The 83,280-nt window shown below is 40.7% G+C and carries 97 protein-coding genes, 1 rRNA gene, 2 pseudogenes, 2 riboswitches and 2 other annotated features; of the genes and pseudogenes, 96 read left to right on the top strand and 4 right to left on the bottom strand.

Features of this window, described 5'->3' with window-relative positions; all coding sequences use genetic code 11:
• The 87 genes and pseudogenes from rrf to CEY16_RS14395 form a co-directional block, all read left to right on the top strand.
• Window positions 1–89: ribosomal RNA gene (rrf, locus tag CEY16_RS14815) — 5S ribosomal RNA — on the top strand; the annotation flags it as partial.
• Window positions 90–279: 190 nt separating this feature from the next.
• Window positions 280–972 (top strand): MgtC/SapB family protein, encoded by a 693-nt coding sequence (locus tag CEY16_RS14810; RefSeq protein WP_101332840.1) that lies wholly within the window; start codon window positions 280–282, stop codon window positions 970–972.
• Between the two features lie 272 nt (window positions 973–1,244).
• The gene (locus tag CEY16_RS14805) at window positions 1,245–1,709 is read left to right on the top strand and encodes a CtsR family transcriptional regulator (protein WP_101332839.1); all 465 of its coding nucleotides are present in this window, start codon (window positions 1,245–1,247) and stop codon (window positions 1,707–1,709) included.
• 15 nt (window positions 1,710–1,724) lie between these two features.
• Window positions 1,725–2,267 carry a protein-arginine kinase activator protein McsA gene (locus CEY16_RS14800; protein WP_101332838.1) on the top strand — a complete coding sequence of 181 codons (543 nt, stop codon included), beginning with the start codon at window positions 1,725–1,727 and terminating at the stop codon, window positions 2,265–2,267.
• Complete coding sequence (locus CEY16_RS14795; RefSeq protein ID WP_101332837.1) at window positions 2,267–3,331, top strand: protein-arginine kinase McsB; 1,065 nt, start codon at window positions 2,267–2,269, stop codon at window positions 3,329–3,331. Before CEY16_RS14800 ends, CEY16_RS14795 begins: the two co-directional genes overlap by 1 nt.
• A 19-nt stretch (window positions 3,332–3,350) precedes the next feature.
• Entirely contained in the window at window positions 3,351–5,798 is a 2,448-nt protein-coding gene (locus tag CEY16_RS14790) for an ATP-dependent Clp protease ATP-binding subunit (RefSeq protein ID WP_101332836.1), read from the top strand.
• A 227-nt stretch (window positions 5,799–6,025) separates the two neighbouring features.
• Complete coding sequence (gene radA / locus CEY16_RS14785; protein ID WP_101332835.1) at window positions 6,026–7,396, top strand: DNA repair protein RadA; 1,371 nt, start codon at window positions 6,026–6,028, stop codon at window positions 7,394–7,396.
• A gap of 223 nt (window positions 7,397–7,619) precedes the next feature.
• On the top strand, window positions 7,620–8,708 hold the full coding sequence (locus CEY16_RS14780; protein ID WP_101332834.1) for a PIN/TRAM domain-containing protein: 1,089 nt from the start codon (window positions 7,620–7,622) through the stop codon (window positions 8,706–8,708).
• A 92-nt stretch (window positions 8,709–8,800) separates the two neighbouring features.
• Window positions 8,801–9,460 (top strand): annotated as a pseudogene (ispD, locus tag CEY16_RS15485) (2-C-methyl-D-erythritol 4-phosphate cytidylyltransferase); the annotation flags it as partial.
• Window positions 9,461–9,508: 48 nt separating this feature from the next.
• A complete protein-coding gene (ispF, locus tag CEY16_RS15480; protein ID WP_238378869.1) occupies window positions 9,509–9,985 on the top strand; it encodes a 2-C-methyl-D-erythritol 2,4-cyclodiphosphate synthase in 477 nt (158 codons plus the stop codon).
• A gap of 47 nt (window positions 9,986–10,032) precedes the next feature.
• Window positions 10,033–11,505, top strand: a complete 1,473-nt coding sequence (gltX, locus tag CEY16_RS14770; RefSeq protein WP_101332832.1) for a glutamate--tRNA ligase — start codon at window positions 10,033–10,035, stop codon at window positions 11,503–11,505.
• Window positions 11,506–11,547: 42 nt separating this feature from the next.
• Window positions 11,548–11,759 (top strand) — a binding site (T-box leader).
• Between the two features lie 69 nt (window positions 11,760–11,828).
• Complete coding sequence (gene cysE / locus CEY16_RS14765; RefSeq protein WP_101332831.1) at window positions 11,829–12,491, top strand: serine O-acetyltransferase; 663 nt, start codon at window positions 11,829–11,831, stop codon at window positions 12,489–12,491.
• Window positions 12,481–13,875 carry a cysteine--tRNA ligase gene (cysS, locus tag CEY16_RS14760; RefSeq protein WP_101332830.1) on the top strand — a complete coding sequence of 465 codons (1,395 nt, stop codon included), beginning with the start codon at window positions 12,481–12,483 and terminating at the stop codon, window positions 13,873–13,875. The genes cysE and cysS overlap by 11 nt, the downstream gene beginning before the upstream one ends.
• Window positions 13,872–14,282, top strand: coding sequence for a Mini-ribonuclease 3 (locus CEY16_RS14755; protein ID WP_101332829.1), 411 nt, complete (start codon window positions 13,872–13,874; stop codon window positions 14,280–14,282). Before cysS ends, CEY16_RS14755 begins: the two co-directional genes overlap by 4 nt.
• Window positions 14,275–15,015 (top strand): 23S rRNA (guanosine(2251)-2'-O)-methyltransferase RlmB, encoded by a 741-nt coding sequence (gene rlmB, locus CEY16_RS14750; protein WP_101332828.1) that lies wholly within the window; start codon window positions 14,275–14,277, stop codon window positions 15,013–15,015. The genes CEY16_RS14755 and rlmB overlap by 8 nt, the downstream gene beginning before the upstream one ends.
• Window positions 15,016–15,017: 2 nt before the next feature.
• Window positions 15,018–15,527: an NYN domain-containing protein gene (locus CEY16_RS14745; RefSeq protein WP_101332827.1), complete on the top strand. Its 510-nt coding sequence runs from the start codon at window positions 15,018–15,020 to the stop codon at window positions 15,525–15,527.
• Between the two features lie 87 nt (window positions 15,528–15,614).
• A complete protein-coding gene (gene sigH, locus CEY16_RS14740) occupies window positions 15,615–16,262 on the top strand; it encodes an RNA polymerase sporulation sigma factor SigH (protein WP_101332826.1) in 648 nt (215 codons plus the stop codon).
• Between the two features lie 73 nt (window positions 16,263–16,335).
• The gene (rpmG, locus tag CEY16_RS14735) at window positions 16,336–16,482 is read left to right on the top strand and encodes a 50S ribosomal protein L33 (protein ID WP_101332825.1); all 147 of its coding nucleotides are present in this window, start codon (window positions 16,336–16,338) and stop codon (window positions 16,480–16,482) included.
• A 32-nt stretch (window positions 16,483–16,514) separates the two neighbouring features.
• A complete protein-coding gene (gene secE / locus CEY16_RS14730; protein WP_101332824.1) occupies window positions 16,515–16,682 on the top strand; it encodes a preprotein translocase subunit SecE in 168 nt (55 codons plus the stop codon).
• Between the two features lie 195 nt (window positions 16,683–16,877).
• Entirely contained in the window at window positions 16,878–17,411 is a 534-nt protein-coding gene (gene nusG, locus CEY16_RS14725) for a transcription termination/antitermination protein NusG (protein WP_101332823.1), read from the top strand.
• A gap of 137 nt (window positions 17,412–17,548) precedes the next feature.
• The gene (gene rplK, locus CEY16_RS14720) at window positions 17,549–17,974 is read left to right on the top strand and encodes a 50S ribosomal protein L11 (RefSeq protein WP_143484635.1); all 426 of its coding nucleotides are present in this window, start codon (window positions 17,549–17,551) and stop codon (window positions 17,972–17,974) included.
• A 103-nt stretch (window positions 17,975–18,077) separates the two neighbouring features.
• On the top strand, window positions 18,078–18,776 hold the full coding sequence (gene rplA / locus CEY16_RS14715) for a 50S ribosomal protein L1 (protein ID WP_101332821.1): 699 nt from the start codon (window positions 18,078–18,080) through the stop codon (window positions 18,774–18,776).
• A 62-nt stretch (window positions 18,777–18,838) separates the two neighbouring features.
• Window positions 18,839–18,993, top strand: a sequence feature (ribosomal protein L10 leader region).
• The gene (locus CEY16_RS15540) at window positions 18,913–19,041 is read left to right on the top strand and encodes a hypothetical protein (protein ID WP_274379946.1); all 129 of its coding nucleotides are present in this window, start codon (window positions 18,913–18,915) and stop codon (window positions 19,039–19,041) included. (Overlaps the previous feature by 81 nt.)
• Window positions 19,038–19,541, top strand: coding sequence for a 50S ribosomal protein L10 (gene rplJ / locus CEY16_RS14710; protein ID WP_101332820.1), 504 nt, complete (start codon window positions 19,038–19,040; stop codon window positions 19,539–19,541). The genes CEY16_RS15540 and rplJ overlap by 4 nt, the downstream gene beginning before the upstream one ends.
• A 52-nt stretch (window positions 19,542–19,593) precedes the next feature.
• Window positions 19,594–19,959, top strand: coding sequence for a 50S ribosomal protein L7/L12 (rplL, locus tag CEY16_RS14705; protein ID WP_101332819.1), 366 nt, complete (start codon window positions 19,594–19,596; stop codon window positions 19,957–19,959).
• 123 nt (window positions 19,960–20,082) lie between these two features.
• Complete coding sequence (locus CEY16_RS14700) at window positions 20,083–20,688, top strand: class I SAM-dependent methyltransferase (RefSeq protein ID WP_101332818.1); 606 nt, start codon at window positions 20,083–20,085, stop codon at window positions 20,686–20,688.
• 372 nt (window positions 20,689–21,060) lie between these two features.
• On the top strand, window positions 21,061–24,609 hold the full coding sequence (gene rpoB, locus CEY16_RS14695; RefSeq protein WP_101332817.1) for a DNA-directed RNA polymerase subunit beta: 3,549 nt from the start codon (window positions 21,061–21,063) through the stop codon (window positions 24,607–24,609).
• Between the two features lie 48 nt (window positions 24,610–24,657).
• Window positions 24,658–28,266, top strand: coding sequence for a DNA-directed RNA polymerase subunit beta' (gene rpoC / locus CEY16_RS14690; RefSeq protein ID WP_101332816.1), 3,609 nt, complete (start codon window positions 24,658–24,660; stop codon window positions 28,264–28,266).
• Between the two features lie 119 nt (window positions 28,267–28,385).
• Complete coding sequence (locus CEY16_RS14685) at window positions 28,386–28,637, top strand: ribosomal L7Ae/L30e/S12e/Gadd45 family protein (RefSeq protein WP_101332815.1); 252 nt, start codon at window positions 28,386–28,388, stop codon at window positions 28,635–28,637.
• Window positions 28,638–28,746: 109 nt separating this feature from the next.
• Window positions 28,747–29,166 (top strand): 30S ribosomal protein S12, encoded by a 420-nt coding sequence (gene rpsL, locus CEY16_RS14680; protein ID WP_101332814.1) that lies wholly within the window; start codon window positions 28,747–28,749, stop codon window positions 29,164–29,166.
• A 40-nt stretch (window positions 29,167–29,206) separates the two neighbouring features.
• Window positions 29,207–29,677: a 30S ribosomal protein S7 gene (gene rpsG / locus CEY16_RS14675; protein ID WP_101332813.1), complete on the top strand. Its 471-nt coding sequence runs from the start codon at window positions 29,207–29,209 to the stop codon at window positions 29,675–29,677.
• 50 nt (window positions 29,678–29,727) lie between these two features.
• Complete coding sequence (gene fusA, locus CEY16_RS14670) at window positions 29,728–31,806, top strand: elongation factor G (RefSeq protein WP_101332812.1); 2,079 nt, start codon at window positions 29,728–29,730, stop codon at window positions 31,804–31,806.
• 123 nt (window positions 31,807–31,929) lie between these two features.
• Complete coding sequence (gene tuf, locus CEY16_RS14665; RefSeq protein ID WP_101332811.1) at window positions 31,930–33,120, top strand: elongation factor Tu; 1,191 nt, start codon at window positions 31,930–31,932, stop codon at window positions 33,118–33,120.
• A 644-nt stretch (window positions 33,121–33,764) separates the two neighbouring features.
• A complete protein-coding gene (gene rpsJ, locus CEY16_RS14660) occupies window positions 33,765–34,073 on the top strand; it encodes a 30S ribosomal protein S10 (RefSeq protein WP_101332810.1) in 309 nt (102 codons plus the stop codon).
• A 20-nt stretch (window positions 34,074–34,093) separates the two neighbouring features.
• On the top strand, window positions 34,094–34,720 hold the full coding sequence (gene rplC, locus CEY16_RS14655; protein ID WP_101332809.1) for a 50S ribosomal protein L3: 627 nt from the start codon (window positions 34,094–34,096) through the stop codon (window positions 34,718–34,720).
• 29 nt (window positions 34,721–34,749) lie between these two features.
• On the top strand, window positions 34,750–35,373 hold the full coding sequence (rplD, locus tag CEY16_RS14650) for a 50S ribosomal protein L4 (RefSeq protein ID WP_101332808.1): 624 nt from the start codon (window positions 34,750–34,752) through the stop codon (window positions 35,371–35,373).
• Window positions 35,373–35,663: a 50S ribosomal protein L23 gene (rplW, locus tag CEY16_RS14645; RefSeq protein ID WP_101332807.1), complete on the top strand. Its 291-nt coding sequence runs from the start codon at window positions 35,373–35,375 to the stop codon at window positions 35,661–35,663. The genes rplD and rplW overlap by 1 nt, the downstream gene beginning before the upstream one ends.
• Before the next feature lie 42 nt (window positions 35,664–35,705).
• A complete protein-coding gene (gene rplB / locus CEY16_RS14640; protein ID WP_101332806.1) occupies window positions 35,706–36,545 on the top strand; it encodes a 50S ribosomal protein L2 in 840 nt (279 codons plus the stop codon).
• Window positions 36,546–36,599: 54 nt separating this feature from the next.
• Window positions 36,600–36,878: a 30S ribosomal protein S19 gene (rpsS, locus tag CEY16_RS14635; protein WP_101332805.1), complete on the top strand. Its 279-nt coding sequence runs from the start codon at window positions 36,600–36,602 to the stop codon at window positions 36,876–36,878.
• A gap of 20 nt (window positions 36,879–36,898) precedes the next feature.
• The gene (gene rplV, locus CEY16_RS14630; protein ID WP_101332804.1) at window positions 36,899–37,243 is read left to right on the top strand and encodes a 50S ribosomal protein L22; all 345 of its coding nucleotides are present in this window, start codon (window positions 36,899–36,901) and stop codon (window positions 37,241–37,243) included.
• Between the two features lie 3 nt (window positions 37,244–37,246).
• A complete protein-coding gene (gene rpsC / locus CEY16_RS14625) occupies window positions 37,247–37,882 on the top strand; it encodes a 30S ribosomal protein S3 (protein ID WP_101332803.1) in 636 nt (211 codons plus the stop codon).
• Window positions 37,883–37,906: 24 nt separating this feature from the next.
• Complete coding sequence (gene rplP, locus CEY16_RS14620) at window positions 37,907–38,341, top strand: 50S ribosomal protein L16 (protein ID WP_101332802.1); 435 nt, start codon at window positions 37,907–37,909, stop codon at window positions 38,339–38,341.
• Window positions 38,331–38,534 carry a 50S ribosomal protein L29 gene (gene rpmC / locus CEY16_RS14615; RefSeq protein WP_101332801.1) on the top strand — a complete coding sequence of 68 codons (204 nt, stop codon included), beginning with the start codon at window positions 38,331–38,333 and terminating at the stop codon, window positions 38,532–38,534. The genes rplP and rpmC overlap by 11 nt, the downstream gene beginning before the upstream one ends.
• 21 nt (window positions 38,535–38,555) lie before the next feature.
• Window positions 38,556–38,819, top strand: a complete 264-nt coding sequence (rpsQ, locus tag CEY16_RS14610) for a 30S ribosomal protein S17 (RefSeq protein ID WP_101332800.1) — start codon at window positions 38,556–38,558, stop codon at window positions 38,817–38,819.
• Window positions 38,820–38,861: 42 nt separating this feature from the next.
• Window positions 38,862–39,230: a 50S ribosomal protein L14 gene (gene rplN, locus CEY16_RS14605; protein WP_101332799.1), complete on the top strand. Its 369-nt coding sequence runs from the start codon at window positions 38,862–38,864 to the stop codon at window positions 39,228–39,230.
• A 36-nt stretch (window positions 39,231–39,266) separates the two neighbouring features.
• Entirely contained in the window at window positions 39,267–39,578 is a 312-nt protein-coding gene (gene rplX, locus CEY16_RS14600) for a 50S ribosomal protein L24 (RefSeq protein WP_101332798.1), read from the top strand.
• Between the two features lie 26 nt (window positions 39,579–39,604).
• Entirely contained in the window at window positions 39,605–40,144 is a 540-nt protein-coding gene (rplE, locus tag CEY16_RS14595; protein WP_101332797.1) for a 50S ribosomal protein L5, read from the top strand.
• A gap of 27 nt (window positions 40,145–40,171) precedes the next feature.
• Window positions 40,172–40,357: a type Z 30S ribosomal protein S14 gene (locus CEY16_RS14590; RefSeq protein WP_101332796.1), complete on the top strand. Its 186-nt coding sequence runs from the start codon at window positions 40,172–40,174 to the stop codon at window positions 40,355–40,357.
• 30 nt (window positions 40,358–40,387) lie between these two features.
• Window positions 40,388–40,786, top strand: coding sequence for a 30S ribosomal protein S8 (rpsH, locus tag CEY16_RS14585; protein ID WP_101332795.1), 399 nt, complete (start codon window positions 40,388–40,390; stop codon window positions 40,784–40,786).
• A 30-nt stretch (window positions 40,787–40,816) separates the two neighbouring features.
• On the top strand, window positions 40,817–41,353 hold the full coding sequence (rplF, locus tag CEY16_RS14580; protein ID WP_101332794.1) for a 50S ribosomal protein L6: 537 nt from the start codon (window positions 40,817–40,819) through the stop codon (window positions 41,351–41,353).
• Between the two features lie 32 nt (window positions 41,354–41,385).
• Entirely contained in the window at window positions 41,386–41,748 is a 363-nt protein-coding gene (rplR, locus tag CEY16_RS14575) for a 50S ribosomal protein L18 (protein ID WP_101332793.1), read from the top strand.
• 24 nt (window positions 41,749–41,772) lie between these two features.
• On the top strand, window positions 41,773–42,276 hold the full coding sequence (gene rpsE, locus CEY16_RS14570; RefSeq protein ID WP_101332792.1) for a 30S ribosomal protein S5: 504 nt from the start codon (window positions 41,773–41,775) through the stop codon (window positions 42,274–42,276).
• A 13-nt stretch (window positions 42,277–42,289) separates the two neighbouring features.
• The gene (rpmD, locus tag CEY16_RS14565; RefSeq protein ID WP_101332791.1) at window positions 42,290–42,475 is read left to right on the top strand and encodes a 50S ribosomal protein L30; all 186 of its coding nucleotides are present in this window, start codon (window positions 42,290–42,292) and stop codon (window positions 42,473–42,475) included.
• Between the two features lie 30 nt (window positions 42,476–42,505).
• Window positions 42,506–42,946, top strand: coding sequence for a 50S ribosomal protein L15 (gene rplO / locus CEY16_RS14560; protein WP_101332790.1), 441 nt, complete (start codon window positions 42,506–42,508; stop codon window positions 42,944–42,946).
• Window positions 42,946–44,238: a preprotein translocase subunit SecY gene (gene secY, locus CEY16_RS14555; protein ID WP_101332789.1), complete on the top strand. Its 1,293-nt coding sequence runs from the start codon at window positions 42,946–42,948 to the stop codon at window positions 44,236–44,238. The genes rplO and secY overlap by 1 nt, the downstream gene beginning before the upstream one ends.
• A 41-nt stretch (window positions 44,239–44,279) precedes the next feature.
• Complete coding sequence (locus CEY16_RS14550) at window positions 44,280–44,933, top strand: adenylate kinase (RefSeq protein WP_101332788.1); 654 nt, start codon at window positions 44,280–44,282, stop codon at window positions 44,931–44,933.
• Window positions 44,930–45,676, top strand: coding sequence for a type I methionyl aminopeptidase (gene map / locus CEY16_RS14545; RefSeq protein ID WP_101332787.1), 747 nt, complete (start codon window positions 44,930–44,932; stop codon window positions 45,674–45,676). The genes CEY16_RS14550 and map overlap by 4 nt, the downstream gene beginning before the upstream one ends.
• Window positions 45,677–45,692: 16 nt before the next feature.
• Entirely contained in the window at window positions 45,693–46,022 is a 330-nt protein-coding gene (locus CEY16_RS14540) for a KOW domain-containing RNA-binding protein (RefSeq protein WP_101332786.1), read from the top strand.
• Window positions 46,009–46,227, top strand: a complete 219-nt coding sequence (gene infA / locus CEY16_RS14535) for a translation initiation factor IF-1 (RefSeq protein WP_017185218.1) — start codon at window positions 46,009–46,011, stop codon at window positions 46,225–46,227. Before CEY16_RS14540 ends, infA begins: the two co-directional genes overlap by 14 nt.
• Window positions 46,228–46,257: 30 nt before the next feature.
• Window positions 46,258–46,371, top strand: a complete 114-nt coding sequence (rpmJ, locus tag CEY16_RS14530; RefSeq protein ID WP_039312872.1) for a 50S ribosomal protein L36 — start codon at window positions 46,258–46,260, stop codon at window positions 46,369–46,371.
• 23 nt (window positions 46,372–46,394) lie between these two features.
• The gene (gene rpsM / locus CEY16_RS14525) at window positions 46,395–46,760 is read left to right on the top strand and encodes a 30S ribosomal protein S13 (protein ID WP_101332785.1); all 366 of its coding nucleotides are present in this window, start codon (window positions 46,395–46,397) and stop codon (window positions 46,758–46,760) included.
• Between the two features lie 25 nt (window positions 46,761–46,785).
• A complete protein-coding gene (gene rpsK, locus CEY16_RS14520; RefSeq protein ID WP_101332784.1) occupies window positions 46,786–47,184 on the top strand; it encodes a 30S ribosomal protein S11 in 399 nt (132 codons plus the stop codon).
• A gap of 160 nt (window positions 47,185–47,344) precedes the next feature.
• The gene (locus tag CEY16_RS14515) at window positions 47,345–48,289 is read left to right on the top strand and encodes a DNA-directed RNA polymerase subunit alpha (RefSeq protein ID WP_101332783.1); all 945 of its coding nucleotides are present in this window, start codon (window positions 47,345–47,347) and stop codon (window positions 48,287–48,289) included.
• Between the two features lie 48 nt (window positions 48,290–48,337).
• Window positions 48,338–48,700, top strand: a complete 363-nt coding sequence (rplQ, locus tag CEY16_RS14510; RefSeq protein WP_101332782.1) for a 50S ribosomal protein L17 — start codon at window positions 48,338–48,340, stop codon at window positions 48,698–48,700.
• Window positions 48,701–49,120: 420 nt separating this feature from the next.
• Window positions 49,121–49,948 (top strand): energy-coupling factor transporter ATPase, encoded by an 828-nt coding sequence (locus CEY16_RS14505; RefSeq protein ID WP_101332781.1) that lies wholly within the window; start codon window positions 49,121–49,123, stop codon window positions 49,946–49,948.
• Window positions 49,924–50,778: an energy-coupling factor transporter ATPase gene (locus CEY16_RS14500; protein WP_101332780.1), complete on the top strand. Its 855-nt coding sequence runs from the start codon at window positions 49,924–49,926 to the stop codon at window positions 50,776–50,778. The genes CEY16_RS14505 and CEY16_RS14500 overlap by 25 nt, the downstream gene beginning before the upstream one ends.
• Window positions 50,775–51,572, top strand: a complete 798-nt coding sequence (locus CEY16_RS14495; RefSeq protein WP_101332779.1) for an energy-coupling factor transporter transmembrane component T family protein — start codon at window positions 50,775–50,777, stop codon at window positions 51,570–51,572. Before CEY16_RS14500 ends, CEY16_RS14495 begins: the two co-directional genes overlap by 4 nt.
• Before the next feature lie 13 nt (window positions 51,573–51,585).
• Window positions 51,586–52,344: a tRNA pseudouridine(38-40) synthase TruA gene (truA, locus tag CEY16_RS14490; RefSeq protein ID WP_101332778.1), complete on the top strand. Its 759-nt coding sequence runs from the start codon at window positions 51,586–51,588 to the stop codon at window positions 52,342–52,344.
• Between the two features lie 86 nt (window positions 52,345–52,430).
• Window positions 52,431–52,532, top strand: a riboswitch (purine riboswitch).
• 312 nt (window positions 52,533–52,844) lie between these two features.
• Window positions 52,845–53,339, top strand: coding sequence for a 5-(carboxyamino)imidazole ribonucleotide mutase (gene purE, locus CEY16_RS14485; protein ID WP_101332777.1), 495 nt, complete (start codon window positions 52,845–52,847; stop codon window positions 53,337–53,339).
• A complete protein-coding gene (purK, locus tag CEY16_RS14480; protein ID WP_101332776.1) occupies window positions 53,333–54,463 on the top strand; it encodes a 5-(carboxyamino)imidazole ribonucleotide synthase in 1,131 nt (376 codons plus the stop codon). Before purE ends, purK begins: the two co-directional genes overlap by 7 nt.
• A complete protein-coding gene (gene purB, locus CEY16_RS14475; RefSeq protein WP_101332775.1) occupies window positions 54,460–55,755 on the top strand; it encodes an adenylosuccinate lyase in 1,296 nt (431 codons plus the stop codon). The genes purK and purB overlap by 4 nt, the downstream gene beginning before the upstream one ends.
• Window positions 55,756–55,999: 244 nt before the next feature.
• A complete protein-coding gene (purC, locus tag CEY16_RS14470) occupies window positions 56,000–56,722 on the top strand; it encodes a phosphoribosylaminoimidazolesuccinocarboxamide synthase (protein WP_101332774.1) in 723 nt (240 codons plus the stop codon).
• A complete protein-coding gene (gene purS / locus CEY16_RS14465; RefSeq protein ID WP_101332773.1) occupies window positions 56,715–56,966 on the top strand; it encodes a phosphoribosylformylglycinamidine synthase subunit PurS in 252 nt (83 codons plus the stop codon). Before purC ends, purS begins: the two co-directional genes overlap by 8 nt.
• The gene (gene purQ / locus CEY16_RS14460; protein ID WP_101332772.1) at window positions 56,963–57,649 is read left to right on the top strand and encodes a phosphoribosylformylglycinamidine synthase subunit PurQ; all 687 of its coding nucleotides are present in this window, start codon (window positions 56,963–56,965) and stop codon (window positions 57,647–57,649) included. The genes purS and purQ overlap by 4 nt, the downstream gene beginning before the upstream one ends.
• Window positions 57,633–59,858, top strand: a complete 2,226-nt coding sequence (gene purL / locus CEY16_RS14455) for a phosphoribosylformylglycinamidine synthase subunit PurL (protein WP_101332771.1) — start codon at window positions 57,633–57,635, stop codon at window positions 59,856–59,858. Before purQ ends, purL begins: the two co-directional genes overlap by 17 nt.
• Complete coding sequence (gene purF / locus CEY16_RS14450) at window positions 59,834–61,273, top strand: amidophosphoribosyltransferase (protein ID WP_101332770.1); 1,440 nt, start codon at window positions 59,834–59,836, stop codon at window positions 61,271–61,273. The genes purL and purF overlap by 25 nt, the downstream gene beginning before the upstream one ends.
• Entirely contained in the window at window positions 61,273–62,307 is a 1,035-nt protein-coding gene (gene purM, locus CEY16_RS14445) for a phosphoribosylformylglycinamidine cyclo-ligase (RefSeq protein ID WP_101332769.1), read from the top strand. The genes purF and purM overlap by 1 nt, the downstream gene beginning before the upstream one ends.
• Complete coding sequence (purN, locus tag CEY16_RS14440; protein ID WP_101332768.1) at window positions 62,307–62,903, top strand: phosphoribosylglycinamide formyltransferase; 597 nt, start codon at window positions 62,307–62,309, stop codon at window positions 62,901–62,903. The genes purM and purN overlap by 1 nt, the downstream gene beginning before the upstream one ends.
• On the top strand, window positions 62,881–64,404 hold the full coding sequence (gene purH / locus CEY16_RS14435) for a bifunctional phosphoribosylaminoimidazolecarboxamide formyltransferase/IMP cyclohydrolase (RefSeq protein ID WP_101332767.1): 1,524 nt from the start codon (window positions 62,881–62,883) through the stop codon (window positions 64,402–64,404). Before purN ends, purH begins: the two co-directional genes overlap by 23 nt.
• Window positions 64,405–64,423: 19 nt before the next feature.
• Entirely contained in the window at window positions 64,424–65,683 is a 1,260-nt protein-coding gene (purD, locus tag CEY16_RS14430; protein ID WP_101332766.1) for a phosphoribosylamine--glycine ligase, read from the top strand.
• Window positions 65,684–65,686: 3 nt separating this feature from the next.
• A riboswitch (ZMP/ZTP riboswitch) is annotated at window positions 65,687–65,770 on the top strand.
• A gap of 30 nt (window positions 65,771–65,800) precedes the next feature.
• Window positions 65,801–66,664, top strand: a complete 864-nt coding sequence (locus tag CEY16_RS14425) for a bifunctional 5,10-methylenetetrahydrofolate dehydrogenase/5,10-methenyltetrahydrofolate cyclohydrolase (protein ID WP_101332765.1) — start codon at window positions 65,801–65,803, stop codon at window positions 66,662–66,664.
• 162 nt (window positions 66,665–66,826) lie between these two features.
• The gene (rplM, locus tag CEY16_RS14420; protein ID WP_101332764.1) at window positions 66,827–67,264 is read left to right on the top strand and encodes a 50S ribosomal protein L13; all 438 of its coding nucleotides are present in this window, start codon (window positions 66,827–66,829) and stop codon (window positions 67,262–67,264) included.
• A gap of 23 nt (window positions 67,265–67,287) precedes the next feature.
• Complete coding sequence (gene rpsI / locus CEY16_RS14415) at window positions 67,288–67,680, top strand: 30S ribosomal protein S9 (RefSeq protein ID WP_101332763.1); 393 nt, start codon at window positions 67,288–67,290, stop codon at window positions 67,678–67,680.
• Window positions 67,681–68,222: 542 nt separating this feature from the next.
• Window positions 68,223–69,179, top strand: a complete 957-nt coding sequence (locus CEY16_RS14405) for a hypothetical protein (RefSeq protein WP_101332762.1) — start codon at window positions 68,223–68,225, stop codon at window positions 69,177–69,179.
• Between the two features lie 362 nt (window positions 69,180–69,541).
• Window positions 69,542–69,601: pseudogene (rpsI, locus tag CEY16_RS15620) on the top strand (30S ribosomal protein S9); the annotation flags it as partial.
• A gap of 173 nt (window positions 69,602–69,774) precedes the next feature.
• A complete protein-coding gene (locus CEY16_RS14400) occupies window positions 69,775–70,971 on the top strand; it encodes an MFS transporter (RefSeq protein ID WP_101332761.1) in 1,197 nt (398 codons plus the stop codon).
• Between the two features lie 526 nt (window positions 70,972–71,497).
• Window positions 71,498–71,956, top strand: a complete 459-nt coding sequence (locus CEY16_RS14395; protein ID WP_101332760.1) for a hypothetical protein — start codon at window positions 71,498–71,500, stop codon at window positions 71,954–71,956.
• 107 nt (window positions 71,957–72,063) lie between these two features.
• Here the strand turns inward: CEY16_RS14395 and CEY16_RS14390 are convergent, their stop codons facing one another.
• Window positions 72,064–72,423: a hypothetical protein gene (locus tag CEY16_RS14390; protein WP_101332759.1), complete on the bottom strand. Its 360-nt coding sequence runs from the start codon at window positions 72,421–72,423 to the stop codon at window positions 72,064–72,066.
• Window positions 72,424–72,466: 43 nt separating this feature from the next.
• Window positions 72,467–72,706: a hypothetical protein gene (locus tag CEY16_RS14385; RefSeq protein ID WP_101332758.1), complete on the bottom strand. Its 240-nt coding sequence runs from the start codon at window positions 72,704–72,706 to the stop codon at window positions 72,467–72,469.
• Between the two features lie 276 nt (window positions 72,707–72,982).
• Here CEY16_RS14385 and CEY16_RS15555 point away from each other — a divergent pair, with 276 nt between their 5' ends.
• From CEY16_RS15555 to CEY16_RS14355, 7 genes are all read left to right on the top strand, one after another.
• On the top strand, window positions 72,983–73,387 hold the full coding sequence (locus CEY16_RS15555) for a cytochrome P450 family protein (RefSeq protein WP_338015938.1): 405 nt from the start codon (window positions 72,983–72,985) through the stop codon (window positions 73,385–73,387).
• Window positions 73,384–74,244: a cytochrome P450 gene (locus CEY16_RS14380; RefSeq protein WP_338015937.1), complete on the top strand. Its 861-nt coding sequence runs from the start codon at window positions 73,384–73,386 to the stop codon at window positions 74,242–74,244. The genes CEY16_RS15555 and CEY16_RS14380 overlap by 4 nt, the downstream gene beginning before the upstream one ends.
• 186 nt (window positions 74,245–74,430) lie before the next feature.
• Window positions 74,431–75,453 (top strand): TAXI family TRAP transporter solute-binding subunit, encoded by a 1,023-nt coding sequence (locus CEY16_RS14375; protein WP_101332757.1) that lies wholly within the window; start codon window positions 74,431–74,433, stop codon window positions 75,451–75,453.
• Window positions 75,440–76,021, top strand: a complete 582-nt coding sequence (locus CEY16_RS14370) for a DUF1850 domain-containing protein (RefSeq protein WP_162297955.1) — start codon at window positions 75,440–75,442, stop codon at window positions 76,019–76,021. The genes CEY16_RS14375 and CEY16_RS14370 overlap by 14 nt, the downstream gene beginning before the upstream one ends.
• 80 nt (window positions 76,022–76,101) lie before the next feature.
• Window positions 76,102–78,330: a TRAP transporter permease gene (locus CEY16_RS14365; RefSeq protein ID WP_101332755.1), complete on the top strand. Its 2,229-nt coding sequence runs from the start codon at window positions 76,102–76,104 to the stop codon at window positions 78,328–78,330.
• 124 nt (window positions 78,331–78,454) lie between these two features.
• Window positions 78,455–79,153, top strand: a complete 699-nt coding sequence (cwlD, locus tag CEY16_RS14360) for an N-acetylmuramoyl-L-alanine amidase CwlD (RefSeq protein WP_101332754.1) — start codon at window positions 78,455–78,457, stop codon at window positions 79,151–79,153.
• A 78-nt stretch (window positions 79,154–79,231) separates the two neighbouring features.
• Window positions 79,232–80,287 (top strand): Mrp/NBP35 family ATP-binding protein, encoded by a 1,056-nt coding sequence (locus tag CEY16_RS14355; protein WP_101332753.1) that lies wholly within the window; start codon window positions 79,232–79,234, stop codon window positions 80,285–80,287.
• An 89-nt stretch (window positions 80,288–80,376) separates the two neighbouring features.
• On the opposite strand, the gene gerD is transcribed toward CEY16_RS14355, so the two are convergent.
• Window positions 80,377–81,024, bottom strand: a complete 648-nt coding sequence (gene gerD / locus CEY16_RS14350; protein ID WP_101332752.1) for a spore germination lipoprotein GerD — start codon at window positions 81,022–81,024, stop codon at window positions 80,377–80,379.
• 134 nt (window positions 81,025–81,158) lie between these two features.
• Here gerD and CEY16_RS14345 point away from each other — a divergent pair, with 134 nt between their 5' ends.
• Window positions 81,159–81,788 (top strand): KinB-signaling pathway activation protein, encoded by a 630-nt coding sequence (locus CEY16_RS14345; protein ID WP_101332751.1) that lies wholly within the window; start codon window positions 81,159–81,161, stop codon window positions 81,786–81,788.
• Window positions 81,789–81,809: 21 nt separating this feature from the next.
• Here CEY16_RS14345 and CEY16_RS14340 read toward each other — a convergent pair whose 3' ends face one another.
• The gene (locus tag CEY16_RS14340) at window positions 81,810–82,568 is read right to left on the bottom strand and encodes a polysaccharide deacetylase family protein (protein WP_162297954.1); all 759 of its coding nucleotides are present in this window, start codon (window positions 82,566–82,568) and stop codon (window positions 81,810–81,812) included.
• A 168-nt stretch (window positions 82,569–82,736) separates the two neighbouring features.
• Here CEY16_RS14340 and CEY16_RS14335 point away from each other — a divergent pair, with 168 nt between their 5' ends.
• Complete coding sequence (locus CEY16_RS14335) at window positions 82,737–82,964, top strand: hypothetical protein (RefSeq protein ID WP_101332749.1); 228 nt, start codon at window positions 82,737–82,739, stop codon at window positions 82,962–82,964.
• The last annotated feature ends 316 nt before the right edge of the window (window positions 82,965–83,280 follow it).

Raw genomic sequence — 83,280 nt, 5'->3', positions numbered from 1 at the left:
CCTGTTCCCATGCCGAACACAGCCGTTAAGCTCTCTAGCGCCGATGGTAGTTGGGGTTCTTCCCCTGTGAGAGTAGGACGCTGCCGGGCAATCGAAACAAGCCAAGAAGACAATATCTTCTTGGCTTTTCTTGTAACGAAATACTGTTTTAACCGGTTATCATAAGATATTTATTTGTATAATTCTAGATAATCTTATAAAATTAATATTTATTGAATAAGAATTATAAGACCTAAAAAATTGATTCAGTACTTAACAAATTAAGGATGGGGAATAGCTATGGAGCTTCTAAAAGAATTTTTAGGGGAAAATTTCGATGTAATGTTGCTTAGGACATTATTGGCTACCTTATTATGTGGATTGATCGGCTTTGAAAGAGAACTGAAAAAGCATTCTGCAGGTTTTAGGACTCATATACTGGTAGGAGTCGGAGCGTGCATTATGATGCTTCTTTCAATTTATGGATTTGAAGCTTATATAACCCAATATGACACGATAAGATTTGATCCGGCCAGAATCCCTTCATATGTTATTAGTGGAATTGGTTTTCTTGGTGCAGGTACTATCATGGTCCATGGGGTAACAATTAGAGGATTAACAACTGCGGCTTCAATATGGACAGTTGCAGGCTTAGGATTAGTAGTGGGAGCAGGAATGTACCCTCTAGCTATTTTAGCAACAATTGTAGTGTTACTAAGTTTAATTTTCCTAAATTCATTTGAAAAACATTTCACTAAAAAGAAGTCAGATAATTTTATTCATCTGATGATCAGAAAAGATGTTCACATTGGGAAAGTGCTTGATATTTTTGATGAATTTGAATTACTTATCAAACGATTAGAGATTGAATCCGAAGGTAATGACCAAAGAAATGTATACCTTGAATTAGAGAAAAATCAGGAATTCAGTAAAAATGATATTTTGGATAGTATTAGTCAATTAGAACATGTAACCTATGTATACGAAAGATAAAAGTCTCCATGAAAATGGAGGCTTTTTTAATTTTCGCTCATTCGAATATATTGTGTAAATGCATTTATTTTCAACTGATGAATACTTGTAGAACCCAGCCATATCAGTCGTTAAGGTTGTTTGAGAACCATCTTTTGAAAAAGTTTTATGTTTGAAGCAAATCCCTTTGCATCACAATAGAAAATGAGTATAATAAAATTATAGTCAAAGATAGTCAAAGTCAAATTAAGATCAAAATAAATTGATTCATTCTAGTGAGGAGGGGGTGCACCTTGCGAAATATTTCTGACATCATAGAGGATTATCTTAAAAAAATCATTCAATCAAGCAATGGAGATGTAATAGAAATAAAGAGAAGTGAAATTGCAGACCAATTTGAATGTGTACCATCTCAAATCAATTATGTTATAAAAACGCGTTTTACAGTGGAAAAAGGGTATATTGTTGAAAGTAAAAGGGGTGGTGGTGGCTATATAAGGATTATCCGCCTAACTCCAAAATCGAAGGCAGAAATTATTGACGAAATGATGTTATTAAGTAATCAACAATTAAGTCAGCAAGCCAGCCTTGACTTAATTGAAAGGTTGTATGAAGAAGAGTTGCTGACAGCGCGTGAAGCAAGGTTGATGTCCAAAATAATGCATCGTCAAATTTTATCAATACCACTACCTGCTCGGGATGAACTTAGAGCTAAAATTTTCAAAGAATTATTAATGACCATAAAGATTCTAGATTGATTGGGAGGGTCAAGCATGAAATGTCAACGCTGTCAGGAAAATGATGCAGCTGTTCATTACACACAAGTGATTAATGGTGAGAAATCCGAAATCCATTTATGTCAAGATTGCGCTAGTCAGGATGGAAACATGGGTTTACCAAATGGTGGTATGTCGATTCATCAATTTCTGACTGGAATGTTTCCGTTTGATCAAAATCTAAATCAAAAACAAAAAGTACATCCTTCTAGAAGCTTAGTGTGCGACCGCTGCGGTATGTCGTATGAGGAGTTCAGAAGTAAGGGAAAATTCGGATGCAGTAATTGTTACAAGGCATTTGAAGCTTATTTGGACCCTATCTTTAAACGTGTCCACAGTGGCAATACTAAACATGTTGGTAAAGTACCAAAACGTTTAGGAGGAAAGTTACACAAGGAACGAGAATTAAACCAATTGAAAGAGAAACTTCAACAGCTGATTCAACAAGAAGAATTCGAAGAGGCTGCAAAAATACGTGATGAAATCAGAAGTCTTCATGAAGAAATAAACAATCCTCAACAAAAAGGCGGTGATTCATAATGTCGCTTAAGGATTTCATTAATGATGCTATTAGTCCTTGGATGAGTAATGAAGGTGAAGACAATGACATTGTGTTAAGTAGCCGCATTAGATTGGCGCGAAATTTAGAGCAGGTCCCTTTTCCGACTAGTAGTGATAAAGATTCTTTGAATAAAGTATTAGAATACATGGATCAGGAGCTTACAAACCAATCATTTCAGGACTTTAAACAAATGAAGTTGGTGCGTATGTCAGAGCTTGAGCCGGTTGAAAAAAGGGTTTTGGTTGAAAAACATTTAATCAGCCCTAACCTTGCAGAGAACAATGAAACTGGTGCGGCGCTGATTTCTCAAAACGAGCAAGCTTCCATCATGGTGAATGAGGAAGACCATCTAAGAATACAGCTATATTATCCAGGCTTTGAATTGTCTACTGCTCTGAAGACTGCACTGGATCTTGATGACTGGGTCGAAGAAAGAGTGAAATACGCATTTGATGAGTCCAAAGGGTATTTAACAAGTTGTCCTACGAATGTCGGCACAGGTCTAAGAGCTTCAGTCATGATGCATTTACCAGCCTTATCAATGACGAACCAAATGAGTTCGATTGTCCCTGAAATCAACAAATTAGGGTTGGTGGTCAGAGGGATATATGGTGAAGGTAGCGAAGCCCTTGGTCAGTTATATCAAATATCGAATCAAACAACCTTAGGTAAATCAGAAGAGGATATTGTAGAGGATCTACGCAGTGTTGTGAAGCAAGTCATTGCTAGCGAGCGAAAAGCGCGTGAATGGATTCAGAACCAATCGGGTATACAGTTAGAAGACCGTGTTTTCAGATCTTATGGTATTCTTGCAAATAGTCGAGTGATTGAATCAAAAGAAGCCGCTAAATGTTTATCGGATTTACGATTAGGAATAGATTTAGGTTTGATTAAAGAAATACCGAAGAATATTTTGAATGAGCTGATGGTATTGACCCAGCCAGGATTTCTGCAACACTATGCAAAGAAAACATTGACGCCACGCGAGCGAGATGTTTTCCGATCAAATTTAATACGCGAACGACTAAAATTAGAAGGATAATAAAGGGAGGTAATCATAAATGATGTTTGGAAGATTTACTGAGAGAGCTCAAAAAGTATTAGCATTGTCGCAAGAAGAAGCAATTCGACTTAGCCACAACAATATAGGTACTGAACATATTTTATTAGGTTTGATTAAGGAAGGTGAAGGGATTGCTGCGAAGGCGTTGCAATCATTAAATGTCTCTTCTGATCAGATACAGCAAGAGGTTGAGCAACTTATTGGAAAAGGTACGAACACAAGCCAAACCATCCATTACACACCTCGTGCAAAAAAAGTGATTGAGTTGTCTATGGATGAAGCTCGCAAGTTGAATCACTCATTTGTAGGTACTGAACACATACTTCTCGGACTTATCCGTGAAGGTGAAGGCGTAGCTGCAAGAGTATTCAATAACTTAGGCGTTAGCTTGAATAAAGCTCGCCAACAAGTGCTTCAGTTACTAGGAAGCAACGAATCCACTTCAAACCAACGCAATCAGAAACAATCGAATAATGCGAGTACACCAACGTTAGACTCTTTAGCTAGAGACTTAACAGTCGTAGCGCAAGAAGGAAATATTGACCCGGTTATTGGCAGAAGTAAGGAAATTGAACGAGTAATCCAAGTATTAAGTCGTCGTCGTAAAAATAACCCGGTACTAGTTGGGGAACCTGGTGTAGGTAAAACAGCGATTGCTGAAGGGCTTGCTCAACAAATCGTAAACAATGAAGTTCCTGAGATCTTACGCGATAAGCGTGTAATGACTCTTGATATGGGTACAGTTGTTGCGGGTACTAAATACCGTGGTGAATTCGAAGATCGTCTGAAAAAAGTGATGGAAGAGATTCGCCAAGCAAGAAATATCATTCTTTTCATCGATGAGTTACACACGTTAATTGGTGCAGGTGGCGCTGAAGGTGCAATCGATGCATCGAACATTCTTAAACCTGCACTTGCACGTGGAGATCTTCAGTGTATAGGTGCAACAACGCTTGATGAATATAGAAAATATATTGAAAAAGATGCTGCTCTGGAGCGTCGTTTCCAACCGATCCAAGTTGATGAGCCGACACCTGAAGAGTCAGTGCAAATTTTACAAGGGTTGAGAGACCGTTATGAAGCTCACCACCGAGTGACAATCTCAGATGATTCAATTGAAAGTGCTGTTAGGTTCTCAGACCGTTATATTACGGATCGTTTCTTACCAGATAAAGCGATTGATTTGATTGATGAGGCTGCTTCTAGAGTTCGTTTAAGAAGTTATACTGCTCCGCCGAATCTAAAAGAATTGGAGCAACGTCTAGAAGAAGTTAAGAAAGAAAAGGATGCCGCAGTACAAAGCCAAGAGTTTGAAAAAGCAGCATCTCTAAGAGATAAAGAACAAAAACTTAAAGATGAGTTGACCAAAACGAAAGAAAAATGGAAAGAAAAACAAGGTCAAGAAAGCTCAGAAGTTATGGTTGAAGACATTGCCCATGTCGTTTCCACATGGACTGGGGTTCCTGTCTCTAGACTCGCTAAAGATGAAACTGAGCGACTTCTGAATCTTGAAGAAACCTTGCATGACCGAGTGATCGGCCAAGATGAAGCCGTAGTTGCAGTATCGAAAGCGATACGTAGAGCAAGAGCCGGTCTGAAAGATCCGAAGCGTCCGATTGGTTCCTTCATTTTCCTAGGGCCAACGGGTGTAGGTAAAACTGAATTAGCGCGAGCTTTAGCTTCATCTATGTTCGGTGATGAAGATGCAATGGTTCGTATCGACATGTCTGAGTACATGGAAAAACATGCAACGTCTCGATTAGTTGGTTCACCTCCAGGTTATGTAGGATATGAAGAAGGTGGCCAGTTGACTGAAAAAGTCCGCCAAAAACCGTATTCAGTAATTTTACTAGATGAGGTTGAGAAGGCGCACCCAGAAGTATTCAACATTCTGTTGCAAGTATTAGAGGATGGTCGATTGACAGATTCTAAAGGGCGCGTCGTCGATTTCAGAAACACTGTACTGATTATGACTTCAAATGTTGGTGCACATGAACTGAAGAAAGAAAAGTATGTTGGATTTAGCATGGGTGATTCAACAGCGGACTATAAAGAGATGAAATCAAAAGTGATGGATGAATTGAAGAAAGCATTCCGTCCTGAATTCTTGAACCGTGTTGATGAAACGATCGTCTTCCACTCACTGGAAGAACAACATATCAAGAAGATTGTTTCATTGATGGTTCAACAGCTGCAAGAGCGTTTGAAAGAACACGAAATTGCCTTCACGCTCTCTGATGCCGCAATCGAGAAAATCTCGAATGAAGGTATGGATTTAGAGTACGGCGCAAGACCGTTACGCCGTTCACTTCAAAAGAATGTTGAAGATTTCTTATCTGAAGAGTTACTGAAGGGGACTATTGCGAATGGTCAATCTGTTGAAATAGATGTGAACGAAGATGGAGAATTTTATATTGCTTCGACAGGGCAATTTGAAACTGCATGATAATTAATAAAGTAGTCGGATGGAATGTTTTCCTCCGGCTACTTTTGTATTTATACTTTAAGAATGTTTAACTTTTTTAAAGAGTTAAAGTATGTGAAAAACTAGGGCTTTCGCCATTAGGACTTGACGAGTAGCCAAGTTTTTCTCATTATTTTCAACTCGCCCGTGATTTTACGTATGAAATGTTATGATATAAATTAAGATGTATTGTAGGGGAGAATAGAGATATGGCAAAAGCTAAAGTAATTTTTTTATGCCAAGAATGTGGCTACGAATCGCCGAAATGGATGGGGAAATGCCCTGGATGTCAGCAATGGAACACGATGGTGGAAGAGAAAGTAAGGTCAGAGAAAAATGACAAAAGAGGCTTAGGATCAAACCAACAAAATCGTAAAAAGCCGAGTGCAATCAATAAAATCTCCTCCCAGAAGGAGAAAAGAATTACTACTGAAATGAATGAATTGAACCGAGTGCTAGGTGGAGGGGTAGTTCCTGGTTCGCTAGTATTGATTGGCGGAGACCCTGGTATCGGAAAATCCACACTATTACTCCAAGTCTCAGCACAGTTAGCCAATCGCCCGCTAAGTGTTTTATACATTTCAGGCGAGGAATCAGAAAAGCAAACTAAGTTAAGAGCTGATCGTCTTTCGATTAAAGAGGATCAGCTGTATGTGATGGCCGAAACAAATTTGGAATATGTCGTAGATGCAATCGAGGATATGGATCCAGACTTTGTAGTCATTGACTCTATTCAAACGATATACCATGATGCAGTTACTTCAGCTCCTGGTTCGGTTTCTCAGGTGCGGGAATGTACCAGCATGTTGATGAAAGTGGCCAAAACAAAAGGGATACCTATTTTCATTGTCGGACATGTAACGAAGGAAGGTGCCATCGCAGGACCTAGGTTATTAGAACATATGGTAGATACAGTATTGTATTTCGAAGGAGAGCGCCACCATTCATTCAGGATTTTACGAAGTGTAAAAAACCGCTTTGGAAGTACTCATGAAATGGGTATTTTTGAAATGAAAGAAGAAGGTCTGGTGGAAGTTGCGAACCCTTCTGAAATCTTTCTTGAAGAACGTTCACAAGGTGTCGCGGGCTCAACTGTAGTTGCCTCAATGGAAGGTACTCGCCCGATGCTTGTAGAAATTCAGGCTCTAATCTCACCGACTCAATTCGGGAATTCAAGAAGAATGGCCACCGGTTTAGATCATAATAGGGTTCCACTATTAATGGCCGTTTTAGAGAAAAGGGCTGGGTTACTTTTACAAAATCAAGATGCGTATGTAAAGGTTGCTGGCGGTGTGAAATTGGATGAACCAGCGATTGATTTAGGCGTCTCGATCAGTATCGCTTCCAGTTTTCGAGATCAGCCAACAAAGCCTGATGATGCCTTTATTGGTGAGGTGGGACTGACCGGAGAAATCAGGAGAGTAGCTCGAGTTGAACAACGGGTTCAAGAAGCTAGTAAATTAGGTTTTAAAAGAATCATATTACCACGAAAAAATCTAGGTGGCTTCACGGAGCCTGAAGGTGTCAAATTAGTTGGAGTCGACTCCCTCCAGGAAGCTTTAAAAGTAGCACTTGATTAAGATTATTTATCTCATGTTCCATCAGAATAGCTAAGCAAGAGCTTTGCTATTCTTTGTAACATGATTGACACATTGTAAAATAAGTGATACAATGATAGACTGTTTCTTTTGACGGTCATATTGCCTCATGATATAATTAATATTTAAAATAGTAATATTTTAGAAATCCTTATGAAGGCATCTTCATTTGGTTAGAATGAATATATCTAGGAGGTGAATGTGTGTGTTACAAAGGATTGTTCAGCTATTTATTTTAGTGGCTGGAGGAACAGTTGGTTACCTGTATTTCGATGAACTGGCTAGTTTGATTGGTTTTACAAATCCGCAGTGGATCATACCCTACGTGGGACTTATTTTAGGCGCACTCATATTATATTTATTAACTTTTTGGCTAGTGGATTATATTGTGGATTTCTTTAAAATCATTGAAGAAAAACTAGTGAAAGCTCCAGTCGCAGACTTACTTTTCGGAAGTTTAGGATTGATTATAGGACTTGTTATTGCTTTTCTTGTAAACATCTATTTGCAAGGGATAGGAATTGCACTTGTAGGAGAAGTGCTTCCCATATTCGTGACAGTAATCTTAGGTTATCTGGGCTTCCAGGTAGGGTTTAAAAGACGAAATGAATTCGTCAGTCTTTTAACTGTATCGAAAAAGGAAGCTTCTTCTGATGAAACTAAATTGGCGGATAAAGAGTATAGCGTTCGTCCCAAAATTTTAGACACAAGTGTAATTATCGATGGGCGGATCGCAGACATCGCAGATACGAAGTTTTTAGAAGGATCGCTCATTATACCGCAGTTTGTGCTTGAAGAGCTTCAACATATCGCTGACTCTTCTGATGTCCTCAAGAGAAACCGTGGACGAAGAGGTTTAGATATTTTGAATCGATTGCAAAAAGAATTGGCTGTAGACGTTCAAATTTATGAAGGTGACTTCGAGGATATCCAAGAAGTGGATAGTAAGTTAGTTAAGCTGACTAAATTACTCGATGGTGTTCTCGTTACAAATGATTATAATCTGAATAAAGTCTCAGAATTTCAAAATGTAACTGTTTTGAATATCAATGATTTGGCGAATGCAGTTAAGCCAGTAGTCCTTCCAGGTGAAGAGATGGGCGTACAGGTCATTAAAGCTGGTAAGGAAGAAAAACAAGGTGTTGCTTATCTTGATGACGGTACGATGATTGTAGTCGAAGAAGGTAAGAATTATATCGGCGAACAGATTGATGTAATCGTCACAAGTGTCTTACAAACATCTGCAGGTCGTATGATCTTCGCTAAACCGAAGGCTCTTGAGAAGGCACAGTAAATAAAAAACGGGGGTTGACGAGAACCATAGATGAGTTGAATCATCTTTGGGTTAGTCAACCCTTATTTTGCAACTATTAAAGGGTGTGAACCATGACGAACCAATACCAAGTAATCATTTTAGCTGCTGGACAAGGTAAGCGTATGAAAGCAGGAAAGAATAAACAATTCATCGAGCTTAATGGACGCCCATTAATTACATATACTATTGATGTGTTTGAGGAAGATCCTTGGTGTAAAGAAATCATTTTGGTTGCACACCCTGACGAAATGAAGACGATGGAAGAGATTGCTGTACAAAACGGCTTTAACAAAATCTCAAAGTACGTTGAAGGGGGAAAGGAAAGGCAGGATAGCGTCAAAAACGCAGTGGATGCAATAGAGGATCCTTTGATCACATATATTCATGATGGGGCTAGACCCTTTGTATCGATCTCTGAGTTACACTCTTTATATACTGAAGTTGAAAATAATGACGCCGCCTTTCTTGCTGTGCCTGTTACAGATACAATTAAACGTGTTACAAAAGATAATGTCCGCTCTCTTAATCGTTCAGAATTGTTTGCAGCACAAACGCCTCAGGCTTTTAAATATTCATTAATCAAAAGAGCCCATGACCAAGCTTCGGAAAAGGGGTTGCTACAAACGGATGATGTCTCTTTGCTTGAAGCGTTGGATGTTCAACCGGCATTGGTTGAAGGTAGCTTTGATAACTTCAAAATCACCAACCCAGAAGATATACAAAAAGCTGAAAATATGCTACAAATAAATAAGTTGAAGGGTCAAGAGGAGGAGAATGATTTGTTTCGTATAGGACAAGGGTTTGATGTGCATCAATTAGTCGAAGGTCGTCCGTGCATTATAGGAGGCATTGAAATCCCCTACGAAAAAGGATTGCTTGGCCATTCTGATGCAGATGTTTTATTACATACAATTGCAGATGCTGCATTAGGTGCTATTGGGGCAGGGGATATCGGTAAACATTTCCCTGATGATGACCCTGCGTTCAAAGATGCAGATTCTAAGAAACTGCTAGAAGAAGTATGGAAAAAAGTTGATGAAGCTGGATACAAACTAGTGAACATTGATTGTACCGTTATGGCACAGGCGCCTAAAATGGCACCTTATATCGAAGAAATACATAAAGTTATAGCTCCACTGCTTCAAACAGATATAGAAAATGTGAATGTTAAAGCAACAACGACTGAGAAACTTGGGTTTACTGGAAGAAAAGAAGGCATTGCTTCCCAAGCAGTCATTTTGCTACAAAGGAAATAATCACTTAAAAATATAAAAGGATTCAGATGATTGAAAGGGGTATTCATATGTCAACAGATCAACCAGTACGCGTACGTTATGCGCCTAGTCCGACAGGGCATTTACACATCGGAAATGCAAGAACGGCTTTATTCAATTACCTATATGCAAGAAATACGGGTGGACAATTCATCATTCGAATTGAAGACACGGATCAGAAAAGGAATGTTGAAGGCGGAGACCTAGGTCAACTTAAATATTTGAAGTGGTTAGGGATCGATTGGGACGAAAGCATCGATGAAGGCGGAGATTACGGCCCTTATCGTCAAATGGATCGTTTAGATATTTATCAGAAATATGTAGATGAATTATTAGACAAAGATCAAGCATATAAGTGTTATATGACAGAAGAGGAATTAGAAGCTGAGCGCGAAGAACAAAGAGCTAACGGCCAGGTTCCTATGTACTCAGGAGCTCATAGAAACTTGACTGCTGAAGAAAGAGAAGCTTTTGAAGCTGAAGGACGCCAACCAAGTATCCGTTTACGTGTACCGCAAGGAGAAACGTATACGTTTAATGATATCGTCAAGAAGAACATCACATTCGAATCGAACGATTTCGGTGACTGGGTCATCCAGAAGAAAGATGGAACACCAACTTATAACTTTGCTGCGACCATTGATGATCACTTGATGAAAATCACTCACGTTCTACGCGGAGAAGATCATATTTCAAATACACCGAAACAAATGATGGTCTATCGTGCATTTGGTTGGGAAGTTCCTACCTTCGCGCATATGACATTGATTGTGAATAATGAGCGTAAAAAGCTTAGCAAGCGTGATGAAAGCATCATTCAGTTCATTGAACAATATGCTGAATTAGGTTATCTTCCAGAAGCTTTATTCAACTTTATTACGCTTCTTGGTTGGTCACCTGCAGGAGAAGAAGAATTATTCACTCGTGAAGAATTCATTGAAATTTTCGATCCGGAAAGGTTGTCTACTTCACCAGCGGTTTTCGACACCGGCAAATTGAAGTGGATGAATAACCAATATATCAAACAAAGCTCATTAGAGCGTGTCATTGATTTAGCTTTACCTCACTTGATTGAAGCGGGTAAAGTAGATGAAAACATGTCGGAAGAAGATCGTAAGTGGACAGAAGAATTGATTTCTTTATATAAAGATCAACTGAGCTATGGAGCAGAAATTGTCGAATTGACTGAGCTGTTCTTTAAAAAAGAGATTGATTATGATGAAGCGGCTATGGAAGTGCTGGAACAGGATCATGTTGCAGATATGTTAACTCAATTTAAGTCAGAGTTGGAGCATCTTGATGAGTTCACTCCTGAAGAAATAAAAGCAGCTACTAAAGCTACTCAAAAAGCTACAGGAGTAAAAGGGAAAAAATTATTTATGCCGATTCGTGTGGCTACCACTGGACAAACCCACGGACCAGAATTACCTAATGCGATTTACTTATTAGGTAAGGAAACCATTGATCATCGCTTGGACCAAATCATTACCAAGTTGAAATAGTCGTAACAAAATACGCTTTATGTATATAATAGTTGTATATTAATTAAAACGTTGAAGAGGAAAAGTAAATGGAATAAGCCTATCGACAGAGATAGCTACCTTGGCTGGAAGTAGCTTTTTAGGTGAACCATCGAAATGCCCCTCTGAGTCTGCTTTCGAATCAAGTAGAAAGTGGCGGCCGGCTACCGTTATAAGCTTCTGAGTGAGAGAATGATTCTCTAAACAGAGTGGAACCGCGTGATAACGTCTCTGTCTATATTATATAGGCAGGGGCGTTTTATATTTACCCTCAACGATTTAATAAAAGAAAGGGGGACTTCGAGATGTTTCGATTCTTAAAGACCTTGAAGGAAGATGTCGATGTCGTCTTCGATCAAGACCCAGCAGCAAGAAGCCGAATTGAAGTCATACTGACATATGCAGGTGTACACGCCGTGTGGTCCCACCGTGTAGCACATGGATTTTATAAAAGAAAGCTGTATTTCATTGCGAGAGTATTATCCCAAGTGAGCCGTTTCTTCACGGGAATTGAAATCCACCCTGGGGCTAAAATTGGTCGACGATTCTTTATAGACCATGGAATGGGTGTCGTCATAGGGCAAACCTGTGAGATTGGTGATAATGTCACAATTTTTCAAGGGGTGACATTGGGGGGTACAGGTAAAGAAGCTGGAAAACGCCACCCTACACTTAAAGACAATGTACTTGTTGCGACGGGCGCAAAAGTTTTAGGCTCCATTGTCATTGAAGAACATTCGAAAATAGGGGCAGGATCTGTTGTATTGAAAGATGTTCCGAAATACTCCACAGTGGTCGGGATTCCAGGGCAAATAGTCGTTCAAAACGGCGTTAAGGTTAAAAAGAACCTTGACCACCACAAATTGCCTGATCCTGTCGCTGAAAAATGTGACGTACTCGACCAAAAAATTGAAGCGTTACAAAATGAAATTAATGAGTTGAAGGGAGAACAAAAGCATGTCGATTAAATTGTATAATTCGTTAACAAGATCGAAAGAAGATTTTAAAACTATTGAAGAAAATAAAGTGAAGATGTACGTATGCGGACCTACGGTTTATAACTATATCCATATTGGGAATGCACGTCCTGCCATTGTTTTCGACACGGTTCGCAGATACTTGGAATATGCCGGCTATGACGTTGAATATGTTCTCAACTTCACAGATGTGGACGATAAGTTAATTAAAGCCGCTAATGAAATGGGAGAAGAAGTTCCAGAAATCGCAGAGCGTTTCATCGAAGCATACAAAGAAGATGTTTCTAAATTGAACGTAAAAGAAGCGGTTCATCACCCTAGAGTTACTGAGACGATGGACCAAATCATTGAATTTATCTCTGGACTGATCGATAAAGGGTTTGCCTACTCGGTTGAAGGCGATGTTTATTTCAAAACACGAGCATTCGATAACTATGGAAAACTCTCTCATCAATCCATTGATGAACTTCGCTCGGGAGCCCGCATTCAAGTCGGAGAAAAGAAAAAAGATCCATTGGACTTTGCGTTGTGGAAAAAGGCTAAACCTGATGAAATTTCTTGGGAAAGTCCTTGGGGTGAAGGTCGTCCAGGGTGGCACATAGAGTGCTCTGCCATGGCGAAAGAATATTTAGGAGATACGATTGATATTCACGCAGGCGGCCAGGATCTGACATTCCCTCACCATGAGAACGAAATTGCACAATCTGAAGCGCATAATGATAAAAGTTTTGCTAACTATTGGTTACACAACGGCTATATTCAGATTGAAAATGAAAAAATGTCAAAGTCACTAGGAAACTTTATTTTAGTTCACGACTTAGTCGAAAAGCACGACCCGAATGTAGTTAGGTTCTTTATGTTAAGTGTGCACTACCGTAACCCGATCAACTTCAGTGATGAGCTTCTGGCAAGCGCGAAAAACAGCTATGACAGAATTAAAACTGCATATGAGAATTTATTACATCGCAGGGCTTCAAGCCTTGATTTGACTGAGCAAGAAGATTGGATTAATACAATCAAAGCTCATAAAAATAACTTCATTGATGAAATGAATGATGATTTCAATACAGCAAATGCAATCACTGTGCTTTTTGATTTATCCAAAGATGCGAATATATATTTGCGAGAAGATCAGACATCAACAGAAGTAATTGACCTGTTCCTTTCCGCATTTGATGAAATGGTAGGAGTGCTCGGATTTTCATTGCAGACGGAAGAATTACTGGATGAAGATATCGACCAATTGATTGAAGAGAGAATCCAAGCAAGAAAAGACAAGAACTTTGCTAGAGCAGATGAAATCAGAGATCAGTTGAAAGAAGAAGGAATCCTATTAGAGGATACTGCGCAAGGTACGAGATGGAGAAGGCAATGAGTAATGACATCAACCCTAAAATATTAAAGGCTTTGACGCTTGCTTACATGGGTGACGTTATATTTGAGAAATATATTCGTGAACACCTAATAAGAAAAGGCGAAGTGAAACCCCAGGTTTTACACCAGAAAGCGGTTTCCTTCGTCTCAGCCAATGCCCAAGCTTTGATTCTAAGAGGGTGGATGGATGAGCAACTTCTCTCAGACGAGGAAGAAGCAATTGTTCGTCGAGGTAGAAATGCAAAGTCGAATCCACCTAAAAATACAGATGTCCAAACTTACAGGTATAGCACAGCATTTGAGGCGTTGATCGGCTTTTGGTATTTCAGTGGATCAATTGAGCGGATGGAGAGTTTCATTTCTAAAGGTATCCAAACGATTGAAGAAAGGAGCTCAATTCATGAGTGATAGTTGGATTGTCGGTAAAAATCCAGTAATAGAAGTATTGAAATCGGATCGTCCAGTTAATAAGGTAATGGTACTAGATTCTATGAAAACACAGGCACAGCAACAGCTTTACGATTTGGCGAAGCCGAGAAATATTCTTGTGCAAAAAGTCCCTAAGAGTAAACTCGATCAAATCGGGCAAAACCATCAAGGGGTTGCCGCTTCGATTGCTGCATACGAATATGCGACTATAGATGACTTGTTTGCGAAAGCGAACCAAAAAGAGGAAGCACCCTTCTTTTTAATTCTTGATGAGTTGGAAGATCCACATAACCTCGGCTCAATCATGCGCACGGCTGATGCAGTTGGTGCCCACGGAATCATTATTCCAAAGAGAAGGTCTGTTCAACTGACCCAAACAGTTGCTAAAGCTTCTACAGGAGCAATCGAACATGTGCCGGTAGTAAGAGTGACGAATGTTAATCAAACAATAGATTTTCTGAAACAAGAGGGTGTTTGGATCGTTGGAACCGATGCTAGCGGAAAGGAAGACTATCGAGGTTTGGATTATGACATGCCTTTAGCGCTCGTTATTGGAAGTGAAGGTAAAGGCTTGAGTCGACTTACACTTAAAAATTGTGATTTCTTGATTCAGCTTCCGATGAGGGGCACCGTTACTTCACTGAATGCTTCAGTTTCAGCAAGTATCCTCATGTACGAAGTCTATCGTAATCGATTTCCGTTAGGTGGTTAACAATGATAGTTCTAGTTGTTGATGGGTATAACATGATTGGTGACTGGCCTGAGCTCCAAGCTTTGAAGGACCATCGGTTGGAGGAAGCACGGTACCGGTTGGTTGAAATGCTTGCGGAATACCAGGCTTACACCGATCACCGAGTAATAGTAGTTTTCGACGCTTACTCGGTTAGGGGACTTGAACGAAAGAAGCTGAATCATAAGGTTGAAGTGATTTTCACGAAAGAGAATGAAACAGCTGACGAATGCATTGAGCGCTTGATCAAGCAATTAAAAAACGTAAAGACGAAGGTGTATGTGGCTACCTCAGATTTCACTGAGCAGCGCACAGTTTTTTCTCAAGGGGCATTAAGAAAATCTGCTAGAGAATTATTGATAGACGTAAAAGAGATCGAAAAAAATATAAATAAAGATTTACACAAACAATCGAATAATCGACCAAAAGCTAAGATACCATTGAGCGAAGACGTTTTAAAACAGTTCGAAAAGTGGCGTCGCGGGGATAAATGACGAAAAATTTTGTTGACTGAATTTTCTCAATTCCTGTATAATGACCTTATATTTACAGGTCCTTGTAGTTCTGGGAGGTTTTCTGACGTGAGCATCAAACAAGAGAAACAGAATATTGAATGGTCAGAGTTGAATGATGAAGAATTGTTGGGCTTCATCGAGAGTGGCAACATCCAGGCTCTAGACTATCTTATTAACAAGTATAGGAGTTTTGTAAGAGCCAAAGCTCGTACATATTTTCTTATTGGTGCTGACCGAGAGGATATCATCCAGGAAGGTATGATTGGGTTGTATAAAGCAATCCGTGATTTCCAAACTGAAAAACTGACTTCATTTAAAGGGTTTGCTGAATTATGTGTCACAAGACAAATGATTACAGCAATTAAAACAGCTACACGCCAAAAGCATATTCCCTTAAACTCTTATATATCGTTGGACAAACCTGTCTATGACGAGGAGTCAGATAGGACGTTATTGGATATCATTGCAGAAGATGAAACTTCTGATCCTTTGAAACTACTTGTGGACCGTGAGCAAAACGGAGATATGGAATTCAAGATGCAAGAAATTTTAAGCGAACTTGAGCAAGAAGTTCTTCGTTTATACTTAGACGGACGCTCTTACCAAGAGATCTCTCTTCAATTGGATCGTCATGTCAAGTCGATCGATAATGCTTTGCAAAGGGTGAAGCGTAAACTTGAAAGATATCTTGCTGTTGCCGAGATACCTCTTTAGAGCCAAGTTGACACTTTAAAATACACGTGGTAAATTAGTAGAAGTGAAAAAATCGGATAGGTAGAGATCTTTTATGCGAAAAAAAATCACACTAGCGTGTACGAATTGTCATAGTCGAAATTACACTACAGACAAGCAATCTCAGAAGTCTGAGAGAATCGAAGTTAAAAAATATTGCAAAAAATGTGGTTCACATACACTGCATCGTGAAACGAAATAGATCTACGTGTTTGGCTTTGGGGAGGGACAGAAATGTTTAAGTTCTTAAAAGATGTTAATCGTGAAATGCGTAAGGTAACATGGCCGAAAAGCAATGAGCTGACAAAATACACTATCATTGTTATTATGACTGTCATTTTTGTATCGGTATTCTTTACAGTTGTGGATTTAGGAATCTCTCAAATTTTAGAACTCCTATAACGAGCAACTTGCAAAGAAGTTTAGAAAAAACCCGCCTGCCGGGTTTTTTATACTTTTAAGTCGATTTTTATGTTTCAATAATGATCGCAAGTGAACAATGATAATGAGTTTATGAAACATAAGGTACCAATTGCGACACTGGATTGAATATCAAAGCGTCGGTTGAACAGGAGGGAAGGCAAGAAGCCAAATCAAATGGAAAAGAACTGGTATGCAGTACACACTTATTCGGGCTACGAAAATAAAGTTAAGTTGAATTTAGAAAAGCGTATCGAATCAATGGGTATGGAAGATAAGATCTTCCGTATAATCGTTCCTGAAGAGGAAGAAACAGAAGTTAAAGATGGTAAAAGAAAAACATCTATGAAAAAGGTGTTTCCTGGTTATGTCTTGACTGAAATGGTTATGACAGATGATTCTTGGTACGTAGTTCGAAACACTCCTGGGGTAACAGGATTTGTTGGATCTACAGGTGCTGGCTCGAAACCTACGCCTCTATTCCCTGAAGAAGCGGCTAGAGTCTTGAAACGTATGGGTCTTAAGGACAAAACCAAGGAAGTAGATTTCGAACTGAAAGAAACAGTACAAGTGACAGACGGTCCATTTGATAATTTCACTGGAACGATTGAAAACATTGATACTGAAAAACAAAAAGTAAAAGTCCATGTGAATATGTTTGGTAGGGAAACTCCGGTAGAACTAGACTTCACTCAAATCAAAAAAATATAGCAATCCCTCTTGCATTAACGTGTAAAAGATGCTAGAATTTTTATGTTTCTTAATGGCCTGAATGGCTATATATAGAATGATGAGTGGGAGGGGTCAGACCCATTTACCACATCACGGACTTTAAGGAGGTGTGTCTCGTGGCTAAAAAAGTAGTAAAAGTTGTTAAATTACAAATTCCTGCAGGGAAAGCTAATCCAGCTCCGCCGGTAGGTCCAGCACTAGGTCAAGCTGGTATTAATATCATGGGATTCTGTAAGGAATTCAATGCTCAAACCCAAGACCAAGCGGGTATGATTATTCCGGTTGAAATTTCGGTTTTTGAAGACCGTTCATTTACATTCGTAACGAAAACTCCACCTGCAGCAGTTCTTCTAAAGAAAGCAGCAGGTATTGAGTCAGGTTCTGGAGAGCCTAACCGCAACAAAGTTGCTACGGTTAAACGTGATAAAGTACGTGAAATCGCAGAAACTAAACAACCAGATTTAAACGCAGCAGATGTTGAAGCAGCTATGCGTATGGTTGAAGGTACAGCTCGTAGCATGGGTATCGTCGTAGAAGACTAATTTCATGCTATTGTTACAGTTACGATCGTAGGTTGCGACTAAATCTCGCAACCTTTATTCGTGGGAGGTTCAACCGCTAAAACCACAAGAGGAGGAAATTTTTATGGCTAAGCATGGTAAGAAGTATCAAGACGCCCTAAAGCTTGTAGATCGTACAAATGCTTACGGCGTGAACGAAGCAATTGAATTAGTCAAAAAGACATCAATTGCGAATTTTGATGAAACAGTTGAAGCTGCTTTCCGTTTGGGTGTAGACCCTAAGAAAGCTGACCAGCAAATCCGTGGTGCGATGGTGCTACCAAACGGTACTGGTAAATCACAACGCGTTTTAGTATTTGCTAAAGGCGACAAAGTGAAAGAAGCAGAAGCTGCTGGCGCTGATTATGTAGGTGATGCAGAGTACATCAACAAAATCAACCAAGGTTGGTTCGATTTTGATGTAGTTGTTGCAACTCCTGACATGATGGCTGAAGTTGGTAAGTTAGGTCGAGTATTGGGACCTAAAGGCTTAATGCCAAACCCGAAAACTGGAACAGTTACTTTCGAGATCGAAAAAGCTGTTGAAGAAATCAAGGCTGGTAAAGTAGAATACCGCGTTGATAAATCAGGTAACGTACATGTTCCAATCGGTAAAGTTTCATTTGATGAGCAAAAGTTAGCAGAAAACTTTGAAGCAATCACTGAAACATTGGTTAAAGCTAAACCACAATCATCAAAAGGTGTTTACATGCGTAATGCTGCCGTTTCTTCTACAATGGGTCCTGGAATCCGTGTAGATGTATCTGGTTTCATCCGCAAGTAATTTAAAACACTAATTGAGTAGTTGACATTTAACAGAGTCTTGTATATAATTGCTCTGTTGCAATTAAATAAACTTTTATACCGTAGACAGCAGGAGCAGCAATGCTTAAACTTTTCCTGCCGAGGTGTGTGTGAACGTGTCCAAACGTCTTAGTGCGTTTGGAGATATATACGATATCATGCCTCCGCGTCTATGCGGAGGCTTTTTATTTGTAGAGAACACCGGACGGTATGATCCAACAAACGACCAGGGGGTGGAACGATGAGCACAGTTTTAGAACACAAACAGCAACAAGTATCACAAATCGCTGAAAAACTTGAGAACAGCAAAACGACAGTTCTTGTAGATTATCGCGGTTTGGATGTTGCAGAAGTCACTGAATTACGCCAACAATTGCGTGAGGCAGGCGTTGAATTCAAAGTGTACAAGAACACAATGACTAGACGCGCGACTGAGCAAGCTGGCTATGAAGGTCTAAACGATATCTTGGTTGGACCGACTGCTATTGCTTTTTGTGAAGAAGATGCAGTAGCACCAGCTAAAGTATTAGGTCAGTTCGCTAAAGAACATGACGCTTTAGAGATTAAAGGCGGAATTGTAGAAGGTAACATCGCAACTCTTGATCAGTTGAAAGAGCTTGCAGAACTACCTTCATACGACGGTCTTGTATCTATGCTACTCAGCGTATTACAAGCACCAGTACGAAACTTCGCATACGCTACAAAAGCCGTTGCGGAACAGAAAGAAGAAGAAGAAGGCGCTTAATTTACGCCTGATCGTATAAAAAAATTCAAAAACATTTAAGGAGGATTTAATCATGACACATGAGCAAATCATTGACGCGATTAAAGAAATGTCAGTTCTAGAATTGAACGACTTAGTTAAAGCTATCGAGGAAGAATTCGGAGTAACAGCTGCTGCACCAGTTGCTGCTGCAGGAGCAGGCGCTGGAGAAGCTGCTGCTGAAGAGAAAACTGAATTTGACGTTGTACTTGAAGATGCAGGTGCTTCTAAAATCAAGGTTGTTAAAGCAGTACGCGAAATCACTGGTCTTGGTCTTAAAGACGCAAAAGACTTAGTTGACAACGCACCAGGAGCTATTAAAGAAGGCGCAGCTAAAGAAGAAGCTGAAGAAATGAAAGAAAAATTAGAAGAAGCAGGCGCTAAAGTAGAATTAAAATAGTAAAACAAATTATAAGCTCGCTGGATTATTTCAGCGAGCTTATGTTTGTATTTTAATATTGAGTGAATTCCTTCATTGGACTTATAGATACATACTCAATAAAGATCAAAGGTGGTCGAATCAATGAGCGAGCACTATTACTCACAGAAACCCACAAGTACAAGCAACCCTTCACATTTTAACGCAACCATTCGAACATTCACATTTACCTTCCAAACAGACGATGGAGTATTTTCAAAAAAGCAAATAGATTTTGGCACTAAGACATTACTAGAACATTTTGAACAACCCGAAGTGCTCGGTGATCTATTAGATTTAGGTTGTGGCTACGGGCCGATTGGTATTACTCTAGCAAAAGAATTTGATGAACGTAATATATTCATGGTTGATATCAATGAACGGGCTGTAGAATTGGCAAAAGAAAATGCCTCGATCAACGAAGTTGGAAATGTAGAGGTGCTTGAGAGTGACGGCGTAGATACTGTAAAAAACCAAACATTCGCTGCTGTATTAACAAACCCGCCGTTCCGAGCTGGCAAGGCAATTGTCCATCAAATGATCGAAGATAGCTTTCCTCTTTTAAAAACGAATGGAGAGTTATGGGTGGTAGTACAGAAAAAGCAAGGAGCACCATCGCTGAAAGCGAAGATGGAGGAAATTTATGAAAATGCAGAGGTTGTTGCACGATCTAAAGGTTATTTTGTGCTCCGTTCCATTAAGATTGACTGAGAATTTTCTCTATGGTAATATTAAAAAATGCCAACAAATGTGCTTGGATGTCAAGTGTTTTTTTGAAAAAGCGCTTGAACGTATAAAACACAAGAGTTTTACCGATAATGAAACAACGATTCAAATAGTTTTCAAAAGCTTTTTGTCTCGTTTCAATATAGATATGACATTCGAAAAATCGAATGTTGAATATATCGCTTGATACATCGAAAGAGTTCATCAAGCAAGTTCGGCATGTCTTTTTGTCGGACCATTTTTTGTTCTAAGAATGATGTTCTTTGAACAAAACATTGTCAGTGATTCCTACACTCATTTTAATGGATGGGCAGGGATAGATCTGACTTAATTCTGGTTGTTTGAGGGGTGAAGCAGTTGACAGGTCAACTAGTTCAATACGGTCGACACCGCCAGCGTCGTAGTTACGCTAGAATCAGTGAAGTACAGGAACTTCCTAATTTAATCGAGATTCAAACAGCTTCTTACGATTGGTTCTTAGAAGAAGGTTTGAAAGAGATGTTTCAGGACATTTCTCCAATCGAAGATTTCACAGGGAATCTTTCACTAGAATTCGTGGATTATAGTTTGGAAGAACCAAAGTACCCAGTCGATGAAGCAAAAGAGAGAGACGTAACATACAATGCTCCACTGAGAGTGAAAGTTCGTCTTCTTAACAAAGAAACTGGGGAAGTGAAAGAACAAGAAGTATTTATGGGTGATTTCCCATTGATGACGGACACTGGTACGTTCATCATTAACGGTGCTGAGCGCGTAATCGTTTCTCAGCTAGTACGTTCACCAAGTGTTTACTTCAATTCCAAAGTAGATAAAAACGGTAAAAAAGGTCACACTGCAACAGTTATTCCTAACCGTGGTGCATGGTTAGAGTTTGAAACTGATGCGAAAGATGTAGTCCATGTACGTATTGATCGTACTCGTAAATTACCGATAACTGTATTATTGCGTGCTCTAGGCTTCAGTAATGATGACGAAATCATTGATTTGCTTGGAGATAACGAGTATCTAAGAAACTCTTTAGAAAAAGATAATACAGAAGATAGTGAAAAAGCTTTAATAGAAATTTACGAAAGGCTCCGCCCTGGTGAACCACCAACAGCGGAAAGTGCTCGTAGTCTATTGATTTCACGCTTTTTCGATCCTAAAAGATATGATTTAGCTCGCGTTGGGCGTTACAAAATGAACAAGAAACTTCATTTGAAAAACCGCCTGTTCAACCAGACGCTTGCTGAAACGATTGCTGACGAAGAAACGGGAGAAGTAATCGCTAGAAAAGGTGATAAACTTACTCGCCGTGTATTAGATAAAGTATTGCCTTTATTAGAAGTAGAGGACGAAGCTTTCGGTGAGAAGATCCTTGAGCCACAAGATGGAGTTCTTGAAGATCCAGTCAAAGTCCAATCGGTTAAGATTCTAGACCCGACTGATCCTGAAGGCGAAAGAACATTGAATGTCATTGGTAATGCGAATGTGGATGATAGTATCAAAAACATTACGCCTGCTGACATCATTGCTTCTATCAGTTATTTCTTCAATATTTTACATCAGGTTGGAAACACAGACGACATTGACCACCTAGGTAACCGTCGTTTGCGTTCAGTTGGTGAATTGCTTCAAAACCAATTCCGTATCGGTTTATCTCGTATGGAGCGTGTTGTTCGTGAACGCATGTCCATTCAAGATACTGAATCAATTACACCACAACAACTTATCAATATTAGACCTGTGATTGCTTCAATCAAAGAATTCTTTGGTAGCTCACAGTTGTCACAGTTCATGTATCAAACAAACCCACTAGCTGAATTGACGCATAAGCGTCGTCTATCAGCATTAGGGCCGGGTGGTTTGACACGTGAGCGTGCAGGTTTTGAAGTTCGTGACGTACACTACTCCCACTATGGAAGAATGTGTCCGATCGAAACTCCAGAGGGTCCGAATATCGGGTTGATCAACTCGCTTTCAACTTATGCGAAAGTTAATCCATTCGGTTTCATCGAAACTCCTTATCGTAAGGTTGACCCTGAAACGAACAAGGTAACAAGTCAGTCAGATTATCTGACAGCTGACGAAGAAGATAACTATATCGTAGCCCAAGCAAACGCGAAACTAGATGAAGATGGATCGTTCATAGATGAAGAAGTCATCGCACGTTTCCGCGGGGAAAACACGGTCGTTCCACGTGAACAAATCGATTACATGGACGTATCACCGAAACAGGTTGTCTCAGCGGCAACTGCATGTATTCCTTTCTTGGAAAACGATGACTCGAACCGTGCATTGATGGGTGCGAACATGCAGCGTCAGGCGGTACCATTGCTTCGTCCAGAAGCTCCTTTCGTAGGAACTGGAATGGAATATGTTTCAGGTAAAGATAGTGGTGCTTCAGTCATTAACAGACATGAAGGAATCGTTGAGAAAGTCGAAGCGAAAGAAATTCATGTAAGACAAATTAAAGAAGTTGATGGAAAAGAAGTAGAAGGTGACTTAGATCGCTACCGCTTATTAAAATTCGTCCGTTCCAACCAAGGAACTTGTTATAACCAGAAGCCGATCGTATCTAAAGGTGACCGTGTAGTTAAAGGGGAAATCCTGGCTGACGGACCATCTATGGATAACGGTGAGATGGCACTTGGTAAAAACGCTCTTGTTGCATTTATGACGTGGGACGGTTACAACTACGAGGATGCCGTCATCATGAGTGAGCGTATGGTCAAAGAGGATGAATTCACATCGATTCATATCGAAGAATTCGAATCAGAAGCTCGTGACACGAAATTAGGACCTGAAGAAATTACTCGGGATATTCCTAACGTAGGAGAAGACGCTCTTAAAAACTTGGATGAAGATGGTGTTATTCGTGTAGGTGCTGAAGTTACTGACGGGGATTTGCTTGTTGGTAAAGTAACTCCTAAAGGTATGACAGAACTTTCTGCAGAAGAACGTCTATTACATGCAATCTTCGGTGAAAAAGCTAGGGAAGTCCGAGACACATCTTTACGCGTGCCACATGGTGGTGGAGGAATCGTCCTTGACGTTAAGACCTTCAACCGTGAGGACGGGGATGAACTATCTCCTGGTGTCAACAACTTAGTACGTGTATATATCGTTCAGAAGCGTAAGATTTCTGAAGGTGACAAAATGGCAGGACGTCATGGTAACAAAGGTGTTATTTCACGTATTTTACCGGAAGAAGACATGCCGTTTTTACCAGATGGAACGCCTGTTGATGTTATGTTAAACCCACTGGGTGTACCATCACGTATGAACATTGGGCAGGTATTGGAGTTACACTTAGGAATGGCAGCTCGTGAAATGGGCATCCACGTTGCAACTCCAGTATTCGATGGTGCTAACGAGGAAGATGTATGGTCAACAATTGAGGAAGCTGGTTTAGCTCGAGATGCTAAGACAGTATTATACGATGGCCGTACAGGTGATGCATTCGATAACCGTGTATCTGTTGGTGTCATGTATATGATTAAACTTGAGCACATGGTTGATGATAAATTGCACGCTCGTTCTACAGGTCCTTATTCACTTGTAACGCAGCAACCGTTAGGTGGTAAAGCACAATTCGGTGGTCAGCGTTTCGGTGAGATGGAAGTTTGGGCACTGGAAGCATATGGTGCAGCTTATACACTTCAAGAAATCTTAACTGTTAAATCCGATGACGTCGTAGGGCGTGTACAAACTTATGAAGCGATTGTGAAGGGTGAAAATCTACCAGCTCCTGGTGTTCCAGAATCCTTCCGAGTATTGATAAAAGAGCTTCAAAGTTTAGGGATGGACGTTAAGATGTTAACTCAAGACGAGGATGAAATCGATATGCGTGATTTAGAAGATGATGAACAATCCTCGGATCAATTGAATGTGAATTTAGAACGTAACGAAGACGTGAGTGAATAAACGAGTGAGTGAGATCCATTCGTTGATAAAATAAGGGAGGTTTGCTCCTTGATCGATGTAAACAGATTTGAGTATATGAAAATAGGTTTGGCTTCACCAGACAAAATCCGTTCATGGTCATTTGGCGAAGTAAAGAAACCTGAAACAATCAATTACCGTACCTTAAAGCCAGAAAAAGACGGTCTTTTCTGTGAAAGAATCTTCGGTCCTACAAAGGACTGGGAATGTCATTGCGGAAAATACAAGCGTGTAAGATACAAAGGCGTTGTATGTGACCGTTGTGGTGTTGAAGTAACGAAGTCTAAAGTACGTCGTGAGCGCATGGGGCACATTGAACTAGCTGCCCCTGTATCTCACATTTGGTATTTCAAAGGGATTCCAAGTCGAATGGGACTAATCCTAGATTTATCTCCAAGAGCTTTAGAAGAAGTGATTTATTTTGCGGCGTATATCGTAACTGAACCTGGCGATACTCCGCTTGAGAAGAAGCAACTTCTTTCTGAGAAAGAATTCCGTGCCTATTATGATAAGTACGGCAACACTTTCAAAGCTAACATGGGTGCTGAGGCGATTCGTAAATTATTACAAGATGTTGATTTGGACAAAGAAGTTACCGAGCTTAAAGAAGAGCTTAAAACTGCACAAGGTCAACGTCGTACTAGAGCGATCAAACGCTTAGAAGTGCTAGAGTCATTCAGAAACTCAGGGAATGATCCTTCTTGGATGATCCTTGATGTTCTACCAATCATTCCACCAGAATTGCGACCGATGGTTCAATTAGATGGTGGGCGCTTTGCGACCTCAGATTTAAACGATCTATACCGCAGAGTAATCAACCGTAACAATCGTTTGAAGCGTCTATTAGACTTAGGTGCACCTACGATCATCGTTCAAAACGAGAAACGTATGTTGCAAGAATCAGTAGATGCTCTAATAGATAATGGTCGTCGTGGACGTCCAGTTACTGGTCCAGGAAACCGTCCATTGAAGTCTCTTTCTCATATGTTGAAAGGTAAGCAAGGTCGTTTCCGTCAGAACTTACTTGGTAAACGTGTTGACTATTCAGGTCGTTCTGTAATCGTTGTAGGTCCGAACTTGAAAATGTATCAGTGTGGTCTTCCGAAAGAAATGGCCATCGAGCTTTTCAAGCCGTTCGTAATGAGAGAACTTGTAGACCGTGGCTTAGCGCACAACATCAAGTCTGCGAAGAGAAACATTGAGAGACTACGTCCTGAAATCTGGGATGTACTTGAAGATGTAATTAAAGAACACCCTGTATTACTTAACCGTGCACCGACATTGCACCGTTTAGGGATTCAAGCATTTGAGCCTACACTTGTTGAAGGGCGTGCGATCCGTTTGCACCCACTCGTTTGTACAGCATATAACGCTGACTTCGATGGTGACCAAATGGCTGTTCACGTACCACTTTCTCCGGAAGCACAAGCTGAGGCAAGAATCTTGATGTTAGCAGCACAGAACATCTTGAACCCTAAAGATGGTAAGCCAGTTGTAACGCCTTCACAGGATATGGTGTTAGGTAACTATTACTTAACATTAGAAAGAGAGAATGCACTTGGAGAAGGTGCAACATTCTCAACTCCTCACGAAGCTATACTAGCTTATGACAATGGTTACGTGCATTTGCATAGTAGAATTGCAGTAGCAGCATCCGGAATCGATAATCCTAAGTTCACTGATGAACAAAAAGGTAAGCTGCTATTGACGACGGTAGGTAAGATCATTTTTAACGAAATCTTGCCTGATTCATTCCCTTATATCAACGAACCGACGAACGATAACTTGGAGAACTTGACTCCAGATGAATACTTCGTCGATCCGACTTCTGATGTAAAGGAAGAAATCAGCAAGCGTGAACTAATACTACCTTTCAAGAAAGGTATTCTAGGAGATATCATCGCACAAGTGTTTAAGTTCTATCAGATTACGGAAACATCTAAGATGCTTGACCGTATGAAGGACTTAGGATTCAAATACTCTACTAAAGCAGGTATTACAATAGGTGTATCTGACATCGTTGTTCTTCCTGATAAGCAAGATGTATTGGATGAATCTCAAGAAAAAATCGATAAAGTCATGAAGCAGTTCCGTCGTGGTTTGATTACAGAGAGTGAAAGATATGACCGTGTAATTTCCATCTGGACGGAAGCTAAAGACAAAATCCAGAATAAATTGATGGGATCATTAGAATCACTAAACCCAATCTACATGATGAGTGATTCCGGTGCGCGTGGTAACGCCTCTAACTTTACACAGTTAGCTGGTATGCGTGGTCTTATGGCTAACCCATCTGGACGTATCATCGAATTACCGATCAAATCAAGTTTCCGTGAAGGTCTGACGGTATTAGAGTACTTTATCTCTACTCACGGTGCTCGTAAAGGTCTAGCCGATACTGCACTGAAGACAGCCGACTCAGGTTACCTGACACGTAGACTAGTGGATGTTGCACAAGACGTCATCATCCGTGAAGACGATTGTGGAACTGATCGCGGTATGACAGTTAGTGCATTGACTGAAGGCAACGAAATCATCGTGCCATTGATTGACCGTTTAATCGGACGTAGAGCCTTCAGATCTATCAAGCATCCTGAAACAGGAAAAGTCCTTGCTAAACGTAACGACTTGCTGACTGAAGATATTTCAAAAGAAATTATCGAATCAGGCATTGAAGAAGTCGTTATCCGTTCAGTATTCACTTGTAACACACACCATGGTGCATGTGAAAAATGTTATGGCATGAACATGGCTACTGGTGATCAGGTTGAAGTCGGTGAAGCAGTCGGTATCATCGCGGCTCAGTCAATCGGTGAACCTGGTACACAGCTTACTATGCGTACATTCCACACAGGTGGGGTTGCAGGTGACGACATCACACAAGGTCTACCTCGTATCCAAGAGGTATTTGAAGCACGTAATCCGAAAGGTCAAGCAGTAATCAGTGAAATTTATGGTACTGTAACCCAAATAGATGACGTGAAGGATAAGAAAGAAATTACCGTGCAAGGTGAAGTCGAAACGAAATCGTACACTACACCATATAATGCACGAGTAAAAGTTGAGGAAGGCCAAGAAGTTATTGCTGGTCAATCCTTAACAGAAGGTTCCGTAGACCCTAAAGAACTAATCAAAGTTCAAGGTCTGCAAGGTGTTCAGGAGTACTTGCTGAAAGAAGTGCAAAAAGTTTATCGTATGCAAGGTGTTGAAATCAGTGATAAACACATCGAAGTCATGGTTCGTCAGATGCTACGTAAAGTACGTGTGACAGAAGCAGGCGACACGGATGTATTGCCAGGATCATTGATGGAAATTCAAGACTTCAAGAACGTAAACAAAGATGCATTGATCGAAGGCAAGCAACCAGCTATTGGGAAGCCGATCATACTCGGTATCACGAAAGCGTCTCTTGAAACAGATTCCTTCTTATCAGCTGCATCATTCCAAGAAACCACAAGAATTCTTACAGACGCAGCAATTAAAGGTAAGTATGATGAGTTACTCGGCTTGAAAGAGAATGTCATCATCGGTAAGCTTGTTCCTGCGGGTACCGGTTTACAACGATACCGCCAATTAGAAGCAGATAAAGACGAAGAGCTAGTCGCAGAAAAACCAGTGGAAGAACCAACTGAGATTTAAAAAGAAATAAGGTAGAAGCGCCTTGGATGAAATGGCAAATTATTATTGACAACATTTTTCGTCAGTGATAATATATTCAAGGTGCTTCATTTAACCTTGTTACTTTGGAGGATTTAGAAATGTCTTATGATAAAGTAGCACAGGCTAGTAACGGTATTGTTATTGGAGCAAAACAAGTACTTAACTCCATGAAAAATGGAGAGGTACAAGAAGTCGTCATCGCTGAAAATGCTGAACGACGTATAACAGATAAAGTTTTAAAGACAGCGGATGAACTCGGTATACCGATCCTTTATGTTGAATCCTCTAAGGAACTTGGTAAAGCAAGCGGAATCGACGTAGGCGCTGCCACAGTGGCAATCAGAAGATAAACTTCATGCATAATCATGATGGTTGTGTGTTAAGTTTGTTTTTTTGCCCAAGTATGAACCACCTGGATGTGTGGTATTAAAGAACCTAATTTTGAAGGGAGGAAAAACCATGCCAACTATTAACCAATTAGTACGTAAAGGTCGTCAGTCAAAGACACAAAAATCTGACTCACCAGCACTAAATAAAGGTTTCAACTCATACAAGAAAAAGTTCACGAATAACCCTGCTCCACAAAAACGTGGTGTATGTACTCGTGTTGCTACTATGACTCCAAAGAAACCGAACTCAGCATTACGTAAATATGCACGTGTACGTCTTTCTAACCAAATCGAAGTAACAGCGTACATTCCAGGAATCGGTCACAACCTACAAGAACACAGTGTTGTATTGATCCGTGGTGGACGTGTAAAAGACTTACCAGGTGTACGTTATCATATCGTACGTGGAGCACTAGACACTGCAGGTGTTGATGGCCGCAGACAAGGTCGCTCTAAGTACGGCACGAAGATGCCTAAAGAGAAAAAATAAAACAATGAACTAAATAAAGTTAGGAAGGGAGGATCACTATATGCCACGTAAAGGTGCAGTACCAAAAAGAGATGTACTACCAGATCCGATGTATAAATCAAAATTAGTTACACGCTTGATCAACCAAATCATGTATGATGGCAAAAAAGGTGTTGCTCAAAAAATTCTATATAAAGCTTTCGACTTAGTCGAAGAGCGTAGCGGTCAAAACGCTATAGATGTATTTGAAGAAGCAATGAAAAACGTAATGCCAGTACTTGAGGTTCGTGCAAGACGTGTAGGTGGCTCTAACTACCAAGTACCGGTTGAAGTACGTCCAGAACGTCGTCAAGCATTAGGTCTACGTTTCATCGTAAACTATGCTAGACTTCGCGGCGAAAAGACAATGGAAGAGCGCTTAGCTAATGAAGTTCTTGACGCGTCTAACAACACAGGAGCTGCTGTTAAGCGTCGTGAAGAAATGCATAAAATGGCTGAAGCTAACAAAGCATTCGCTCACTATCGTTGGTAATAATCAACGAACACAAAAACTAAACTTCAATTCAGGAAGGAGAAATAATTATGCCAAGAGAGTTCTCCTTAGACAAATATCGTAACATTGGTATTATGGCTCACATTGACGCCGGGAAAACGACAGCTACTGAACGTATCTTGTTCTATACAGGACGTATTCATAAGCTGGGAGAAACTCACGAAGGTGCATCTCAAATGGACTGGATGGATCAGGAGCAAGAGCGTGGTATTACTATCACATCTGCTGCGACCACAGCCCAATGGAATGACCATCGTATAAATATCATCGATACACCAGGACACGTAGACTTCACAGTAGAGGTTGAACGTTCTCTACGTGTACTAGACGGATCTGTAGCACTTCTTGATGCTCAGTCTGGTGTTGAACCACAAACTGAAACTGTTTGGCGACAAGCTACTACTTACGGGGTGCCACGTATCGTATTCATCAACAAGATGGACAAAGTCGGTGCGGATTTCATTTACTCTGTAGGTACTCTTGAGGATCGTCTAGGTGCTAACGCACACCCGATCCAGTTGCCAATCGGTGCAGAAGATAATTTTGACGGAATCATTGATCTAGTTGAAATGAAAGCTTATTACTACGAAGATGATCTAGGAACTCGTGCGAAAGCTACCGAAATTCCTGATGATTATAAAGAGCAAGCTGACGAATACCGTAGCCGTTTAGTAGAAGCGGTTGCTGAACTAGATGAAGAACTAATGATGAAATATCTAGAAGGTGAAGAGCTTACTACAGCAGAAATCAAAGCTGCAATCCGCCAAGGGACTTGTGACGTTGAATTCTATCCTGTTATGTGTGGTTCTGCATTTAAGAACAAAGGGGTACAACTCCTACTTGATGCAGTAATCGATTACTTGCCTTCTCCACTAGATGTGCCAGCAATTGAAGGTCATGTAGCAGATACAGAAGAGAAGATCATTCGTAAGTCAGATGACAACGAGCCATTCTCAGCACTTGCATTTAAAGTTGCGACAGACCCTTATGTTGGTAAAATTACATTCTTCCGTGTCTACTCTGGTGTTCTGAAGAGTGGTTCTTACGTGAAGAACTCAACAAAAGACAAGCGTGAGCGTGTAGGTCGTATCCTACAAATGCACGCTAACCACCGTGAAGAAGTCGACGCTGTATATGCTGGTGATATCGCAGCAGGTGTCGGACTGAAAGACACGGGAACAGGTGACACGCTATGTGCCGAAAAAGACAACGTCATTCTTGAGTCTATGGACTTCCCTGATCCGGTTATCGCTGTTGCGATTGAACCAAAATCAAAAGCTGACCAAGATAAAATGGCGATTGCTCTTGGTAAGCTAGCTGAGGAAGACCCAACATTCCGTACAGAAACGAACGAAGAGACAGGCCAAACGATTATTCATGGTATGGGTGAGCTTCACCTAGACATTATCGTTGACCGTCTGAAGCGTGAGTTTAAAGTGGAAGCAAATGTTGGTGCTCCACAAGTTGCTTACCGTGAAACGTTCCGCGCATCTGCGGAAGTCGAAGGAAAATTCGTACGTCAGTCTGGTGGTCGTGGACAATACGGTCATGTTTGGGTTAAATTTGAGCCAAATGAAGAGGGCGCAGGATTCGAATTCGAAAACAAAATCGTCGGTGGTGTTGTTCCTCGTGAATACATCCCAGCAGTACAAGCAGGTATTGCAGAAGCAATGGAAAACGGTGTCGTTGCCGGCTATCCATTGATTGACGTTAAAGCGACATTATATGATGGTTCTTACCACGATGTCGACTCAAACGAAACAGCATTTAAAGTAGCTGCTTCAATGGCATTGAAAGCAGCGAAACAAAAATGTAGCCCAGTTCTTCTAGAGCCAATGATGAAAGTTGAAATTGTTGTTCCTGAAGAATACATGGGAGATATCATGGGTGACGTTACTTCCCGTCGTGGACGTGTAGAAGGAATGGGATCTCGTGGTAACGCATCTGTCGTTAACGCATTCGTACCACTTTCTGAAATGTTCGGTTACGCAACATCATTGCGTTCGAACACTCAAGGTCGCGGAACGTACACTATGCACTTCGATCACTTTGAAGAAGTTCCTAAATCAATTTCAGAGGAAATTGTTAAAAAAAATAGTGGACAGTAATTGATTTTTTTCGAAAAATCCCTTATAACAAATATTGTGAGTAGTTGTCCTTTAGATTTACTCTAAAGGACGGCCTCTCAATAAAATAAAAAATATAGAAATTATTTTAAGGAGGAAATATAAATGTCAAAAGAAAAATTTGACCGCTCAAAGCCCCATGTGAACATTGGTACTATTGGACACGTTGACCATGGGAAAACTACATTAACTGCAGCAATCACTACTGTATTACACAAGAAATCTGGTTCTGGTGAAGCACGCGCGTACGATACAATCGACGGTGCTCCAGAAGAGAAAGAACGTGGAATCACAATCTCAACTGCACACGTTGAGTACGAAACTGAAAACCGTCACTATGCACACGTTGACTGCCCAGGTCACGCTGACTATGTTAAAAACATGATCACTGGTGCTGCACAAATGGACGGAGCTATCCTAGTTGTATCTGCAGCTGATGGCCCAATGCCACAAACTCGTGAGCACATCCTACTTTCTCGTCAGGTTGGTGTACCTGCAATCGCAGTATTCCTAAACAAAACTGACATGGTAGACGATGAAGAACTTCTAGAACTAGTTGAAATGGAAGTTCGCGACCTACTTTCTGAGTACGACTTCCCTGGCGATGACGTACCAGTAGTAAAAGGTTCTGCTCTTAAAGCTCTTGAAGGTGAAGAAGAGTACGAAAACGCAATCTTTGAATTAATGGATGCTGTTGATGAGTACATTCCTAACCCAGACCGTGACACTGACAAGCCATTCATGATGCCAGTTGAGGACGTATTCTCAATCACTGGCCGTGGTACAGTTGCAACTGGCCGTGTTGAACGTGGTCAAGTTAAAGTCGGTGACGAAATCGAAATCATCGGTATGAAAGAAGATTCTACTAAAACAACAATCACTGGTGTTGAAATGTTCCGTAAGCTTCTAGACTATGCTGAAGCTGGTGACAACATTGGTGCGCTTCTACGTGGTGTTGCACGTGAAGATATCAGCCGTGGTCAGGTTCTTGCTAAGCCAGGATCTATCACTCCACACACAAACTTCCAAGCTGAAGTTTATGTACTATCAAAAGAAGAAGGTGGACGTCATACTCCATTCTTCACAAACTACCGTCCTCAGTTCTACTTCCGTACAACTGACGTAACTGGTGTTTGTCACCTTCCAGATGGTGTAGAAATGGTTATGCCTGGTGACAACATTGAAATGTCTGTTGAACTTATCGCTCCAATCGCGATTGAAGAAGGTACTAAATTCTCAATCCGTGAAGGTGGACGTACAGTAGGCGCTGGCGTTGTAGCAAAAATTACTAAGTAATTTAATTGCTTAACTAATAGAAACTGCCGAGATTTTTCTCGGCAGTTTTTTATTTGTCTTCTATAATATTGGCACTTTAATAATTGTTGGGGTTAGTTGGTTCAGTCGAATCATTTATCGACGGATGCTTACACCCAAAGGGAATAATTTCGACATCTGCTCTCCTAACGTTCGCAGTGTCTCCTTTACAGCGGGCGCGGCCTCAGCTAACTCGAACAAAAGGCTTTTGTTCGAGTAGATCTTCGTCACGCGTTGTTCCTGCAGGTGTCACGGTCTAACAAAGATCCGTCAGAATCAAGGACTATAATTGAGAAGTAGTAAAAGGAATAAATTAAAAAAACTAATTTATTTAAGAACCTAGTTTCTATTAATATAAAATTTCTTTTAATAAGAATTCTGAATATTACCCAGAAGGTTGAAACTGAAGGCAATCCTTTGTATAATACACAAAGTGACTGCAAAAAAGATATATAGATTTTACTTGAAAAAGGCAAAACATTTCTATATAATAAGTAATGTTGCAGTCATATAAGGCGATGAAGTGAAAGGTTGCCGACACACCCGGCCCCTTTGCCATGGCAAGGTGTGGGGAAATTTTCACGGAGAAAAGTCTATGAAAAATGGGCGAAAAAGGAGGGAAAGTAATGGCAAAAGAGAAGATTCGTATCCGATTAAAAGCTTATGATCACAAGGTGTTAGATCAGTCAGCTGTTAAAATCGTAGAAACGGCAAAACGTTCAGGAGCAGAAGTATCTGGTCCAATACCGTTGCCAACAGAACGCTCTGTATACACAATCTTACGTGCGGTTCACAAGTATAAAGATGCTCGTGAGCAGTTCGAAATGCGTACACATAAACGCTTGATTGATATTCTGAGCCCGTCTCCACAAACAGTGGATTCATTGATGCGTTTAGATTTACCATCTGGCGTAGATATCGAAATTAAATTATAAATTTATAGGAGGTGTAACGGATGGCGCAAGGAATCTTAGGACGTAAAGTTGGAATGACTCAACTATTCTCTGAGAATGGTGAATTAGTTCCTGTAACAGTGATTCAAGCAGAAGGAAACGTTGTTCTTCAAAAGAAGACAATGGAAAACGATGGCTACGAAGCTGTACAAATCGGTTTTGCTGACCAAAAAGCAAATCGAATCAGAAAAGCTGAGAAAGGCCATGCGGATAAAGCTAGTGCAACACCTAAGCGCTTCGTTCGCGAAATCCGTAACGCAAATCTTGACGACTTTGAAGTCGGCCAAGAATTGAGTGTGGATATGTTCGAAGCAGGTCAAATGGTTGATGTAACCGGAACTTCTAAAGGTAAAGGTTTCCAAGGTTCAATTAAGAGACACAACCAATCTCGCGGACCTATGACTCACGGTTCTCACTATCACCGTGGACCAGGTGCGATGGGTGTTATTGACCCAATGCGTGTATTCAAAGGTAAGAAGATTCCAGGACAAATGGGTGGAGAAACAGTAACTCTTCAAAACCTAGAAGTTGTTAAGGTTGATGCTGAAAACAGCTTGATCCTTATCAAAGGTAATGTCCCAGGACCTAAAAAATCTTACGTTAAAATAGCAAGTGCGGTTAAGGCGTAACAAAATAACTAACGAAGGGAGGATATGTCATGCCTAAAGTAGCACTATATAACCAATCGGGTTCTAAAGTTGGTGATGTTGAACTTGCAGATAACGTGTTTGGTATCGAACCAAACGAATCAGTAATGAAAGATGCTGTCGTTATGCAACAAGCGAACCTACGCCAAGGAACTCATAAAGTTAAAAATCGCTCTGAAGTAAGCGGTGGAGGACGCAAGCCATGGCGCCAAAAAGGTACAGGTCGTGCCCGTCAAGGTTCAATCCGTTCACCACAATGGGTAGGTGGAGGAGTTGTATTCGGCCCTACACCACGTAGCTATAGCTTCAAGCTACCTAAAAAAGTACGTCGCTTAGCGCTTCGTTCAGCTTATGCATCTAAAGTACAGTCAGACGACATCTTTGTACTAGATTCATTAAGCATTGAAGCACCTAAGACAAAAGAAGTTGTTAACATGCTAAGCAGTTTTGAAGCTAGCAAAAAAGTATTAATTGTAACTGCTGATCGTGACGAAGTAGTAGAACGTTCTGCAAACAACCTACAAAATGTTGAAGTTCTTTCATTAGATCAAGTAAACGTTTTGGATTTGGTTAAGCATGACAAGCTGTTTATCACGAAAGAAGCAGCGGAAAAAGCAGGGGAGGTGCTTGCATAATGAAAGAACCAAGAGATATTATAAAGCGCCCAGTAATTACAGAACAATCTGCTGATTTAATGGCTGAAAAGAAATATACTTTTGAAGTTTCTAAGAATGCCAATAAAACTGAAATCAAACATGCAATAGAAATGATTTTCGGTGTAAAAGTAGATAAAGTTAATACGATCAACCTTAAAGGTAAGTTCAGAAGAATGGGAAGATACGGTGGTTTCCGCCCAGATCGTAAAAAAGCAGTCGTAACATTAACACCTGACAGTGAAGAATTAGACTTCTTCGAAGGTGCTTAAGTCGGAATAAAAAATAAAGATTCTTAAAAGGAGGGAAAAAAGATGGCGATCAAGAAGTACAAGCCGATTACAAATGGACGTCGTCACATGACTACTCTTACAAACGATGAGATCACGACGAACACTCCAGAAAAATCCTTGCTTACACCACTTAAAAAGAATGCTGGTCGTAATAACCAAGGTAAATTAACTACTCGCCATCAGGGTGGAGGACACAAACGTAAATACCGTGTCATCGATTTCAAGCGTGACAAAGATGGTATACCAGGTCGCGTTGCTACAATCGAATATGACCCGAACCGCTCTGCTAATATTGCTTTAATCAAATATGTAGACGGGGAAAAGCGTTATATCCTTGCACCTAAAGGTCTAAAAGTAGACCAAGAGATCATGTCAGGCGAAAAAGCTGACATCAAAATGGGTAATTCATTAGAACTTAAAAACATTCCAGTTGGTACTATCGTACACAACATCGAATTGAAGCCAGGACGTGGCGGACAATTAGTCCGTTCAGCAGGAGCTCAAGCTCAAATCCTAGGTCGTGAAGAAAAATATACACTAGTACGTCTATCATCAGGCGAAACTCGTATGATTCTATCAACTTGCCGTGCAACAGTCGGTCAAGTAGGTAATCTAGAGCATGAACTAGTTAAAGTTGGTAAAGCAGGCCGTAGCCGTTGGAAAGGTATTCGTCCTACAGTACGTGGTTCTGTTATGAACCCTGCGGATCACCCACACGGTGGTGGTGAAGGTAGAGCTCCAATCGGACTTCCATCTCCAATGTCACCATGGGGCAAACCAACACTTGGACTTAAGACTCGTAAGCGTAATAAACCATCAGATAAATATATCGTACGCCGTCGTAAGAAAAAGAAGAAATAATCTTAGCAAGTTGATGCTTCTCAGCATTGCTTGAGTACGGAAGGAGGACTATACATGGGTCGTAGTTTAAAAAAGGGACCTTTTGCAGATGACCATCTGTTGAAGAAAGTCGATGAAATGAACGATAGCAACAAAAAGCAGGTCATCAAGACTTGGTCACGTCGTTCTACAATCTTCCCACACTTCGTTGGGCACACAATTGCGGTATATGATGGACGTAAACATGTACCTGTTTATGTCACAGAAGATATGGTCGGACACAAGCTTGGAGAATTCGCTCCAACAAGAACGTTTAAAGGCCACTCTGGCGACGATAAAAAGACAAACCGATAGGTGAGAGGAGGTAACACAAGATGCAACAAGCCAAAGCTGTAGCAAAAACAGTACGTATCGCTCCTCGTAAAGCTCGTTTAGTTGTCGATTTAATTCGAGGAAAAGATGTTGGCGAAGCTATCGCGATCTTAAAGAATGCGAATCGTGGTGCATCACCAATTGTGGAGAAAGTATTAAACTCTGCAGTAGCAAATGCTGAACACAACTATGAGTTAGATACAGATAACTTAGTAGTATCTCAAGCATTTGTAAATGAAGGTGTAACGTTAAAAAGATTCCGCCCACGTGCACAAGGGCGTGCAAGCGCAATTAACAAGCGCACAAGCCACATCACCGTTGTGGTATCAGAAAAAAAGGAGGGATAGTCAGTGGGTCAAAAAATTAACCCGAAAGGTCTTCGTGTAGGAGTTATTCGCGATTGGGAATCTAAATGGTATGGTGGCAATAACTATGCTGAGCTATTGCATGAAGACATCGAAATTCGTGAGTATATTGAAAACCGACTAACTGATTCAGCCGTTTCAACTATCGAAATTGAACGTGCTGCTAATCGTGTGAATATTTCTATCCACACTGCAAAGCCAGGAATGGTTATTGGTAAAGGTGGATCAGAAGTTGAAGCATTACGTACAAAGTTAAATGAATTAACTGGTAAACGTGTTCACATCAACATCGTTGAAGTTAAAAAACCAGAATTAGATGCGACATTAGTTGCTGAAAATATCGCGCGTCAACTAGAAAACCGTGTATCTTTCCGTCGTGTGCAGAAGCAAGCTATTCAGCGTGCTATGCGTTCAGGTGCGAAAGGTGTTAAAACACAGGTTTCAGGACGTCTAGGCGGAGCAGATATCGCTCGTGCCGAACAATACAACGAAGGTACTGTACCACTTCACACACTTCGTGCAGACATCGATTACGGAACTGCAGAAGCAGACACTACTTATGGTAAATTAGGTGTAAAAGTGTGGATCTATCGTGGAGAAGTCCTTCCAACTAAAAAATAATTACAAGGAAGGGGGATCAGCAATATGTTAATGCCTAAACGTGTTAAATATCGTAAACCACATCGTATCAGCCTGAAAGGTCGTGCGAAAGGTGGAACTGAAGTAACATTCGGAGAGTATGGACTACAAGCACTGGATGGTGCATGGATTACAAGCAGACAAATCGAGGCAGCTCGTATTGCGATGACTCGTTATATGAAACGTGGCGGTAAAGTTTGGATTAAGATTTTCCCAGACAGACCAAAAACTGCGAAACCTCTAGAAGTACGTATGGGTTCTGGTAAAGGTGCTCCTGAAGGATGGGTCGCTGTAGTTAAACCAGGAAAAATCTGTTTTGAAGTAGCAGGTGTTAGTGAAGAGGTTGCTCGCGAAGCACTTCGTTTAGCAGCTCACAAACTTCCTGTCAGAACGAAGGTAGTAAAACGTGAAGAAATTGGTGGTGATAGCAATGAAAGCTAATGAAATCAGAGAATTAACCACTGCCGAAATCGAGCAAAAAGTAAAATCATTAAAAGAAGAACTGTTCAACCTACGCTTCCAACTTGCTACGGGACAATTAGAAAACACCGTACGCATCCGTGAAGTAAGAAAAGCGATCGCTCGCATGAAAACAGTTGTTCGTGAACGAGAAATCGGCGTAAATAATCGATAATCGAGAGGAGGTCACCCTCAAATGGAAGAACGCAACAATCGTAAAGCTTACACTGGTCGTGTAATCTCTGACAAAATGGATAAAACAATTACCGTTCTTGTTGAAACTTATAAATTTCACCCGTTATACGGTAAGCGTGTTAAATATTCTAAGAAATTCAAAACTCATGATGAAAACAACCAAGCTAAAAATGGTGATGTTGTAACTATTATGGAAACTCGTCCGCTATCAGCAACGAAACGTTTCCGTCTAGTAGAAGTTGTAGAAGAAGCCGTCATTATTTAATAATGTTCGCTCGGAAGCATTCCGAAGGGAGGTAACAATCGTATGATTCAACAGGAAACTCGATTAAAAGTTGCTGACAACTCTGGTGCTCGTGAAGTTCAAACTATTAAAGTATTGGGCGGATCTGGACGTAAAACGGCTAACATTGGCGATGTAATCGTCTGTTCCGTAAAAAATGCTACACCAGGTGGCGTTGTCAAAAAAGGTGAAGTAGTTAGAGCAGTAATCGTACGTTCTAAGAGTGGTGTTCGTCGTAAAGATGGATCATACATCCGTTTCGATGAGAACGCTGCAGTAATTGTACGTGAAGATAAAAGTCCAAGTGGAACGCGTATCTTTGGACCGGTAGCTCGTGAATTACGTGATAACAAGTTCATGAAGATCGTATCATTAGCTCCAGAAGTTTTATAATTGAAAATCAAAGCCTTGCAAGGAGGTGCACGATTCATGCATGTAAAGAAAGGCGATAAAGTAGTAGTAATTTCAGGTAAAGATAAAGGCAAAGAAGGCGCGGTATTGGAAGCTTTTCCAAAGAAAGATCGCGTGTTAGTAGAAGGCGTCAATTACGTTAAAAAACATGCGAAACCTTCTCAAGAGAATCCGCAGGGCGGAATCTTAACTCAAGAAGCTCCGATCCATGTTTCAAACGTAATGCCAGTAGATTCAAAGACAGGCGAACCAACTCGTGTAGGGTATGAAGTTCGCGACGGTAAAAAAATTCGCATTGCTAAGAAGTCAGGTGAACCTTTAGATAAATAGTTTAGCTGCGAAAGGAGGGCTATCACATGAACGCACTAAAACAAAAATATAACGAAGAAATTGTACCATCTTTAGTGAATAAATTTGAATACAATTCAGTTATGCAAGCGCCAAGAATTGAGAAAGTCGTAATCAACATGGGTGTTGGTGACGCTGTTTCTAATTCAAAATCGCTTGACAATGCTGTAGAGGAATTATCACTTATTTCCGGTCAAAAACCTACAGTTACTCGCGCTAAGAAATCAATCGCTGGTTTCCGTTTACGTGAAGGAATGCCGATTGGTACGAAAGTTACTCTACGTGGCGAGCGTATGTATGAGTTTCTTGAGAAACTTATTGCTGTATCTCTACCTCGTGTACGTGACTTCCGTGGAATCTCAAGCAAGGCGTTTGACGGTCGCGGTAACTACACACTAGGTGTTAAAGAACAGTTAATTTTCCCGGAAATCGATTATGATCAAGTAAACAAAGTTCGTGGTATGGATGTTGTTATCGTAACAACAGCTGATACAGACGAAGAAGGACGTGAACTTCTAGCTCAAATGGGAATGCCATTCAAACAGTAACCCAGAGCTATTAAAGGAGGGAAAATAGTGGCTAAAAAATCAATGGTCGCGAAACAACAGCGTAAACCTAAATATAAAGTTCAAGAATATACACGTTGTGAACGTTGCGGACGTCCACACTCAGTAATTCGTAAATTTAAGTTATGCCGTATTTGTTTCCGTGAATTAGCATATGAAGGACAAATTCCAGGCGTTAGAAAAGCAAGCTGGTAATCCCATCGTGGGGAAGGAGGTAATGTACAAATGGCAATGACAGATCCAATTGCGGATATGCTAACAAGAATTCGTAATGCAAACATGGTACGTCATGATCAGTTAGAGGTACCTGCTTCTAAACTGAAAAAAGACATTGTTGATATTTTGAAGCGTGAAGGTTTCATTCGCGATTACGAATATATTGAAGATAGTAAACAAGGTGTTCTACGCCTATTCTTGAAATATAGCGGTGATAATGACCGAGTAATTTCAGGAATCAAAAGAATCAGTAAACCAGGACTACGCGTTTACGCGAAGTCAGATGAACTGCCTCGCGTACTAAATGGTTTAGGTATTGCGGTAGTATCAACATCTAATGGTGTTTTAACGGATAAAGAAGCACGTCAACAAGCAATAGGCGGCGAAGTCTTAGCTTACATTTGGTAATGAATACTGTTTAGTCAGGAGGTGTAATGTATGTCACGTGTAGGTTTGAAACATTTAGAAATTCCGAGCGGGGTTGAGATCAAATTAGATAACAACGTAGTTACGGTTAAAGGACCAAAAGGGGAATTGACTCGTGAATTGCACGAAGATATGACCATCAATATAAATGACAACGTGTTGACTGTAGAACGTCCAAGCGACTCTAAGCTTCATCGTTCTCTGCATGGTACAACGCGTAGCTTGATCGGTAACATGGTTGAAGGTGTTACTAACGGCTTTGAAAAAGCATTAGAAGTTCAAGGTGTCGGTTACCGTGCTCAGATGCAAGGTAAGAAGCTAGTGGTAAACGCTGGTTATTCTCACCCTGTAGAGATGGAGCCATTAGAAGGTGTCGATATTGAAGTACCTTCAAACACGAAGATTGTTGTTAAAGGAATCGATAAAGAAAAAGTAGGAGCAGTTGCGGCTAATATTCGCTCAATTCGTACTCCAGAACCTTATAAAGGTAAAGGTGTTCGTTATGAAGGTGAACATGTACGTCGTAAAGAAGGTAAAACTGCTAAATAATATCCGTTAAGAGATAGGAAGGAGTGACCTAGATGATCACGAAGCAAGATAAGAACGCTGTCCGTAAAAAGCGTCACTATCGTTTACGTCGTAATCTTTTCGGTACAAACGAGCGTCCACGCTTAAACGTGTACCGTTCAAATAAACACATGTATGCACAACTTATTGATGATATCGCTGGTCAAACATTAGTAAGTGCATCTACAGTAGATCCAGAATTCAATAACGAAGGAACGGGTAATGTGGAAGCTGCTAAAAAGGTTGGCGAACTAATCGCTAAACGTGCAGTAGACAAAGGATATCAATCAGTTGTATTTGATCGCGGGGGTTACTTATATCACGGTCGTGTAAAAGCACTTGCTGAATCGGCTCGCGAAGCAGGATTGCAATTTTAATTGATAGACAAAGGAGGGAAATTCATGCGCACAAGTATTGATCCGAATAAACTTGATCTTGAAGAACGCGTAGTAACAGTAAATCGTGTTGCTAAAGTTGTGAAAGGTGGTCGTCGTTTCCGTTTCACAGCATTAGTAGTAGTTGGAGATAAAAATGGTCACGTAGGTTTTGGAACTGGTAAAGCACAGGAGGTTCCTGAAGCAATTCGTAAAGCGATCGAAGACGCTAAGAAGAGCTTAATCCGTGTACCAATTGTTGGAACTACAATTCCACACCAAATCCATGGCCAATTCGGAGCTGGGAACATCTTATTGAAACCAGCTGCTGAAGGTACTGGAGTAATCGCAGGTGGACCTGTTCGTGCCGTATTAGAACTTTCTGGTGTTGGTGACATCCTATCTAAATCATTAGGATCAAACACACCAATCAATATGGTCCGTGCAACAATGCAAGGCTTGAGTGAGCTTAAGCGTGCAGAAGACGTAGCAAAGCTACGCGGTAAATCAGTAGAGGAACTGTTAGGTTAAGGAGGGATATGACATGGCTAACAACAAATTAGAAATCACCCTCACACGTAGCGTTATTGGGAGACAACAAGCTCAAAAAGACACTGTAAAAGCATTGGGCTTAAATAAGATTCATCAAACGGTTGTTCATGAAGATACACCAACTATTCGCGGAATGGTTGATAAAGTATCCCATCTCGTAACAGTCAGTGAAGCATAATAAAGAATAACGTTAAGAGGAGGTGCTCGAATGAAACTTCATGAGTTAAAAAGAAGTGAAGGTACACGTAAGAAACGTAACCGTGTAGGGCGTGGAATGGCTTCAGGTAATGGTAAAACTTCTGGCCGTGGACACAAAGGACAAAAAGCTCGTTCAGGCGGCGGTGTTCGTCCAGGTTTCGAAGGTGGTCAAATGCCTCTATTCCAACGTTTACCTAAACGTGGTTTCACAAACGTGAACCGTAAAGATTATTCAATTGTTAACCTAGAGACGTTGAATCGTTTCGATGAGGGTACAGAAGTAACTCCAGAATTGCTAGTCGAATCAGGAGTAATCAGCAAGGTGAAGGCAGGAGTAAAAATCCTAGGCAATGGTAGCCTAGAGAAAAAATTAACTGTTAAAGCGCATAAGTTCTCTGCTTCTGCGAAAGAAGCTGTAGAAGCGGCGGGCGGTCAAACTGAGGTGATTTAATGTTCGGGACATTGTCCAACTTATTTCGCGTAGCTGACATTCGTCGGAAAATCCTTTTCACACTTGCGATATTAGTTGTTTTCAGAATCGGTACATTTATTCCTGTACCATTTACAGACAAAGAAGCATTAGATCTTATGAACGAGGTCAATGCTTTTGGCTTCATTAACACCTTTGGTGGTGGAGCCCTAAGTCAATTCTCAGTGTTTGCGATGGGTATTTTCCCATACATTACAGCAGCCATCATCATGCAACTATTGCAGATGGATGTTGTACCTAAATTCACTGAGTGGCGTAAGCAAGGTGAGGTTGGACGTCGTAAACTAGCTCAGTTCACGCGGTATTTCACAGTCATTCTTGCATTCATCCAAGCGATTGGAATGTCTGTCGGTTTCAACTATATGACTCAAGGGTCTCTTATTTCAGACCCGAACCCAATGACTTATTTCATCATTGCGGTAGTGTTGACAGGTGGAACGACATTCTTAATGTGGTTGGGTGAGCAAATTACTGAATACGGAGTAGGAAACGGGATTTCAATCTTGATTTTTGCTGGTATCGTAGCAGCAATCCCTAACGGTGTGAACCAGTTATATGAGCAATATATTTCTGGTGCAGGAGATCAATTGTTCTTAAACTTGGCAGTATTGGGTATCATTTTATTAGTAGTAATTGCAGTAATCGTGGGTGTTATTTTCATCCAACAAGCATTACGTAAGATTCCGATCCAATATGCGAAGAGAACGGTTAACCGCTCACCTGTTGGAGGACACTCAACGCATTTACCGTTAAAAGTGAATGCTGCAGGGGTAATTCCGATTATCTTTGCGATCTCATTCATAATTGCACCTCAGACAATTGCAGGGTTTTTTGAAGATAGTTCAATTGCAAGCACCATCCAATATATCTTTGATTACACAGAGCCAGTTGGAATGGTGATTTATGTTGCATTGATCATTGCATTTACCTACTTCTACACATTTGTTCAAGTTAACCCTGAACAAATGGCAGAAAACTTACAAAAACAAGGTGGATATGTTCCAGGTATTCGTCCTGGTAAAAACACAGAGACTTATTTGACTCGTGTGATGTACCGCCTAACATTCGTTGGCGCATTATTCTTAGCAGTTGTTTCTATATTCCCAATTATCTTGGGAAGTATTGCAAGTCTACCAGCAGCCGTTCAAATTGGCGGAACAAGTCTACTGATTGTAGTTGGTGTGGCATTGAATACAATGAAACAATTGGAGAGCCAATTAGTGAAACGCCACTATAAAGGCTTCATTAAATAGAATCGTGTTAACGGTGATTTAATGAGAGCGAGGGGAAAGATATGAATCTAATTTTGATGGGACTGCCAGGTGCTGGTAAAGGTACTCAGGCAGAAAAAATCGTAGAAAAATATAACATCCCTCATATCTCAACTGGAGATATGTTCCGTTCTGCGATCAAAGAAGGAACACAACTAGGAAAAGAAGCAAAATCATACATGGACGAAGGCGCTCTAGTTCCGGATGAAGTAACCATAGGTATCGTGAAAGAACGTTTAAGTAAACCGGATTGTGAAAAAGGTTTCCTACTAGACGGTTTCCCACGTACGGTTGCTCAAGCAGAAGCTCTTGAAGCACTGCTTTCTGAGCTGGAAACAAGCCTTGATTATGTTTTACATGTTAAAGTACCAGAAGAAAAACTAGTTGAGCGTCTTACAGGTCGTCGCATCTGTCCGGAGTGTGGAGCTACTTATCACATTGAGTTTAATCCACCGAAAGAACCGGGAATATGTGATCTAGATGGGACTAAACTGACCCAACGTGAAGATGATCAACCTGAAACAGTAAAGAATCGTTTAAGCGTGAATATTGAACAAACAAAACCATTGTTAACTTTCTATGATGAAAAAGGTTACCTAGTCGATATTGAGGGAGATGCAGATATCGATGCGGTCTTTAAGCAAATTGATGCTAAAATCGGAGGCTTATCTAAATGATCATTAATAAAACGCCACGAGAAATAGAAATTATGCGTCATGCAGGAAAAATCGTAGCTTTAACGCACCAGGAACTTAAAAAGCATGTTCGTCCAGGTATAACGACGAAGGAATTGGATAAGATTGCAGATGAATTCATACGCAGTAAGGATGCAACTCCTTCATTTAAAGGTTATAATGGATTTCGTGGTAGTATTTGTGCATCAGTCAATGAAGAGCTTGTTCATGGAATTCCTAGCGACCGTATACTCGAAGACGGTGATATAATCAGCATCGATATTGGTGCTAATTATAATGGATACCACGGTGATTCAGCATGGACTTATGCGGTTGGTGAAATAGATGAAGATAATCAAGAATTACTTGATGTAACTGAAACATCCCTTTTTGAAGGATTGAAACAGGTGAAGCCAGGAAATCGATTATCAGATATTTCTTATGCAATCCAGTCATATGTTGAACCAAAAGGCTTTTCAATTGTTAGAGAGTATGGAGGACACGGCATTGGCCAAAACCTCCATGAAGATCCACACATTTCAAACTTCGGGCCTCCTAATAAGGGTCCAAGAATGAAAAAGGGTATGGTTTTAGCTATAGAGCCTATGATTAACATGGGTGAACGATTTGTTAAAACATTAGAGGATCAATGGACAGTCGTGACGGAAGACGGCAGCAGATGTGCTCACTTCGAGCATACAGTCGTTGTTACAGAAGACGGTTTTGAAATATTGACTAAAGCTTAAGTGAAGGTGATTATGATTGGGCGATGGAGAGTCGGGAAGTCCTAAAGTCGGACAGTTAGTCAAGGTGAAGCGTGGTAGGGAGTTAGATCAATTTGCCATCATCATCAGTCAGTTGGATGAACGATTTGTTCTGATTGCTGACGGAGAAAAAAGGAAATTTGATCGACCGAAACGAAAGAACCTTCATCATATAGAATTGATGGACTATATTTCACCAGAAGTGAGAAATAGTCTGTTGGAAACTGGTCGAGTGACCAATGGTAAACTTCGCTTTGCAATATCAAAATTTGTAAATGAATTGCTGACAGATTGGAAGAAGGGAGATCTGCTCGATGGCGAAAGATGATGTAATCGAGATGGAAGGAACGGTCCTTGAGACTTTACCAAACGCAATGTTTAAAGTAGAGTTGGAAAATGGACACGAAATCCTTGCACATGTATCCGGTAAAATTCGTATGCACTTCATTCGAATTCTGCCTGGAGACAAAGTAACCGTAGAGATGTCACCTTATGATCTATCTAGAGGTCGAATCACTTATCGTTACAAATAACAAACTCCGATCTAAAAGGAGGTAAGAGAAATGAAGGTAAGACCATCAGTAAAGCCGATTTGTGAAAAATGTAAAGTTATCCGCCGTAAAGGGCGCGTAATGGTAATTTGTGAAAATCCGAAGCATAAACAAAAACAAGGCTAAATCTTAAGGAGGTGCATGTCCTTATGGCACGTGTTGCAGGTATAGACATTCCACGTGATAAGCGTGTTGTCATCGCATTAACGTATGTATATGGTATTGGAAAAACAACAGCTCAAGATATCTTGAAAGCTGCTGATGTTTCTGAAAATACTCGTGTTCGTGACCTAACTGAAGACGAATTGACTAACATCCGTCGTGAAATCGAAAACTTCACGGTTGAAGGTGATCTTCGTCGTGAAACGTCATTGAACATCAAACGCTTGATCGAAATCGGATCATATAGAGGAATCCGTCATCGTCGTGGATTGCCAGTTCGTGGTCAAAAAACTAAAAACAACTCACGAACTCGTAAAGGTCCTCGTCGTACAGTAGCTAATAAGAAAAAATAATCGTTAGAAGGAGGTATGCTTAGCCATGGCTCGTAAAGGTAAAACTACTACACGCAGAAAGCGTCGTGTGAAAAAGAATATAGAATCAGGGGTCGCACACATTCGTTCTACTTTCAATAACACGATTGTGACAATCACTGATCCAAATGGTAATGCTGTAGCATGGAGCAGTGCGGGAGCTCTTGGATTCAAAGGGTCTCGTAAATCAACACCATTCGCAGCACAAATGGCATCTGAAGTTGCGGCGAAATCAGCACAAGAAAATGGCATGCAAACTATTGAAGTTAATGTTAAAGGTCCAGGTGCAGGCCGTGAAGCGGCTATTCGTTCGTTACAGGCTGCAGGTCTAGAAATCACTGCAATTGTTGATGTTACACCTGTACCACACAATGGTTGCCGTCCACCAAAACGTCGTCGTGTATAAATTGTAGTATGAGAATTTGTCGCCCTGTCTATAATGGGTTATGATAGCTTAAAAGCTTTGCACGGAAATTCAAGGTGGAAGATTTTCATCTTGTAGAGGAATTTCGGGGGTACAGCTTTGTATCGCCGTTATTCGACGTTTTGAAGGAGGGTTTAGTCGAATGATCGAAATTGAAAAACCGAGAGTTGAAACGATTGAAGTTAGTGAAGATGCTAAATTCGGAAAATTTGTCATCGAACCATTAGAACGTGGATATGGTACAACTATGGGGAACTCCTTGCGTCGTATCTTATTGTCCTCTCTTCCAGGAGCAGCAGTTACTTCAGTTCAGATCGACGGTGCATTACACGAATTTTCAACGTTGGATTATGTCGTGGAAGACGTAACGACAATCATTCTTAACTTGAAAAAGTTAGCATTGAAAATCTATTCTGATGATCAAAAGACATTAGAATTAGAAGTTAAAGGTGAGGGCGAAGTAACGGCAGCTGACATTCAACATGATAGTGATGTTGAAATTCTAAACCCGGACTTAAAGATTGCCACTATCTCCGGTAATGGCAAATTAAGTATGAGAATTTTCGCTGAAAAAGGTCGCGGATACCGTCCTGCAGATTCTAACAAAAATGATGAGCAAGCGATTGGTGTAATCCCGATTGATTCGATCTTCACTCCTGTTCAGCGCGTCACTTACCAAGTGGAAAATACGCGTGTAGGACAGATTACAAATTTTGATAAATTGACATTGGATGTTTGGACAGATGGAAGTATTCGCCCTGAAGAAGCTGTTTCTCTAGGTGCGAAGATTTACATGGAGCATCTAAATGTATTCGTCGGTTTAACTGATGAAGCACAAAATGCGGAGATTATGGTTGAAAAAGAAGAAGACCAGAAAGAAAAAGTGTTAGAAATGACAATTGAAGAATTGGATTTATCGGTCCGTTCTTATAATTGCCTGAAGCGTGCAGGGATCAATACCGTGCATGAACTAACACAAAAGTCTGAAGAAGATATGATGAAAGTTCGTAACTTAGGACGTAAATCTCTCGATGAAGTCAAGTATAAGCTTGAAGACTTAAGCTTAGGCTTACGCAAAGACGATTAATATAGAGAACAACCAAAGAGTAATTCCTGGTAAAGGAGGTTTTTAAGAATGTCACAAGCTAAACTAGGTCGTACGAGTTCGCAACGAAAAGCAATGCTACGTAATCTTGCTACAGATCTGCTAGTTCATGAACGCATTGAAACTACAGAAGCTAAAGCAAAAGCTTTACGCCCAGTCGTAGAGAAAATGATTACGCTTGGCAAACGTGGAGATCTTCATGCTCGTCGTCAAGCTGCGTCTTACCTAAGACAAGCGGATGCTAATGAAGATGGACAAAGCGCAATTCAAAAATTATTCTCTGATATTGCTCCTCGATTCGAAGAACGCCAAGGTGGGTACACACGCATCTTGAAGTTAGGCGAACGTAAAGGTGATGGAGCAAAAACGGTGATTATTGAACTAGTTGACTAATCAGTCATTGAATAGAGTAAAGGGGTGTTCAGTTTCCAGCTTGTAATGGGATCTGAACACTTTTTTTATTGTATGCGCTGTTGATTCTGACGAATCCCTTGAAGGCGGACGCTTTCCTGGGGGCGCGGCTTCAACTTCCCAAAACTCGCTAAACGCGAGTTTTAGGTGATTCTCAGCTCGCACTGCTCCCCTAGGAGTCGCCGCCTTTCGCGATTCGCCAAAAATCAACGAGACAATATTCAAACTAATTGTTCAAAATCAAAAAAACTTTAACAGAGCCTGTATAGTAAGAAGCACCTTTAGTATGGAGTTTTACTCTTTTCTTAATAGGTAAAAATTTGTATGTTAAACTATTCTTGATAAGCAATCTAGCAACATAGTTATTTCCCAGGAAATCAAACAACTGAGGAGACTTTGGCAGTGATTAAATTTAATAATGTAAGCTTTAGATATGATGATAAAGCTGATAATGTGATAGATTCATTTAACTTAGACATCCAACAAGGTGAATGGGTAGCCCTAGTAGGACATAATGGCTCTGGTAAATCTACAATCGCTAAGTTGATGAACGGACTACTGATGCCAGATGAAGGGGAAATCTCCATTAATGAAGCACCGTTAAATGATGACACCGTTTGGGAAGTCAGAAAACGAGTGGGAATGGTTTTTCAAAATCCTGAAAACCAATTCGTCGGTACGACAGTTGTGGACGATGTAGCCTTTGGACTTGAAAACCGAGGCATTTCAAGGAAAGTCATGCAGGAGAGGATTGAGAATAGTCTTAAAGAAGTTCGAATGGAAGGCTTTGAAAATCATGAGCCTCATCGCCTCTCAGGTGGGCAAAAGCAGAGAGTGGCAATAGCTAGTGTCATCGCCACCCTTCCTGAAGTGTTGGTATTTGATGAAGCTACAGCCATGCTAGACCCAGTTGGGAAAGTAGATATTTTTAATAAAATGCAAGAAATTAGAAGTGAGAGAGAATTAACGATGGTATCCATCACTCATGACTTGAATGAGGCTGTTCTGGCTGATAGAGTCGTTGCTCTAAATCAAGGGGAGATTTGGTTTGATGGGGAACCAAGGGAATTCTTGAAAAGACATGACGAATTTGAGGAGTATGGACTTCAACCTCCTTTATTTACTAGGATATCTAATACAATGAAAGATCAAGGACTCTTAATCGATCAAGAACCTATTTCAATAGATGAATTGGTGGAAATTTTATGGACATCTCATTCGAACAAGTAAATTATATTTATCAACCAAATAGCCCAATGGCACATCAAGCACTAAAGGATATCAACTTTCAAGTAAGCTCAGGGTCTTTTACAGCAATTGTTGGTCATACGGGGTCAGGAAAATCAACTTTGATTCAACATCTGAATGGATTAATGCGTCCGACTTCAGGGAAAATCAGAATCGGCGACTACGAACTGTCGCACGAGAAAAGTAAAGAAATGAAAAAATTGCGCAAAGAAGTAGGTATGGTTTTTCAATATCCAGAACACCAGTTATTTGAAGAGACGGTTAAGAAGGATATTCTTTTTGGCCCTAAAAATTTTGGGATGGAAGACTATGAATTGGATGAGGTTATCGATCAAGTAGGGCTAGATTCATCGATTTTGGATAAAAGCCCGTTTGAATTAAGCGGAGGACAGATGAGAAGGGTTGCTATAGCTGGTGTACTGATTATGAAGCCCTCTATACTGGTTTTAGATGAACCCACTGCTGGTTTAGATCCGCTCGGCCGTTCGCAAATGATGGATTTATTTTCAACATTACATAAAACATATGGACAAACGATTGTCTTAGTGACTCACCACATGGAAGATGCCCTCCATTATGCTGATCAAATGATTGTCATGAATCAATCTGAAATCGCTTTGAAGGGCGATCCAATCGAACTCTTTAAGAAGAGAGATAAATTGAAGGGGTTGGGCCTCGCACTCCCTGAAGTCATTCAGTTGATTGATCAAGTGAATGAGAAATTCCAGACCCATATAGAATACAATGGGCAGTCCCAGTCCGAATTAGCAGAAGAGATCGGACAAGTAGTGAAGGATGGTGCTGACACATAATGCAGAATTTTATTATCGGTCAGTACGTCCCAACCGGATCGGTCATTCACCGTTTGGACCCGAGACTGAAGATCATGATTGTATTTTTCTTCGTACTTGTAATGTTCACAGCTGATACATGGCTTAGTTATTCGGTTTTATTTGGGTTTGCATTCCTAGGGGCAAGTTTGACAAAAATACATCCTAAGTTGATTTTATTAGGTTTGAAACCAGTATGGATAATAGTCGCATTTACATTTATTCTCCATTTATTTTTAACGAGAGAAGGGGAAGTCCTATTTTCAATATTGGGTTTTAATTTTTACAGCACAGCTCTTTATCAAGGTTTAGCTATTTCAGCAAGATTGCTATTATTAATATTCATGACAACTTTGATGACGTTAACTACAACCCCCATTGCCATTACGGATGCCGTGGAAAAAATACTATATCCGTTAAGTAAGATCAAGGTTCCGGTTCATGAAATTGCGCTAATGATGTCGATTTCGTTACGGTTTATACCAACGTTGATTGAGGAAACGGATAAAATATCGAAGGCACAAGCCTCGAGAGGATTAGATATTTCAACCGGTTCGTTAAAAGATCGAACGAAGGCTATCATTCCATTGTTGATTCCTTTATTCATCAGTGCCTTCAAACGGGCGGAGGACTTAGCGATCGCCATGGAAGCCAGAGGATACCAAGGAGGAGAAGGACGGACGAAATATAGGGAGTTGAGGTTTTCTATAACCGATGGAATTGTCACGGTTTTATTCCTTGCTGTTGTAGCGGCCTTCTTCTGGACGAATCAGTAAGAGGAGATTGAAGATGGAAAGAATTAAAATGATCATCATGTACGATGGAACAGATTTTGCAGGCTACCAAGTTCAGATCAATCAACGAACCGTACAACAAGTGATTGAACGTGCCTTAAGGAAAATGCACAAACAAGATGTGCGCATCTTTTCCTCTGGTAGAACGGATTCGGGTGTGCATGCTATGGGTCAAGTCATCCATTTCGACAGTCATTTAGAATTGGATGAACCTACCTGGAAACACGCGCTAATGACTTTATTACCATCAGATATAAGAATTATTGAAGTAGAAAAGGTTTCTCAAGATTTTCATGCACGAAAAGATGCTAGCCATAAAACATATCTTTACCAGATTCGGAACGCAAAAGAACATGAGGTTTTTGCAAGAAATTTCGAGTGGCATATACCTCGAGCGCTAGATGTAGATCGAATGCAAGAAGCTGCCCCATTAATGGAAGGTACTCACGATTTTACAGCCTTCGCTGCGTCAAAAACGAATGTAAAAGGCGATAAGACGAGAACGATTCATGAAGTGAAGGTATTGAAAGAAGGCTCCCATATTTTTATTGAAGTCACAGGGGACGGATTTCTTACCCACATGGTTCGTATTATGGTAGGGACGTTGGTTGAAATTGGAATTAGAAAGAAGGACCCAAAGTGCATTTCGGAAGCCCTTAGCACAAATGAACGTCATAAATTGGGTTTAACTGCCCCAGGACACGGATTATATTTAAAGAAAGTAGCTTATGAAAAAGGAAAAACCGAACATTAAATGTATCTTAATCAGTTTTTTTCGGTTTTTCCTCTCGATATCTGTTGATTGTTCGAAAATAGGTGTTATAATGTATGTGTAAATACGAAATGACAATAGCATACCCTCATATAACGTTGAGAATATGGCTCAAAAGTTTCTACCCGGTCGCCGTAAACGACTGGACTATGGGGGAGTACTCTGCACATAACACAAGTATGTGATTTTTGGTATCGACATGTGGACAGATTGCTTTCCTATAAACTAGGGGAAGTAATCTGTTTTTTTATTCCGTTAGGTTGTGAAAAGAATTTAACCGAACCTATTCGGATTTCTACCGAATCTAATTGAGAATTAACTAAACCTAATTAGGGTTTAACGGAACCTAACTAGGGTTTAACTAAATCTATTAGTATTATAGCGGATCCTATTGGTTTTAATTAAATTGAATATTTTTACAAATGATGATTTTAGAATTTAAATATAAAGGGAAATTTACTAGAGATAGGGGGAGTCGACTCATGGAACCAAAAGTAGGAGTGATCATGGGTAGCACATCAGATTGGGAAACGATGAAGCATGCTTGTGAAACACTCGAGCAATTAAATATACCTTTTGAAAAAGAAGTAGTATCCGCGCACCGTACACCAGAGAAAATGTTTCAATATGCAGAAGAAGCGAGAGGACGAGGAATCAAGGTCATTATAGCGGGTGCTGGCGGCGCAGCGCATTTGCCAGGGATGGTAGCTGCAAAAACATTAGTTCCTGTCATCGGTGTTCCTGTACAGTCTAAAGCACTTAATGGATTGGATTCGCTTTTATCAATCGTACAGATGCCTGGCGGGGTTCCTGTAGCGACAGTTGCCATAGGGAAAGCTGGAGCAACTAATGCAGGGTTACTAGCAGCTCAGCAATTAGCTGTGAATGATGAAGAAATTTTCCAGAAGTTAACTGAACATCGTCATTCGATGCAAGATAAAGTCACACAAAGTAATGAGGAGTTACAAACATGGTAGAACCACTACAACCAGGAAGCACTATTGGAATCATCGGGGGCGGACAACTTGGTAGGATGATGGGAATCGCTGCAAAGCAAATGGGATTCCGCATTGCAGTTCTTGATCCAACTCCAAACTCCCCGACAGCACAAATTGCAGATATTGAAATCATAGGAAAATATAAAGATCAAGAAGCGGCTGAACAGTTGTTGGAAGCATCTGATGTAATCACTTATGAGTTTGAGAACATAGATTACGAGGTCTGTCAGATGCTAGAAAACAAAGGTCACGTACCGCAAGGAAGTGAACTGATTCGAATCACACAGGATCGAGCTTTTGAAAAGCGGGCGATTGAGCGAAGTGGTGCTCAAGTTGTTTCTTACGAGCTTGTGTACAGCTTAAATGAACTGAAGCAATCGACTCAGTCGATCGGTTTTCCTTGTGTCTTGAAGACACGTCGAGGAGGCTATGACGGCAAAGGTCAGATTATCATACGTGAAGAAGCGGACTTGCTTGAAGCGACTGAAATACTGGACCAAGGCCCATGCATATTAGAACAGTTTTTATCTTTTGATAAAGAATTGTCAGTGATTGTGACTAGAAGTGTAAATGGAGAAGTAACTACGTTTCCGGTCGCTGAGAATATCCATCAAGTCCATATCTTATTACAATCCATCGTGCCAGCGAGAGTCGTGCCTGTATTACAGGAGAAAGCTCTAGAGCTAGCTCAACAATTGGCTGAGTCGATGAAGATGGTTGGAACATTAGGTGTTGAAATGTTCATGACGGAGGCCGGGGAACTTTATATCAATGAAGTCGCGCCAAGGCCACACAATTCTGGCCATTATACATTAGACGGCTGTTCCACCTCACAATTCGAACAACATATCCGAGCAATCACGGGTTGGAAGCTTGCTTCGACAGACAATCGAGAAGCGGTCGTCATGATGAACGTTTTAGGAGAGCATTTAGAAGAGACAATATCTCAGATACCTGAGGTTCAAAATGCGAAGCTCCATCTATATGGAAAAGATGGCGTGAAGCCGAAACGAAAGATGGGACACGTGAATTTTCTAGGAAAATCTACAAAAGAACTATTAAATCAAATCAATGAATTAACTATTTGGAGGCAGAAATCATGATTGAACGCTATACAAGAGAAGAAATGGGTAGTATCTGGTCAGAGAAAAATAGATACCAAGCTTGGTTGGAAGTAGAGATTCTAGCATGTGAGGCATGGGCAGAGCTAGGGGAGATCCCTAAAGAAGATGTTGCAGCGATTCGTAAAAGGGCTTCATTCGACGTCGATCGAATTCATGAGATCGAAGCTGAGACACGCCATGATGTGGTGGCATTCACACGTGCAGTATCAGAGACCCTCGGCGATGAGAAGAAATGGGTCCATTACGGACTGACCTCTACGGATGTTGTAGATACGGCTTTGATGTATGTCATTCGTCAAGCGAACGAAATCATCCGAAAAGATATCGTGCGTATGGTTGATGTTTTAAAAAATAAAGCAATCGAACATAAATATACGGTGATGATGGGGCGTACGCACGGGGTACACGCTGAGCCGACAACTTTCGGATTGAAAATGGCCCTTTGGTACGAAGAGATGAAGCGGAATTTGGAGCGCTTTGATGCAGCTGCTAAAAATATGGCTGTCGGTAAACTGTCAGGAGCCGTCGGTACTTACGCGAACATTGATCCATTCGTTGAAAAATATGTATGCGAGAATCTTGGTCTAGAAGCGGCGCCAATTTCTACTCAGACGTTACAGCGTGATCGACATGCGCAATATTTATCGACACTTGCTTTGATCGCGTCATCAATTGAAAAGATGGCGGTTGAAATTCGAGGACTTCAGAAGAGTGAAACGCGTGAGGTTGAAGAATTTTTTGCGAAAGGCCAAAAAGGATCTTCTGCAATGCCTCATAAGAGAAACCCGATCGGTTCAGAGAATATGACCGGGATGGCGCGAGTGATCCGAGGCTATATGATGACGGCATATGAAAACGTACCACTTTGGCATGAGCGTGATATTTCCCATTCATCAGCTGAACGCGTGATCCTTCCAGATGCAACAATCGCTCTTAATTATATGTTGAACCGTTTCGCTGGAATTGTTGAGAACCTGACAGTCTTCGAAGATAACATGAAGCGTAATATGGACCGTACTTTCGGTTTGATTTTCTCACAGCGTGTTTTGTTGACGTTGATCGATAAAGGATTTTCGAGAGAAGCGGCTTATGACTTGGTTCAGCCACTAACGATGCAGGCTTGGGATGAACAAACGTCATTCCCTGAGTTGGTTAGAGAGAAAAAAGAAATAAGAGAGAGTTTGTCGGATGAAGAACTAGATGCATGTTTCGATCCAACGTATCACTTGAAGAACGTAGATCAGATATTCGATCGACTGGGTTTATCTTAAGCTTTTTGAGATAGATTCAGATAAGCGTCGATAACCATGGATAAATCACAAATAGTTACGGATAAACCGTCAATAGTTACGGGTAAATACCTAAAAAATACCAAATATAGCTAAGAAATCGTTATTTTAATGCGATTTGAGGTCAATAGTTACGGATAAATTTTCTTACATTTTAAAGTTAGTGTTTCTGGCTGTTCGATTAGAGGTTTTCGTAGCTAGAACATTATTTCAAGGGGGTTAACCATTGGAGAAGCGAGACCTGTTGTATGAAGGAAAGGCCAAGAAGTTGTACGAGACGGATCGGCCAAATGTTTTATGGGTGGAATATAAGGATGACCTGACTGCTTTTAACGGTGAGAAGAAAGCGAGTCAACTAGGTAAGGGGAAGCTGAATAACAAGATTTCATCTTTACTGCTGCAATATCTGAAGGAAAAAGGTATCTACAATCATTTCATCCAGCAATTATCGGACCATGAACAGCTGGTCGAAAAAACGACCATCATACCGATCGAGGTCGTTGTCCGTAATACGGCAGCAGGAAGTCTTGCTAAAAGGTTAGGCCTACCAGAAGGTGAAAAATTAAAAAGTACGATTGTCGAGTATTATTACAAAGATGATGACTTAGGTGACCCATTGATCAACGAGGACCATATCGAGTTATTGGATCTAGTCGATTCAGCTAGTTTAAATGAAATGAAGGAGCTATCACTAAAGGTCAACCGATTATTGAGTGAACTGTTCCAGTCATGTGACCTTCAATTGGTTGATTTCAAGCTGGAGTTCGGTAGGGATCGTAATGGTGAAGTAGCTTTATCAGATGAAATTTCACCTGACACATGTCGTTTATGGGATGTAGCGACGAATGAGAAGTTAGATAAAGATGTTTTCCGTCAAAATTTAGGCAGTGTAGAAGAGGCTTATCAAACAATTTTGAATCGATTAGAGGGAGCGGTGACACATGGTTAAAGTAAAAGTGTATGTGACATTAAAAGAAGGGGTGCTCGATCCTCAGGGGAAAGCAGTTGAACGTGCGCTACATACGATGAATTACGATGATGTTCAAGACATGCGAGTTGGAAAGTATATGGAGTTTTTTGTAGAACCAAAAGAAAATGTCACTCAAGAAATAGAAGATATGTGTGAAAGGTTGTTATCAAATCCTGTCATCGAAGATTACCGATATGAGACGGAGGAGGTTGCGACATCGTGAAGTTCGCAGTGATTGTTTTTCCAGGGTCGAATTGTGATCAAGATATGTTCTTTGCCATTCAAGACGAATTAGGTGAAGAAGTGGAATATGTGTCTCATTTAGAAAGTGATTTGAGTGGATTCGATGCGGTGTTACTTCCTGGTGGATTTTCCTATGGAGATTACTTGCGCTCAGGTTCGATTGCTAGCTTTTCTCCGATCATGCCAGCGATCCGTGCATTTGCTCAATCAGGTAAACCCTTACTTGGGGTTTGTAATGGATTTCAAGTATTACTAGAAGCGGGATTGCTTCCGGGTGCGATGAAGAGGAATGATCAACTGAAGTTCATCTGCCGCACGGTTGATTTATCTGTAGAGAACAATCGAACGATGTTTACGAGTCAATACGACGAAGGTGAGATCATCCCTATTCCGGTTGCACACGCTGAGGGAAATTATGAGTGTAATGAAGAAACACTTACCCAGTTAAAAGACAATCAGCAAATCGTTTTCCGATATGCGAATGATAACCCGAACGGATCGACGGATGATATTGCAGGGATCATCAATGAGCAGGAAAATGTGCTTGGGATGATGCCTCACCCAGAACGTGCAGTCAGTGATTTGTTAGGAAATGATTCAGGTCTTCGATTATTTCAATCAATTTTAGCCCATTGGAGGGAAGCACATGTCATTACTACTTGAGCCAAGTCCACAAGAAGTGAAGGATCGTAAGCTATATGCTGAAATGGGCCTGACCGATGATGAATTTTCGACGATTGAAAAGTTGCTAGGTCGTACGCCGAATTATACTGAAACAGGTATTTTCTCGGTGATGTGGAGTGAACATTGCAGCTATAAAAAATCGAAGCCTCTACTTTCGAAATTTCCTACCAAAAGTCCCCGAGTGATACAGGGACCTGGAGAAGGTGCGGGAGTTGTTGATATCGGTGACGAGCAAGCGGTTGTCTTTAAGATCGAAAGTCATAATCACCCTTCAGCGATTGAACCCTACCAAGGGGCTGCGACGGGTGTCGGAGGAATTATCCGCGACGTTTTTTCCATGGGGGCACGTCCTATTGCATTACTGAATTCACTTCGTTTTGGAGAACTGACAACGCCACGCACAAAGTATTTATTTGAAGAAGTGGTAGCAGGAATCGCTGGATATGGTAATTGCGTTGGTGTACCTACTGTCGGAGGAGAAATTCAATTCGACGATTGTTATCAAGGCAATCCTTTAGTCAATGCGATGTGTGTTGGGCTGATTAACCACGAAGACGTTCAAGTCGGGCAAGCGAAAGGGATCGGGAATACGGTCATGTACATAGGGTCCGCTACTGGCCGCGACGGGATTCATGGTGCCACATTCGCATCAGAAGAATTGACGGATGAATCTTCAGAGGACCGTCCGGCGGTTCAAGTAGGAGATCCTTTTATGGAAAAACTACTTATCGAAGCGTGTTTAAAATTGATCAAATCTGACGCGCTCGTCGGTATGCAAGATATGGGTGCTGCTGGACTTACTTCTTCAGCGAGTGAGATGGCGAGTAAGGCTGGCACAGGTATCGAAATGGATTTAGACAAAGTGCCACAGCGTGAGGTAGGAATGGCGCCTTATGAAATGATGCTTTCGGAATCTCAGGAACGTATGCTTATCGTTGTTGAAAAAGGACGCGAGCAAGAAATCAAAGATATCGTCGCTCCATTTGACCTTGAAGCGGTTGAAGTTGGAGTTGTCATAGAAGAAAAGCAGTTCAGATTGCTTCATAAAGGTGAAGTGGTTACGGATGTGCCGGTGGATGCTCTTGCTGAAGAGGCTCCAGTATATCAGCTACCTTCAAAGCAACCAGAGCAATTCGTGATGAATCAGCAGACAGAGGTGGTATTACCACAACTTGAAAACCCTGAAGAAATTTTAGAACAGTTACTGCAAGCACCGACCATTGCTAGCAAAGAATGGGTCTACGATCAGTACGACCATATGGTTCAGACGAATACGGTCGTCACACCAGGATCAGATGCCGCGGTACTTCGGATCCGTGGAACAAAGAAAGCACTAGCGATGACGACAGACTGCAATTCAAGGTATATCCACCTCGATCCATTAACGGGTGGTCAGATTGTGGTGGCTGAGGCTGCTAGAAATGTAGTTTGTTCTGGTGCAGAACCGATCGCCCTGACGGATGGATTGAACTTCGGTAACCCTGATAAAGAAGAAGTGTTCTGGACGATGGAGCAAACGACGGATGGAATGGCTAAAGCTTGCGAACAGTTATCTACACCAGTAATCAGTGGAAATGTCTCGTTGTATAACGAAACGAAAGGTACGAGTGTTTACCCGACCCCTGTGATTGGAATGGTAGGTCTGATACATGATGTTGAACATATTACGACGCAACATGTTAAACAGGCAGGAGATCTTGTCTATCTAATTGGTGAAAATTCTACTGAGATCGGCGGAAGTGAGCTACAAAAGTTATTAGTTGGCGAATACTCAGGTAAAGCTCCATCGATCGATTTAAAGGTTGAAAAAGAACGTCAGTCTAAACTGTTACATGCTATACAACAAGATTTGATCCAATCTGCTCACGATATTTCTGAAGGTGGAATGGCCGTTGCATTAGCCGAAAAAGTTATGACCACTGACTTTGGAATAGAGGCTCATATGAGTGGAACACATGAGGTCGAACTATTTAGCGAAACACAATCAAGATTTTTAGTGACAGTTTCAAAAGAACAGCAGAAATCTTTTGAAGAAATCGTACCGGACGCTCAATTGATTGGAAAAGTTACACCAACTGGAAAAGTGCAAATTTCTTTTAATGATCAAGAGATGATCAATGCATCGGTTGAGCGTTTAACCCAACTCTGGAAAGGAGCGATCCCATGCTTGCTGAAATCAAAGGCTTAAACGAGGAATGTGGCATCTTTGGTGTATATGGTCATAAGCAAGCCGCTCATATGACCTATTACGGACTTCATAGTTTGCAGCACCGAGGGCAAGAAGGTGCTGGGGTCGTGGTTTCTGATGGGAAGACGTTGAATCAGTCCAAGGGCCTTGGTTTGGTGACTGAAGTGTTAGATGAAGAGGAATTAAAAGCACTCACAGGCCAAGCATCGGTCGGTCATGTCCGCTATTCAACAGCAGGAGATAAAACGTACGAAAATATACAGCCTCTTCTTTTCAATTCTAAAAAAGGTTCATTGGCTCTTGCGCATAATGGCAATCTCGTAAATGCCTCGAAGTTGCGTTCAGAGTTGGAAGAGGAAGGAAGCATTTTTCAAACGACTTCTGATACCGAAGTAATCGCCCATTTGATTAAAAAGGGTGGCAAAAAATCGATGCTCGAAAGAATGAAAGGGGCTTTGAAGCAGTTAGAAGGTGCTTACGCCGTTCTAATGATGCTTGAAGACCAGTTGATCGCTGCGCTCGATCCTCGAGGAATGCGTCCTCTCTCGCTAGGTAAAATCGGAGAGGCTTATGTCGTAGCTTCCGAAACGTGTGCTTTCGATGTAGTCGGTGCCGAATATATCAGAGAGATTCAGCCGGGAGAGATTCTTGTCATTAATAATGAAGGACTTCACTCTGATCATTTCGCTGAGCCTGAGGACCGTTCGATCTGCACGATGGAATATGTTTATTTCGCTCGTCCCGACAGCAATGTGGACGGCGAGAACATTCATAGTACCAGAAAACGTCTTGGAAAAAGGTTGGCCGATGAGTTTCCGGTAGAGGCTGATGTTGTTACTGGAGTTCCTGATTCGAGTATATCGGCTGCTATAGGGTACGCAGAACAATCCAGAATCCCATATGAGCTCGGTTTAATCAAAAATAGATATGTAGGCCGGACATTCATACAACCTTCTCAGGAGCTTCGTGAGCGCGGTGTACAAATGAAGTTATCTCCTGTTCGCAAAATTGTGGAAGGAAAGCGTGTCGTCATGGTGGATGACTCGATTGTTCGCGGGACCACTTCAAGACGAATCGTGAAGATGTTGAAAGAGGCAGGTGCTAAAGAAGTGCACGTGCGTATCAGTTCCCCGCCGATCAAACATCCATGCTTTTACGGGATCGACACATCTTCGTCTTCTGAATTGATTGCAGCCAAAAATTCGGTAGAGGAGATCAGAGAGATCATCGGTGCGGATTCACTAGCATTCTTAGAAACTGACCATATGGTTGAAGCGGTTGGTAGAGACGATAAGAGCACAAATTGTGGCCATTGCTTGGCTTGTTTTACAGGGAAATATCCTACAAATATTCATGAAGATTCAATGATGCCTTTTGAAAAAGAACAGGTCATCAAGCAGGGAGTGAAGTTGTAATGTCACAAGCCTATCGCCAGGCCGGTGTAGATATTGAAGCAGGATATGAAGCGGTTGAACGAATGAAATCCCATGTAAAGAGGACCGAGCGAAAAGGTGTCATGGGAGCATTAGGCGGCTTTGGTGGAATGTTCGACCTATCCAGTTTGAATTTAAAAGAGCCTGTCTTAATTTCTGGAACAGACGGTGTCGGGACGAAATTGAGGCTCGCATTTGAAACGGATCAACACGATACAATCGGAGTGGACGCAGTCGCGATGTGCGTTAATGATATCATCGCTCAAGGTGCGGAACCGTTATATTTTTTGGACTATCTAGCACTTGGAAAAGCTGATCCCGAGAAAATCGAGCAGATCGTCAAAGGTGTCGCTGATGGGTGTGAGAAGTCAGGTTGTGCATTAATCGGCGGCGAGACAGCTGAAATGCCGGGATTATATGATGTAGATGAATATGACATCGCTGGTTTTGCAGTAGGTGCGTGTGAGAAAAGTGATATCATCACGGGCGAAGATATTCAAGCTGGAGATGTACTGCTTGGCTTACCTTCTTCAGGGGTGCACAGCAATGGCTTCTCTTTGGTCCGGAAGATTGTAGAGGAAGCGGAGTTGGATTGGAATAAAGTTTACGAACCTTTCAAGCGTCCGTTAGGTGAAGTGTTACTGACCCCAACGAAAATTTACGTTTCTGCCATTCTTGCTTTGATGGAAAAAGTCACAATCAAAGGGATGGCTCACATCACTGGTGGAGGGTTTCATGAAAATATCCCTCGGATGCTGCCTGAAGGATTTGGCGCTGAGATTGAGCTTGATACTGTTCCTATGCCAGATGTATTCCCTTTTTTACAAAGCTACGGAAATCTGGATCTTAATGAAATGTATCACGTATTCAATATGGGGATTGGAATGGTACTGACAGTTAATAAAGAGGATGCAAGAACAGTTCTTGAGACATTGAAATCAATCGGTGAAGATGGATATGAATTAGGGACAGTCAATCACTCGGGTGAACTAGAGTTGAAAAGAGGGAAAATGTAATGAAGCGAATAGCAATTTTCGCGTCTGGAAGTGGTTCGAATTTTGAATCGATCGTCCAAGCATCGCGTGTGCAGGAATCAGGGTACGAGGTCGTCTATCTTTTTTCAGATCGACCGAAGGCGTTTGTTCTTGAGCGAGCTAAGAAGTTCGGGATCGAAGCGGATGCTTTTTCGCCGAAAGATTTTTCCGATAAAATCGAGTACGAATCTAAGGTACTGTCATTGTTACAAGAGAAAAAGATTGACTTGGTTGTACTAGCGGGTTACATGCGCTTGATCGGGCCGACGATCTTAAGAGAATTTGAAGGGCGGATCATGAATATCCATCCATCGTATTTACCTGCATTTCCTGGAAAAGATGCGATCGGCCAGGCTTTAGATAGTGCTGCCTTAGATACAGGTGTGACTGTTCATTTCGTAGATGATGGTATGGACACAGGGCCGATCATTGAACAGGTGAAAATACAGATTGAAAAACAAGATACATATGAAAGTTTGCAAGAAAAAATTCAGAAGGTGGAGCATGAGTTGTACCCTAAGACGATTGCTTCAGTCGCAGGAAGGTTGGGAGAACATGATCAAAAGAGCGCTACTTAGTGTTTCTGATAAGAATGGAATCGAAGAGCTCGCGAAGAAATTGGATGACGCGGGGGTCGAGTTGATTTCAACCGGTGGAACAAAGCGGGTGATCGAAGAAGCGGGTGTGACCGTCAAAGGAATATCAGAGGTGACAGATTTCCCTGAGATTATGGATGGGCGCGTGAAAACGTTGCACCCTAATGTTCATGGGGCATTACTTGCGAAAAGGTCCTCTGAAGATCACCAGTCTCAACTGAAGGAGCATGGAATTACGCCGATTGATTTAGTGGTGGTGAACCTTTATCCATTCAAAGAGACCGTGGCGAAAGAAGACGTTTCTTTTGAAGATGCCATTGAAAACATTGATATCGGTGGACCTACGTTGCTCCGCTCAGCAGCTAAGAATCATCAGGACGTAACAGTTGTTGTCAATCCCGAAGACTATGAAACTGTGGTTACAGCTGTTCAGAATGGTGAGGAAGTATCTTTTGAAAAGAAAAAAGAGCTTGCTGCCAAGGTGTTTCGCCATACAGCACAGTACGATTCTTTAGTGGCAGATTACTTAACAGACGAAGCTTTTCCTGAGACAAAAACCGTTACTTACGAGCGTAAACAAGTGCTTCGATACGGAGAGAATCCACATCAGAAAGCCGCTTTCTATGTCGAACCTTTTGCTGAACAATCATCTCTTGCGCATGCGAAACAATTACACGGGAAAGAATTATCCTACAACAATATTCAAGATGCTGATGCGGCACTATCGATGGTGCGTGAATTTGATTCTCCTGCTGCTGTAGCCGTTAAGCACACAAATCCGTGTGGGGTCGGAACAGGAAAGTCCTTGTTCGAAGCTTACTCTAGAGCTTATGCCGCAGATCCAGTATCGATTTTCGGAGGTATTGTCGCTTTGAATCGACCTGTTGAAAAAGAGGTCGCGGACAAGTTGAGCCAAATCTTTTTAGAAATCATCATTGCTCCGTCGTTCACAGATGAAGCTTTTGACATTTTATCGAAGAAGAAAAACATTCGATTGTTAGAAATTCCGGTGGAAAAGAGCCGTGGTAACGAACGTTTGCACTCAGTGACCGGTGGTGTGTTGATTCAAGAAGAAGATCAATACCCAGTGGAAGATGTTGAGTTCACCGTTGCGACAGAACGTGAGCCGACTGAAGATGAATGGACGGATCTCAAGTTCGCTTGGCAAATCGTCAAGCATGTGAAATCGAATGCGATTTTGTTAGCAAAAGATCAGCAGACGGTCGGAGTTGGAGCAGGTCAAATGAACCGTGTAGGAGCTGCAGCGATCGCGATCGAACAAGCCGGTGCTCAAGCTCAAGGGGCTGCGATGGCATCTGACGCCTTCTTTCCGATGGATGATACCGTGGAGGCAGCTCACCAAGCTGGAGTCCGAGCAATCATCCAACCGGGTGGATCTATTCGTGATGAAGATTCGATCAAGAAATGTAACGAGTACGGAATCACAATGGTGTTCACCGGAGTAAGACACTTTAAACACTAATGCAAAAGGAGGTTCGGCTATGAAGGTGTTGATCATCGGTCGAGGTGGACGCGAACACGTCCTCGCTTGGAAAGTAGCTCAAAGTAATCGGGTAGAGCAAGTATTCGTAGCGCCTGGCAATGATGGGATGGAAGACGTGACAACGCTACTTCCTATAGAGGAATCGAATCACAACGAACTCCTCAACTTTGCGAAAAAAGAAGAGATTGACCTGACAATCGTAGGACCAGAAGTACCACTTATGGCTGGGATCGTGGATCATTTTCAAGAAGCGAACCTTCGAATTTTCGGACCGACAGAAGCTGCTTCTCTCATAGAGGGAAGTAAAGACTTTGCGAAAGCGTTGATGAAAAAATATCAGATTCCTACTGCGGCATCGCAAACTTTCCATGAAATCGCACCTGCGAAAGAATACATACACGCGCAAGGTGCACCGATCGTCATCAAAGCGGATGGTCTCGCTGCTGGAAAAGGTGTTGTGGTTGCTCAAACGTTAGAAGAAGCGGAACAAGCAGTCGACGACATGCTTGGGGATCAAGCTTTTGGTGAAGCGGGAGCGCGAATCGTCATTGAAGAGTTCCTACAAGGTGAAGAGTTCTCTTTGATGGCTTTCGTCAATGGCACCAATGTCTACCCAATGGTTCTTTCGCAAGATCATAAGCGAGCATATGATAACGATAAAGGTCCAAACACTGGCGGCATGGGGGCTTATTCTCCAGTGCCTCAGATTGAAGACACTATCTACGAACAATCCATTGAAAAGATACTGAAACCGACAGCAGAAGCGCTCGTACAAGAGGAGCGATCATTCACGGGAATCCTTTACGCAGGTCTGATTTTGACAGAGGGTGGACCGAAAGTGATTGAGTTCAATGCTCGTTTCGGGGATCCAGAAGCACAAGTCGTTTTGCCGAGACTTGAGAATGATCTGGTAGATGTAATAGAGAGTGTGCTGAAAGCAGAGCCCCTCGAACTTCAATGGTCACAAGATGCAGTGGTTGGGGTAGTCCTGGCGTCAAAAGGCTATCCTGGAGCTTATGAAAAAGGTGCTTCACTGCCTGACTTGCCAGCCAAAAATCCACCAAGTCTGCTTTTCCACGCAGGAACTAAAAATCAGGCGGGAGAATGGAAGGCAAACGGAGGTAGAATCCTGTTAGTGGCTTCCAAACAACCTACGCTTGAACAAGCGCAGCAAGCGGTTTATCATGAAATGAGTCGTTTTGAAAGTGATCATATTTTTTACCGAAAAGATATTGCATCAAAAGCACTTCAAATATAGATATAATCACATAGTGACTGACGACAAACGTGGAGACCACCACAAGGGAGCTATGTGTGAGAATTGCCGGTCGTCTGGGCGAGGGGATTCCCCTTCAAACTATAGGAGGTTATAGATATGAATCAACCAATGATTCTGGACGGGAGAAAAGTGGCAACATCAATCAAAGAGGAATTGAAGCAAACAGTGGAATCCTTAAGCAAACAAGGGGTAACACCAAAACTTGCAACCATTTTAGTAGGAGATAATTCTTCTTCCAAAACGTATGTACAGATGAAAGCGAACGCTTGTAAAAAAATCGGAATGGAATCCGAACGTATTTACTTAGATGAAGACACTACCACGGAAGAACTACTGGATGTCATCACGCAACTGAACGAGGACGATTCAGTGCACGGAATTCTGTTACAACACCCCGTCCCAGCTCAAATCGATGAACGAAAAGCTTTTGATACCATCAAATTAGAAAAAGATGTCGATGGAGTGACCAGTCACGGGTTCGGTTCGACTGCATTCCAGTTGAATGCATATCCGTGCTGTACTCCAGCAGCGATCATGAAAGTCATTGATTTTTACGATATAAATGTAGAGGGTAAACATGCAATCGTCATCGGAAGAAGTCCAATTCTTGGAAAACCAGTTTCCATGATGTTATTGAACCGAAACGCAACCGTGACGATGAGCCATTCCAAGACGGAGAACCTTCCAGAATTGATTAAACAGGCTGACCTTGTCGTAGCAGCGGTCGGAAAACCGAACTTCGTCAAAGGTGAATGGCTGAAAGAGGGCGCAGTGGTGCTAGATGCAGGATACAATGAAGGGAATATCGGAGACGTCGAATACGAAGCGTGTGAAAGGCAGGCAAGTGCGATTACACCAGTTCCTGGAGGCATCGGTCCGGTAACGATTGCTACCCTTTTACAGAACACGGTAGAAGCTGCATCGGAATCGCTTGAAAAAATGAACAAAATCAATCGATGAAATTTAAAATATGTCTGCAATTCTACTTGACATCTACCCCATAGGTATTATAATATATTCTATGGCATTTTATCATTACCGCGTATAGCCCCGGAAAGTTATTCGTGATGAGATAAAAACTAGATTCGATTAGGAATGGAAAGCAATTAGGAGGGAAAAGACATGCGCACAACTTTCATGGCAAATGAAGCAAACGTTGAGCGTAAATGGTATGTGGTTGACGCAGAAGACAAAACATTAGGTCGTCTATCGACTGAAGTTGCAACTCTACTTCGCGGCAAGCATAAACCAACTTACACACCACACGTTGATACAGGTGATCATGTGATCATCATTAATGCTGACAAAATTCATTTAACAGGTAAAAAATTATCAGATAAAATTTATTACCGCCATTCAAACTACCCAGGTGGTTTAAAAGAACGTAATGCAGAAGAAATGCGTTCAAAATATCCAGAAAAAATGCTTGAACTAGCTATCAAAGGTATGCTACCTAAGAATAAACTAGGTCGTAAGATGGGCAAAAAGCTACACGTATACCGTGGCGCTGAGCACAAGCATGAAGCACAAAAACCAGAAGTTTACGAACTTCGCGGGTAATTGAAGAAGGAGGTTAACTGATCGTGGCACAAGTACAATACTATGGAACTGGACGTCGTAAGAGCTCTGTAGCACGCGTACGACTTGTCCCTGGAAACGGAAAAGTCGTTGTAAATAATGTAGATGCGGAAGATTTCTTCCCACACGAAACTCTACGCCTAGTAATCAACCAGCCGCTTGAAGCGACTGAAAACGTTGGTAACTATGACGTATTAGTAAACGTAAATGGTGGAGGTTTCACTGGTCAAGCAGGTGCAATCCGTCTAGGAATTGCTCGTGCGTTGCTTAAAGCTGACCCTGAATACCGTACTACTCTAAAACGAGCAGGATTCTTAACTCGTGACGACCGCATCAAAGAACGTAAGAAATACGGTCTTAAAGGCGCTCGTCGTGCACCACAGTTCTCAAAACGTTAAGTTTTGCTTATACAAACACTCAAAACCTCTCTTTCATTTAATATGGAAGAGAGGTTTTTTCTGTTTTTGTGAAAATGACTCACAAATGACTCACATTGACTCACAAAAAATAATTTAGTCGTTAATTAGATATATATTTGGCGAAGTTTTTAGCAACCTCATCTTTTTTCTTTTTTGAAACATGAGTATAAATGTTATACGTTGTTTGAATATCCTCAATTAAAATTCGGAGTGAGTTAAAATTAACAACCTCTGAGCTAATTGATCAAGCTAATAAAAAGGGTTTGATTTTACAGAAAACACAATTAGTCGGGCCGAGGGTGGGGATAAACATCTCCCCTTTGAAATATATGAAAATATTCTAAGTGTGCTAAAAAAATAAGATAGTTCGATTGTTTAAAATAAGATAATGATTTTAGGGAGAGTTTTTGGGTTGGAATAATCTATAAAAGATTATTAACAAACTTCTAAAGACTCTTTTTTTATTGCCGAAATGAAGGTTAGAGAAATAAATAGAAAAGTTTGTAAAGGAAGGTATAAACATGTATAAAAGAGTTTTACTAGTTGGAGGATTAGCAACGTTGTTAATAGTCGCTATAACCTCTTTGATTGCAATGGACGAAAAAGTCAGTAAATATCAGAAAGGAGAAGAAAGTAAAGCTAATTCTTTTGATGATGATTACCAAGACAAGCAACAGGAAGATAAGGTTACTACATATCGCACATTCGATAGTGAATTATTAGAAGCACCTCAATATCATGGGGAGAAACTTATTGAGCAGTCTGAGGAAGATAACGATTCTGATGAAGAGGAACAAGAGGAAACCGAAGAAGAAAACAAAGAACAAGAAGGTCGCCAGTCAGGAGATAATGACCAAGAGAATGATACTCAAAGTGTAGTAGCGAAGAATGATTCCGATTCTTCTCGTGATAGCTCAACAAGCACAAAGGAGGAGCAATCAACGAATTCTTCAAACACGTCGTCTAAAAACTCTAGCAACGAGTCAAATGATACAACCAACACTTCTGATCAAACGAACACGTCTTCTGGAAGCAAGAAAAAGAAAGATGAACCAAAAGAGGAATCGAAGGAAGAAAAAACACAAGAGGAACCAAAAGAGGAATCGAAGGAAGAAAAAACACAAGAGGAACCAAAAGAAGAACCAAAGGAAGAACCAAAAAAATCAAAAACAGTACAGACGGTTCAGAATGCTTTACCGAGTGGATATGAAGCTATAAGCGGTGAAAGTTCAGTACAAATATTTAAAGGTGGAGCTTATATCGCTAGTGTGAACCACGGAGGTTTACATTTGGGTTCACTGCACTCAGCCGATATACAAGCGGGAGTAAAAGCAGCAAGCGCTTTAGGTGCAAATGCAAGCACCATTAACGCTCTTGTAGATGATGCCTTAGAAGATGATTCAGAAGTACACAGCGAAGGAACATATCAGGCGTATAAATTAGGAGCGAATGAAATGATTATATCTTACAGAATCTAATAATTATTTATTAGAACTTATTATGGAGGGCGTTAGACTGTCTCAAAACCTGGAAAAGCACCTGACCGCTATTATGGTATTCCAAGGCAACAATTATAATCTATTCATTATCTACTGAATGTTTAGAATGCTAGGATAGATACTGCACCAATATGAGGCACTGTGCTTCGAATCGATTCGCCTCACTATGCCTCATATTGATGCACTTTATTGTTGAGAGAAGGATATGATTTAGTCTCTTTGTTGGAAAAATGATAACCCTTTGAATACCCTTTTCCAACACGAAATTAGAAAGCGATAAAAACTTGTATTAAAAGGCTTTGTGTAGTTTGAAATCACTTCGCTAATTTGGGAATCCGTAAGAACTTAAGAAATACGGTCTTAAAGGCGCTCGTCGTGCACCACAGTTCTCAAAACGTTAAGTTTTGCTTATACAAACAAATCAAACCTCTCTTTCATTTTTATATGGAAGAGAGGTTTTTTGTGTTTTGTGAGAATGACTAACAAATAAGAATAAAATGTTTTTGCTTTTTTTAATGATGTCTTCCCATCTTGGACACTCTAAAAGCGTTAACTACAAAAAGAGGTGTAAAGAATGGAGAATAAAGTCAGCCGTTGGTGTTTAATCAGCATGGCTTCTATCCCACTCGTCATGACGTTGGGGAATTCTATGTTAATTCCAGTATTACCGATTTTCGAGAAAAAAGTAGGAATTACATCGTTCCAATCGAGCACAATCATTACCAGTTATTCGTTGGCGGCTATTCTCTTAATTCCAATTGCGGGGTATCTTTCAGATCGGTTCGGTAGGAAAATCGTTATTCTACCCAGCTTAATTCTTGCTTTTATTGGGGGAATCATTGCTGGATTTGCTTCCTGGAAAATAGACGACCCTTTTCTGTGGATTATCATCGGCAGAATCTTCCAAGGAGTGGGTGCTGCGGGAGCTACTCCGATAATTTTGCCCCTTGTCGGTGACTTGTATAAAAATAATGATGAGAAGACAAGCTCGTGTCTTGGTATCATTGAAACCTCCAATACGTTCGGAAAAGTGCTGAGTCCTATTCTGGGAGCGTTATTCGCTGCTTTTTTATGGTTCTTACCTTTCTTTTCTATCTCTTTTTTTAGTTTGATCTCTATTGTACTTGTTTTCTTCTTTATTAAAGTTCCTAAGGATAGTGAACAGAACTCGAAGCCTTTAAAGCAGTTCATTAAAAAGACGAAGGAAATTTTAAAAAAAGAGGGGAAGTGGCTGTACCCAGTTTTTCTACTGGGGGCCTATACGATGTTAATCCTGTTTGCTGTTTTATTTTTTATGTCTGACATATTAGAGAAAACTCATGATATTTATGGAGTTAAAAAGGGTTTTGTGCTTGCTATCCCACTTTTTAATTTGTGTGTAGCATCTTTCATAACAGGCAAAAAAATCAAAGGGGATACAGCAACAATGAAGAAAGTCATTGTCGTTGGTTTAATTACAGCATCGTTCGGTGTGGTTTTTGTAGGATATGCCAGTGATAATATTGCACTATTGCTGTTAGTAACAAGTATACTTGGGGCTGCAATAGGGGCGATGCTACCCACTTTAGATGCAATGATTACCGAAGGGATTGAAAAAGAAGAGAGAGGGACAATTACTTCGTTTTACAGCTCCTCTCGGTTCATTGGGGTTGCCGCAGGGCCTCCAATCATGTCATTACTTATGAAGGAGTATCTTAATGTAAGTTATATCACAGGAGGAGTTTTAGGAGTTATATTAACCTTGTTTGTCCTTAAGTTTATTAAACCTTAAAAGATGATGCCCTACATTCTCTGAACAAAAATTGAGTGTAGTAATTACTCTGATTTGTTTTAAAGTTGTTGTGCCACATTGTCAGAATCCAGCACTGGATCAGCACCCTCCTTTATACACGGGACTCTGCCCTTCCCTCAAATTAATGTACAACCCTAGGGAAAACTTACTCAATTATTCGGTGAATGGAATTCCTAGAAAGCAGAATGTTTTTACTTTGAACATTCTGCTTTTTTCCTAGGATGGCAATTGTCTTAATAACTATTAGAGCTACCTGATATTGTGAGGAAGAATCATAATAAGTGATATAAATTTACTGGATGTCGCTGCAAACGCTCAGGTGTTATTGCAGGTACTACTTGCATTAGTAGCGAGAATTGATATTCTCTAGAGTTAGAAAGCCAATTACTGTGATGTAATTGGCTTTTTCTTATATCCTTTCTATGATAACCAACGTGAAACACTAGAAAAATATGTTAAAATTACAATAATAAGACTTTCGATTTAAAAAGGGAGTGATTATAAGATGTCAAAATTAGTTTTCGGAGTAGTTGGGGTTGTTTTAGCAATGATTATAGGCATAGTGTGGTTTAACCCTCAATCTATTTTTAGTGATGATATTGATGAATCTAGTACTCTTGGCGAAGAAAAAATTGAACAATACATAAATAAAGTTAGTGAGCTGATCGAGCCACATGAAGTTGATTTGGAAAATTCGACTGACCCAAAATCAATCGAGCATGTTGAAGTGACCATAACCCGATTAAATGATTCTGTTGATCGCGAAATTACCAATAAGGATTCAGACAGCATAAGTGAAGAGAATCTTAATGAATTATTAATAGAGATAAGGAGCAAGAGGGATACAATCAATAATTTAGTGGCTAGTTTTGATTACTTCAGTGAAGAGAGAGGATATTTAGAAGACGCGATTAATGCATTAAATTTACTAGAAGAACTTATCATTGATCTTAATCAGAAATAGTAAACCAACGAGAATTTTTTAAACTCATGATTCTTTTGTAGGCAGGGGGCGCTATACAAGATGGATATCCCCCAATTCCTACGAACTGTGTTCAAGAAAGGTTGGAATTAATTAAACGGGTGTAATGATTCATTTGGTATTTTTCGAACATCTATTATTTTGAGCTTATGAGTTCCTGGGCTCGTTTCAATTATAAATGCATCGTCACCGTATTGAAAAAGTGAGAATTGACGTAGTTTCCATGGGGTGCTGTTTTTGTCTATAATTTCTTCTAATAGTTCTTGTTTCTCTGAGCTGTGGTAATCGTCCAGAAACAACTCCTCAAGTCCTTGAGGGTCTGAAAAATTAACAGATTGGTACAACTCGATTGTATCTTTCGGTTTATATAAAAGTTCATAATATGCTACACCAAGAATTATTGTAAGTAATAAAAAAGTGATAACGATTTTATAATGAAGTGCTTTCATCATTTTCCCCCGATCGAATATTCACTAACAATGGTTAAATTACCTATTTAGGATCCTTTTTCATTCTCAACCATGCGTGCACAGTAGATATCACACCAAGCAGTATAAAAAGGGAAATAAACAATCCTTTTATAAGGTTCGAAATGTCCTCATGCAATAGAATATATACTATATATCCTACAATAAAAAGGTCCATCCATAGTAAACGCTTAAATTTTCCTCGATTAGTTAGATCTCGATATAGAACATCAGAAAAAGCTCCATCCTCTTCATTTTTTGGCATGATGTAACCTCCGTTATTTTTTGAACCTCAAGACGGGTGGCTCAATCTCGTGTACTCAATTCTTCTTAAGCAATATATTCTCTTTCAAATTATGAAACCACCATTTCCAAGATAATCTTATTTTATTTAGATAAAAGTTTAATCCGTTTGTAAAATAATAACAATACAGGGGGTCTAAATCAACTCGATCAGTGAACAAAGCTGAATTAAGATTACTTTTAGCCTTTTACCTTCCGGGGTAACATAATAGAAAACATCCAATTTGGGGGTGGACAAATGAGTGAACAGCAAAAACATATGCCGAAGGATCAAGGTTTGGATCATACACTGGGTTTATTGAAAGAAGGATACTATTTTATTTTGAATCGGAAGGATAAGTTTGATTCTCGAGTATTTGAAACGAGGCTTCTTGGTGAGAAGGCGATCTGTCTTGTGGGTGAAGAAGAGGCAAAGTTGTTTTATGACAATGACAAGTTCTCAAGAGTTGAGGCTGCTCCGAATCGTATCAAGAAAACTCTTTTCGGAGAGGGTGGTGTCCAAGGTCTTGACGGAGAAGACCATCATCGCAGGAAACAGATGTTCATGTCCATGATGACGCAAGATACACTTCAAGAGATTAGAAGTTTGGTTCACCAAGAGTGGAACACTGCAATAACAAAATGTGAACACCAAGAAGAATGAACGTCTATGATGAAGCTAAAATGGTACTCTCTCGAGTTGCGGTAAAGTGGACGGGTGTGCCAATAAAAGAAGACGAGATAGAACAATGGACAGAAGAACTTAGTGATTTGTTTGAAAAAGCTTCGAGTGTGGGCCCGAAACACTGGAAGGCGAGAAGGTCACGATCAAAGGCTGAAGATTGGATAGAAGGTTTAGTCGAAAAAGTAAGAGCTGGTACGGTCGACGTTCCAAAAGATCGTGCGCTTTACCAATTTGCTTGGCATCGTGATTTGAATGGAGATCTATTGGATAAGCATGTAGTGGCAGTAGAATTGCTGAATCTATTACGGCCGATCGTAGCGGTTTCTGTATATATTGATTTTACAGTGCTCGCGCTTCAACAATTCCCAGAGGAAAAAGAAAAGCTTCGTTCTTCTGATGAAAATAAATTACAGAATTTTATCCAAGAAGTGCGTCGCTATTACCCTTTCTTCCCTTCGACAGCTGCGAGGGTAAAAAAGGATTTTACTTGGAATGGTTATGAATTTAAAGAAAACACTCTTACGCTATTGGATCTATATGGAACGAACCACGACCCAGCCATTTGGGAATCACCAGATCAATTCGTCCCGGAACGTTTTGCAGAATGGAATGGGAACCCATTCAACTTCATTCCACAGGGGGGTGGGGAGTTCGGTGTCGGGCATCGTTGTGCAGGGGAATGGATTACCATTGAAATATTGAAGGAAACGGTGCATATTTTCGTGAATAAAATTACGTTCGAGTTCCCGGATCAAAATATTAGCTATAGCATGAACGACATTCCAAGCCTTCCAGAAAGTAAAGTCGTGTTAAAAAGCGTTCGATTAATACGTTGAAACTAAAAGCTCATCCAATTGTTGGGTGAGTATTTTTGTGAATAAATAGCAATCGCCCACTTGATAAGTTACAAATATTTCAATTTAATATTTTATGTTAGAGTTTTCTAATTACATTTTTATAAAGTGTGTGGTATTATTAGTAAACATAAGAATTTTAATAAGATTTTAGGGGGTATTTTTGATATGAAAAAATTTAGTTTGTTATTGGTTCTTTTCTTAACGCTTGGTTTATTCCTAGCAGCTTGTGGTGGGGATGACGCAGACGAAGAAGAAGGGTCTGACGAAGAAGGTACATCAGAAGAAGGTTCAGGTGATGGGGAAGAAGCAAGTGGTGACTGGATTGAAAACGTTACCATGTTAACTGGTGGTGAAGCTGGTACTTACTTCCCATTAGGTGTTGCGATGGCTGATGTAATTTCTGAAAATGTTGATGGCGTTACAGCAAATGGTATCTCAAGTGGTGCTTCAGTTGTAAATATCAACGAAGTTTCTGGTGGAGAAGCACAACTAGCATTGGTTCAGAACGACACAGCTTTTTATGCACATGAAGGATCTATGATGTTTGAAGAAGTTAAAGATGGATATAGTGGGGTTTTCACCATCTATCCAGAAACGATCCAAATCGTTGCGATGGCAGACAGTGGTATTGAAAGTATTGAAGATTTAAAAGGTAAGCGTGTGGCTGTAGGTGACGTTGGTTCAGGTACAGAAGCGAACGCTGAGCAAATTTTTGGTGTTCATGATATGACTTTCGATGACATCAGTGCGGAATACATGGGATTCGGTGATGCATCCACTAACTTGCAGGATGGTAACATCGACGCTGCATTCGTAACATCTGGTACACCAACTGGTAGTATCCAGGAGTTAAGTGCTAGTGCGGACATCAAGTTGGTTAGCATTAGCGATGACATGATCGAAGCGCTTATGAACGAGTATCCTTACTACTCAAGACAAGATATACCTGAAGATGCTTATGACAACTTCGATAGCACAGGTTCAACAGTAGCTGTACAGGCGATGTTGATTGCAAGTGATGATCTTCCGGAAGATCAAGTTTATGAAATGGTAAAAGCTATTTTTGAAAACAAAGGCGACATTGAAAATGCCCACGAACGTGGTGCAGAATTAACAGTTGATACGGCTCAAGATGGTATGTCCATCGATTTACACCCAGGTGCACAGCGTTACTATGATGAGCAGTAATCAACCGAATGATCAACACAACCAAAAGGCATTGCTTCTTAATAGCAATGCCTTTTTTAACAAAAAATTTATTGCCGTTCTGTTAATTATCTTATTGACCGTAGCAATTGTTTTCTTTTTAAATACTAAAAGCCCTTATAAAAAAATTGTCATTGAGGACATACATACAGGGGATACGATGTGGCAGGAGGAAGTTGAGAAGGGGGATTGGTTTTCTCATCGATATATCCATTCTGTTGAAAAATCGCCCGTGGAAGAGAAGTTCAAGGTAGATGAAGATTGGGTCATTCTGACGATGGAAAGTTGGACGAAATCGTTTGGTGCTGGGCTACCCTATGAAAGGAAAGGGGACGTCGAGATGAAGGACGGCTATTATATATTAAGGAATCTTAATCGACCTGTTCACGGAGGGGTATTGCGAATGCAACCATCTGAACTGTTTCCTCATTCTTTCTTTTTTGAAGAACAAGAGGTGGTTTTATCAGAACCACCCTATTCAGATACCCAGATATTAATAGAAATCCAAGATATGACTTGGAAAGATAAACTGATGGCAACCTTTGGATGAAAAAAAGTATATTCTAATGAGTCTCTTTCATTTATAATAACTATATAGAAATGAATCTTTATGAGGCGAGGGGGATAAATGTGGACGAAAAACAACAACAAAATATGATATCCGAATTAGAAGGTAGTGACCGTCACCTACGGGGTGGTTGGGCATTCGTCGTTGTCTTAACCGCTGTAATCATGTCCGTTTTCCACCTATACGTCGCAGGGTTCGGGCTGCCAGGAATCGGTTCAAAAACATTTCTGATTTTTCACCTGACAATCGCGTTAGTTCTTGTATTTATGATTTTCCCGGTGAAAAAGAAGATGGGTCAAACTAAAATTCCAATTTACGACATATTGCTAGCAGGTTTATCGCTATTTGTCGGTATGTACATCATACAGCATCAAATGTCTTCCACAATCATGTCAGCGAACCCGACGACGATGGAGATCATCGTAGGTTTATCGCTGATCGTGTTAACCCTTGAGGCTACACGTCGAGTGGTTGGTTATCCGCTTGTCCTTATTGCTCTTGTATTTATTGCATACTTCTTCCTTGGAGAATTTATGCCAGGGCAGTTTTTCCATAACCGTGGGGACTTTGAGCGTTTCATTTACGAGACGAGTTATCGTAGTAACGGAATCTTTGGTACTCCAATTTACGCTTCCGCACAATTCGTGTTCATTTTTATTTTATTTGGCGCGATTTTGGAATCAACTGGTGCAGGTAAAATGTTTATCGACCTTGCATTAAGAGCCTTCGGTAAATATAAAGGTGGACCTGCTAAGGCGAGTGTTGTAGCGAGTGGAATGATGGGAAGTATTTCAGGGAGTTCCACTGCAAACGCGGTAACCACTGGTACTTTCACGATTCCACTGATGAAAAAAGTAGGGTTTAAACCTCACGTAGCCGGTGGTGTAGAGGTAGCAGCCTCCTCCAGTGGTCAGTTTTTACCTCCGATCATGGGTGCTGCGGCATTCATTATGGTTGAGCTTACAGGGATTCCTTATTACGAAATTATCCAGAGTGCCATTATACCTGCGATCTTATGTTATGTAGGTATTCTTTTCATGGTTCACTTTGAAGCATCCAAAAACAATATTACCGGAATGGATAAAAGCGAACTAGTCAAAGGTCGCCGCTTGTTGCTTCAACAGGGATACTTACTGATCCCGATATTCGTGCTCCTTTACTTCTTGGTTATCGAGAGAGTATCGGTAAACAACTCTGCATTCTTCTCGATCGTCATTTTGTTAGTGATTGCTACCTTTGCTCACCGATTTAAAGAGAGCATGGGAAGAGCGCTTTTATTTGCTGCTATATTGTTAGCTGCGGCATTAGCCTTCCAATATCTCGTTCAGTATCTGAATGCGGGATTATATGGGTTGAACGGAATCTTCAACACGAACTTCTTTGCTACCGAGACCATCCGTTGGAAGCCTCAGATTACCATCATGATTTTATTAGGTGCTATCGTGGCACTTATTTTCGCGGCAGGTCAGCGGAAGCTGAATATAGAGGAAGCACCTGTGCGTTACGGGTGGAGACAGTTATTAAACGGTTTTGAAATTGCTGCTCGTAATTCTCTATCGATTGTGGTAGCCTGTGCGACTGCAGGAATTTTGATTGGGGTCATTACAACCTCTGGTTTATCGACGAAGTTTACGAGAATAGTAGTAGGTTTTTCAGAAGATTTAACTTCTATGACACCTGCATTTTTAGTCACTGGAAATACAGAACTGGTTTATGCGTTGATATTGACAGTATTCGCTTGTCTATTGCTAGGTCTTGGATTACCGACAACTGCAACGTATGTTGTATTAGCGGCAATCGTTGCACCGATCTTAACTGATATGGGTGTCGAAGTGATCATCGCTCACCTATTCGTATTATACTACGGGGTTTTAGCGGATGACACGCCACCTATTAACTTACCAGCATATGCAACAGCAGGTATTGCGAACGCTGGGCCGGTCCGAACCGGTGTGCAAGGTTTCAAGTATGACTCGGCAGCACTATTGCTTCCGTTCGTATTTACTTTCAATCCAACCATTTTGTTAATAACTGATGCAGGTTGGCTCGAAGTGGTTTGGGCAATCATCACTGCAACATTCGGCCTGATTGCTTTTGCGTCATTTATCCAGAACTACATGTTTGTGAAACACTTATGGTTTGAACGTATCGCCGTACTAGCATCTGCAATCATGTTTATTGCGAATGATGTGTTGACTGACGGTATTGCGATAGTATTGATTGTAGCGGTTGGCTTGTTCCATTTGTTTAGAAAGAGAAACAAGGCGACTAAAGCAGAGGCTGTTAATTAAAAAAGCAGCACACTCAAAGTGTCATATAAATTAGTACAGAATTCCTCGAGCTTAGAGTAGAAGCTCGAGGATTTTTTCATATTTAAGGACAAACCTCCATATAGTTGGGTGAGGGGGGTTGTCTATGAAGCGTTTTTGGCTCATTTTATTATGGTTGGTAGGCCTTATTTTGCTAATTTATCTACTGAGGTACCCTATAGATACAATATTCACTACAACGAAAGGAACTACCACGCCGCTCGCTGGAAAAGTGATTGTGTTGGACCCAGGTCATGGTGGAGTTGACGGTGGAGCTGATTATGAGGATATACAAGAGAAGTCGATCGCTTTCCAAACGACCTTATTTTTAAGAGATTATTTACAAGGGGCTGGAGCGACCGTTTATTTGACGAGAGAAAAGGACGTCGACTTAGCACCTACTGATATGAAAGGTTATTCGAAACGAAAATCCTACGATATTCGAAAGCGAGTCGATTTCGTTAACGAAAAAGAAGCTGATCTATTCATTAGTGTGCACTTGAATTCGATTCCTAACAATCAATGGAGAGGGGCACAAGCTTTTTACTATCCGAATGATGAAAATAAAGAACTTGCGATGGAAATCCAGAAGCGAATGAATGAATCAGCGAATAAAGAACGCTCAGCTTTACCGATTCAAAATATATATATCCTGAAACATACGGATCCTGTAGGAGCTCTATTAGAAATTGGTTTCCTCTCAAATAGTGAAGAAAGAAGCAGGTTGATTAATGAAGATTATCAACGTGAAATGGCATCTTCTATTTATGAAGGGATTGTTGAATATTTGGTGCAGAAAGATTGATAATCGTATGAACTGAGACAGCTTGGAATTTATGTTATACTAGCCTTGGCATTAATATGATAAAGGATGGTGTAACAATTGGTTACAGAAGAACGCGTAAAGGAATTATTGAATCCAGTTCAGGATCCTCATATACATAAGTCCTTCGAAGAGACGGGGGCAATCCAGAACATCAGCATCAAAGAAGAAAAGAATCATGTAAGTGTGAAGATCGCACTAGCGAATCCGAATTCGGCTGAGCAAATGCAGCTCCAACAGGAGATTGTTGGCATGCTGAAAAAAGAAGGCGCTGCGACAGTGGGTCTTCGTTTCACTGAATTACCGGATGAACAACGTGATGAATACATGAATGAAGCTAATCAAGAACAGGAAGCGAATTTGATTGGACAAACAGGTACCAATTTTATCGCTGTAGCTAGTGGTAAAGGTGGCGTCGGTAAATCGACGGTAACTGTCAATTTAGCCGTAGCACTTGCTCGTTTAGGTAAAAAAGTAGGTATCGTTGACGCAGACATTTATGGTTTCAGTGTTCCAGATATGATGGGGATTGAAAACCGCCCACAAGTACGTGGTGAACGAATCATTCCAGTCGAACGTTTCGGTGTTCAGGTCATTTCAATGGGCTTCTTCGTCGAAGATAACTCTCCGATTATCTGGAGAGGTCCTATGCTTGGTAAGATGTTAGGTAGCTTCTTTAAAGAAGTTGAGTGGGGAGATCTAGACTACTTGCTACTTGACTTACCACCAGGAACAGGCGATATAGCATTAGATGTGCAAAGCTTATTACCATCATCTAAAGAATTAATCGTGACGACTCCGCACCCGACGGCAGCCTTCGTGGCAGCGCGTGCAGGGCAGATGGCGATGAAAGCAGAACACGACATCCTTGGTGTAGTGGAAAATATGGCTTATTTCGAAAGTACACTGACAGGTCAGAAAGAATACGTATTTGGTGAAGGCGGCGGAGATAAGTTAGCTGATGTACTAAACACAGATGTTCTAGGACGTTTGCCACTTCAACAACCATATGATGAAGTTGAAGAATTTGCGCCAGGTGTCTATCAGGAAGACCACCCAACAGGGAAGATTTTCTTGTCGATCGCAAATCAAGTGATCAGACGCTGCGAACTATAAAACAAAAATGATCCTGCAACGTAATCCGTTGCAGGATTTTTTAATGGAGTTAAAAGTTGTCTAGCGCAAGTGCCCCTCAACTATTCATATTACGAACTGCCCTCTCCACCTTGTTCTCCTCCACCGCCTTGCTCTCCGCTTTCGCCCCCACCTTGCCCTTGTTGCTGGCTTCCACCTTGTCCTTCTTCGGATTGCTTGGCTTTTTCAGCTGCTTGAAGTAAGGTTTCAGTCATTTTCGCTTTGAACAATGGACTGTTAAGTGTTTCTTGAATGGTTTCTTCTAGGTGTGCACGGAAAGGTTGACTTTTCAACGCTCCTATAATTGTTTGCTGCATTTGTTCGTTCTGAAATATACTGATTAATTGTTCTTGGTAGGTTGAATCATTCATCAAACCTTTAATCAGTTCCTTATCATGCTCTTGAGTTGCATTGACATATGATTGGACGAAAGATGGATCTTCATAAAGTTTCTTCCAGAATTCTTTGCCCTTTTCGCTATCCATCGTTTGTTCGAGAGACTGTTTGACCGTTTCAGAATCAATTACCAGTTGGCTCTTTGTTTCTTCGGCAGACAAAACTTCAGTAAGAGCTTTCTTACCATCATCCGTTTTTAATATATCAACCACCATTTTCTTAGTGGCTTCATAGTCGGGGTTTTCTTTAGATTCACCGCCACCTTGCGCACATGCGGTTAACGCAAAGATCAGTGCTATTGAAATCATGATTATTTTTTTCATGAGTATGACTCCTCTTTGAAATCGAACTACTTATAATATAAGGAGCCTGTGAAAAAATATACACAAATGCAAAAAGCAAAATATGTGAATACGTGATAAAATATGAATGGAATTTATTTTTAGGAGGACATACTGTGACTGTAAGAGCATGGCTGAAATTTTTTACAACATTACTTTTTATAGGTGCGATTACAACTGTCGTAACCAGCTTCTTCGTGCAACCTCACGCATATGAACCCTACATAAGCCCATTTAATGGATGGGAGATCTTCGGAGCATTGATATGGTTCATCGGTTTAGGGTTGGTATATAGTGTCATTAGTCAGATGGGATTTTTCGCATACCTTACTTTGCATCAGATTGGGCAAGGTTTCTTCGGTAAGTATTGGAAACATGCACAAATTTTGATTATTTCATTCGTGTTTTTTGAGCTGATCTATCTGAGATATATAAGGGCGGAAGATCCAGAACCATTAATCAACTATATACTTGTGGCTGCGATGTTATTGGTATATTCCATTGGAGTGGCTTTTGTAAAAGCTAAAGAAACTCACCAAAGAGCTTTCCTGCCAGCGATTTTCTTCATGTTTGTCGTAACGACTATCGAATGGCTCCCTGTATTGCGGGTGGATGACCCTGAATGGCTCATGCTCATGATTGTGCCACTTTTAGCATGTAACACCTATCAGTTACTTAAACTGCATAAAATTGTCGGGTTCAAAGCAGATAAAAATGATACACGTGAAGTACAAACGAAAGGATAGTCGCCATTGCGACTATCCTTTTTAGTTTATAGGGCGAAGTTCAATATTGGCTGGGGATAATAACTCAGTGAGTGAAATGAAGGAATAACCATCAGTTAACTTTTGGCTGATCAAGCTATCAACCACTTCTGATGTAGCGGTGAGATTATCTGAGGCAGGAAATACAATGATTTCTCCCCGGTCAAAATCACTGGAGATACGTTCAGCTTCTTGCTCAGGTTCAGCATCATCACCAATGGTTTCATAATGACTCCAAAATACAACTTGGTAACCTAAATCTTCAATATACTCTACAATTGTTTGATCAAACTTATTGTCTGGTAGACGGACGAACGTTAACGGTTCATAATCTAACCTTTTTAATACATCAGAGCCATTTTTCAAGTCCTCTTCAATATATTCCTCGGAGCGTCCAATATAAGGGTCATCATGGAAACCAAGCAAACCAACTTCGTGTTGATCCTCAATGATGATTTTAGCGATATCCTCATTTCTTAGAGCCCAATCCCCATTTACAAAAAAAGTTGCACGGACCTTGTGGTTTTGAAGTACTTCGAGAATTTCTAATACTTCGTCATCGCCCCAAGCTACATTGAATGTTAGAGCTACTTCATCCTTATCACTCTCAATTCTGGTTATAGCCCCAGTCTGCGTCGTAGGGTCCGATTGCTGTGAAACCAAACCAGAACTATAATGGATGGAAGTAAAAAGCAAAACCACCAATCCGATCAGCATTGACCACTTTTTCAAACTTGTCCAATTAAAAAAGTATATTTTCATCATATAACCTCTTCACTTAAAGTATTTATGTTATGTAAGGAAACAACTGATACAAGCTTCTTGTTTCAAATATATGAAAAGAAATTTGGAATTAGAATGAAACCTTACATAAACAAAGCATTTAAGGAAAAAATGAATATCATACTATATTGAAATGGATGTGAAGAGATGATTGGTTTGTTATTGAATGATATTGAACAAAAAGAATTAGAATATTTATTGAAAAGAGAAATGGATGAGCTTGTATATGATTTCAACTATCAAGATATGGATCAACAAGTGAAGAAAGCGATAAAAGAACGCTACATTGTCTTATTTGATATTTATAAACGATTCGCAAACCAAAAAGAATGCTTGAACTATATACCTAAGAAGAATTTTTCAGATGTAAAATAAAAAAAGTATTAAAAGCTATTGAAACCTAAAAATCCATATGGTATATTAATTTCTGTTGTCGCAAAAACAATACGCGAAAACGCATCTACAACCTTTCAAATTAAATAGGTATTTCTGATATAAATCACTTGTTAAGTTGAAAGATTGAAAATATGTTTTAAAGCTATTGACAACTGCTTCGAGACATGATAAATTAGTTCTCGTCGCAAAAAACGACAGCAAAAATTCGAACCTTGAAAACTAAACAAAATAGCCTGACGTCAATTCGTTTTTTCTCATCTGATTGGGAGAGAAAAAACAAGTAAGACAAGCCAAT

This window comes from Halalkalibacillus sediminis (assembly GCF_002844535.1).
GTDB classification, from domain to species: Bacteria; Bacillota; Bacilli; order Bacillales; family Alkalibacillaceae; genus Halalkalibacillus_A; species Halalkalibacillus_A sediminis.
The sequence above is the reverse complement of the archived record's forward strand: the minus strand, read 5'-3'. Positions and strand labels throughout refer to the sequence as shown.

Coding starts and splice junctions, on each gene's coding strand:
- CEY16_RS14810 (WP_101332840.1), top strand. CDS start 280: ATGGAGCTTCTAAAAGAATTTTTAGGGGAAAATTTCGATGTAATGTTG.
- CEY16_RS14800 (WP_101332838.1), top strand. CDS start 1,725: ATGAAATGTCAACGCTGTCAGGAAAATGATGCAGCTGTTCATTACACA.
- CEY16_RS14795 (WP_101332837.1), top strand. CDS start 2,267: ATGTCGCTTAAGGATTTCATTAATGATGCTATTAGTCCTTGGATGAGT.
- CEY16_RS14790 (WP_101332836.1), top strand. CDS start 3,351: ATGATGTTTGGAAGATTTACTGAGAGAGCTCAAAAAGTATTAGCATTG.
- radA (WP_101332835.1), top strand. CDS start 6,026: ATGGCAAAAGCTAAAGTAATTTTTTTATGCCAAGAATGTGGCTACGAA.
- gltX (WP_101332832.1), top strand. CDS start 10,033: ATGTCAACAGATCAACCAGTACGCGTACGTTATGCGCCTAGTCCGACA.
- cysE (WP_101332831.1), top strand. CDS start 11,829: ATGTTTCGATTCTTAAAGACCTTGAAGGAAGATGTCGATGTCGTCTTC.
- cysS (WP_101332830.1), top strand. CDS start 12,481: ATGTCGATTAAATTGTATAATTCGTTAACAAGATCGAAAGAAGATTTT.
- CEY16_RS14755 (WP_101332829.1), top strand. CDS start 13,872: ATGAGTAATGACATCAACCCTAAAATATTAAAGGCTTTGACGCTTGCT.
- rlmB (WP_101332828.1), top strand. CDS start 14,275: ATGAGTGATAGTTGGATTGTCGGTAAAAATCCAGTAATAGAAGTATTG.
- CEY16_RS14745 (WP_101332827.1), top strand. CDS start 15,018: ATGATAGTTCTAGTTGTTGATGGGTATAACATGATTGGTGACTGGCCT.
- rpmG (WP_101332825.1), top strand. CDS start 16,336: ATGCGAAAAAAAATCACACTAGCGTGTACGAATTGTCATAGTCGAAAT.
- secE (WP_101332824.1), top strand. CDS start 16,515: ATGTTTAAGTTCTTAAAAGATGTTAATCGTGAAATGCGTAAGGTAACA.
- nusG (WP_101332823.1), top strand. CDS start 16,878: ATGGAAAAGAACTGGTATGCAGTACACACTTATTCGGGCTACGAAAAT.
- rplA (WP_101332821.1), top strand. CDS start 18,078: ATGGCTAAGCATGGTAAGAAGTATCAAGACGCCCTAAAGCTTGTAGAT.
- rplJ (WP_101332820.1), top strand. CDS start 19,038: ATGAGCACAGTTTTAGAACACAAACAGCAACAAGTATCACAAATCGCT.
- rplL (WP_101332819.1), top strand. CDS start 19,594: ATGACACATGAGCAAATCATTGACGCGATTAAAGAAATGTCAGTTCTA.
- CEY16_RS14700 (WP_101332818.1), top strand. CDS start 20,083: ATGAGCGAGCACTATTACTCACAGAAACCCACAAGTACAAGCAACCCT.
- CEY16_RS14685 (WP_101332815.1), top strand. CDS start 28,386: ATGTCTTATGATAAAGTAGCACAGGCTAGTAACGGTATTGTTATTGGA.
- rpsL (WP_101332814.1), top strand. CDS start 28,747: ATGCCAACTATTAACCAATTAGTACGTAAAGGTCGTCAGTCAAAGACA.
- rpsG (WP_101332813.1), top strand. CDS start 29,207: ATGCCACGTAAAGGTGCAGTACCAAAAAGAGATGTACTACCAGATCCG.
- fusA (WP_101332812.1), top strand. CDS start 29,728: ATGCCAAGAGAGTTCTCCTTAGACAAATATCGTAACATTGGTATTATG.
- tuf (WP_101332811.1), top strand. CDS start 31,930: ATGTCAAAAGAAAAATTTGACCGCTCAAAGCCCCATGTGAACATTGGT.
- rpsJ (WP_101332810.1), top strand. CDS start 33,765: ATGGCAAAAGAGAAGATTCGTATCCGATTAAAAGCTTATGATCACAAG.
- rplC (WP_101332809.1), top strand. CDS start 34,094: ATGGCGCAAGGAATCTTAGGACGTAAAGTTGGAATGACTCAACTATTC.
- rplD (WP_101332808.1), top strand. CDS start 34,750: ATGCCTAAAGTAGCACTATATAACCAATCGGGTTCTAAAGTTGGTGAT.
- rplW (WP_101332807.1), top strand. CDS start 35,373: ATGAAAGAACCAAGAGATATTATAAAGCGCCCAGTAATTACAGAACAA.
- rplB (WP_101332806.1), top strand. CDS start 35,706: ATGGCGATCAAGAAGTACAAGCCGATTACAAATGGACGTCGTCACATG.
- rpsS (WP_101332805.1), top strand. CDS start 36,600: ATGGGTCGTAGTTTAAAAAAGGGACCTTTTGCAGATGACCATCTGTTG.
- rplV (WP_101332804.1), top strand. CDS start 36,899: ATGCAACAAGCCAAAGCTGTAGCAAAAACAGTACGTATCGCTCCTCGT.
- rplP (WP_101332802.1), top strand. CDS start 37,907: ATGTTAATGCCTAAACGTGTTAAATATCGTAAACCACATCGTATCAGC.
- rpmC (WP_101332801.1), top strand. CDS start 38,331: ATGAAAGCTAATGAAATCAGAGAATTAACCACTGCCGAAATCGAGCAA.
- rpsQ (WP_101332800.1), top strand. CDS start 38,556: ATGGAAGAACGCAACAATCGTAAAGCTTACACTGGTCGTGTAATCTCT.
- rplN (WP_101332799.1), top strand. CDS start 38,862: ATGATTCAACAGGAAACTCGATTAAAAGTTGCTGACAACTCTGGTGCT.
- rplX (WP_101332798.1), top strand. CDS start 39,267: ATGCATGTAAAGAAAGGCGATAAAGTAGTAGTAATTTCAGGTAAAGAT.
- rplE (WP_101332797.1), top strand. CDS start 39,605: ATGAACGCACTAAAACAAAAATATAACGAAGAAATTGTACCATCTTTA.
- rpsH (WP_101332795.1), top strand. CDS start 40,388: ATGGCAATGACAGATCCAATTGCGGATATGCTAACAAGAATTCGTAAT.
- rplF (WP_101332794.1), top strand. CDS start 40,817: ATGTCACGTGTAGGTTTGAAACATTTAGAAATTCCGAGCGGGGTTGAG.
- rplR (WP_101332793.1), top strand. CDS start 41,386: ATGATCACGAAGCAAGATAAGAACGCTGTCCGTAAAAAGCGTCACTAT.
- rpsE (WP_101332792.1), top strand. CDS start 41,773: ATGCGCACAAGTATTGATCCGAATAAACTTGATCTTGAAGAACGCGTA.
- rpmD (WP_101332791.1), top strand. CDS start 42,290: ATGGCTAACAACAAATTAGAAATCACCCTCACACGTAGCGTTATTGGG.
- rplO (WP_101332790.1), top strand. CDS start 42,506: ATGAAACTTCATGAGTTAAAAAGAAGTGAAGGTACACGTAAGAAACGT.
- secY (WP_101332789.1), top strand. CDS start 42,946: ATGTTCGGGACATTGTCCAACTTATTTCGCGTAGCTGACATTCGTCGG.
- CEY16_RS14550 (WP_101332788.1), top strand. CDS start 44,280: ATGAATCTAATTTTGATGGGACTGCCAGGTGCTGGTAAAGGTACTCAG.
- map (WP_101332787.1), top strand. CDS start 44,930: ATGATCATTAATAAAACGCCACGAGAAATAGAAATTATGCGTCATGCA.
- infA (WP_017185218.1), top strand. CDS start 46,009: ATGGCGAAAGATGATGTAATCGAGATGGAAGGAACGGTCCTTGAGACT.
- rpmJ (WP_039312872.1), top strand. CDS start 46,258: ATGAAGGTAAGACCATCAGTAAAGCCGATTTGTGAAAAATGTAAAGTT.
- rpsM (WP_101332785.1), top strand. CDS start 46,395: ATGGCACGTGTTGCAGGTATAGACATTCCACGTGATAAGCGTGTTGTC.
- rpsK (WP_101332784.1), top strand. CDS start 46,786: ATGGCTCGTAAAGGTAAAACTACTACACGCAGAAAGCGTCGTGTGAAA.
- CEY16_RS14515 (WP_101332783.1), top strand. CDS start 47,345: ATGATCGAAATTGAAAAACCGAGAGTTGAAACGATTGAAGTTAGTGAA.
- rplQ (WP_101332782.1), top strand. CDS start 48,338: ATGTCACAAGCTAAACTAGGTCGTACGAGTTCGCAACGAAAAGCAATG.
- CEY16_RS14500 (WP_101332780.1), top strand. CDS start 49,924: ATGGACATCTCATTCGAACAAGTAAATTATATTTATCAACCAAATAGC.
- truA (WP_101332778.1), top strand. CDS start 51,586: ATGGAAAGAATTAAAATGATCATCATGTACGATGGAACAGATTTTGCA.
- purE (WP_101332777.1), top strand. CDS start 52,845: ATGGAACCAAAAGTAGGAGTGATCATGGGTAGCACATCAGATTGGGAA.
- purK (WP_101332776.1), top strand. CDS start 53,333: ATGGTAGAACCACTACAACCAGGAAGCACTATTGGAATCATCGGGGGC.
- purB (WP_101332775.1), top strand. CDS start 54,460: ATGATTGAACGCTATACAAGAGAAGAAATGGGTAGTATCTGGTCAGAG.
- purS (WP_101332773.1), top strand. CDS start 56,715: ATGGTTAAAGTAAAAGTGTATGTGACATTAAAAGAAGGGGTGCTCGAT.
- purL (WP_101332771.1), top strand. CDS start 57,633: ATGTCATTACTACTTGAGCCAAGTCCACAAGAAGTGAAGGATCGTAAG.
- purF (WP_101332770.1), top strand. CDS start 59,834: ATGCTTGCTGAAATCAAAGGCTTAAACGAGGAATGTGGCATCTTTGGT.
- purM (WP_101332769.1), top strand. CDS start 61,273: ATGTCACAAGCCTATCGCCAGGCCGGTGTAGATATTGAAGCAGGATAT.
- purN (WP_101332768.1), top strand. CDS start 62,307: ATGAAGCGAATAGCAATTTTCGCGTCTGGAAGTGGTTCGAATTTTGAA.
- purH (WP_101332767.1), top strand. CDS start 62,881: ATGATCAAAAGAGCGCTACTTAGTGTTTCTGATAAGAATGGAATCGAA.
- purD (WP_101332766.1), top strand. CDS start 64,424: ATGAAGGTGTTGATCATCGGTCGAGGTGGACGCGAACACGTCCTCGCT.
- CEY16_RS14425 (WP_101332765.1), top strand. CDS start 65,801: ATGAATCAACCAATGATTCTGGACGGGAGAAAAGTGGCAACATCAATC.
- rplM (WP_101332764.1), top strand. CDS start 66,827: ATGCGCACAACTTTCATGGCAAATGAAGCAAACGTTGAGCGTAAATGG.
- CEY16_RS14405 (WP_101332762.1), top strand. CDS start 68,223: ATGTATAAAAGAGTTTTACTAGTTGGAGGATTAGCAACGTTGTTAATA.
- CEY16_RS14400 (WP_101332761.1), top strand. CDS start 69,775: ATGGAGAATAAAGTCAGCCGTTGGTGTTTAATCAGCATGGCTTCTATC.
- CEY16_RS14395 (WP_101332760.1), top strand. CDS start 71,498: ATGTCAAAATTAGTTTTCGGAGTAGTTGGGGTTGTTTTAGCAATGATT.
- CEY16_RS14390 (WP_101332759.1), bottom strand. CDS start 72,423: ATGAAAGCACTTCATTATAAAATCGTTATCACTTTTTTATTACTTACA.
- CEY16_RS14385 (WP_101332758.1), bottom strand. CDS start 72,706: ATGCCAAAAAATGAAGAGGATGGAGCTTTTTCTGATGTTCTATATCGA.
- CEY16_RS15555 (WP_338015938.1), top strand. CDS start 72,983: ATGAGTGAACAGCAAAAACATATGCCGAAGGATCAAGGTTTGGATCAT.
- CEY16_RS14380 (WP_338015937.1), top strand. CDS start 73,384: ATGAACGTCTATGATGAAGCTAAAATGGTACTCTCTCGAGTTGCGGTA.
- CEY16_RS14375 (WP_101332757.1), top strand. CDS start 74,431: ATGAAAAAATTTAGTTTGTTATTGGTTCTTTTCTTAACGCTTGGTTTA.
- CEY16_RS14370 (WP_162297955.1), top strand. CDS start 75,440: ATGATGAGCAGTAATCAACCGAATGATCAACACAACCAAAAGGCATTG.
- cwlD (WP_101332754.1), top strand. CDS start 78,455: ATGAAGCGTTTTTGGCTCATTTTATTATGGTTGGTAGGCCTTATTTTG.
- gerD (WP_101332752.1), bottom strand. CDS start 81,024: ATGAAAAAAATAATCATGATTTCAATAGCACTGATCTTTGCGTTAACC.
- CEY16_RS14340 (WP_162297954.1), bottom strand. CDS start 82,568: ATGAAAATATACTTTTTTAATTGGACAAGTTTGAAAAAGTGGTCAATG.
- CEY16_RS14335 (WP_101332749.1), top strand. CDS start 82,737: ATGATTGGTTTGTTATTGAATGATATTGAACAAAAAGAATTAGAATAT.